We start from the raw sequence: 115,343 nt of genomic DNA on the forward strand, positions 1-115,343 counted from the left end.
TATCTAAATAATTTAGATGACTTAGACTACTTCTTATCAGAGTCTGACGATGAAGAAGAGTGGCAAGACTTGTCTTTTCTGTCACATGATTTTTTGTCGCAACATTTCTTTGAACCATCTCTCGAACACGATTTACCATCTTTGTGCCCATGGTGATCCTTATGAAACATCCCACAAGAAGTGAAAGAAAGAAGACCTGCTAAAATAAGTACGTTTGAAAATTTCATTTTTTCTCCTCGAAAATACTTCTAATAATATTATAAAGAAAAATGAGAAAAAGTGTATGCCTGTACCTTTGTTCCTTGTGGACTAAATAGGTCTTGTTGTTGCATTTGAGTAATTGTGCCAAGCCCATGCGCCAAATCATCATTTCCGCGTTTTTTATTTATGATATGACCCAAATGTAGAAGTGTGTTCAATGATTGTGCGGGTTCATAACTTGAGCTTAGTACGAGATCTATTTCTTTGAAAGAATCATTATCTAGTAATTTAAAAATATTTGAGATTGATGAATTGTAACTAGGTTTTAATATAAGTGCCTTTATTGAATATCTAAATTTTGAGAAAATTACATCAAAATTATTTTCTATCACTGTTTCATCTAGCGCCAGTTTAAATTCACTTCTTCTATTGAAAGTTTGCCACTCATTTATGTCTAGAAATGGCTCTTCAATATATTCAATCAATGAAGCAGGAATATCTTTTAAAATTTTTTCAAGTTGAGTCACAGAAAGTGACCGGTTCGCATCAAGTCGTAACTTAATGTCAGTATTTGTGAAAGACTTGAGTAGTTCATTCTCCGCAATACTATCTCTTTGACCAATTTTTAACTTCTGCGTTCCTCTCGTTTTGACATTGTCATCAAATTTGGTCTGCAGCGCTGAGACTTCTACAAGAGGAGTGGAATTCAGATTAATATATATTGGTAGCAAGTTTTTGATATCTAAGAATGCTAGAAGCGCTTGTTCGATAGCAAATTGAAAATTGGCATCAAGCTTAAGATCATCAATCAAATTAAAGTATGGTTTTGTTAGATCGAAACACGCAAGATTTCTGAGTTCTAATTCAGTTGGTAACGACTGTTTTTGATCCTTCCAAAATAGAGGAAGTTGGTTCACCTCTCCAAGAATCTGGTACTGGTTAGTGTTGTCGATAAAGAAGAAGTCGAGTTCTTTTGAATAGGTCTCAGTGTAAAGTTGCCCTTTCCAAGGGATTTGGTTTTTGAAATAGTGGGTACGCGTACTACCTTCTTCAATCAGGATTTTCATGGTAGCGTTAGTGTGATCGCGTACACAAGCCCATAAAGAAAGAGATATTTACCTGTGCTTGCTAAGTAATTATTAAATTTCTCGTCTATAAAATCTTTCGCGATTGCTTTCCATGTCTTAAAGAAAAGATACATCGTGAAACTTGTAATGATAACAGTCGATTTCTTCGAGAAGTAGAGAATATCAACGAATGGCACAAATGACGAAAGTAATACGAAGATTAGGACAAGTGCACGGGCCTTCTTTTCCCCTAGAAGAATTGCTAGTGTGATTTTAGTTGTTTTTGAATCACTTTTAATATCTCGAAGGTTGTTAATTGCCATGATCGCGGCACTAATGAGACCTGGAGCACAGCCCATAACTATCGGTGCGTAATGAAATTGATTGGTTTGTAAAAAGTAAGTTCCATAGACAGCTACCGGACCAAAGAAAATAAATGCCAGAATTTCGCCAAGTCCATAGTAGGCGAGAGGTAGTGGACCACCTGTGTAAATGAAAGCGAAAAGAATAGAACTAAGTCCAATGGCAATGATTGTTGGTCCTCCAACACACATAAGATAGATGCCAATGATGAAGGAAATTAGTAGTGTAGTAATAAACGATTTCTTTACAGTTTCTTTACTCAGCCCACCTGTCGCAGTTTCTCTTGTAGGGCCTATTCTGTCTTCTCCATCGATTCCTCTCACGCCATCGTAATAGTCATTGATGAGATTTGTGGAAACTTGTAAAAACATTGCGCACAGAAGTGTTAAGATGGCGACAAGAGTATTAATTTCTCCAATGTGCGAATAGGCTATTGCAAGTCCCATTGCTACAGGCCCGATTGAGGCTGGTAAGGTTTTTGGTCGAGATGCACTTAATAGTTTTTTTATCATTACATTTTTACCGTTTTAAGTTTGTCGTATACGGCCTTATTTATCTCTTCGTTTAGCTCAACTTCGATAAAGTTAATTTTGTTCTGTTTTAAGGCCTTTGAATAAATCGCGTTGAATTCAATTTTCTTTTGAACTTTTGTATATTCAATATAGTCAAAAGCTCTTAGAAGATCAGTGAAATTATTAGTGTGAGGGGTTGTTAGTAGGTGGAGAAAGTCACGCTCTTTTGCCACTGGCAGAAGTTCAAAAATTCCACCACCCTTATTGTTGACGATAATAATCGTAATATTCTTATCTTTCATTTCCTTAAGCATATAAAGAGAATTCAGATCATGCATGAATGAGATATCGCCAAGCACGAGAACTTTTGCTTTGTCGTCAGCATCACATAGGCCGCATAAAGTTGCATTAAAACCTTCTATACCACTAACCCCGCGATTACTAAAAACAGTAATTGGATAATGCGAGTCTGCCGAAATGTAGAGATCAAATGACCTGATAGCAGTTGAATTTCCAATAAGTAGATCAATTTCGACATCAGTTTTCTCAACGATATTCTTTGAGAGGTATGGAAATGATATTTCATTTTCTTCGATGATATCTCTCTTGGCATTAGTGAAGGTTTTCCAGTTGATGACTGGGGAACTGTTTAGTCCAAGATTTTTGACTTCGGCCAGAAATGATAATGGATTGCAAATTACTTTAATATTATTTGAAAAACCAGGGTCATGATCTTCGTCAAAATCAGTAACGTGGATGATTTTGATTTGTGGATTTAGTTCCTGGTAGCGGTAGTAATGTTTACTAACTAGACGCCCACCGATATGAATAATAAGATCTGGCTTACTTCTTTGGTAGGCCTCAAATACTTCACTGTGATCAAATGAAGGATTGAGATTATCTTCGAGATTGAAGTGATACTTAATCCCACTAGTGACATCAATATACTTTGGAATGTCGATCTCTTTAAGGGCTTTAATATAATCTTGGCCATTTGCTTGCTTATCAAATTTACCAAAAACAAGAAGCGGTGAGGTTGCCGATTTTAATAGGTCTTCAAGTTCGGCATTAAGTTTGAAGTTATTAAAGAAGTACGTTTTATTCTTGGAAAGTGAGTTATGAAATGTTTCTTTTGCACTTTCAAGATAAGATTCGCTTATTAATTCAGGAGTCGCATCAATTGGTTCCCTAAAAGGGAGGTTGATGTGAACAGGGCGTTGGTGGGCCTTTGCTCTACCAATTGCCGTTGCGATAAGTGTGCGAAGACGTTTTGGAGTTAATGCCTCAGATGGAGCTTCTAGTGCTAGTGTGTAGCAACAAAACTCTTTAAAAATATCGATTTGATTAATTGTTTGGTTCGCATCTATTTTGACTAATTCAATCGGTCTATCGGCCGTTATGATAATTAATGGGAGGTTTGAACGGTAGGCCTCAATTACAGCGGGTAAAAAGTTTGCCATCGCAGTACCAGAAGTACATGTGAGAGCGACAGGGTTCTGTTCCTTTTTTGCTTTTCCTAGCGCCCTAAAAGAAAGTGCACGCTCATCTATAAAGCTATATGGCGTAATACTCTCATTATAAAATGATGCTGCAAGTATAGGTGCATTTCGCATTCCTGGGGCACAGTAAAAATCTCTGACGTCATTCTTTGCGAACTCGTCAACGATCATCGATGCCCAAAGGCGAGAGATGTTTTCATTTAGTATATTACTCATTTATTTATTCTCAAAAATTTTTGAAAGTTTTGCATTTTTACAGCAGTCTCATTCCACTCGTTAAGAGCGAGGGATTCTTTAACAACTCCGCATCCTCCATAAATTGCGATTTCGTTAGAGTTGACTCTTGCGCATCTAATTGCCACACACATATCTGACTCATTCTTAGAGAAATATCCCATTGGCGCAGCATAGAAACCACGAGTTTCAGTTTCATTTTCTAAGATGAAGTCCATTGCACTTTTCTTTGGAAGTCCGCCAACTGCTGGTGTTGGATGTAATGAAGTCAAAAGTGAGATATCTTCTCCTTTTTCAACGTTTGCAGAAATTGTGGTATGAATATGCTGTACGAATTTTAACTTTAATATTGTTTCAATACCTGACTTTTGTAAGTTAGATAGTTTGTCGCCATGGTTTGTCTCTAGAAGATTAGTAATGTAATTTGTTACAAAGCGATGCTCTGATAATTCTTTCGGGTCGTTTAATAACTTTGTGGCAAGTGCTTCATCTTCTTCAGTGGTGATTCCTCGTGCAATTGTTCCAGCAAGGGAATCAATTGTTAGTAGACCATCATTAGTTCTAAAGAGACATTCTGGAGTAACTGACATGAATGCCTTGCTCTTTTCATACTTAAAGTAGAGTAGATAGCTTGGGCTGTTTTGATCTTTTACAAGCTTAGTGAACTCTTCTTCACTGTTGATATCGTTAGAGAAAGTGACAACCTCTTGACGATGAAGAACAACCTTATCAAAGATTTTTTCTTCAAATGCGAAGTGTGCCTTTGCAATCATCGCAGACCACTCTTCTTGATTCGGTGTCAGTCTACTTGATAGAATGAAATTATCCTCGTCTCTATCATTACTAGTGCTTAGAAGCTCAAGTAATTCGATTGTTATGGCCGAGAGGTTTTCATTTGTTCGAAGATTTATCTTAATTTCATTTTCTTCAAATATAATTCGTGGGATAAAGTAGAGCATCTCTTCGAGCCCTTCCCATTTATCTTCTTTGGATGAAGTAAGTTCTTTCTTGTTAAATCTCTCGCCCCCTAAAATCTTGATGAAATCATGTTCTTTAAGAATATTTGAGATTACTTTTTTATCTGTGTGGGATGTAAATGTGCTGAGACTTCCAAGTGCAAAAAGCTCCTTTGATGGCTCAGCTTTGGTTTTAAAATAGAATTTGAAATCAGCGCTAAAGTATGTGATCAAACTTGAAAGCTTGGTCGTTTCTGTCTTAAGAATTATTTGTGAAAATTCTCTGCCCTTGGTGATGTTTTGTTCACCTTGTTTCAGTGCTTTTAAAAGGTCTGTGCTAAGGGATGAGAGTTTAATCACTTTCTATTTATCTCCAATGTACAGAGTTGCAATTCCAAAAGTTAGTTCTTTATAATGTACATTTTTAAAACCAGCATTCTTCATAAGCTGTGCGAAGTCATCTCCATACGGGAAGTCCTCGACTGTTTGATTTAAGTAGCTGTACGCATCTTTGTGTTTTGAAATTAGATTTCCTACAAATGGTAGCAGGTACCTAAAGTAGAAGAAGTAAATTGCTCTAAAGAAAAAATTCTTTGGAATAGAAAATTCAAGAACCATCGAACGGCCATTTTCTTTTAATACTCTATGCATATTTACCAGTGATCGCTGTGGGTCTGGAAAGTTTCTAATTCCAAAACTTACTGTTGTTACATCAAAAATTTCATCAGCAGTTGGAATTTCAACACCATCGCCAATTTGCATTGATGCTTTATTATCAAGTTTTTGATTTTTAATTTTAACGAGTCCTAAGTCAACCATGCCTTTTGACATATCAAGACCTGTCACTTTCTCAACATTCTTTGCTTTTGCTAATGCGATAGTTAAATCCCCTGTTCCGCAAGCAAGGTCAAGACAATTGAGATTTTCTCTTTTTGGAAGATTTGCGATTGCTACTTTTCTCCAATATATATCAATACCAAATGAAAGAATGTGGTTCAAAAGATCATATGTTCCTGCGATTTTATCAAAAATTTTGTATGACTCTGTCTTTCTTTCCGACAATTGATTCGACACGATAATTTCCTTTTTTTGCTTATTTTCTATTATTCGCACATTATACCTGGCGCCATAAATGTGCAAGAGTCCTTTTATATTTAACAAGTTAGACAATTATTTTCTCTGGGTAATTACTTGTTTACGAAATATTTCAAAAGTGTTAAAACTAGCTGAAATAATTGGAGTTTTTTTAGTAATGGCATCTTTTTTTGAATCAGTACCACAGAGTGTATTAGATAAAATAGATTCACTTGAGTTGAAAGTAGAGGGGACGAACTGTCTTCAGGCTATTTCATCTCTACTTGAAAAAACAGTCCTCTCTGGTGGTAAGAGACTGCGCCCAATGCTGACTTTCATGATGGGAGAGCTATTCTTTCTCGAGTCTGAAGGTGTGGTTGAGTGTGCTAAGGCCATTGAAATGGTTCATGGAGCCAGCCTTGCTCATGATGATGTTGTTGATAATGCAACTCAAAGAAGAGGTGAGCCTTCAATTAATATTGTTGCTTCAAATAAGTCAGCGGTTCTTGCTGGCGATTATCTTCTTGCTGATGTTATTCACCGGTTGGCGCATCTTGGTGATATTGAAGTCATTCGTCAGATGTCTGATGTTATAAAAGAGCTCGCTCTCGGTGAGTGGATCCAGTCTGATGCGATTGAGGAGAGAAGTTACTCTCGAGAATTAATCGAAAAAATTGCACAACATAAAACAGCTTCAGTTATGAGCTTTTGTACTTGGGCCCCTGCTCATATAAGTAAAGCTCCTGCTGAAATAGTTGCCAGTGCTCACGAATTTGGTCGTCGTCTAGGTCTTGCTTTTCAGTTGATGGATGACACTCTTGACTATAGTGATAATTCTCAAAAAGATGTTCTTTTGGATGTCAAAAATAATATTGTTAACTCTGTTGTACTTGAATGGCTTGAGTTAAACCCTGAAGCATTTGCAAAGTATCGTGAAGGTACTGATCTTATCGACCTTTGGAATGAGAGTCACCTCGAAGCAGCTGTTGAAACAGTTAAGTCTCGCGCCCTTTCTCATATGGATGTGGCCAGGGATTGTTTATCAAAAATTGCTGCTTATCATGAATCTCAAGGACAAAGCAAAGAGGTGATTGATCAAAGACTAGCACCTCTTAACTTTATTATTGATTTTATTATCACTCGCGATATTTAAATCTTAAAAACTGCCCAAATAGGGAAGTGATCACTAGCGCGCTTAAGTTCAATACTCTTTTCACTAATACAAGCACTTTCATCTAATTTTTCTTTTCTCGGCTTAAATTCTCTAGGAATATCTTTTGCTTTGATACATACACCACTTGTTTCATCTGGATAGTAAATCCCTGCATCAATTACTTTTAAGTTCTGATAAACCATATAATCTAGTGTCAGCTTTAAACGATCTTTGCCGAAGTGTTGTTGCTCATGTGTGTGGCCTGGCTTATCAATCCATAGATTCGTGTTCTTAAACAATCTTCTCAGCACAATAGAGCCTGGATGATTATCTTCAATTGAAGCATTCCAGTCACCTGTTGCAATATAAATAGCATCTTTAGGCAGTGGCCTGATATGTTGAAATTTCTTTGGAAGATTGACAGGAATGTCAGTTCCACCAGTTAAGTACCACTCTAAAAATCTTAACTGGTCGCGATTCCTTTCATAATTTGGAGATTTGCGATTTCCAAAATGATATGAAGGAACTGTGTGCAGTGAGATAAAGTGAACTTCTTTATCATTGACCTCTATAACGATATCACTAAAACCTTTATCAAATAATTGAATGTTTTTTGGGAGCTTCTCTCCATTGTCTCTTCTAAACTTTGAAAGTTTAATGTCTTTATTAAAGTCTCGCCAGCGAAGATCTGTGATAATTAGCTCTTCTTTGATAGGATAACTAGAAAGCACGGCACTTGAATACTGCCCAGGGTAAAGACCAAAGTTGTCTTGGTCGGCCTTTCCTCGTGTTTGTCTTGTTAGTTGAGTCTCGTACGAACCTTTTGTTTTTCGTGCATTTTTTCCAGTGTTAGCTTCGTAGAAACTAATCGCATGTTCCATTGGATCTTTGCCAAGAAGTTGTAAGAACGTTTGTGCATTTTGTCCTGTCGTGCGGTAGCGATAGTTAGGAACGTACATTTTATCAAATTGGATTTCATTGATATTTAAAATATTAAACTCTAGTGAATTTAAAATACTCTCTACTGCTTTAAATTGGGCGTTGTCTTTGTCGACCTTCTTTGTTTCTAGTTCTTTGATATTCCAATGAACAACTTTGAAAGTATTATCTTTGCTTAAAAATAGAGAACAGCTCGAAAGAGTTAAAGTGATAAAGAGTAGTTTTAATAATTTCATCTTTTATTTCCTGCCTTACAAAAATTGATTCCGAAAGTAAGGTCTGAGAGTGCCATGAAGCATCTTTCATTGCCGTGGAATGTTTGCCTTGGAAATTTTCTTAGGCTTGAATTTTTATAGAGAGACTTATCTTTTGAGGAAGGACGTGGCCCCTCGGCTTTTTTGATGTTTATTTCGACAAGGCATTCCTTATAGACTTTTCCCGAAAGAATTCGACTTGTCTCCACGTAGAGAGAATCGGCCATGTAATTGATCGTTTCCTTCATTGATACTTCTTTGACAAATTTATACCCTCTCTGTGAGAGCTTAGATTTCAAGAGTGTTGTTTCTTTTTTATTTAACTGATTGTCGACGAGGTAGAACTCGCAAGTAGGGTGTGAAAATGACTCCACACCCATGGCATATGAACTATAAATCAAGAAAAGTGATATAATCTTTTTCACAAGCTTCCTCTACTTCTTTTACTTCTTTTGGAATCATTGAAGATAGGTTCTCATGACCTTTGTCTGTAATCAAGATATTATCCTCAATTCTGATTCCAATTCCTTGTAAATGAGAAGGAATTTCGCCATCACCTTTTGGAAAGTAAAGTCCTGGCTCCACTGTAAAGATAACTCCTGGCTCAAATTTCATTGGATTTCCAGTGCCATCCATATATGGATTTTGATCGTGTACATCAAGTCCTAGCCAGTGTCCCGTACCGTGTGGGAAGAATTTTCTAAAAGTACCTTTTTCAAGGTTCTCTTCAACACTTCCTTTAAGAGCTCCAAGGTCGATGAGCCCCTGAGTGAGTACATTACAAACAGACTGATGTAGTTCTGGAGCTGTTCTTCCTGGCCAGGCATGACTGATTGCAGTTTTTTGCGACTCAAGTACGATTTCGTAAACGTCTTTTTGAACATCTGTGAATTTTCCATTAACTGGGAAAGTTCTTGTGATATCCGTTGCATAGTAGTTTAACTGGCTTCCTGCATCGATAAGAAAGAGATCGCCATCTTTCAGTTCTTGGTTATTTTCAATATAGTGAAGAATATTTGCGTTATTTCCACCCGCTACAATATTGTCGTAGGCGTTTCCTTGGCTATCACCTTTTTCAAAGATAAATTGAATTAGAGCTGCAACTTCTTTTTCGTTTCTTCCTGGTCTAGTGAAGGCCATGGCCGCACGGTGTGCTTTGTCTGTTGCGATCATTGCTTTTTTCATCGTAAGAATTTCGTTAGCATCTTTTGTGTAACGTAATCTTTCAACGATTGCTCCAAGATTTTTAATTTCGCTTGGAGGTAGCTCAGTACTTTTTCTCTTCTTATTAAATAGATCACCTGAAATTCTTTGCGCAAGATCAAAGATATCTCTTCTCTCGTGGAAGTGCATATAAAGATTTCTGTGACCTAGAAGTAGGTGAGGGATTTCTTTTTCAAAGTCTTTGATGTCAAAGGCCTGGTCTGCATCCATAAGGTCTTGTGCTTTTTCAAGTCCAAGTCTTTTGCCTGCCCACATCTCTTCAAAAGCATCATTTTTTCTAATGAAGATATATGTTTTATTTTCTCCACCTTTTTGAGTCATAACAAGAATTGAATCTGGCTCATTAATTCCAGTAAGGTATTTGAAATTTGAATTTTGTCTAAATGGATATTCCGTATCGTTACTTCTCGTTACGAATTTTGCAGAACCAAGGATCGCAATCCCATCTTCCATCATGTTGAAGACTTTCTCACGTCTTGCTTTAAAATCTGTATTTTGCATATAGTTTCCTTTATTTTTTTCGTAAATTTTAACAAAAATTTAGTAGAAGATATATCAAAATTTCCTTAGACACTCGTTGTCGTATCAGTTATTTTGTTTAGATGTGGAAAACTATATTATTTTCATCTCTTTTATCTAACTTCAGCTATGGGAGTGCTGGCAGAATCAAGTTTATCTATGACAATTATTGTCCGTGGTCATGTTTAGTTAAAGATGGAGATCAGCATTCGGGATTTGCTGTTGATCTGGTAAAAATGATTTATGCTGGAGATTGGCAGATTGACTTTAGTTCTTCATCATTTCAAAGAGCGATTAAAGAAGTTGAGTCAGGGCGTAGTGATATTATCCCAGCTGTCTATAAGAATAATGATCGTAATTTAATTTACTCTTTACCTATCAGTACTACAAATATTTCAGTTGCAATTAAGTCAGACAATATAAGGAAGCTTGACTTTTCAAAGGGGCTCCATCCTCTAAAGGTCGGGGTAGCAAAGGGCTTTGTATACTCTAAAGCTATTGCGGACTATCAGAAAAGATATCCTGATTTAACTTCCGTTGTCTCAACTACCTCAGCAGTTGGACAACTTCTAAAGATGATTGATGCTGGACGTATCGATTTAATGACAGATAACCATGAAGTTTTGGTATTTTGGAGAGATTACTACAAATTAAAAGGAATAGAGATAGCCACAGCACCTAGTTACTTATCTTATCAGAAGGAAATATTTCTGGCGTTCACAAGTAGTGATAAGGGGCGAAAGTTGAGAGATAGGTTTAATGAGAAACTATTGAAAATGAAGGAAAATGGTGAGTTACAAAAATTAAAAGATCGTTATTCAATAAGATAAAAAAAGGCCTACTTTCGTAGGCCTTAATTATTTAGAATCCGTGGATTATAAAATCATCATCTCTATCATTTGGTGTTTCTCTTGCAACACAAGCGTCTGAACTTCTTGAGTTTCTTACCGCTCTCGCACACATTGTCGCTGCTTCTTGGCAAGCTTGTCTCTTAAGGTCTTCTGATCTTCTACCTGTTGCAGATCCAGTGTGTACTCTTACAACACGACCCATTCTTCTATCTACTTGTTCTACACGACAAGTTTTTGTTACTAGGTCTCTGTCATGTCCACCTCGTCTTGACATTGCACAGTATGCTCTTGGCATTCTTCCGTTTCTTTGTTGATCACGTAGTTCTCTCTCACACTGTCTTCTTGCATCATCACATGAATCGTACCCTCTTCCTCTGAAAACTTGAACAACGTTACCGTTTGCTCTTGTTAGTTCATACTCACAAGTTCTTGGTGTTGGTCTTGGTGGGTAAGGGTTTGGATTAGAAAATCTATCTACTTCACAGAATGCACCGTAGAAGTTCCTATCGTATTCAAGTCTTACTTTTTCATAGTTACATGATCTAAGGGCCTCTCGGCATGCTTCTTGTTGGTTATATCCAAACTCTGAGAAGCTTCTTAGGTATCCACCAAATCTATCTTTTAAAGTCGCTGAACAATAGTCTGCGCTTGCACTTAGTGATAAAAAAAGAACTACTAATGTTAATAAACCTTTCATAAAAAACTCCCTCCCAGAATGTATTTTTATTTCTTAATTCAGTTTTAAAAAACTCTCTTTAATTGTTCAATTTAGTTTTTTTTTATTGTTGAAAAAAACCATGAATGTAAGCTTTTGTAGGAAAACTTACACTTTGAGTGTGTAATACCTACATATCTCGTGGTTTTTGGTAACAATTTGCCCCTTAAATAAGATGATTTTTATAAGCTTTGGCCGGTTTTCTATATGCCGATAGGGGAGATATGAATGGACCTTACGAAATCCCCATTGATTATGAACTTCTCTACAATATTGCCAAATCTCGCGAGTTTGAAAACTTTACGGTCGATGGAAGTGGTGTTGTCTATCGTGGGATCGTGCCACAGATTGTGACACCTATTTCTAATTATGATGATTTTAAACTTATCAATGAGTCTTTTAAATATAACGGACTTATTCAAAGAGAATGTCTAATCGTCAAAGTGATTTGCGAAACGGGAGATCTCTTTTCGTCAAATATTATAACAGGCAAGAAGCGTTCTGTTTCAAGTTATGAAGAAATCAAAGCACTCATTGATAAACTAAGTCTTGAGGCAAAGCGAGTGGGTCACACGGTGACTGATGTGGAGCTTATTCATACTCACTTAACAAAGCAGTTTGTTCTTATTTCTGCTGATGATCATATTGACAAGATTTCTATTAATCCACTTTCTGATAGTGATATTGATTTGGTGATGAAGCTGAAGCAGTATATAAAGGCCCGCATTTCTATACGGGCCCTAACTAAAGATGGAATTTGTTTTACAGCAGTTGCTTAAGAGAGAAGGTTTAAAACTCTTTCTTTTCCAATTGTTCTAATGAATCCAGCAAGCTTAGGTCCCTTCTCGCGAGAGATAAGAAGTTGATATATTGGAGAGAACACATCTGCCGGGTTTAGCTCTAGAGAGTGCATAATTTCATACATCTTCTCATGAAGAGCTGTATCGCTATCAATTGAATCCCAGTTTGCACTTAGGTAATCGTTTAGTTTGGCAATATAGTTTTTTGCATCATCAGAAATCTCAATTGAAGGTTTTTCTTTGTTGATAGCAAATTTAAAATCCTCTGGCGCATTATTTTCAAGCCAGTAAAGAGCACATTCAGATCTCTCTTTGAATCTTCTTTCATCACGGTCATTTTTAATTTCACTCGCGTAAGCCTCACGCGCTTTAGATATATCACCGTCGTTAATTTGAAGAACATTACAAAGATGTCTAAATGATGGTTGAATTGGACATGTCGCAGGCATCTCACCAATTTGAGAAAGCTCAAGAACTCTCTTGGCCATGGCAACTTTCTTTTCATTACCTTCTTCAACACCAAAAGCTAGTCTCTCTTGGCGATCGTAGTCTTCATATGTTTTTAAAACATCAAGATCAAAGGATACTGCGAAGTCTACGTTTGTCTTATAGCTTGCAAAAATCCAACGAATCATTTCTGGTTCGTATACTTTTAAAACATCGTTTACCGTTACAAGGTTACCTTTTGATGAAGACATTTTCCCACCAAGACCTTTAATTGAAACGAAATCATATTGGAGATAAACAGGAGTTTTCCAATCAAAGATTTTTACGATTTCTTTTGCTGTCGTGTATGACCCACCTTGTGAAGAGTGATCCTTTCCACCTGGTTCAAAATCTACTTTTTCAAATGCCCATCTCATTGGCCAGTCAACACGCCATGGAAGTTTCACAAGACTTGTTGTCTCAAGATCAATTTCTCCCTCGTAACCAGTTGGGTTATGACGATACTTGATCATCTTTTCTCCATCCCAAGAAAGAATTGTCGTTTCATCAGTCTTATTTTTTTCGCAGTAAACAGAGATTGGGTAGTACTCATCCCCGTATGGAGTTGAGCGGTACTGATTAAGAATGTCTCTAATCTTGTCTCTGCTGTTTAGTGCGTGCTTGATTTGCGCTTTGTAATCACCTGCGCGATATTTTTTTGCTTGATAGATTGGCTCAACTTGCACGCCAACTTTAGCCAGCTGTGATTCAAAGCTGTGCTCATGGTGAGCAGCATAACTTTCATGCTCTTCGTATGGATCTGGTGTATCAACGATTGGTTGAAACATATATTTTTTTAGTTCATCTTGTTTTGGAAGGTTTGCCGGAACTTTTCTAAATGTATCGTAATCATCCCATGAGAAAATGAATCTCACTTTCTTTCCACGAGCTCTTAAACCTCTCGCTACAAGATCAGTTGTAATAACTTCGCGGAAGTTTCCAAAGTGTACAGTTCCTGATGGAGTGATTCCACTTGCTACAACATACTCATCTTTATCACCAATCTGCTTGATGATTCTGTCTGCTGTCATATCGGCCCAGTGGATAAGATTTGTTTGATTGTTATTTGACATTTTGCATTACTCCATAACGACATAATTTGGGATATTTAGGAGCAAATAGTAGCAAAAGTTTTTCCCATGGTATAGGGCCTGACTTGACATTGATGATAAAAAAAACGAATTTATGACTGTGTTTTAAAACTTCGGAGAAAAACCATGTTAGTTTCAGCAATCATCAAAGCTTTTCTGTTCTACTTTCTTTATCGCACGATTAAGAAATTACTAGCTTATTCTGAAACTTCTAAGGCCGCTGAAGGAGCACGCTATGAGTATTACCAAAAACAACAGGCCCAGAAAAAATCACAACAATCAGGTGATGTGATTGACGCCGAATTCAAAGTTATAAAATAGCTTTACAGTCAAGCGTTCGCCATAGTACAAAACGCCTCACATCTGAGGTTATATGTTCTTTAAATACATTTCTTTTATATTATTTTCTCTTGTCACAATTACTAATTCTTTGGCCACTCCAATGGCATGCCTACATGATTGTCATGTCTTCACCATCGGCGAAAAAGAAAGTTCAATTGTTTTGTCTGCAAATGAATTTCGTGTCATGGCCCTAGGCCCGCTTGGAGAAAGACAGTTATGCATGGCCAAGAAAGAAGTCTCAGGCGATTTCATTGTAATTGAAATCAGTGATATCCTCTCTAGTGAAACCACAATCTCTGCACGTGTTGGCTCAAAGCTAATTGCAGCTTCAAGCTTCAGCGGCGACATGGGAACACTTTCAGTTTATTCAAAAAATATTCGCATCACTTGCCAGCGTCGTTAAGTAACGCAAGGCGCAGTGACCCTAAACCACTTGGGCCTTATCCTAAATAGAGACAAATTTTATTTCTATGGATGGAGATTCTCATGACTAAGTTTCTAAAACTTATTCCACTAATTGTTCTATTTGCTTCTTGTGACCTTAAAGCCCCTGAAAAAAAATCTGATGATACTGAAGTTAGCGGGAACGAAGCTCTGAAAATTTCTGATAATCGTGTTTTAAATGATACTGAAATCTCGTACGCAAAGAAGATTTGCCAGGCCCTTGAAAATAAGACTGAATTTTTCAATCGTTTAGTAGGAGAATCTCGTCGTTATACTTTTATGAGACGTTCAAGTGATTGTGGAAGTACTGAGCGTAGACTCTCAGACCACAGCGTCTCTATAACTGCACCTGCGCGCTATGGTGACCCCTTAAATTTTGAGCCTGTCGGAAATAAAATTCCTAACTTCACTTACTCTGTTTATACGCATGAAGATAGTTCAATCAAGGAAACTTGTGATCAGCTACTATCGGGCTCGACAGATATTCCAAAACTTATTCAACCCCTAGGCAATGATTATATCAAGTATCGCTTCTATGCCAATGACACTTTTGAGTACTTCATTTATTTAAAGAATGGAGATAAGTGGTACGCGAAGAGATTTGAGAGTATCAAGGTCATCCATTCCAATACTTCAGATAATAACGGGATTGTCTCACAACGTATTTTTGGTGGTTACTGCCCTAATGGCAAGCAGTCATACACTCTTCAACAACTCCTTTAAAGTGATCCCTTTGAATGGTGTTACTAGCAGCTGAGCCCCTTAACTAGAGGGGGCTTAAGACAATCTATTGCGTAGTGCCGTCAATGCTATCTGTACGGAGTTGTCTAACTAGCTTAAATTAAATAGATATTGTAAATTTCCCAACACCATTGAACTGGAGCAGTTTGTAGATTTTATTTAGTGCAATATAAACATTTGACTTTGATTTCAGGCTGATTATATAAATATATTATGAAGAAATTAATTTTACTCTTTATCGCATCTATGAGGGCCCATTCGGCTCAAGTCTGTGTTCCAGCTCCAAGTGAGGCAACTTGTCTCGTACTTGGTGGTACTTACGATGCTTCGACTAGAATCTGTTGCATTAAAGCGAAGTAGTTCACTTTTTTGCTGTCATCGATAAACCATTGCTATTATTGACTGATTAAGGAAAGTAACCTGAATTAAGTAATCTTATACGTATGCTATAAAAAAATATGTCATAATTGATTTTATGAAATTTTTTATATTCACTCTAACATTAATGCTGGGAACTGCCTTATCGACTTCTGCTTTTGAGGGAAGTTTTGAAGAACCACGTCTTAAAAGCAATATCGTAGGAATTTATGAGGGGAGTGCTCTGCTTTGCACCGGTGTGATTCTCGACAATGATACGATTATCACTGCTAAGCATTGTCTTTCCTCTATAAAGTCGACAAAACGTCTGATGCGTCTGACTCTAAAGGGTCAACCTGGGGCCCGTGCGCTAGAGGTTTTTGAACATGGTCGTCTAGACATCGCGCTATTAAAAACTTCGACATTGAGTGTTCAAAGACCATACTCTGGAGTTTATACTTCTCCGCTAAAAAGTGGGGAGGATATCGTTATCGGTGGAATCGGGGATAACGGTGAGGTTGTCTTTGGTCACAGTCGCGTGAGGGCGTCAGTGGGATCCTTAAGTGAAATTGAAGAAGGCCCTCTATATCTTTGTCATGGTGATAGTGGTGCAGCGATTTTTGTTAAGCAAAATGATAATTATTTGCTCGCTGGGATCGTCTTACGCGGTGAAGAAGGCTGTTATGGGAAAGGGACATTTCTCAATTTAAAAGAAGTCTTTTAAACTGATCCATTTAAATGGGGATAGGACTCTAAATTACTCAATGATTAAGTCGCGATAGACAAAGTTATTTCTGGCGGTTCGAATAATATGACAGTAAATATCTAATATAGCAGGGAAACTTTCAAAATTATCCCCATTTAAATGGAGCAGTTTAGGAGTTTTTATTGGACGCATAGCTCGCCTTTTTGTATTATCCCGCCCATGCATAAAGATCAAAAAGATTACCAATTAGACTCATATGATTATGATCTTCCAGAGCACTTAATTGCCTCAAGGCCAGTGGAAGGGCGTCATCATTCAAAGTTACTCGTTTACAATGTGAGTAAGAATGAAGTGTCACATCACCAGTTTCATGAAATTGTCGATCTTTTACCGGAGGATTCAACGCTTGTTCTCAATCAGAGTAAGGTTTTTCCATGCCGTCTGATGGGAAACAAAGTCACTGGTGGTCAGGTCGAGGTTTTCTTTTTGACGATTAGACCAAGTGATAAAGGATGTCTTCACTGCCTCATTAAGGCGCGTGGAAAGAAGAAGCTTGGGGATCGTTTTCTTTTCGACGATGGACTAGAGATTACAATTGCAGAAATTATAAATGGAACTTTTCACGTAACTGTAAATGTCGATGATATTGAAAACTATCTTAATACACATGCGACGATTCCAATTCCTCCTTATATTCGTGACGGGGTGGCCGACGAGAGAGATAAAGAAGATTATCAGACTGTCTATGCTAAGGAAGTTGGGAGTGTGGCGGCACCGACGGCGGGTCTACATTTCACAGACGAGATTTTTGATAAGCTGGCAAAGCGTGGAATTGAGAGAAGCTTTGTAACCTTGCATGTGGGGATGGGGACATTTGCTCCTGTTAAGACAAATGATATTCGTGAGCATGAGATGCATAGTGAGTCTTATCATATTGATTCAGCGAATTTTGAAAAAATTAAAAGTGCCAATAAGAGATTTGCTGTTGGAACGACCAGTCTTCGTGTGCTTGAGAGCGTTTGGCAGCGCGATGATTTTGAAACAAATAAAACTTATGAAACAAATATCTTTTTACATCCAGGAAAGAATGTTCAAAGTATTGATGGGATGATCACTAATTTTCACTTACCAAAGTCGACACTTTTAATGTTAATTAGTTCATTGATGGGAAGAGAGAAGGCCTTAGAGCTTTATCGAATTGCAGTTGAAAAGGAATATCGTTTTTTCTCTTATGGAGATGCGATGTTAATTATAAGGTAAATAAATGATTGAACACAAAATGATTAAGGTTGAAAAAGTTGATGGGAAGGCACGTGCGTGTACGATCACAACTGCTCATGGAGAAATTCAAACACCAATTTTTATGCCGGTTGGAACTCGTGCAACTGTTAAGTGCATGTGGCAAGACCAGCTAGAAGAAATTGGCGCGCAAATTATTCTAGGAAACACATATCACTTATACCTCAGACCTGGACATGAGCTGATTGAAAAAGTTGGTGGTGGCCTTCATGGTTTTATGAATTGGAAAAAGCCGATTCTTACTGACTCTGGTGGCTATCAAGTATTTTCTTTGTCAGACATTAATAAAGTAACTGAAGATGGTGTAATTTTTAGCTCTCATCTTGATGGGTCTAAGCATTTAATTGGGCCAGAAAAAAGTATGGAGATACAAAGAGCGCTTGGTCCAGATATTGTGATGGCCTTTGATGAGTGTCCGGCCCTGCCGGCGACAAAGGAAAAGCTTCGAGAGTCGATGGAGTTAACGCTTCGTTGGGCGAAGAGATGTAAAGATTATGAACTTAAAGAGCATCAGCATCTTTTTGGAATTATCCAAGGTGGTCTACACCATGACCTTCGTACTGAGTGCATGGAAAGACTTGAGGAAATGAATTTCCCGGGGCTTGCTCTTGGTGGACTTTCAGTTGGTGAGAAAAACGATGAGATGGTGCAATTTCTCGATAACTTCGGCCATACGATGCCAGAAAATAAACCGCGTTACCTGATGGGTGTTGGTAAGCCGATTGATATTTTAAATGGTATCAGGGCCGGGATTGATATGTTTGACTGTGTGCTTCCGACAAGAAATGCACGTAACGGACAATTCTTGACAACTGACGGGCCGCTCAATATTAAAAATTTAAGATTTAGAGAGGATACATTGCCGCCGGATCCAGAGTGCGACTGCAAAGTGTGTCAAAACTACTCGAGAGCGTATGTACGACATCTTTATACGACGGGAGAGTTCCTTGCTGGACAGTTGATAAGTTATCACAATCTCTACTTTATGCTTAACATGGTGAAGCAGGCGCGAGTGAATATTCTTGCCGAAACTTTTGAAGAGTATTATAAAACCTTTACAACAAGATACAACTCGAAGAGATGGGCCAACCCATAGGAGAATTATATGATGCAATTATTTATTTCAAGTGCTTTTGCTCAAGAAGCAGCAAGTGCAGCTAAGCAACCTGCGTTCATGCAATTTGCGCCTCTAGTACTAATTTTTGTAGTTTTCTATTTTTTAATGTTAAGACCACAAAAAAAACAATTAGAAGAGGAACAAAAACTTTTAGATGCTCTTACAAAAGGTGATGAGATTTTTACTAAGTCAGGTCTTTTAGGAACTGTTGTTGGAATTACTGAAAAAGTAATAACGCTTGAAGTTTCTGAGGGTGTAAAACTAAAAGTTTTAAAATCTCAAATCGCAGGCCTTTCAAGTAAGCTATTTGAAAAAAAAGAGAGTAAATAAAAATGTTTGGTGGTCTTGGTGGTGGCGAAACACTATTAATTTTAGCGATAGCTTTAATTTTTATTGGTCCAAAAAAATTACCGGAGCTTGCAAAGGGCTTGGGTAAGGGCATTCGTGAATTCAACAAGGCCAAAAACGATCTCATGAACTCGTTAAATGAAACGCCTGAGGTCGAGTCAAAAAAATCTGAAGAAAAAATCGAAGCAACGTCTACGCAAGAAGAAGTTGACAGAAAAGATCAGAATTAAAAAAAGAAAATTTCGCTTCTTGCTTTTTCGACTTTAATGCTCCTATAATTTTAAGAGTTTATTTCATTACTGAGGGTTTTCCCCAAAGATTTAGGAGTTTTTAATGAAAAGAAGCTGGTGGTATCGCTTTGTGTTCCTTCTTTTTGTCGTGGTTATATCAGGGATTTCGATTATTCCAACGGCATTCGATTTTAAAGAGACTGATAATTTCCCAATTAAGTCTAAGATTAATCTAGGTCTTGACCTTCAGGGTGGTCTTTACATGATTCTTGGAATTGACTTTAAGAAAGTCTACAAGGATGAGGTAAAGGGTTATGCGAGAAGAGTTGAGTACGCAATTAAAGACGATAAGGGTATTACTCTTACTGTTGGTGCACTTGATGAGTCAGATCAACTTGATCCGAAGATTAATTTAAATGTCACAAACGCTTCTGACATCGAAGCAGTTAAAACAATGGTTCATGATAACTATAATGGTTTCCTAAGAATCACTGGTGAGACAACTTCAACTGTTCAGTTAGCTCTAACAAAAAAACTTAAGACAGATATTGAAGAACAATCTGTTAAAAGATCTATTGAAGTTATCAGAAACAGAATTGATGAGTTTGGTGTAACTGAACCAGAAATCGTTTCTCAAGGAACTGATAGAATCGTTGTTCAACTTCCAGGAGTTAAAGACATCGATAGAGCAAAAGAACTTATCGGAAAAACAGCTAAGCTTGAGTTTAGAATGGTTAACTCTGATGTTCCAATGACTCAAATTACAGCTTGGTTAGATAAAGTTAAAGCACAAGGAATTGAGTTTAAGAAAGGCGCAAGATTTTCTGATTATGTAAGATCAGTTAATGAAGCTTTAAAAACGGATCTTCCAGAGGGTTATACTTTAGCATTTGAAAGAGCTCGTAATGTTGTTGATCCAAATGCTGAAGTGCAAATGGTTCCTTACGTTCTTGAGTCTAGTGCTCGCCTGACAGGTGATGATCTTGAGGATGCAAGAGTTCAGTTTAATAATCAGCAGAACCAACCAGAAGTTGGAATGACTTTTAAAACTCGTGGAGCAAAGATTTTTGCTGATATCACGGGTGAAAATACTGGTAAATTGATGGCCATCGTTTTAGATGGTAATGTTTACTCAGCACCAAGAATCAACGGTAAAATTCCAAATGGTAGAGCTTCAATCACTCTTGGTGGTAGAAACTATAATGCACAACTTAAAGAGGCAAAAGACTTAGCTCTTGTCCTTAGAGCAGGGGCTCTTCCTGTTCAACTTGATTTTCAAGAGCAAAGAACTGTTGGTCCATCTCTAGGACATGATTCAATTGATCAAGCTCGATTTGCTGGGATGATTGGTTGTATCTTAGTATTTGCGTTTATCTTTGTTTACTACAGAGTTTCTGGTCTTTTTGCAATTGTTACTCTTGGTCTAAACGTTATGATCATTTTAGCAATGCTCGTTGGTCTTGAGGCAACTCTAACTCTTCCTGGTATCGCAGGGATTGCTCTTACTGTTGGTATGGCGGTTGATGCGAATATCATCATCTACGAGAGGATTCGAGAAGAGATACGAAGTGGGGTTGGATACTATAAGGCCGTTGAAGGTGGTTTTGAGTCAGCTTTCTGGACGATTGTTGATGCTAACATCACGACTGCGCTTGCAGGGATTTGTCTTCTAAACTTTGGTACTGGTCCAATTAGAGGTTTTGCAATTACTCTTTTAATCGGGATTTTTGCAACTGTTTACTCATCATACTTTGTTTCGAAATTATTCTTTGAATTCTATATGAACAAAGTTGAGGGACAAGATCTTAGTATCTAGTTATAAATTTAGGAGAATATATGTTTCAGATAATTAAAAGTAATACAAAAATAAATTTTGCGGGTATGTTTAAGTACGCCGCAATTCTTTCTGCCATTCTCGTTACTGTTTCACTTGGTCTTATATTAACGAAGATGAAGTACGGAGTTGACTTTAGAGGGGGAGCGGAGCTTCAAACTAAATTCACTGAGAAAGTTGACTTAAATAAATTAAGAAGTGAACTTTCAAGTGCTGGCTTCAATGGGATTACTGTTCAATCTATTGGTGAACTAGAATCTAATGAATACCTAATTAAAGTTCCAGGTAATGAAGAAAATTTAAATCAAGTAACTGAGCAGGTAACAACTGCACTAACTTCGCACTGGAAAGACGGTGTTGAGATCAGAAAAGTTGATATTGTAGGTCCAAAGGCCGGAGCAGAACTTAGACAGTCTGGTTTCCTTGCAATGCTTTGGGCACTTCTTGCTATCATGGTTTATATTGGTCTCCGTTTTGATTTTAAATATTCTCCAGGTGCTATTATCGCTCTTTTCCATGACGTAACTATTGTTCTTGGTGTTTTTGCACTGACAGGAACAGAGTTTACGCTACAAACTGTTGCTGCGATCCTTGCGGTTATTGGTTACTCTGTAAACGACACGGTTATTGTTTACGATAGAGTACGTGAGCATGAGGCGAAATTTGTTGGAAAGAAACTTGTTGAGCATATTAACAATGCAACAAATGAAACACTTTCTAGAACTATTCTAACTTCTGGAACAACACTATTTGTATCGATTGCGATGCTTGTAGCTGGTGGACTTGCAATTAGAGATTTCTTTATGGCGTTTACTCTTGGAGTTGTGATTGGTACTTACTCATCTGTTTTCGTTGCAGCTCCTATTACTCTTGTTTTTGATAAGTATAGAAAGAAATCAGAAGCAAGCACAGGAACGGTGAATGCATAAGTTTGTTTTAACACTTCTTATATTTTTAAAGATGGGGCTACTTTGTAGTCCCTCTGTTTTTGCACAGTCTGATATTGTTGATGAGACTTACGAAGAGTTACAAGCACAGTCAGAAGAAATGGTTGATGCTGTAAAAGATCTACAAAAAAAATACGCCAATCCTGATGCCGTTAAAAAAAATCAGATTGATCCCAAGCAACTTGAAAAGACCTTTGCACTAATTCAGGAGCAATTTAGAGATAAGACTATTGAAGATATCGAAGCTGACATTCTTGATCAGACTAAGGGAAGTATGCTTCATGAGCTTCTTAAGACATTTCCAAAACTTCTGACTTTTGTGGCCACACTGATGAAAGATAAGGAAGCCTTGCCACAGGCCTCAAAAATCCTTCATGACCGTGAGAAGCTAAAAGAAGCTGGTCTATGGATGCTTGGTACGTTCCTTTTAAGCTTTATTTTAAAGAAGCTTTTAATTCAAAGTGGCCAAGGAATTCTTAAAAGACTGGGTCGCTACTTTTTAAAGAGTCTAATTCTTTGGGGAGTGCGAATAGGTATCCTGGTCCATTTCTATGGAGAATACCTAAATCCAATTTATAAGATTTTTAAGAAGGTTTTTCTTTCTTAGTTAGACGTCGCTGGTACGCAATAAGCCTTTCTGTCATGTGGAATAAGTGTTGATGGAACTTGTGTTGTCCTACCATTTGTTCCGACCTCTGTTGGTCCCTTTACTGTATATAGCTTTTGGAAACCTTTTTGCTGAACGAAAGGTGTATCGTAATTTGGTGGCCAGTAGAAGTAAGTGGCCTGTCTCTCTGTAGATGATGTTGGTTTGTATGGAACACCACTAGAGTTGAGATGGAACCAAATTTTCTTCAAGATATTTTCTCTAATAAGAAGTAAGTCTCTTTGAATTTCGGTTTCACTTGTTGAACCATCATTATTTGTAATAGAAACAACCTCTCTTTCGCCTTCTGCAAAATATAGTCCTTCTGTTGGGGTACCTACAATTTCACCGATTGCTACAAATTCAGGTTTTGTTTGATCATTATATTCATTCTCTCCTGGACAGAATGATTTTCCTGTCGAGTCTGTAAAAGGCGTCATGACATACCCAAGAATATCTGGACCAACACAAATATTATCTGCGCTGTCAGGGGCAACACATGCACTGATCGTTCCAAAGTAGCTCTTTAAAGTTGGATTTGAAATACCCATTTTTTGAAGTTTTTCTCTGATTAGAAAATCGACTGTAAGATTGTCCCCGTCTTTTAAGAAGCGTGGATCTTGAACATCCCAAACGGTGAAGTGTCCTGGAATTGTTTCAAGTCTCGCATATTGAACCTTGTCATTTGCATTTCCTTCTTTGACATAGTCGTGACAGAAGATTCTTGTCGCAGCTCCTGGAGCAAGTGGAAGGATTGCTGATGTTGCTTGTTGATAATAGTGATATCTTGCATAGTCCACATAGAAGTTTTGACTTGTGGCCTCGTTAACACTTGTTGTTCTTAAAATACATGTATACTGATTTATTAACGTTAAGTGTAGTTCATCATCAAGAACGATACCACTATCATCCTCAGGTTCCTTCATGCGAAGTTGTTTGATATCACTGGTTGCAAATTCTACTTGCGTTCCGGTTTCTTGAATCTTAAATGAGTAGGTCTCTCCAAAAGAAGCATTTGTTAGCGGAACGCTAAATCTATTTGAACCAGAATTAACTTCAATATTAATTGGAATAGTTTCGTTATTTGTGTTTCTAAGAATTAACTGACAGCTTGGGTTATTCACTTGATTGTTATCAATTGAATTTGTACACCAGCCATAAAGGTTTTTGAAATTATCATTTCCTGAAACTAGTGGACCAACTGTCACTGAACCATAGAGTTTTGCAAAGTCATCTGTTTTTGTTGCACACGTTGAAGCACAGCTGGCATCGGCGTTAACACTAGCAACTTTACCGGCCTTGCAAACACAGAAGTCTCCATTGATAAAAATTGAATTACTTGGTCTAGTTGGAATTGTCGCCTTTGGTAAGCAAACACCTTTTGATGTTTGAACAATTTCTTTGATATCATCTGTAACGTCAGTGCTGTTGACGATCTCGGATATTTCTTCGTCTGTAGCTTCCTGTTGTGTTTCTGTGTCACAAGCACTTTGACATGTGTCGCCTGATTCATAATCAAAGAATGAGTCATCACAAGTTGTGATGGCGTTACCTGTAGATATTGACGTCAGCCTTCTTCGTGTTCCATCAGGAATACAGGCCGCAAAATTTAAAAGTAGTAGTGTTATAAAAATCTTTTTCATAATTTATCCTTACGAATTAGTTTCGTAAGATTATTAAGGTTTCTTTAATTTTAGGGCATCTTTATATGTATCTAGACTTACTTTATTATGTTTCTTGTGAAATCAGTGGGTTAGGTGTTATTATCTTATTGTTAGCTGAACAGTTCTTGAGAAATTTAGTTGGCATGAAGAAATAATTAATGTTTTTAGCCGTTTAGCCGATAGGGCTTTAGTAACTACAACAAGTTAGAATTGATATTCCCTGAGGGAGGAGAGATATGACAAAAGCAGATCTAATCGCAGCACTAGAAAAACAAGCAAATGTAACTCACAAGCAAGCAGAGACAGTTGTTAACATCTGTTTTGATAGCATGATTAAAGCGCTATTTGACGATGAGAGAATTGAGATCAGAGGTTTTGGTTCTTTTGCTAACAGAAATTACAAGGCGTATGAAGGGCGTAATCCTAAGACTGGTAAGGTTGTTAAGGTTCCACCTAAGAAAGTTCCATTCTTCAAAGTAGGTAAAGAACTTAGAGAAATGGTTGACGCTGGAAAAGATAAATACGTTATTAGAGAAGCATAATCTAATTATATTTGGGCCTAGTGCGAAAATCATTAGGCCTAAATTTTCTTCTAATTTTCTTGACTTATCATCTTAAATAACTAGAATCATTCTTACTTTGATAATCTTTGGTCAGATGCCGGAGTGGTCTAACGGCGCAGTTTGCAAAACTGTTGTTTTCATCGGTTCAAATCCGATTCTGACCTCCAAATTTTATTTTAAAAAAGCCAACCTTTGAGTTGGCTTTTTTTTTGTCGAAAAAGTAATTCAATAATTACTGTAGTTTTCTAGTTGTGTACCGAAAAGAAATAATGGCCACGATAAAACAGATTTTAAAATTGTCCGACTTAGGGCTTTCTAAAGAGTTCATTCACGAATTGATTCTTAAAATGATTTATGTTCAAGGTGCAATTTCTGGAAAGGAAATTAGTAATCTTATGAAGGTAAGTTTTGGCATTCTTGAAGAAGAGTTTATTGATTTAAAAAAGAGGGATCTTGTTGGTGTCATTGGTTCTGTTTCAGGTATTGGTGGCTATTCATCGATGATCTTTGACCTGACGCCAAAGGGGAGAGATAGGGCCGGTGAAATATTTAATGTTCGCCCTTATGTTGGTCCAACCCCTGTCTGTTTAACAGACTATATCGAGGTAATTGATCAGAAAAAAATCAATACACGAAAAATAGATGAACAAAAGCTAAAAAGTGTTTTCGGCGATATGATTCTTAATCAGAATTACTTTTCAAAGATCGGCCCAGCTATTAATTCCGGTGGGCCAATTCTCTTCTTTGGGGAGCCTGGGAATGGGAAAACTATGATTGCAGAAAAAGTCATAAACTCATTTGATGATTATATCTATGTTCCCTATTGCTTGATGATCGATGGACAATTTATCAAATATTTTGATGAGAAAGTTCATATTCCTATCAGCTATGATACGACGGATCCAAGATGGATCAAGGTTCAGAGGCCTTTTGTTGTTGTTGGAGGGGAATTAACTCTACCAATGTTAGATCTTATTTATAAAAGTGAATTTAAATACTATGAAGCTCCGGCCCAGTTAAAAGCAAATGGCGGAGTGTTTTTAATTGATGATTTTGGACGTCAACTAGTTTCTCCAACGGAGCTATTAAATCGCTGGATTTACCCTCTAGAAAAGAAAACTGATTATTTGACATTGGTAACAGGTAAGAAAATTGAAGTTCCATTTAATCAAATGCTCTTGTTTTCCTCAAATCTTAAGCCACAGGATCTTGGAGATGATGCTTTCTTGAGAAGGATAAAATATAAAATTGAGATTACTTCACCTACAGTTAATGAATTCAATGAATTATTTAAAGGTCAGTGTGTAAAGTTAAATATAAAGTACAATGATGAAGCATTTAAGTATCTAGTTCAACACTATTTTATAAAAGAGAAAAGGGATGTTCGAGGTTGTCATGCAAGAGATCTCCTTTCTCACATTGTTGATTTTAATAGCTTTTATAACAAGCCAAATAAGCTCTCAAAAGAGAGCATCGACTTTGCTTGCAATAGCTACTTTTCGAAGTTTAAGTAGAACTTGAGCTTAGTGATTACTTCTCATACTCTGCCCAGAAGTAGCCTCGGATATCTCCAGTCTTAAAACCAGTGGCCTTGTCATTTGGATAGCGCTTGGTAATTTCTTTATAAAGATCCGCCTCGATATTATCACCATGACATTTAAGACACATTGGCATTGTCGCTATTGGCATCAAAAGACCGCGATGTTTAGAATCGATATCAACTGCGATATAAGGACTTTTGATTTTCTTCGTCTGAAAATCACTAATATAATTTTCCATCCATTTTTTAGGCATATTGTTAGGATTGCGATTCTTAGCACTCACACGACCAATTTTAATTTCTGCATTAGTGTGGGAGTTCGTTATAGTTGAAGCTTCAAGATGGCAGGTTTCTAAGGCCTCAGTAGGGGATTTCTTCATTCCTGCGCTAAGTTTCGCCTTAAGCTCCATCCCAAGCTTTTTAACCGCCTGAAGGGCCTTGGCGTCTTCGATGGCCATGGTTGAGGTTGTGTGTATAAGAAGAGCGATAATTGTAATTTTTTTCATTAATCCTCCAAGATCCTTTAAGTTTATCACTCAAGCTAGACTCATTTCTATGATCATCGTCAATGTAAAGAAAAATTATCTATATGTGCCCGAATATCTATCCGATATTTACGTATAACTATAATAGGGACTGTTCATGATTCGGTTATTTTTTCGTATAGCATTTTTCTTCTGTATATTACAGGCGTCTTTGATTCAGGCATGTCAGATAAGTACTATTGACTTCAAGCCTGATTCGTTTCTTCCCTGTTTAGGAGAAGATGTAAATAAAGCGCTAATTAAGGGTGATTTCGAAAAATTTAAATTTTATATAAAAGACATAAAAAATAATGCAACAGACGAACCTGCAAGTGGTGACATTAAACGTTACCATTCTAGCTCTATTGGCTACCTGCCAATAAAATTTGAAAAGAATATGCTTGCTTTTTTTCTTCTATACTCGTCCTTTAAAGAAGATGTTCTATTTTCAAATGCTTTATATTTTTCAATGCGAGAGAATAATCTTAATTTCTTTATGAAAATTTTTAAAATCATGAGATTGAGGTATCACGGAGAAAAATTAGATCGTCTTTATGAATTCATTTTTATGACTGGAAGACATTATAAGCGTTACGAATTTTTGAAGTATGCTTGGGAGAAAATTGAAGATAAATTAGATTTTATTTTTAAAATACCAACGGTGACTGACTTAATACATAAAAAAATAATTCCTTATAATTTTTTGTCTGATGATAGAGGTGTTGAATATATTTGTGAAGAAATATTTAAAAGGGATAATGGTTTCATTTTATATAGCTTTTTAAAACTAGGCCTAGATATATTCAATATTAAGTATCTTGATGATGAAACATTTTTTGACTACTTAATTAGGAAAAGAAGGTTTTTTATCTTCTCTGACTCATATTTGAATAATCTAATTACACTTGAAATGTATTCTGAAAAGAAGTTGAACTTTCTTGCGTCTGCTGATCATATTCTAAATCTTGAATCTTTCAATAGTCTCGGGCGCAATAAAAAAGGACATGTAGACTTCAATGGTGATACTAGAGTTGAGAAATATGGCAAGTCGTTACGTGAGTATGCATGGCAAAGCCAGAACTATATTTTATATTTTCACCTTAGTAATAACAAACTCGATATCTTAAATTCATATCAGGATAGAATCGATAATCCTATCCAAGCTACAGAAAATCTCTTATGGCTTGGTACCGAAATTGCTAAGTATTATCATGATGAAGATAGAGTGAAGCAATATAATACGTTAAACTCGTTAATTGGGTCATTGAAGATGTCTGATGGTCGTTTTAAGTATACTTATGATTTAATCACTTTAGGACATCAACAAGATTTTCATGTTACACCAAGGGACACCGTAGAAAAAAGCCTTAATAATTCTGTTAGTATGGACATTGATAAAGCCTTAAACTCTTCGCCTTCTTTTCACGTTGAACAAAATAAAGTAACACCTAAAAATACAGATGTAATTGAACATAAATCTATTGATAGTAAAATAAAGGCCTTTGAACTCGGTGTCCCTCGATCTAAGGAGTTAATTGTAAAGGATTCCTTTCTTTATGCGGGGATTGGTGAAATTAAAATTTGGCCACAGATAGAAAAAGGGAAGTTATTGATTGATAACTTATTATGTTTAGATCAGTATTTTAATATTGTTGATCTCGTGAAGGTTAGTTCTATTAAAATTGGTGAAGCAAATAATTCTATTCCGGCAAAACGATATGACTTCTTTGCAGACAATCCATTATCTAAGAAAGTGATAGATTGTGAATTTGCCATTAACCTCGAACTTAATCCACATCTCAAATTACCTTTTGTTTATAATCCTGATGCTAAGATTCATGTTCTTGAAAACATCAAAGAAGATGAGTTATTCACTAAAGACTCTGAATTGTTAAATATAAACTTTATGAATAATGATTATAATATACAAAGACATCCTGGCACTGGTAACTTTAGCATTAACACAAGTTCAGGTCGTTTTTATTTTGGTGCTTATATTTGTGACCCCAATGGTACTCCTGGGTCCAGCATGTTATGTGATTCTTATACTGCTATATATCGTATGGGTGACTTCAATGGAGATGGTGTTCTGGACTTCCTCGTTACTGCCAAGAATGGATACGATTTAATTCTTTCGGATCCTGATACACAATACTTTGTACTTAATTTTAACAGTCCTCCATGTTAATGGAGTCAGACGGTTGATGTCGGCCCAGGCAGGTTATGGCAAGTATAGTAAAGGCCAAGATTGTTAGTGAGCTTAGGACAGTGGCCTTGGGCGATGTTCCAAACTTCAGTACTCCATAGATTATCTGCTCTCGCACATTGGATATAAACACAGTTCTATCTTTTAAGCAAAGAGTGTCACAAATTCTTGTTAAGCAATTTTCATTAAAAAAAAGGATGCCATTACGAAATTGGGTATTATTTAGTTCATTTCAAATGACACCTCAGAATCACAAAGCTATAATTTAAGCTATGTATACGCTTCGAAATTATCAACAGGAAGCCGTTGATAATACAATTAATTACTTCAAGAAAAGACGTGAGCCTGCAGTTATTGTACTTCCTACTGGAGCAGGAAAAAGTCTCGTCATTGCAGAGCTTGCACGTGTCGCCAAAGGTCGAGTCTTGGTCCTTGCACACGTTAAAGAACTCGTTGAGCAAAACTACCAAAAGTATATTAGTTACGATCTTGAGGCCGGGATATTTTCAGCAGGGCTTAATCGAAAGGAAGTAAATCAAAAAGTTATTTTTGGAAGTATTCAATCTGTTGCCAGAGCGGAGAAAGATTTTTTTAAAGATTTTACTCTACTTGTAATCGATGAGTGCCATCGTGTAGGTCTTGATCAAGATAGTCAGTATGGACAAGTTATTCGTGAAATTAAAAAGGACAACCCAAGTGTTTGTATTCTGGGTCTGACTGCAACGCCATATCGTTTAGGACTTGGATGGATTTACAATTACAGTCACCTTGGTATTATCCAAACTGAAGAACAGCGCTTTTTTAAACAGTGTGTTTACGAGCTTTCTCTGAAGTACATGATTCACAATAAATTTCTGACTCCGCCAGTCAAAGTTGACATACCTGTGACCTCTTATGACTTTTCTGAGTTAGGTGAATCAGACCGTCCTTACTCTGTTGCCCAAATTGAGAATATCTTAAAAGGGCAAAGGAGATTAACTCCACTTATCATAAAAAATATTATCGATATCACTGAACACTACGATCGTAAGGGAGTGATGATTTTTAGTAGTACTGTGAATCATGCAAAAGAGATTCTTGATTATCTGCCATCAGGCGAGGCGAAAATTATTCTTGGTGACACTGACGATGCCCAGCGAGATGTGATTATTGAGGAATTTAAGGCCCGTAAATTTAAGTATCTTGTTAATGTTTCTGTTCTAACAACTGGCTTTGATGCTCCCCATGTCGACGTTATTGCAATTTTGCGCCCCACCGAATCGGTGAGTCTATATCAACAAATTATTGGACGTGGTTTACGCTTAGATGAGAAAAAGAAGGATTGCTTTATTCTCGATTATACCGGTATGGGACATAATATTTATACCCCGCAGATTCGCGATAAGAGACCATCTAAAGAGACCGTTCCTGTCGTTGTTGAATGCCCTAAATGTGCACACCAAAATGATTTTTGGGGCGTTGTTGATCTTGATGGTGAAGTCATCGAGCATTTTGGTCGAAAGTGTAAAGGAGGAAGTCACGACCCTCGTACTTATGACTTCATTCCGTGTGGTTATAAGTTTCGTTTTAAAATTTGTAATCAATGTGGTTATGAGAACGATGTGACGGCCAGAGATTGCAAGAAGTGCAAGACGATTCTTATTGATGCTGATTCAAAATTAAAGCAAGCGAAACTTTCTAAGAATGCCCATGTCTTACGTCCCGATACTGTTACAATGGCAGAGCGTGTGGATAAGAATGGAAATAGTTTTCTGGAAGTGCGCTATTATGATTGTGATGCAGAGTCTTTAAGTGAACATCATTATTTAAAAGGTGAGTCAAACTTAAAGAAATTTAATATCAACTTCCTTCGCACTCATCTCAAACGGCCTGAAATGAATCTTGGAATTAAGAGTGTCGAGGAAGTCATTAGTCAACAGTCTCGATTTAGAATGCCTGCTTTTGTTATCGCTCGCAAGCAGGACAAGTTTTGGAAGATTACAGAGAAAGTATTTATTGAAGAGCTATCGCAGGCGATGATTAATCGTCATACTCCTCAAGATTAACATCATCTTCTTGTTCTACTTCAAAGTCTTTTTCAATTTTGTTACTCATTCCAGAGTCATATGTTGTTGAATCTCCTTCTGACTCGTAATCCTCATCATCGTCGCTATTTTCACTATTATTGATCGAGTTAAAGGCCTTTGCTGGATCTTGAGTTTCTTTTGTTGCTGCTTTTTGATCTACAGGGTCTTCATTTGGTGTTTCATAAGAATTAGAGTAGCTATCTTGAGGTTCTTCGTTATATTCACCATCTTCAGCACGTACTACTGGAGAATAAATAAGTAGGGTGATTATTAAAAGTAAATTCTTCATTCTCTCTCCATCAATTAATCTGTCTTAAATGTTACACTAATATTAGCATTAACAGTGATGTCTCCACTTTCAATTGTTGGTCTCGCCATCATTTTCGCTTCCATACGAAGAGGTGTAGGACCTTGATAAGTTGAAACATTTTCTGATATGGCCTTTACATTATTAATAGATAGTTTCGCTTGTTTTGCTAGAACTTCTGCTTTCTCTTTAGCATCTTTGAAAGCATGTCTCAAAGCTTCTTTTTCAAGTGCTGATTTATCTTTGATTTGAAATTGAATAGAGCCAATTTCACTAACTTCTTTTGCGCTGAGAAAATTGATTATATCTGGGATTTTTCCAAGCTCATCAATTGTGATAGTCATCTCATTGACGACTTCCATTCCAATAAGTTTCGGTGGCTGATTTTGTAGGTATTGATAGCGTGGGTTCAGTGAATAATGTGTGGTTTTCAAGTCTTGTGTCTCAAGGGAGAATTTAGATTTTAAATCCTCGATAACCTTATTCATTTTCTTGGTATTTTTTTCTTGTGACTTCTTGGCATCAGCTTCTTTTGTAATTACTTTGAAGGTTAGTTTAGACAAATCTGGAGCAGCACTAACGGCACCATTTCCTACGACTGAAATATCTGCTTGGCAATTAATCATTATAGCGAGAGTGATTAGGCACTTTTTCATACTAAAATACTCCATTAAAGTAGAGGTCTACAGATCTATTTTAGTATTGATATGTAATCTTGTCTATTCGGAATAATCTCTAAGCATTTCACTTCGACTTTCAACAATATCGTGAACTTTCATTGCATCTTCTTGTGCAGGTGTACGAGCTTCTGGGATGATATTGATAACATCTGCTTGGGTAACCGGCGAGTCATAATCTGTCTCGATTTGCATTTCAATTTCTTTTTTATAGTCCAAGTCACCGTGTGCTTGATAATAATCAACTGCAGCAAATGTCCTTAAACTGAATAAAATTGTTAAATATACTTTAGACATAATTATCTCCTTCAACCCAATTCTTGTAATTGTGATGGTAAATCAACAGGAAAATCACTAAGAAAGTCTTTCGCTAATGATTTTGGCATACCTGATAGCGTCTCAACACTTACTAGTGTATCGTTAAACTCCTTATCGAGAGGATCGTCATTCCTCAATAAATTCTTTAGTATTATAGCATGCTCAAGGTTATTAGAGAGAAAGTCATTTTTAATCTTTGCTGTTAAGTAGTAGTAATTTTGGGAGTATAGAATCCAAAATGTCTTCACAATCGATTTTAGGGTATGCAGACGTATTCTTTCGTTAGAATTAAGAAAAGCCTTCCATGTTTCTTTAATATCACTCTCATAAAGCTCAAGTGACATTTTTTCGTCGTCAAATGATAGGTAATGAATAATACGCCCAAGATCATAGAGAAAACTCTTTGCAAAACGATGATTGCCACTTTCTCTTGCCAAAAGTCCATAGTGAAGAAAAGAATGAATTGCCTGGCGGCAAAGATCCTCCTCTTCAATAAGTAGTTCAATATTCATTCTGTAGTAGTAGGAGATATAATTAAACTTAGTTGGACTTTTAGACTCAAGTGCATCTTTTAGCATTGAATTTAGAGTGGAAATGATCAGCCTACTAATTTTCTTTTCGTGAAGATTAATGCACATGTCATTAGTCGTTGTCATTTCACGACATATTAATGGAAGGAGATCTGATTCATTCTTCCCAAGTGTTTTAGTCTGCTCAAGAACTTTTGAAATTATATAGGCTTCTGGCCACATTTTCTCTTTTTTGAGATGATATTTCCCCTCCTCTGAAAGTCCATTGGAGAAATGAAAGTTCTTATTGCGCCAGCTTCTTTCATTGATTTTACTCTTTTCCTCAATAAGTTCTCGTAACAAATTAAATTGCTCATTAATAACTAGGCGAATAACTGACTTGTCTTTTCTTTGAATAGCGGTTGAGGCCATATTTGAAATCACATCAATATATGAAAAAAAATTTTTAGTTCTTTTTACATATTTATCTGTGTACTTCTCAATCGACAGTTTATTAAGTTCTTTTAATGCGTATTGACCTGTTAAGGGAATAAAAAATGATGGTCGAATAAACTTTGAAATTAAATAGAGCACAGGAATGATTGAAAAGGTCGCCACTATTGTAAGGGTGAAAGAAATAAAAGAAATAAGTTGAAACCATCGATGATCACTACTTATCAAGTGTGATATTGTAATAAAATAATTTGTAATAAGCATGAAGCATATAGACCCAATTGCCAGAGGATGTGAAACAAATAACCGAGCAAGATGGGGGCTGTAGAGATTAGAGGTTAGAGTTACAATAAGTGCCATGACTGTAATGATGGCGCCAAAGTAAGAGTTTATCGACCTATTTGTCGCCGCTAATGATGACATCTCTTTTATTGTAAAATTATCACCTGTCCAAATCACCAGACCAAGAACTCCAATAAGAACAAATAGGAGAGTGCTAAAAATTATAATTCCATTTGTGGGATTTGATCTCATGCTGCGCTTCCAATTATTGTTCGCAGTCTTTTATCTAGTACTCCTCCTTTTATCGGTTTTTTTATAACGTCGACCACTCCAATTGAACGTAGGTCAGTCTCAATATCCTCATCATAATGAGCGGTGATACAAACTATCTTTATGTTTCTTCCCTCATACCTCTCTTTTATAATTTGTATGAGTTTAGGGCCAGAAATTTTAGGCATCATAACATCGAGGAGAATGATTTCTATTTCCTTGTCATAATCTTCCTCAATAATACTAAGTGCATCGTGACCATCGACAGCTTCTAAAACTTCGAAACCTAAGTTTTGTAACCTCAATGAGAGTAAGAAGCGTACATCTTCACAATCGTCTACAACGAGAACGTGGTGTTTTGTCATAATTACCTCTATTAGGATAATTATTGTTCACAAGTATGAATATTCTATGAAGAGTATTTGAGGATTTGTTCGCTCTCTCGCTTCTAATTACAAAAGACATTGAAATTATTAATGAATTTCTTGCTCTATAGCGACCTTTGTCGTCCCTATATCATTCTCATCATGTGGATAGATTGGATCATTTAGCAATTCTTCTTTGCCAAGTTTTTTTGCCCATAGAATATGGTCATTATCAAGTTTCCATAGCACAAAATTTTCAGATAAAACTTCAGGACGTTTATTTAGACCATATGTTTTCACCAAGCTCGTAACTACTTCTTTAAATGATTTTTCTCCCGGACGATATTCAAAAGACACGTGTTGTATGAATTCCTTCCCGTTATCATTAAATACCTGAGCATGAAAGTAGCGTAGTCCTGGAATGGAACTTGTCGAGCTTAAAACCTTCATTGCGCCAGTGTCGGAGTTTTCACTTTTTGTTATTTTTGGCGATAACCCCAGATCCTTTAGGCTTAGGGCCATTGCTGTAAGATCAACCTGTGAAAGATTTACTTCAGCAAGAAGATTAACTGTTGAAGAAAGACTCTGAGTCTGAGCATTATCTTCGATTTCAATAATAAAGTCATCAAGCTGTAGTTCATTATTATCAACTGATTGTTCTTTATTATGTTGATGATCATCAGACATTTCTTTGGCAATGATAGCAATTTTATTTTGATCACCTACATCTAGGCCATCGATACCTTTCAAGTGAGTTTCAACTTTTTCATGATCGGCCTTAATCCTTTGATCATTTGTACGACCGAGAAGTACGTAGGCTACTAAAGCTATTGCAAGGGAGAGTAGTATTTTTCTTTTCATTAGAAATTCATTCCTTCCCATTTTAGTAGATAATATGTTGGGTCGATTAAATCGCCTCTTCTTCTATACTTATTACCTGTCGTCGATAGAGGTCCTTTGTGGTCACCTTTAAATAGCTCAAAGTGAAGCATCGGACGACAGCAGTTAGAGTTAACAACTCCCATATATCCAATTCTTTGGCCCATCTTTACAGTCGCTCCTGCACGAATTCCACTTGGTACATCGCCGGTTAGCTCTCCATACCTTACAACAAATCCACCACTATGTTTAACTTCAAGGGCGTACGTTCCCTGATAGAAGTAATAAAGGTTTTGTATTACTTTTCCTGGAGCTACTGCTAATATCGGCTCATCTTTAAAGCGATAAAGGTCACACGCTGCATGCGTTCTCGTTCCACTACCTCTTCCGGCACCAAATCTTCTCATCCCTGATGTAAATGAGTGAGTTACTTTTTCCACAGTAGGGAAGTTACAACATTTCTCATCATCAATTCCAGTTATTGAAATATCTTTCTCTAAATCATTCTTTGGTTTTTCTCCAATGTAGCGACACTTCTTCGCTGGTAGCACAAACTTCTTTGCGACCCAACCAATTGTCTGATCTTTTTCAGATCTTGTTGAAAATTTTACTTTTATAAATTCATAACTCACGCCATTGATTTCTTTTTCTTGCGTATCTTGAGAAGGATCAAAACTTTGAAATCTTTGTACCTCTTCTCCTTTTGATGCTGTAAATAACACACGCTCAAGAGAATCATCTCTGACATTTAGAACATCATTTGGAAGACAAATCACATCGTAGTCGACAGTTTCTTCAGGAACTTCAAGTATCGTTTCTTGTTTTGCAAGCACTGCAGTTGGATTAAAATCTAGTATTTCATCAATTTTAATTTCCATTTCTTCGTTTATTGCTGCAGTCTCTTCTAATGATGATGCTGTACTCGCGCGCATAGATTCCGATATCACATCGTCCTCGTGTAGTGAAGAGTTCTTAAGATGATCATTATTTGAATCTTCAATGGGTAGAGTTTTTACTTCTGCTAGAAAATCATTTTCCTCAGGCGAAATCCCTACTAAAAGATTATGTGATTTACTTGTAATACTTTCGTAGTTTTTAAAGACAAAATATTTTCGTTCATTACCACAATTGAGATATTGGTAATTACTATTATTAAGAACGATAAGATTCTGTATTCTCTCCTGATTTGGTACACTGATAATAAAATCTTCCACTGGCCTAATACTTCGATTGTAGAGATAACCTTTATCGCCGCGTTCTGAAAACCAGCGTGTATATTTTAGGTTGTCAATTCTATTGCGACCGACGATTTGAATATTCTTATAATTACTCTTCGCGTAGCCATCAATCTCTTTAATCAATGATCCAATTACGAGATGTGATTGTCTGACGTTATTATAATTTCTAAGGTTTTCAGTTTGTGAAGATTTCTTTCCCGAATAGCTTGAGATAGCAAATGGTATACTTTGAGCCTCTTCAATGTGACAGTGGCGAGCATCAATTAGTCCCTGTTGATTATCCCATATATAGATAGGAGCTCCATCATTTGCATTGGAGGTGATTGCCATTAAAGTTACTAATGTAGTTATTGCTATTTTATTTTTCATAATATCCGAATGATGCAATAAGTAAGCCATCTTGGTTCACATAATATTAGTCATTTATATCCTTATTTATGTTAAACTTTTAGACACTTCTTCTCCTTCATTGACGCTTTTTCAAGTACCTAAATTGACACTGATTTAAATTCAAGGTATTTAGGAGCATCGAATTTATTATTTTTTGGCGAATCAAGGCAAGCCTCCTTTTTTCGTTTTTCACTTGGAGGTTTGAGTGGGATCACAACTTTACGTAGGCAACATTTCTTTCAACACTAAAGAAGAAGATCTTAAAAACTTTTTCTCTGCAGCTGGAACAGTAAACTCTGCTAAAATCATCATGGACAGAGAAACTGGAAGAAGCCGTGGATTTGGATTTGTTGAAATGTCTTCAGCTGAAGAAGCTGAACAAGCTGTAGCTACTTTAAACGGTAAAGAGCTAGGCGGAAGAGACCTAAGAGTAAATATCGCGGAAGAAAAGAAAGATCGCGGACCAAGAAGAAGATTCTAGTCCTTGTTAGAAAATAAAAAGTACTCAAAAACGGAGCTCGTTGAACTTGTAAAACAACGAGCTTTTTTTAAAAATAAAGAAAAGTATCCTCCCCGTGAGCATTCTAAAAAGATTGATCGACTACTTGGTATAAAGGTTTCCAAGATTGAACAATCGCTACTAAAGAAATATCCCCCATATTATAAGACAGATAATAGCGGTAGAAAGAAACACAATCTCGACACACAACTTTGGATCGGACTACATCCACAGGTCTTACAGACACCATATGTTGATATTGTAAACTTTCTTGAACAACTTGAAGACTTCAAGCTTGAACGTTTTGTTGACCTTGGTGCTGGTTATGGCCGCATTGGCGTAGTACTTGGAAGTATATTTCCTGCAGCTTCATTCATTGGTTATGAACTCCTAGATAAGCGCATTCAGGAAGGCATTAGAAGTTTTGATCGCTTTGAACTGAGTGACCGCTGTACAATGGCCGGACAAGATATTCTTGCTCGCGACTTTGAAATACCACAAGCCGATGTTTATTTTATCTACGATTTCAGTAACAAGGACGACTTGAGAGTTATTCTTAATCAGTTATGTCAAATTGGTCGGGAAAGAGATATTTTTCTGGTAACGAAAGGGAAGTGGTCAACAAGCCTAATCCAAAATAGCTACTCAAACTTTACCCAAGGATTTAATCCATTGATCACCGAGCGTTGGTCAATTTTTTCAAATTTTGTATCGTTTAGTTAACTTGTTAGTTGAGATAATATTCAAAAGAAGAGTATTCATTCTTTACGCGATCAAAGACTTCAATAATTTGATCAAATTGATTTTCAAGATTTTTTTGGCTGATCTTACTATTTAGCCAGTAGATAGAGATATTAGGGTCAATATAACTTAGTAGGCAGTCAAGCAGGTCATCAAGATTATTTCCGTAGTAGCTAGGAAAGCTTAGCATCATAGATATTTCTTGATGGAACTCTTCCATTGTTGTGATAAATGAACCTGATATTTGAATTTCTCTTCTCATTGAGATCTTATATTATTTATTACACTATAATTCAAATAATTGTTTGGTCTTAATGTCCTTATCTGATTCCTCTTCCATTGGAGTGAATTCGGGAATAATTGAACTCGGTCCTTCCTCTAGCGTAGTAGGTGCAGCACTATTTTCTGTTGCTGATGCGCTTTCGGGCATAGGGCCAGATTTTGTAACAATTTCTATTTTCTTTTGCTGCTCCTCAAGATCTTTTTGAAGTTGTTCGATCATCTCTTGTTGCTTGATTAAGTCAAGGCCAGTTACATCTTCTATCTCTTCAACTCCATCGATAAATGCTTCATAACCAGTATAAGAAACCGCAGTTAAAAAAACTGAGTCAATTAAGAACCTCATTGCACTAGTCGACTCTGGCGCATGCCACTTAGGAAGGCTTCCACGATTATTTGCCTCAACCCATGCCTTGTCCATTTTCTCTAATAGCATCGCATTCTGATGAAGCTTATTGTCTGGAACATTTGCCTTTAGCCATTTGTAAACTTCATTCCACCTGTCATGGGCATCAACTCTTCTTGCAAAAGTAATAAGAAACTCAGAATCTCCAGTTTTACTTTCAATATTTAAAATTAACTTCACAAGATCCTCTGCACTCGCTTCGGAAAAAAGCACGCGATCAATATTAGGGAAGTGTTTAGTGATATCTCTCATATCAATCATCTTCGAACGGAAAAATTTTCTAACAGATGAGTTGTTAAGCTTTGGTATCTTCGCTAATGTAATATCGATCAACTGGTACATTAATTTATTTGGTAGCCTTGAAGATAATGACACCCACATTTCTGTCCAGCGCTGTCTTTCCAAATACATAATACGTGAAATTCTACTCTCTCTTAAAAGATGTTCTATACTTGCAAGAGAAGGCCTGACGAGGCTCGTTCCATTTTGACATAACTTACATGTTGCGAGAATTTCCTCTGTTGCAAGTTTTTCTAATATTTTACTTGCTTTTTCTTTGCTTGCATCATTCGTAGTTAATCTTTTTTCCAAAAACTCAATTGCTACTTTGTATTGTTCATAACTTTTTTGAAGACGAAAGCTTTCACTAATTGCAAGATCGTTAAGTTTGGTGACCTCTTCTTGGAGTAGGGTTCTTAATGCCTTGATCTCTATGCTAATATCGATAGTATTATAGATATGATTTACATTATAGTCTTCGATAAGATTTTTAATTTGCGAGTCAATCTCACCAGAGATATCAAGTTTCTCCAATGCTTGTTTTAGATTATTAACATATTTCATACTTCTAAGAGTTATGAAGTAGCTTGATTCAATTTCCTTAAATAATGGTTCGAAGCTCGTTGCTATTGCATATGGACTATCAAGATCAAATGCGGATTTTATTTTCGCAAATGCACCATGATGTCTCATTTGCTCAATCGTGATATTTCGCTCACCAATTTCCATCCAATTTTTAATTGAACTTTCTAATCTTCTTTCACGATGTGTGTAATTTAAATCATTCAGGTACTGATTGTATTTCTGATATTTCTTACTCTCGATATTTTTAAAATTATTTTTGAAGTTAAAAATTTCTACATTACAAGAATCGAAACTTTCTTGTTTCGAACTGGGATATCTTCCAGGGAATTGTGAGCAACTTGTGATAAATAATAAGTATATAGCAGCTTTTTTCATAATTTATTATCGGATTATTTTTCTTTTATTTTATTATTAAATGAGCTCGGCAGAATATTAAACCCGATTCTTTTACTTAGTTTTATGAAAAATGGGAGAGTTACAGGAGCAAATGGAAGTAATAATAGTGCCCCAAGGCCTACCGTTCTAAGAACATCACGAAACTGTTCATTCGCCCATTTGACTTCATCATCTGTTGCTCGCTTTTTGAGCATTCTTTGGTAAATCTCTAGCATCTGTGCACTTTCCGTGCTTTCTTCATGAAGAATACGCTTCATTTCTTTAAGTCCTATAACAAATTTTGAGCGCAGAAGCCGTGAGTGACCCACAATATAGAGTATGACAACAAGATATATTTTCTTCATAATTTAGAGTATCGGCATAAATAGCTAATATTCGTAATATAAAATAAGAATTTTTTTCACTCTGCCGATATTTCACCATGAAAAATTTTATAATCTTATTTTGCTTAACTTTTTCGCATCTTGCAGTTGCTCGCTCTATTGCTGATATTCAAAAATCAAAGACTCTCGAGATATTAACTCGTAATGCACCCACAACATTTTATCTTGATAAGGATGGCAAGCCCGCAGGCCTCGACTTCGAACTAGGCACTCTCATCGCAAGAGAACTTGGCGTTCTTCCTAAATTCATTTTAAAGGATTCAATATCCGACATTATCGCATCATTATCTACTGGCTATGGTGACCTTGCCCTCGCTGGCCTTTCTGAAACAAAGGAGAGAGAGAAGTTATTTATCTTTTCAGATCCTTATCAAAAAATACAAGAACAACTTATTTGCGATAAGAAGTTTGTTATAAAAGACCTTTCTAAACTTTCTGAACTTAAAACAACTGTCGTTAAGGACTCTAGCTATGAGCAAACACTAAAAGAACTGAATATCAAATTTAAAGCGACAAAAGAGTTCAACACCGAGGAGCTTTTGGGTAAGGTCTTCAATAAAGAGATAGATTGTACAGTAGCCGATTCTAATATTGTCTCAATTATATTGCGTTCATATCCAGAACTTAAGATACAGAAGTCATTCAAAGAAGAAGGAATTGTTGGTGTACTTCGAAAATCCAACACTGATATTGTGACTGTGATAAACAAAGTTATTAAGGATAATCAAAAGAATGGAATACTTCCTAAACTAATTGATAAATACTATGGTCACATCAATGACTTCGATTACTACGACCTTAAAGTATTTAAAAAGCGAATCAATCAACGTCTAAAAAAGTATCGAAAGTATTTTGAAAAGGCCGGTGCTAAGTATGGCCTTGACTGGCGATTGCTCGCGGCCATTTCGTACCAAGAGAGTCACTGGAATCGTCTAGCTAAAAGCTATACCGGAGTGAGAGGACTGATGATGCTAACAAACGACACTGCTAAAGAGATGAAGGTTAGAAATCGTCTCAATGCTGCGGAGTCTATTTACGGTGGAGCTGCTTATCTCACAAAACTCATCGACCGTGTCCCTGCCTACATACACTCAACAGACCGTCTGTGGATGGCCGTTGCTTCATATAATGTCGGTTACTATCATATGAGAGATGCTCGAAGTATTGCTGTTTGGAAAGATAAGAATCCTAATTTTTGGAAGGATGTTCGTGAGGTACTTCCGTTGCTTTCTGATAAGAAGTACTACAGAAAAGTCCCGTATGGCTATGCTCGTGGGGTTGAGCCGGTTCTCTATGTAAAGCGAATTAGGCATTACTACGATATTTTGAAGAGCGAATTCCCATAACTGCTCCATCATAGTGGGGAAGCCATTAATCTAAGGTAATGAAAATTGTGAAATGCGATGTAGATATCGATGTGCTTTTGAAGCATGTCTGCCTTCTTTGTCGTGCACCAAGTCTTTCTAACTAATCTATTTATATTCCCCCTTAGCATCGCATGAGTATGGTTGATTGTTCTTATAGGGTCGAACTTTGTCTTCTTTAATTCGCCCTGTCCTCCATGACTACTTCTTATGCTTTTATAAGTTCTGTAATCAGATATTGGAAAGTATCGCCTTACTACTTTTGGATAGAATTTGTGCTCATCGGACTCAATTAAAGCGCTTTCAGCTACAGATTTTGAGATACTTTTAAATAAAATATTTAATCCTTCTCGATGTTTACTCCTTCTATATCCATACTTGCTACGTGATTTTTCAGCAAGTGGACCGGATGCAGGAATTCTTGAAACCTTTGCCCCGAGGATCATTCTCGTCTTTTTGTCTACGGCGACAGAAACGGATAAAGGTTTCATTTTTGTATGTTCAAATGTAATAAGATCGTCAAATTGCATCGCAAGAACTTGTTTTCTCTCAAGAGATTTTAAGTATCTTTTTTGCATCCTCTGAGATTTTAATGATAGGTATTCCATTTTTCTTTGAACGGTTTTGTAGTTGATATTTAGAATAAAGGCGGTTCTTCGCATTGATGTGAGAGAACTCAGTAGACAGAATATTTTATCATTTATTCTTCGCTTCTTTTGATTCTTTTCGGGGGAGAACGTCGCTCGTGAAAATTTTTTTCCACAGGTTTTACAAACGAAACGCTGAATTTTTCTTGAGTCATCACGTCTGAAGTAAAAACCATCTTTTGAAACGTAGCCATTTTTAGTTGAGGATTTACATGTTGAAATAGGGCAGTTATATATCATGAATATATAAATGCAAGTAGTTTACTCTTTGTGGTTTTGTAAGTGTCTGTAAATACTAGTGGTTTTATTCGTAGATTTCAAGTTTTGAATTGCGCCCTTGCAAATAATATCCCCACCAAAAGGGATCAGTTATGGGTAGACCACTTGATTTTTTTATACTACAAAGCATTATATAAAAATTAAGTGAGGATATATGAAAGATTTTTCAGATATGAGTACATGGTCACCAAAGCGACTAAGAACCCTAAGAAATAACTTAAACAACAGAATTTCTGCGTTCTCAGCAGGATCACCAAAAGAACTTCAAAAAAGTCATGCTCTTTTTGGGCTAGAAGAAGTTGAATGCAAGGAATTGCTTGAGAAAGTAAAAAAGCTGCTTGTAAGCGCTAAGTAGTTTAATAGGGGATAGTCACTAAAGTGATTTTATCCCCTCGACTATATTCTCCTGGACTTGGTCTGATAGCTCTTCAAGTCTACTCTTATACTTCTTACTATTTTTTGCTTTCATGGTACCTAGCGATTCTCCGGCGACAAGGGGAGCAAAGATATCATTTGCAAAAATCTCTCGGGCCTTTCGACCTTCTTTTGTGTTTCTGATCTTGTTCCAGTCGAAGTCTTTTCCTTCAACGATACCAAAAAGACGGCCTAGGGTTACTTTCGGATTTCTAAAAATTCCAAGTGCGCCATTACTTGTGCTCTTTTCTTTTTTCACTACTGGTTGGACAATTCCATACATAAGTTTATCGATGAAACTATCATTACTGTGGTTATCAATTAGGGCCTTTGCGAATTCTTTTCGAAAGCTTGTGTTTTCCATTATTTTGTCAATATTCCCATTTTTGATTGCGGCGATAATCTCATTTTTTACTTTCTTTCCTTGTGAAGAAGAGAGAAGTTTAGATATTGAATCATGAGAAGTAATATTTGCAAGTGCACCTTTTAAAATTCCTTCTCTGTCCATGTAGGAGTCCATTGCTGTTGTCAGTTCCTTGCTTAAGGATGTACCAATCTCTGATTTGATAATAAGTGACATTAGTTCAGTTTCATAAAACTTATCAAGAATCTCGTCACTTGTAGCATCGGGATTGTTGGCTTTATAAGAGCTAATTTCTAGTAGCGTATTCTTGCTTGCTTCTTTACAGGCGTCTTTGTCATACTTGCAAGCTGCTTCAAATTTATCGCCGACAAGGTGCATTTGATCGAAGGTTTCACTTAGCGGTGCTACTTTATCATCTGCTTTCTTTTCATTACTGGTTAGTTGAATGAGTGTGCTCGCAACATTGTGTAGTTCAGGTCTAAGAGATGAGTCGCTGAGGTGTTTTTGTACAAATATTTGAACAATACCATTTTTTATATTTCTCTCGACATTATCAGTGCATCGAGAGTATTCCTTTTGTACTTTGTTCATATCTGTTTCATTACGCTTTTTTAGCTCATATCGAACTGAGGCAATACAACTCATATGAGAGATGTGGGAATCGATTATAAAGTCGTCTGTACGCTCCGGTAGACTACGAGTTTTAAGTAAATAGAAGTTTTCATATGATAAAAGTTTTTCTCTTAGTTCATTTTTTGGTTTATCAAGTCCAGCTGCTGGGGCGTATAGGACAATCGCTTCACGAGGTAATTCAATACTTAATGAAGCAATTTCATCGATCATGCATAGGTTAATAGTTTCTTTATACTTGTCGCTTGCTACATTTGTGTCTATTTTTGAGATACATAGTTGGAGGCGGTCAGCTGATTGAGAGATGAGCTTGTCGTTAATGACTTTATCTGGAGCCAATACATTTGTGATATTTTGAGCAATGATAATGCCGCCAATCTTTTCATATCCTAGTGCTGTTGATTCATTCACACATTGTTCAGTGTTGGAGTTTCTTAGAACACAAGATTTTAACTCAGATAACAATAGTCGTGTTGTTTCTTCTTTTAGGTTTTGCTCTCTGTCTGTCAGCATCTCATCTACTAGTTTTGGAATCAGGTATTTTGCACCTTCAATCGTTAGATCTTTAGTGATGTCATCTGTGATTTTTGTTAGTTCAGCTTTGGTCTTTGTTTTATTAATTCTGGCAGTGAGACCAGTTCTTCCGTTGATATAGGTGTCTGCTATCTCCTGCGCCCTTTTTCCATTTTCAAGGGCATCTGTTAGCTTGCTAAGAATTATCATTGGTGCAATTGTTGCTGTTGCTTCTTTCTCGGCGGTGAGTTGGCACTTTTCTTTTGTGCTGTCGACAGCATTTGTAAATTCATCGATTGACTCGGTTTTTGCCAATTCTGTTTGAAAGCATTCTTGTACCTTGGCAGGAAGTGCAATAATTTTCTGCTCTTTAATTATTTGTTCTTTGTAATCGGAGAGTAGTGGATTAGAGTCAAACTCTTTAGTAAGAGTTTCATGTGTAATTTGATTTGCTATCTCACCAACTGCTAGATTCAAACAATTAACTGTTTCTCTTTCGCTAGGATGTGTTCCACCCTTCTCTATTGAGATGAGATGTTTTTTTCTAAGTTCAGCTGAACAGCTTCCAATAATTGCATTTACGTCATTTGTTAGTTTGTTTTGTAGCTCATAACGACCTTCCGCCATTTCTTCAATGGTTTTTGCCATAACATTCTTTGCCACGTGTAAGCTTGTCATTGCGGTGATTATATCACGACAGTTATTAGGATCTTGTTTTGTGAATTTTGATTGGGCGTCAATACACTCATCATAATCTTTTATCACTATTGTATCGATGACTTTTTGAAGTTCTTGACTGTTTGAGATTGATGAACGTATCTGTGGATGGTTGAGGACTGTTTGGCTTGTCACAACACGTCCAGCAGTTAATGTTAGTCGATTAATACATCCATCAAGATTTTCTTTAAACTTTTCAGTTGTTAATTTCTTTATTCCATTAAATTCAGCTCTACTGATTTTTCCTTCATTATTTATAATATTACCAAGTGTACACTGAGTGCTATTAGCTTTTATTGATTTCAATAAATCTGGGATTTCTATTTTGTTGGTATTTGTATCAACGAGGTAATCTGTAATGATCCGATCTTTAGTTAGATTATAGGCAGTGAGGATTGCTTCGAAGACGCAACCTTTGGCGACCTCAGATGATTCAATTTTTTCTTTGAACATATTATTTGATATACATCGATAATATGTATCTTTCGAGGCTAATTTGAGTTTTTCATATTCTTGTGTATCATCTTTGAAGTAGTTTTCAAAGTTATCGATTATCTGATTGTCTAATTCAATATCTGAAATTTTAATAGCTGCTTTTGTTGAGATTTTATCCGCACACTCAAGTACTTTGCCTTTGGAGTTTGCTATCTCTAAACATTTGTCGAAGTCTTTTAGGAGATTATTTACGTAGTCGCGGTAATTTATCTCGTTATGTCGCAAGATTCCCATGTCGCTTGCAATTTTTATGATGATTTTTTCAGTTACATCTCTTGTGACATTTTTTATTTTGTCCAACGGGGAGAGGTCTGGATTATTTTTTTCGATGGAGTTCATTATCTTCTTTAGTTCTTCACTAGATAAATTTTCACTGATAATTGGGACATTTTGAAACTGGTTGAAGAGGAAGTCGTCGCCAATTCCAAAGACCGAAGAGAATGATTCAATACTTGATATCGCTGCACTTTCAATTGTTCCCATTGTTGCTGAGAGTATGCCTGTATCAACAAAGTCTGTATTCAGTTGACCGAGTTGAATATTAAGTTGATTACAACGAAGTCTTATCTCGAGATATTCTCTTTCAAGCTGGTCAATTTCTGAAACGCTTTTGACCCCTTCGAGTTGACCTTGGAGCTCATGTAAAATCTTAAGCATATCGGATGTTAGGCTAGATGCTTCTTTTGTGATTGTCTCAATACAGTTAACACCTTCTGTACAAACCTGGTTTATACTTTCTTTATCAATGAGTGCAAATTTAAGATCATTTTCTGTAATACTTTGCTTATTAGTGCTTTCTATTTGTGCAAGGTTTTGAATATTAAAATGCACATCAAGTACTCCAACGAGTACATCTTTATCATTTTCATCAATGCAGTAAACTCCGGCACCCATATCACTTTTTGTTAGTAATTTAGAAAGTACACGGTTTCCTTCAATGCGGATATTTTGATCTTTTGGTAGGATGTTCAAATACTTTGTTGAACTTTTCACGAAACATTTTTTGTAATCAGTTTCTTCTAATTTGAATTCTCGATTGGCCCTGATTGGCACAATCGGCAATCGCTTATCAAGTGTAATGATATTATTACCACTTATTTTTGAACCTACTATCTTAACAGGTGTAGTGATTACTCCTCCACCACAGTGAAGAGAATGGCTTCCAGGTATTCGAGAGTTTTTAAGTTTTGAAATACATTCAGAATTTGCGATTATTTGAGTCTGCGAGACAACTTGGGCCGTACATAATTTGAAGCGGTTTTGATTTCTGGCATTGGCCCGTTCGTATAAGGCACAAGATTGTACACCAAGGTCAGGAAGTGAACTTTGATCTTCTTTTGTATGAAAGACTGCACTAAAGGAAAATGAACTCCAGCAGTAAAGCATACCTAGTAAATATTTAAAGCTCTTATTTTTAATAATAGAAATCTCACTTCTGTTATCACTACAATTTCTTTTCGGATAACCGACTAAAAAGCTTTAATAATCACTAGAATAGATTTGGTTCGGAGTTTTTATCGAGAAAAGCTAGTATACCATCAGCGACAGATTTGGCGAATTGATCTTGAAATTTTCCTGATATCGTTAGCTTAGCTTCATTCTCATTCGTAAGAAATCCAACTTCAATTAAGATTGCTGGTCGTTTTGAAAGAGCAAGTACATAAAACATACCTGGTTTGAGGCCGCGGTCTGACATCTTGTACTTTTTCGGTAAGATACTTGTTAATTTTGAGTGTACGGCCTGTCCTAACTCTTTAGATTTTGGTGCAACTCTCTCGATAATAAGATCTGTGAGTATATTATTAACGATCATTTCTTGGCCATTGCTGCCATTTCTGTTTTCTGCTCTTTCGACTTTCTTGATCACTTCGTCTTTGTGGTTATCAAGATAATAAGTTTCAAAACCATTTGACGACTTAATAGTTGCAGCATTGAGGTGAATCGAGACGAATATGTCGGCTTTTATTGTGTCTGCAAGTTTACTTCTTTTATCAAGGTCTAGTTCTTTGTCGATGGTACGAGTCAAGTATGCTGTATGACGATTTGACTTATTTACTAAGGTTTTAACTTTCTTAGCAATCGCAAGAGCGATATCTTTCTCACAGATTACTACGAGGCGCTTATTCTGCCATAGCTTCGCTTTTGCGCCACAGTCTTCTCCACCATGTCCTGGATCGATGAGAACACGTTTTGCACTAACGCTAAACGAGAGGATGAAAGTGAAAATTAGGATATAAGTTTTTGACATTACAAATATTATGCAAAAAAGTTTCACTTATATCAATGGAAGATATAATTTTATTTATACAAGAATCATTTTTTATAATAAAATATTGTTTAAATGAAATTTTTAGTCGTTGACGATGAAGCTTTGATCAGACAATTTATCACTCTTGTCTTAGAAAACAACTTCGAGAGTCCATCAATATTTGAGGCCACTAACTCCAAGGATGCAATTGATCTTTGTATGCAGCATCGCGACTTTGATGGTGTTATCACTGACTTTGAGATGCCAGGTGGAAATGGTGATCTGCTTCTAAATCATCTCTATGATTCGATGTTTAAAGGAAAAGTAGTTCTACATACATCGAGAGATCTCAATGAGCTAGGTGAGGCCACAAAGAATTACTCGGGTTCAAATAGACTTCATTATATTCAAAAGCCAACTTTGTTTAAGGAATTTACTAAACTTCTTTGCGATTTATTTACAAGTGTTAATGATGAAGAGTATCGCCGAGTTAAGATTGCATATTTCTATCGCTACAATAAGGCTCTTTGTGATGTTTATCTAAAAATAAATGATGAAAAGTATCTAAAGATTATTCATGCCTCGGATCATTATACTAAAGCAGATATTTCTAAGTACATCGATCGTAACCTCGATTATCTCTATGTGAAAGATCAAGACCTAGAGGCCTTTGCAAATCAAGTTGGTTCAACACCATTTTTAAAATTCATTGCTACTAATGAGGGACTTGAAGATAAAGAAGAGTCCTTTGTTAGAATACATACAATTTTGAAAGAGCTAATTTCATCAGTAGGGGTGGATAAGACTGTTATTGAAACAGCTGAAGTCTATGTCAAGACAGTTGATGAAGTGATGGCCGATAACAAGAATCTCACTAATCTTCTTTTCAAGTTAAGACATCGTAGAGACTACTTATATGATCATAGTTTTTTAACCGCGTGTCTCGCCTCATTTCTTGTGAAGAAAATGAGTTGGTATAATCCAAAAATGTTAGAAAAGTTATGCTTCAGTGCCCTCTTTCACGATATAACTCTTGTTGACCCTGAGATTGCGCTTGTTCATGATATTAGAAGCTCTGAGATTAGAAAATTTTCAATTGAAGAAATTACAGCATTTAAAAACCATCCGCTTCAGGTCGCTAAGCTTTTAGAAAATCTACCAATTTTTGATCAGGATGTTGAAAATATTATTTCTGCTCATCACGAGCTAGAAGATGGCCAAGGATTTCCAAAAAAGTTGCAGGGGAGAAGTCTTCGCCCTCTTACTTGTATTTTTATTCTTGCCCATGAGTTTGTGAGATTAATGTATATTCAAAATTTTGATGAGAGATCTCATAAAGATATACTAACTTATCTTTTCAATACGTATAATTCTGGTAACTTTCGAGATGTGCTCGATGCTCTTTATCAGACATTACAGCTTAATCCTCTGACAGAGGACTAAACTGTGTCTTTTTTCATAATTTCATAGAGACAATGAATTTTCATATCCTTGAAGTCTTCAGGGATACTCCACTTCGTTAGTTCTTTGATGTTGTAGTGTCTAAATAACTCATCATCTAACTTAAAAGAGCGAAGGTTGTTACTAAAGTAAAGTTTTCCGCCCTTCTTCAAGATCTGAGTACACTTCTTGATAAGTTCGATATGATCTCTTTGAATATCAAGTGTTCCTTCCATTTTCTTTGATTGAGAAAACGTTGGAGGATCCATAATGATAAGATCGTAGAATTCATTATTTTTTTCTTTGTTCTTTTCAAAGAATTTAAATACGTCTTCACGGTAGAAGAAATGATTTTCGAGATTTAGGTTGTTAAGTTTGAAATTCTCTTCGGCCCAGTCAAGATAGGTATTAGACATATCAATACTTGTCACAGAACTTGCGCCCATCGCACTTGCGACAGATAGTGATCCTGTATAGCAAAAGAGATTGAGTACTTTTTTTCCTTCAGCTTCTTTAATTAGCTTTTGACGAAGAGGGCGGTGGTCAAGAAATAGACCTGTGTCAATATACTTTGTGAGATTAACGATGAACTTCAAATCTCCTTCGTTAATAACAAATTCAATTCCTTTTTCATTGCTTTTGGCATATTTGAATTCATCATCTTGCTGTCTTCTTTCTTTGTAGATGATATTATCTTTCGGTATTTCACAAACCTCTTCAATAGCATCAAGAAGAAGTTGATCATGTCCTTTAACCTCATCAATTTCTTTTTTTCCCTTGAAGTGTACTACAGCATAGTTCTTGTAAATATCAACAAGGAATGGAAAGTCGGGGAGGTCTTTTTCGTAAACACGATAGGCCTCAAAACCATTGCGGCGGGCCCATTTCGCTCTATGTTTAAAATTCTTTTTTAATCGATTGATTATTTGCTCTTTCATTTAATCGCTTTTATTTGGTAGGCATGATTACCTGTTGTTTCAAACCACTGATATTCTCTAAAAATAACTTCTGGGTTTAAGTGTGACTCTTCCCCTGTTTGTGAGAGGTCATAATCATATATTGGCATTGACTCATCTGGATTGATTGAATCTCTTACATAGAAAACACCTTTTTCTGCACATCCACCTTGCTCTTCAAATAGTGTTTGTACAGTTGTTGCCTTCTTACGGGCCATTCTTGCTTTTGAGAGAAGACTATTTTTCTTTTTAAGATCTTCTTCTGTTGCAGCTTCTTCTTCATATTTTTGCGCTTTTTCGTTCATAAAAGGAGCGTATCCAGTTGTGTACGGACAGCCTTTAGTTGGCGCATGATCATTGAATCCAACAATAATTACAGCATGCCAAAAGCCGTGGTGCGTGTAGATAACATTGACAGGGGCCTTATTAGTCACAAGGGCATGCTTGATTTGTGAAACAATATCTTTTGGTGCTGATGCCACTGCCCATTGATTTTTATTTGGGTCTGCGTAGATAACATCACGGTTGAATTTTGGCAGAGTAACGAGCTCATGATCAAATTTGGCATCGACTTCTTTTTTGTAGCTAATCCAGTTATAGCTAGTACCATAATCTGCTTTTTCATCATCTTTTGATGTGTGGATGCGATCCCCATCATCATTGTATTTGAAATAACTTTTTGTATAGGGATATTGCTTATTAAGTGCAAGTTTTGAGTACTCATTTACTCTTTCAATATTATCTGTTCTCCAGTTTGAGATACGACTTTGGCCAATGCTTTCTTTCATGAGGGCCATGTAGTAGCGCTCACTAAGGTCTTGTCTTTGATCTCCTGTTAAGTCATTTAGATAGTTATTCCACCATTCCATTGTTCCAGTGAGTGACATATAGAGACATGAACCTGCATCTTCTTGATCAGGTACTGGCATAATATATGGAAGAAGATCGTTAAATCCTCCTGCGAACATTTCGTAGTCTGTACTTTCACTTGATGTACTAAAGGACGGGATAGATGATTTGGATATGGCATCGATTTTAATTGATTGTCTTCTTATATCTGACTCAGAAGCGAAGGTCATATTAGCAAATATAGCTATTAGAAACATCCATATCTTGTTCATTAAAACTCCTTTTTTAGTCATCTAAATATCTGAATATACTCTAATAGTTGATTCGTTTTGTCAAAATACTAAAGACTTGAGGGGGGAATACCGAATAGTTTTTGTCAAATATCGAGAAATGTAGGAGTTACAATGAAATTTTCGCGAAGCGTACTCGTTGCGTGCACATTCCTGGCACTCAGCGTAAATTCGTCTGTGATCAAAATAGCAGATGCACTCTTTGAGCACTCAAATCTCAAATCAAAGTTGGTTAGTTCCGGCATAACAGGAGAAGGTCTGACGAGAATGGTTAACGTTGTCGACATTAGTGTTAATTCTCTGATTAGGCCAGGTGAGCAAGCGAACTTCATTCAGATCGTGAAGGGGTTACCTGTTGCTTCTGAAGATCTTGGAAAGAAGAATAGACTTCTTAAAACTTTAAGTTCTCCAATGGACAAAGTTGGAAGTGATGAGTTTATTGAGTCCCTGAATGATTTAATTTTTATTGCGAATCGCTATAATATTTCTGGCTCTCAGACACTTTCGTGTTCGGTATGTGTTTCTGATGAACTTGCAAGAATCGGAATTCGAAATACTCTCTCATTTGTTTCAGACAGGAAGGTGGCAAAAATTCTTGAACGTATACCACAAGAGCCGAGAAAACTTTCTGTTTACCTCAAGCGTAGAATCACGAAACTTGGAATTAAAGATGTTACACAGTTTCTTTCGAAAGAAGATGAGCGAGCATTTGCTCTATTTCTCGAACTAAAATCTAGTGGTGATGAAGTTTTCTCAAGCTTTGTTGATGCAGTTATTAGTTTTAATAGAAGTTCTAAAAACTCAGTAAGCCTTGCTGGCCCTGAATCAATTGGTCAACTTTGGCGTGTGATCAACTCTGATCTTTCTGCAGATAAAATGAAATCTCTAACAAAAGTTTTAAATGAAGCTTCTAAGGAGAGGCCTGAAAAGAGAGTTGATGCTTTCTTCGAAGCTCTCACTAAAAGTGCAGATGGTGATAGTGAGAAAATTTCAAATATCGAAGAACTTAGAACTAAGAACTGTTTTTTTAACTAATCAAACTAAAGGTTATACTTATGAGTAAAAATAAAGTTTCAAAATTAGCAGCATATCTCTCTCTCTCTGGGATGATGTATAACTGCTCTCACATTCCAGGTCTTGGTAGGGATGTTTCAAGTGAAGGCTTTGTCCCTCAAACAGCCTATGAAGCATGGGGTACTCTTAATCATTCGGCGACCAGTTATCAGGCGACAGCTCTTTTTGTTGAAGAGGGTGTTGAAGTTCCTGGGATGGGATCTGGTGTTTCATGGGGGGCCGAGAAAGAAGCTTCATCGAGTTTAGTTACTCGTGTAATGGGGCCACCTCCTGAAGTATTTAAGGGACGACTCGAAACTCTAACTCCTGATAATCAAGAGTTATTTTTAAGAGACTTTTTAGGTAATTATAAGAAAGATGCCAATGGGTATAGAACATTTAAAAACGAACAAGGTCTAAAAGTCGACCTTGCTCGTGATGTGGTGGATGCAGAGGGTAATCCTAAACTTATTGATCTTTCAAAGCTTAAAGCTCTCGATGTGGAAAATGCATCACTTGAAGAGTTAACTGCTGTATTCGATGATTTCCTAGCACAGACTGATGGAAGACCAATGTCTTTTATCAAGCCACAAATTAGAATGAAGATGTTTAACGGAAATCTTCCTGGTCTTGACGGAAAGTTCTTTGCGACAACAAGAAATTATCGTGGAGCTTATCAGCCAAATTATAATTTATGGGTGCCAAATTTTGGAAAGGCACAAAAATATCTCATCAACGCTCACGGCCACAATGGTGGTGTAGGTGGTGGTTGGGAAATGAACTTTGTACCACTGTCTACTTATGGAGAGTTTGAAGAAATGGTTTCATGGTTTAGAAATGAGCTAAGCCAAGTGATTAAAGACCCATATGAGCTCGAAAGAAAAGTTAAGTTATTCCAGGCCCCTGGTCACCAGAGGATGGTTTTTACAAAACACTCGAATCTTCCAGCAGATAAGCTTGCTGAACTATATAGGATGGTTCAAACCTATATTGTACTTAGTGGGGTTCAAGGAAACACTGGTATCGAGTTCGCTAACTTTAAAAAGATTGTGCCGGATAGTGACCTAAAGTCTCTCGATGCTCGTTATGATCGTGGTGTTATTAGGGTTGAAGGGGACCGCTGGGCACCGAATACACTTGGTATTGAGTTTAGGGCCGGAACAAAAGATCTCGATGTCGCAAGGTTTTATCAAACAGTATTAGCGGCTCGTGTAACAGCAAATGATTATGATGGGCTTGCTGGAATTGATGACTATTCACTCTATAATAATAAAGTGATGGATACGAAGTATATTTCTCAAAAAACTGGTGCTCTTATGACGGATGTCGCGAAGGCGAAAGCTGTTCTTGATGCGGTCGGTATCAAAGAGGGGTATCGTATTCAGCTTTGGGATTGGACTCACAAAAAAGTTCCATATCTTTCAAGTACGAAGAAATCACTTCTTCGAACGCTGACAAAAGATTATATCGAGCGAGTGGCAAAGATCGATCCTAATTCTCCAAATGCAAAAGAAAGTGTTCGTGCACTTGGTAGGGAATGGACTCGAGCTTCAAGACTTACAGCAGACATTGAAAACTATATGAGACCGAAGAGAAAGTTTACGTATAGCAAAGATGTCTTAAACTTCAAAGTTCCTGAAGGAAGACAGCTGGTATCTGAAATTACTGATGTCAACAAGATCGATCTCGGTATTGAATACTCAGGAAAATTTCCATTAGCTGTAAGAGGAGACTTTTCTAAAGATCGCCTTGAAGATGGAAAGAGAGCGTGGATTCAAACGAAAGTTGACCTTTCAAGTGAAGAGCGTGAGGCCATCATTAAGAAAGTTGCTATGGACTTAAAGCGAGAGTTAAAAGGTGTCGAGGGACCAACGAAAGTAGATTCTGATGGTCACGGTCACGGTCTTGATGTTTCATATACAATTCGCGATTCTAAAAATAGAAAATGGATTGTTGAGTGGGACGGTATAGGACGTAGTTATACTCCTGAAGGGGAAATTATTGAAGGCTCTTCAAGGGGGGGATCAATTGAGCTTGTAACTCCTAAGTTTACTCCTGAGCTTAATGAGATGAATGCTGTATACAAAGCATTTGAGGCCAATAATATTCTTCCTCAACTGACTTCAGGTGGGGGACATATTAATATTGACCTTGCGGCCTTTGATGGAAAACCAAAAGAACTTGCAAGATTTCTTTCTGTCTTCCATGAGCACCGTAGTGTGATCTCATTAATGTTCCAGCATGTGGCAAGGTCTCATACTTCAGAACAACTTGATCTGAGTAATAACCTTGTACAGGCACTTAAAAACTTTGATGGGACTGAAGATGAGTTAAAAAAGCTTCTCTATAATGAAAGATATTTTAATACACGCTTTGGAAGAAAGTCTCGTTATGTACAGCTTGATTTATCAGCTTACTATCAAGATATAATACCAGAAGAATTTATTACAGATGACTTTGATATTTCTAATCCTACGACACCATGGAGAAGACAATTTAGAGTTGATCCAAAAATTAGAAAGGCCGAGTTTAGAATGTTTAATGCTCCTCGTGACGCAATGGAATCTGCACTACAAGTGAAGCTTGTAAGGGCGATGTTATCAAAAGCACTTAATGAAACAGAACCAGTAGGTGGTAAAGTTGCTATGATGACACATAAAACGTACTTAGCAGATCAGAACAAGGCCTTTAGTGATCTAGAGAAAATGTGTAATGATCTCGGTCTTGATATTAATGAGTATCGACCTGCTGTTGCGGAAGGGTTAGCAGAAACAGAGAAAACATTACGTTCACCATTCTATGTCCCTCTTAACGAGAGATTGAAAAATAACCCGCATCAAAAAGGTTGGGGGAATGCTTCAGATGCTCGACCTGCAGATCAGTCATTAGCTTCCGAGGGAAGAGCTTGGGAACCTGGTCCAGCAGATCAGTACAATACAATGACCAATGAGCATAGAGTTGAGGCCGCAAGAAAAGGGCAACAAATGAGAAATGGAATTGTTCCGGCAAGAGAGCTACCATACGAGTTTGTTAAGACTCAAAATTGCACCCAGCTTATTAATTCGATTCTTTAAAAGAAAAGGCGTCTGTTATAGACGCCTTTTTTATTTTGAATCACCAAGTAACTCTTCGATATATAATTTTAATTTCTTATGGGGCAGTGGTTTATAGAGAATATCACTTGCACCTTTTGATGATGCCTCCTCGCGAGAGACATCGACATTGGCCGTGATGAAGACGAAGGACTTGACTGAGATCTCTTTATTTTGAATGGCCTGAAGAAGTTCAAAGCCATCCATATTGGGCATTCTAATATCAGAGAAGATATAATCGTATTTATCTTTAGCAAGGAGTTCGAGGGCCTCGAGACCATCTTTAGCTAGGCTATAGTTAACATTCATATCATCCAAGAATATTTCATATAGTTCTAGTAGTTCAATTTCGTCTTCAACAAATAAGAATTTCATGCGACCCCAATTCTGAACGTGTCCGTTCGTTAATTATATCGCATAAAAGCTTATTTGATAAAAAACAATTGTTAATATTTATTCATGATTATTTAAAATCACTATTCTTAAAGAACTGAACATCTGGGAACTTCTCTTGAACAAGCTTGAGGTCCCATTCACTTCTTACAATAAAACATGGTCTCTCTTTATTATCGTAAGCAATATTTGAGGAGTTCTTACTTAAAAAGGTGTCCATTTCGCGTTCATTTGTAAATTTAAGCCACCTTACGGCCTGGAAAGGGAAAGGCTCATATTCCCCACGAACCCCATATTCATCTTCAAGTCTTCTTTTAACAACTTCAAACTGAAGCATACCAACAGCACCAAGAATTTTCTCATTTGTTGAGCTTCTTTTAAAGAGCTGAACTGTTCCCTCTTCTGAAAGTTGTTGAAGGCCTTTATCAAGTTGCTTAGCTTTCATTGGGTCTTTTAATAAAACCTTTTGAAAGATCTCAGGAGCAAAACACGGAATTCCTGTGAAAGTAATTTTTTCCCCCTCTGAGAAAGTGTCACCAATTTGAAATTTTCCAGTGTCATGAATACCGATAATATCCCCCGGAAGAGCATACTCTGTAATTTCTCTGTCCTGTGCTTGGAAGATTAGTGGTGAGGCGACTTTAATTTCTTTTTCTGTTCTTGTGTGAAAGATCTTTTGTCCTCTTTCAAATCGGCCAGAACAAACACGCATGAAAGCTACACGGTCACGGTGTTTCTTGTCCATATTCGCTTGTATCTTAAAGATAAAGCCTGTGAATTTATCTTCAGTTGGTAGAAGTTTTCTGGTCTGCGCATCTTCGTTGTATGGATAAAGCCTTACTTCCCTCGATGCTGGTCCCGGAGCCGCTTTGGCAAACATATCCAGTGTTTCTTTAACGCCAAAATTGTTAAGAGCTGAACCAAAGTAGACAGGAGTCATAATTCCCGCAAGAAATTCCTCTTCGTCAAACTCAGGCATAAGCTCAGCGATCATATCAAGATCATTTCTAAGCTTTTCCATTAAAGCAGGGCCAATATACTTATTAAGTTTTTCATCATCGAGGTTAGAAGCATCAATAATAGTTGGTTTGAAAGGATCATTTGTTTCTTTAAAAGACATGATCTTCTTTGTTTTAAGATCATAAACACCTTTGAAGTCAACTCCACTTCCAATTGGCCATGTCATCGGAACGCACTGAATTGAGAGAATACTCTCAATATTATCGATGAGCTCAAATGGATCAAGAGCATCACGGTCGTACTTGTTCATAAATGTGATAATTGGAGTATCACGCATACGACAAACTTCCATAAGTTTAATTGTTTGTTCCTCAACACCCTTGGCCGAGTCGATCATCATGAGTACACTTTCAACAGCTGTAAGTGTTCGGTAAGTATCTTCAGAGAAGTCCTTGTGTCCCGGAGTGTCGAGAAGGTGCATTGCTCTTTCTTCGTAAGGAAAAGACATAACTGAAGATGAAATCGAGATTCCTCTCTCTTTTTCCATTTCCATCCAGTCAGATTTAGCATAGTTTCCATGCTTACTTTTAACCATCCCGGTTTCTCTAATAACCTGTCCAAACCACAGGAGCTTTTCTGTCATTGTTGTCTTACCAGCATCCGGGTGGGAGATGATCGCAAATGTTGCGCGTTTTGCATTATCCATATCTAAATCCTTATTTTTAACTTTGAAAAAAAATACTCTATGTAAAATTTACGGCCCAAATAAACTATTGTTGTCACCTTATTTGAGCAGTTATATAAATCGCTAAATTCGTAGTTCGGAATGGGAAAGGCAGTACAAGTTGTTGTTGTGTTTGTTCTTTGTTCCCCGATTTCGTGTTAGTTTGTGTTGTGATTTCCTCGGACGTTTTTGTACGTTTCTCATTCCTAACTACGTCTCTTCTTACAATCCTTTATTTGCCTCTAAAATCTTTGCCATAATTTCCTTGTTAGATAATCCTCTCAGTTGTTTTGGAGAAATAATATCTGCTGGAAGCTTTGGAAGTTCATTAATCTTACTAGCAAAACATAGGTTTTTATTGGCCCAAACTTCATCAACTTTTTTAATTGGTGTGAAGTGAGGAGTTGTTGTACAAACCTGTGGCATTTCGAAAATAATGTCTCTAATTGTCTCAACGACTTCTGCGAAATCATCAAGCTCTGCTTTTGAGAATGATTCAGTTGGTTCAATCATTAGACCAAATACTTCTGGGAATGCAACTGTTGGAGCGTGAAGGCCAAAATCAAGGAATAACTTTCCAAGTTTTGCTACTGCCTGAGCCTTTGGAGTTCCACCTTTTGCAAGTGACTCAAACATCTCATTACTTGGAGTAATGATAAATTCGTGCATTCTTGGAGTCTCATCCGCACCAGCTGGAAGAGTTGGAAAAGATTTTCTAAGTCTTTGGTAGAGGTATCTTGCACTAAGTACAGATACTGCCGACATTTTCTTAACGCCTTCTTCTCCAAGTGCCTTGATATAAGTATAAGCTCTTACTTTGTGAGCAAAGTTACCACCATGACGGTGAAATTCTCCAATTGATTTCTCTGCTTTGTAAGTTTTAAAAGTTCCATTGTTATCTTTCTCAATCAGAACACCCGGTAGGAAAGGAATAAGTTTTGCACTTACTGCAACGATCGCGTCACCCGGACCACCTCCACCGTGTGGAATAGTCCAAGTCTTGTGAAGATTGTTATGAACGGCATCAACACCAAGTTTTCCAAGATCAATATGGCCAGCAATTGCATTCATATTGGCCCCATCCATGTAAACGAGTCCGTCTACACTATGGATAAGCTCAGCGATATATTGAAACTTTTCTTCAAATACACCTGATGTATTTGGATTTGTAATCATGATACCTGCTACACGCTCACCATCTTCTTTGATTACTTTTTCAAGTTGCTCAAGATTTACTTGTCCTCTTTCGTCAGCATCAATTGTGACAATACCAACAAGTTTTCCATCAACTTTCTTCGTCTCATATCCTGCAGTCGTTGCCGTCGCAGGGTTTGTTCCGTGAGCTGATCTTGGGATAATGATAAGGTTCTTCGTCGCCGCATTACCTTTATCTTCGTGATAGGCCTGAAATAATTTAAGACCAACAAGTTCGCCTTGCGCTCCTGCTACTGGTTGTCCTGTTACACCTGGAAGGCCTGTGATCTTTTTAAAGTCTTCTTGGATTTCATAAAGAACTTCTAATGATCCTTGGACATACTTCTCTGGTAGATCTGGGTGCGCCATTGTGAACTTAGGAAGACCTGCTGCCCAGTCATTGATGTATGGATTGTATTTCATTGTACATGAACCAAGCGGGTAGATCGCATCATCAGGTGATACGTTTAGTTCGCTAAGTTTTGTGTAGAATGCTTTTAGTTCATCAAAAGAAAATTTCTTAAGCCCACTTGCTGTGTGCTGAACAAATACTTCTGGAAGTTCTGGAATATCAAACTCAGAATCATTTGCTTTGAAGTTATTTCTAAAAAGATCAATAAGCTTAGAAAGATCTTCGTCTGAGTGAATATCAGAGAAAGAAATCTTAAGAAGATTCTTATCAATACCATAGCGATTAGAGATATTTTTTCCTGCAACAAGATTAAAATTATTATTAATTAAAAGTTCGATATTGTTTTTAACTTCAAGAACAACTTCATTATAAAAAGGAGCTTCAAAAGCAAGAGTTACACCTTCAAGGCCTTGGATATTTTCAAGGAATTTAATTGCAAATTCTCTTGATGTTTTAATCTTTGAACTGAGGCCTTCATCTCCGTGAGCAAGAAGTGATGCTCCAGCTGCTGTCGCAATAAATGATTGGTTAGAGCAGATATTTGATGTCGCTTTCTCTCTTCTTATATGTTGCTCACGAGTAGAAAGAACGATTGCTAAGCACTCTTTTCCGTCAGCGTCGATTGCCTTCCCAATATATCTTCCGGCCGTTGCTCTGATATCTGTTTTATTTGTTTCGTTGAATCTAATTCCAAAGATACCAAGCCCTGGTCCCCCAAAGTTAGCATCAAGACAAAGGTGTTGTCCTTCAGCTACAAACATTGTTGTACCTGTTTTATTAGAACCAAATTCACTTGGTCTTTGGAGACCATCTTTTGCCATCAGGATAGGATCGATAACAGCAATTGAACTTAGTGCATATTTATTAGCGATATCTGTTAGTTCATTGACGTCTTCCAGAAGTCCAAGTCCGTTTACCTGGTTAAATGCTAGCGCACAAACGCCCTCTGTTGCTGAAAGAAGCGCTTCAAGAGCATCGATATCTGTGAGACCACTTTCTTTACAAATTGGAGCGTAAATCACCTCAAGGTCAGTGTGCTTAACCATTGTATTTAAAACGGCCTTGTCGCTTGGGTAAATTGAATCACAAACAACAACTTTATTTTTATTCTTATGTAGTCTTTGTGCTGTTTTAAGAGCTTCAAAAAGACAAGTTGATCTTTCATATAAAGAAGCATTGATGGCCTCAAAACCAGTTAGTGCAGAGATACTACTTGCGTAGATCCAAAGTGTATGGAGAGTTCCTTGTGATCTTTCTGGTTGATATGGCGTATAAGCCGTTGTCAGTCCACGTAAGTTACATACAAATGGAACGATTGGGTCTTGCTTAAATTGTGGCAGACCATCCCCCAAGAAATTTAGTGGGATATTATTTTTGTCAGCAGTTTTTTCTACTAGGGCAATTAGTTCATCATATGAAGGAGAATTATCTAATCCTAACTTTCCATTGAATCGTACATTACTATCAATATGATCAAATAATTGATCGAGTGAATCTAGTTTAATTGTTTCGAGCATAGAAGAAATATCTTTGTCATCTGCCGCGATATAGAATTGATTTAACTCACGTGGTAAATCTTTTGGATTATATCCAAGTTTTGATTGATAATCTGTCATTTAAGTCTCCGTAATAATTTAAAAAGAATTGCCAAAACTTATCACGATTGATAGTTCTTATCTACTGGAATTAACATGACACAACGACCAAATACTATATTTCTTAAAAATGCTGATGATTTGTCTAGCAAGGACTTTGAGGAGCTTGCTTCACTTGGTCGTGAACATGGTGTTGATTTAGAAATATCTTCTGACGCAAAACTCTATTTTAAAGATGGCCTACTCTACTTACAGGAAGGTGGTGCAAGCTTCACTCTAAAATGGGAGGAGGAGCTTCAGGATCATCTAAAACGCAAGTATGCAATAACAAAAGAACCGCTGGCCAAGGCACTCGGGATTAAAGGTGGAAGTGAGAGAGTCGTGTGTGACTGCTCTTTGGGCACTGGAAAAGACGCAATGCTAATCCTTTCTTTTGGCGCAAAAATTATAGCGTTTGAAAGAAATCCTCTTGTTTTCATGCTGGCCCTTGATGCGTTAAGACGTGCCAAGAATCATACCGAGCTATGTACATATTTCAATAAAATTGAGTTGCGCTACGGAGTCGCTGCTAATAATTTCAGTGAACTTGAAAAGGTCGAGACATTTTATTTTGATCCGATGTATCCAGAAAAGAAGAAGAGCTCATCGCTACCGCGCAAAGAAATGCAAGTTTTTAAAAAGGTTGTTGGTGCCGATGATGACTTTCAGCTTCAGTTAGAAAGTCTGTGTAAGACAGGAAAGAAGGTTGTGTTGAAGAGACCTTTAAAGTCTGAAGTGATCCTTAGGCCATCTGCGAGTTTTCCTGGTAAGACAACTCGCTATGATCTCTATTTTATGCCGCTTTCTTGTCGCTAGTATAGTCACTGTATTTAATACTTTTAGCGTCATTCAGAAGATTTCGTATTTGTACAAATTGCCAAAGATGGCGGTGGTGAAATTGAGCACCATAAAGAGTTTGGCCATCTTTGTTTATTGTTCTGACAATTTGAATTGGAATGCTAATTTCATTTTCTCCAAGGGAGAGATTCGCAGTAATCTTTGTTTGCTTTTCAAGGTCTCCATGGTTTCCAGAAATTGTAAAAAGTAGCCCAGAAGTGGACATATCGATGGTTTGGCAGTCGATTATCATTTGAGAGTGTCTCACTTTTAAGCTAAACGGTAGACTCACGTGGTGTCTTGTTGCCCAGTCCCAAGTTCTCTTTGAAGAGTCAAAATATAGATTTCTAATACTTTTTTGAGTGAAGTAAGCGATTGATAAAAACGAACATAATTGTAAAAGATAAGTGATAAATGTTGTCTCTTGTGAGAGTTCAGGAATTATTAAATTTTTTGCCATGAAAGGAATAGCAAGCATAAGAACTTGTGCAACCATAAAAGCGTAGTAACTATACTTTCTCATTTTGATGATACTCATCGTGATACAAAGAGGCAGTAGCCAGTGATATATAATGTACGGAGGTTTTAGAGATGTTAAAAAAACTGCGAAGGACCAGTTTATTGGTAGATCCTTTGTTAGTGTAACGTAGGTAATTGCCATGACTGTCATTGCGGCATAAAAAATTGAAAGTAAGGTAAAAGAAATCGGTCTTTTGGTCATAACTCTTCCTGAGTAAGTTTGGTATCTTTCTTCTTGAAAGACAGAGCTATTTTAGCATGAGATTTTTCATGATAAGTAATATTTTTTGTTTTTTTTAAATGCGTTTTCATCATATTGTTTTTGCACAATTGATGCATTGCCGATAGGCTAATATTTCATGCATTTCTGGCACTTTTATGATAGAGTTCTTGAGTAAAATTATCTGACGGAGCACCAATGAAGGCGATTCTTTCACCTGCAAAGAAATTAAATTTTGATGATTCACATGAAGTGAAGATGACCAAACCACTACTTTTAAAAAAGACTGATATTCTTGTTAAAGTGATGAAGGAAAAATCTGTTACTGATATCAAAAAGCTAATGAAGCTCTCTGATGATTTATCTGAGCTAAATTATAACCGTTACCAGAAATATGAGTCTTCAAAAAAAGCTCCGGCGGCCTTTGCATTTGTTGGAGATACTTATCAGGGGCTCGATTTTAGGGGACTTAGTAAGAAGCAGCAAGAATATGCTAATGGTACAGTTTATATCCTCTCAGGTCTTTACGGTCTTCTTAACGTTTTTGATGAGATCAGTCCATACCGCCTTGAAATGGGAACTGGGCTAAAGTTTGATAGTTATAAAAACCTTTATGATTTTTGGAAAAATGATATCGCAAAGACTATAAATAAGTATAATAGTCAAAATGAGCCAATCGTTAACCTCGCCAGCGAAGAGTACTTTAAAAGCGTTAAACGTGAAGAAGTCGCTGCACCAATTATTGATGTTAAATTTCTTGAAAACAAAAACGGAGAATTTAAAACAATTGGCATCATGGCAAAAAGGGCCCGTGGAATGATGGCACGTTTTATTGTTGAAAATAAAGTACAAACAGTGGAAGAGCTTCAAAATTTTAATGTGGATAATTATAAATTTGATAAGAAATCTTCGACAGAAAATCTATTAGTTTTTAAAAGATAATATATATTAGGAGAGTTTTATGAGTAATTACCATGTCTATGGAATTGGAAATGCATTAGTTGATATGGAGTTTGAAGTTTCTCCTGATTTTCTATTAAAAAATAACGTTGAAAAAGGTCTTATGACTTTAGTTGAAGAAGATAGACAGACTGAACTTCTTCAAAACTTAAAAGGTTTTCAACATAAGCGTGGATGTGGTGGTTCTGCTGCTAATACAATCATTGCTGCTACTCAATTAGGAGCAAAGTCATTTTATTCTTGTAAGGTATCTGGTGATGAAGCAGGTGAGTTTTATAAGAAAGATCTACTTTCAAAAGGTGTGAAATCCAATCTTGAAAATAACGAGTACGACGGTACGACTGGAAAGTGTATGGTTTTTGTTACTCCTGATGCTGATAGAACAATGAATACATATCTTGGAACGACAGCTACTTTCTCGAATGATCAAATTGACTATGATCAATTGAAAAATTCTGAGTGGCTATATATTGAGGGTTATCTTGTAACTGGAGAGACTGGAATTAATGCGGCCATTGAGGCAAGAAAGTTTGCTCAAGCTAATGGAATTAAAACTTCACTCACATTTTCAGATCCTGGGATTGTTGGATTCTTTAAAGATGGGTTCAAAAAAATAATTGGCGATAAGAAAATTGATCTTATTTTTTGTAATGAATCTGAAGCGATGAGCTTTACAGATACTGATAATGTTGAAGCTGCTTATGAGAAAATGAAAGAAGTTGCTAATACATTTGCTATTACAACTGGACCAAAAGGCGCTCTTTTATTCGATGGAAAGGATAAGATTTATGTTATGGCCCAAAAGGTAGCTGCTGTTGACACAAACGGTGCCGGCGATATTTTTGCAGGAAGCTTCCTTTACGCCATTACACATGGGAAAACATTTGGAGAAGCGGGACTACTTGCTTGCAACTGTGCTTCCAAGCTTGTGACAAAGTTTGGTGCTCGTTTAGAAACAGAAGAAATTTTAGAAGTTAAGAAAACTATATTTTAGGAGTTATTAATGTCAGGAAGAGTTTTACTTAAAGAGTTATTTAACAATGCTCAAAGTTATATTGATCAGGAAGTCGTAGTTAAGGGATGGGTTCGTTCTGTACGTAACTCTAAGGCATTTTCTTTTATCGTAGTAAATGATGGAACTTGCCAAGATTCATTGCAAATTGTTGCAGATGCAAATCTTCCAAATTATAGTGCTCTTTCTTCAATGCTTACTGGGGCATCAGTTTCGATTTCTGGAAAAGTGGTTCCTTCGCAAGGAAAGGGGCAAACTATCGAGCTTCAAGCAATTAATGGTGAAGTTATCGGTAATGTAGATGATTCTTACCCTCTACAAAAGAAAGGTACTTCTCTTGAACATTTAAGAGACATTGCTCACTTAAGAGTTAGAACAAATCTTTTTGGAGCAATTTTTAGAGTTCGCCACGCTCTTGCTCAAGCAACTCACCGTTTCTTCGATGAGAAAGGTTTCTTCTATCTTAATTCACCAATCATCACAGCTGTAGACGGTGAGGGTGCAGGGGAGATGTTTAAAGTTTCAACTTTAGACCCAAATAAACTTCCAAAAAATGACAAAGGTGAAGTTGACTTCACAAAAGATTATTATGGGAAAGAAGTTTCTCTTGCTGTTACAGGACAGCTCGAGGCCGAATGTCATGCTCTTGGTCTTGGTGCTGTATATACTTTTGGGCCAACTTTTAGATCTGAGAACTCGAATACAAAAAGACACTTGTCTGAGTTTTGGATGATCGAGCCAGAAGTTTCTTTTGCTACTCTTGAGGATGTTGCTGATCTTGCTGCTGATTATGTGAAGTATATGATTGATTACGCACTTACAAACTGTCAGAAGGAATTAGACTTCTTATTTAATATGCCTTTTACAGATGTTGATAAGACGCACTTTGAAACGCTAAAGCATGTTAGAGATTCAAAGTTTATTAAGATCACTTACACTGAAGCTGTTGAGATTTTAAACAATTGTGGAGAGAAGTTTGAATTCCCTACTGCATGGGGTAATGAACTTCAAACAGAGCATGAGAAGTATTTAACAGATAAGCACTTTAAGGCACCTGTTATCGTAACGGACTATCCTAAAGACGTTAAGGCCTTCTACATGAAACTTAATGATGATGGTAAGACAGTTCGTGCTATGGACGTTCTTGTTCCTGGTATTGGAGAGCTTATTGGTGGTTCTCAAAGAGAAGAAGATCTTACTAAACTAGAGAATAGAATGGATCAAATGGGAATGGATAAGTCTGGATACTGGTGGTACTTAGAGCTTCGTAAATTTGGTTCAGTTCCTCACGCTGGTTTTGGTCTTGGGTTTGAAAGAGCAATTATGTATATCACAGGTATGTCTAATATTCGTGATGTTATTGCTTTTCCAAGAACTCCAAACAACTGTGATTTCTAAAAAAAATAAATTTCTAATTCTTCCTGGGATGAATCAGTCTCAGGAAGTATTTAATTCTCTTCTATCGCAGTCATTTTTTATTTCCTATTACAAAGACAGTGAGCACTTACCATTTCGAGAAATTTTTTATCAAGTTGATGAGGCCCTAAGCTTGATGGCCGAGGATGGGATTATCATTGCTCATTCTTATGGTGCACTAATCCTAATCGATTATTTTAAAAAGAGGGGAGAGGTAAGTAACTCTTTCCGTACAATTCTTATAGGCCCTGCATTTAAAGCGAGATTCTCGACAACTTTTTTAAGATTTTTACCATCTCGTCTACGTCTTCCCAGTCTTAACTCAAGACGGTTTCGTGTTCGAAGTTTTTGCTATGTAGAAGATTACCAAAGGCTAGCAAACTTACAGAACGCTTTTGCTGTCGCTGATTTAGAATTTCTTGGAATTGATTTTTCTATTGTCTATGACCCAAGAGATGAGTTAGTAGACACATCATTCTTAGAGTCCTTACCTTTTGCAAAAGAGATATTTTCAAAAGATTTTCCAAGACATTTGTATTTTGATTTTATTGAGAAATTGAAATAAGAAAAGCGACACATGGTCGCTTATTTTATTCAGTCTTAGGTTTTTGCTTATTGTTTCTGTTCTTGTTAAACGGTCTACGGTTTCTTGGTCTTTTGTTACCACCTTCTCCGTTATTACTGCCTTCTTCTCCACCTTGTTTCGAGGCGTGCTGCTTTGGTTTGTTATTATTCTGGTTTTGAGCTTGAGGGGCTTGGTTGTTTTCGCCAGAGTTATTTCTATTGTTATTTCTATTTCTGTTTCTGTTGTTGTTACGATTGCGATTATTGTTTCTTGGTCTCGCTTCTCTTTCATCAGATGATTCTGTGTCATCATTTTTGAAGTTACTTTCAATTGGAGTGTTATCAATTGCTAATGTATCTCCATCGTCATCTAGAATAATCTCTGCTGATTGTCCATCGTCATCATCACTATCGATTTCTGTCACATAACGTCCGAGAATCTTTTCTTCTTCATCACTGACTCCAATAACTGTTGAAGTTTCTTGAACAATAGATCTAAACTGAGTAGGGAATTCCCATCCTTTTGGAGGCATTGATTTTCTATCTTCAAACTGATTCTTGGCATATCTTCTGATATAGCCTTTATCTGTTAGCATATCGAATTGTTCTTGCATTAAATGTAATTTTATTACCTTTCCGGTATCTCCATTCTTTGCACGGATAAAGCTCTGCTCATGCGGAAGAAGTTTACGCTTTTCTGTGTAAACGTCATCCTCGTATTTGATACAGCATTTAACTTGACCACAAACTCCATTGATTTTTGATGGAATAAGCGCAAGATTTTGGTTCTTTGCCATCTTGATTGAAACATTTCCGTAATTTGATAGAAATGATGAACAACAAGTTTGTAGTCCACAGGCACCGATAGCTCCAAGAGCTGCAGCCCTGTCTCTAACAGAGATTTGACGAAGCTCAATTCTCATCTTAAGGTCGCCTACGAGATCTTTTACAAGACCTCTGAAGTCAACTCTCTCTGGAGCGTTGAAATAGAATACGGCCTTCTTTCCAAACTGAATGAACTCAACGTGTGTAACATTCATATCAAGATTATGTTTTTCAATAAGACGGATGCAAAGGACTTCAGCTTCTTTTTCTTTTTGCATGAAGCTTTTTTGTTCTTGAATATCTTCGTCAGTAGCAACTTTAGCAATTGTACGAATAGGGAGCATGCTTTTATCAAAATTAACCGTGTAAGGAAAAGAGTTGATATAACCAACTGTCATCCCACGGTCACTCATTGCAAGTACCTTTTGGCCGTAGACGAATTTTCTCTTTCCTAGTAAGAAAGGTTGGCTACGAGCATTTCCAGGGAAGCGAACGCGAATAAAAGTTAGTTCCTGACCGTCTTGATATTTGTCATCACTATCACTTCTTTCTGATTCATTTGTTTTTGAAGCAGTGTTGGCCTCTGTGTTGCTCTTTGTATTTTCTGTATTTTCTGTCTGTTCTATATGTTCAGTATTTGTCATTTTTTGCCATCTAGTGTTTTAAAATAAGATTCTCACAGTAAATCAGTGAAATGTCTAGTTATGATGCGTGATGAAAAGCTTGCTTAAAGGATTTTATTTGCAAGTGACGTGACTCTGTGGGCTAAGGAATTATTAAACTCACGTTGTTGTTCAAAGTCTTTTAAGTCATTGATGATTGTTGGAATCTTCGCTTTATTCTCGCTGAAGTGAGTTGTAATTTGCGTCATAAGCTTGATGAACTCATTCTCATTAAAGTTTGAGTCTTTTACGGCCTGAGTCAGCTCAACTGTGGATCTTGTTTGAATAAAGCTGGCAATTGCTCTTGCCGTAAAGTCATCTTTTGAAGAGAGATAATCAAAGACCGATTTAAAGCGCGTAAAGTCAAGAAGTTCACCCTCAGAGCTCAGCGTAAGATTTATGGCCCTCGAGGTAATCGTTGGCATAATTTGCTGTCTTTCAGAGTTTATAAGAAATATCGAGGCCTCAACTTCGGGCTCTTCTAAAGTTTTTAAAAGTTTATTAGCAATCGTATCTGAGATCTTATGAGCATCTTTAATGACAATGATTTTACGAGTGAGTTCGATTGGTCTTGTGCCTAAGAAAGAGAAGAAGTCTCTAAACTCATTATTTTTAAGTGTGTAATTCTTTTCATCTGTCTCAATGAAGAGTATATCCTGGTGTTCACGCGGACTTTTTTTCTCTGTTATTGACCTTAGAAATTCGTTGATCCACTCAAGGCCCTCATCAAGATTACATATCATCGTCAATGTATAAAAATGGGCCATTGTCCCATTCTTATACTTTGCAACTAAAATTTCTTTGAGTTTTTGAAGTTCGCTGGCCATGATCTAATTGAAAATTAGTTCATCAATTTCAGATTTAAGTTTAAGATAAACTTCATCCGCAGATTTTGAACCATCTATTACTTTGATTCTATCTGTGAATAATTCAGCACAAGCATCGTAACCTTCAATTAGTTTTGAATGGAATGAATCATCACGAGACTCGAAATAATCTTTTGGAAGATTTCTCATTCTTTGTCTTTCAAGAGAAGTTTCAAGATCAATTCTAATATAGAAAGTTTTATGTGGTACTAAGTTAAGAGGGAAGATGGTATGCATTTTTAAAACGCTCTCTATCCCAAGTCCTCTCGCTACACCTTGATAAGCAATAGTACTATCAAGGAAACGATCACAAATGATGATTGTGTTTGGTTCATTAAGTTCTTGAAGAACAACTTCAGTAAGAAGTTGCGCTCTGGCCGAACAAAAAAGATATGCCTCAGTTGTCGGGTGTAGATCTTTTTCTGAGTTTAGAATTGCTTGTCGAAGCCTTTCTCCGAAAGAAGTTCCGCCTGGCTCTCTTAAGACAATAACATTAAAATTACGATCTTCGAGATATTCTTTAATTCTTACAATTTGTGTTGATTTTCCTGCGCCTTCAATTCCTTCAAAGCTCATGAAGAATGAACCAGGAAAAGCCGGGCTTCTAAAATTATTGAGTAGTGTAGGATCTATATTTTTCATGCTTTAGTTTTATCATACTAAAACATTTGATGACTAGTATTTCTTAGTAAATTAAAGAACTTCGCTCTATTCTATTAGTTCGCCCTCTGCGTTAATTGTATCTCCAATTGGATTTCCATCTTCATCAATTGGCCCTAGGTTTCTTGAAATATCTTCTAATTCATCAAGAGGCATATTCTCATCAAATTGATTTGTTAACTCTGGATCGATTGTATCTTTTGATACTCTCTGTCTAATTGGATCTAGCTCAACAGCTTCTGTTGCATCGTCAAAAATTGCTTCTGGTGGAACTTCTACAAGTACACTTTCATCTTGCATTTCTTTCTTTGCAAATTCCGCATCACGAATACTTTCAGAACTTCTTGTGACAGTTCTTCCTTGAGTTACTTCAAGTGCAGGCCTCTTTTCAGCACGTGCCGGAGCACGAGTCGGTTTCGATTTTCTTGCTGTTGGTTGTGGTTTGGTCGCTTTGGTTTGAGTAAATTCTTTTTTAGAGACAGGTGTTGCGGTCTTCGTGACCACTTCTGGTTTTCCAGACATCGTCTGATAAAAATAATAAATACCAGCGAATGCAACCAGAGCGAAAAGGAAAGTAATCATTGTTGATGAGCTTTCTCCTTCACTTTCAGTTTGTGTTACATTCTTATGTGCGTTCATTTCTTCGATGTGATGTTTTTTCTTACCTTCGTTAAGGTGTCCAACATAAGCAAGACCAACAAGGGCATCTTTCTCGCTCGCATTGTGAACGGCCTTGGTTATGGCCCTGTCAGCATCGTAGATACTATTTGTAAAAATATGTCCATCTGGTCTGAATGGTAAGTTCTGATGAGTCTTTTCACGTCGATCAAAGCCTTCTATATCATGAATTTTTCCCCAGCTCGAACCATTATCAATTGAGATAAAATCAATTGGTAAGATCTTATGAGTTGCAAGCATTGCTTTGATTTGATCAGTTGTATAAGGACCTTCTTTCTTACCTTCTATAAGTAGGTAATAATCCTCTTTAGCTTCAGCGAGATTTTGTGTTGAAACGAGGGCCGGTCGACGACGTTGAAAATATGGGTGCGAATAGACAGAAGTCCATTCTGCTTCAGTTACATTTTTAACTTTTGTTTCTTCACTATAAAGATTTGCATCTGCAAGAAAATCTTTTAAATCAATATTCCAAAAGGGACCAATAACTTTTCCCTCCACAAGAATTTCGTAGATTTCTTCACTCGGGTATTGATGATGATCAATCTGCTCTTGAGTGAGTAGATAGTCTTCAATTGATTTTCTTTGATCATTTTTTAAGGCATTACCCATACGATGTCCCCCATAGACATTAGAATCTAAGAGGCGTATCGGCACTTTTTACCACTATTTTAGGAAAACTTGATAAAAATGATTTTAAACAAAAAAAGGAGACTCGAAAGTCTCCTTTTCATTATAAATTAAATACTTAGATGGTACTTAGAATAGTGTGTAGTAAAGAGTTGTCCCTACAGCACCTTTGTTCCACCACTGGTGTACACCTGTTGCGTAGCCGTCATTTGATTGAACAATCCATGATTCAAAGTATAGAGATACTGAAAGAGCACCGATTGAGTAGTCTGCAGAGGCAGATAGAAGAATATTGTCGCTTCCTTGAGTGTTAGAAGCAGCATCCTTAACATTGTCTTTGTAGCTATACCAAATGAATGATGGAGTTACAGAGAAGTTATCAGTGAATGAATAAGTTGGAACAACACCGATTGAAAGAAGCTTATCTCTCTTGAAGTCACCAGAGTTTCTATTGTACTGAAGAATATATGGATTAGATCCAAGAGTAAATTTTCCCCAAGTTTTAGAGAATGAAGTATATAGGTAGTGGTAACTATCGTAACCTGTCTTTCTTGCTTCATCATTAACAAAGTAGTTTCTCAAAAGGAAACTCATGTTCACGCCATGCTTTTCTTCTGTAAGAATTTTCGATCTTGTAAATCTAAACTCAGTGTTGCTTAGTTCTGTATGGTAGTCACCTTGACCTTTTTGAGTTTTGTCATGTGAAGTTCTAAACATAGGCTTAAGAGTCAGTTTATGATATTTGTCGATTTTGTAGTTTAGGTAAACATAGTTATCTGAAGTAAAACCATCAGCACCTTTTGAATCAATATAAGTATCATTTAACCAGCTTACTGAAACTGGAGATTCTTTAATTTTGTTCCAAAGATTTGATAATGTCGTCGTTGATGTCGACGGGCTTGTTGTCGTTGCAGTATCAGCTGCTGTCGCGCCTACTGCTGCTACTAGTGAAAGTGCTAGTAAAAGTCTCTTCATTCCTTGTCCCCTTCGTGTGTTATATGCCTAATCAAGTTAACTTTTTATTAATCGTGTTACCTAAAATGACAATTTCCTGACAAAAAGACAACAATTTTAACAAAGACCTATACCATTTCTTGCTAAATGTAAGAAAAAGTAATTTTTTGAACAAAACCATAAATAAATTTACATATTCCTCAGTGTCGCAATGTCTTTTTGACACCAAAATGTCGCGATAAAGTGTTGAATAAAGGTAAAGTGATACCTATACTTTAACTAATGCTTATCCTAATGAATATCGCACTCATTCTTCGAACGGTTTTTTTTCCTTTAATAAGGTTACTTTCTTTAATTGTGCCGGCCTTAAAAGACAGGGCCCAATTCGAGTATGAGAATCAACTATCTCCTTATAGTGAAAGTTTTAATAAAGTGGGGCGTAAGGCTGAGATTGCTTTTCATTTCTCTAGCGAAGGAGAGCTCGAAATCATACGGCCGATTATTGATCAAAGTCTTATTCAGGGGCATTATGTCGAATTGCTTTTTACATCACCGAGCGTTGAAGCAAAAGTTGTAAAACTTTGCTCACTATATCCAGAAAAGGTGAGGTGCTTTCGCATGCCTCTAGTCAGTTTTTTTCCAATCTTTTTTGGGCACAATAACTATCGCTGGCAAAGCGCAGATAAGCTTTTAATGGTACGTTACGACTTTCTTCCGGAACTTATTTGTATGAAGCCTTTTCTTTCTAAGTTCATTCTCTTTGCAGCTTCCGCAAAGAGTTCCTCAAATAAAGATTGGCGATTTATTTTAAAGCGAGGAATTTATCAAGTCTTTGATGATATCTTTCCTACAACAAAAGAGGATGAGTCCTTCTTTCGCTCTAAACTAGATACTAGGAGAGTGAAGATACATGGACCAAGTGAACTACGATCACTGCAGATTAATAAGAGGCAACTTCAATTTAACTTTCATCAAAATGAATTACATCATGCTCTACACGACTTAATCATGTTAAGACCAAAACGCTTGATGATAGCTCAGTTATGGCCAGAAGAGCTCCCTTTTTTGCAAACTCAAAAGCTTATCTCAAAGGTATCATCAGGAGAACTTCTCTGCTACGTTGCTCCCCACCGTTTTGATAGCGCATTTGTCGCACAGTTAAGAGTAGGACTTGAAGAAATATTTAAAGATCAGGTGCCTATTTACTTTATAGCCAAGGATGCAAAGGCCAGCGATGTTACAGAAATTTCAAAACAGTCTCAGCTAGTTCCTGGTGTCATTTTAAGTTGCCTGCCAGGGATTCTATGCGAACTCTATCCTTTATTTGATAAAACGTATGTTGGTGGTGGCCTTGGTAAAGGAGTTCATTCGCTACTCGAGCCATTCGTGGCCGGCAGCCAAATTGCCTGCGCAAGCAATGTTGATCGTTCAACCGAATATGATATTGCACTTTCTCTTGGGCAAGATATTTCAATTATTAATTCATCTGTAGACTTTGAAAGCTTCCTTAGCAAGGATGACTATAAAGATATTGATATTGCACACTTTATTGAGGACAATGAGAAAGCGCTGATTGGCCTACTTAGACTTTTGGAAATTACTAATGCTTAAAAAAAATATTGATACAATTATTGTTGGCCGTAATTATGTTTCATACTTACTAGGTTTTCAGCTTCTCTTAGAAAAACGCGACGTGCTTCTACTTGAAGATGAAAGACTTTCAAATGGGCACGGTCATTTCAATTATTTCTCTCATATTGAGCGCTCTTTTATTAAAAGCTGGGCCGAGAGTATTTCAATTGAGGACACTCTTGATATCGACAACTATCTTGAGGTAAGACCTTATATTAGTAAGCTTGGTGATCGGGAAGTTCTACTTGGTAAGAATAGTCCTTATTCTAATCTAAGAGAGTTATCTCGAAAGTTTCCTGAGCTATTCAGTGAATTGTATATCCATATAAAAGAAAATCTTATCCTTGAAGAAGAGTTTAATGATAGTTACTACAAGCTATCTTCTCGACTTGGAAATACTCTTTGTCGCTTTAAGACGATGCAAAATATAAATGTACAAACTTTCATGCATCACAGTCCTGAAGTTTTTAATGACCTTTTTGAAATATTCTATAAAAGCTTAACTGAAGAAGGTGACAATCAAGATCTTGCATCATTGTTTATATATTCTTCACGCACGATTGTTCATAATGTTTTAACTGATAAACTTTCAAAAATTGAGGCCATACATCTCTTCCTTTCTTTGCTCGGACCAAGATATTTCTTCAATACAGCTGAACTAAATAAGAGTCTTGAAATATTACTTGTTTCTCGTGGTGGATTTTTCCGTTCTAGCCCGATTAGGGAGTGGAAATTTCATAAAGGTAAACCTTGGTGTGTAGAATTAAATAGTTTTGAAGGTATTGTTCATCCAAAGCATATTTCTTTTGTTGGCGGAAGGCCTTCAAGTTTTCCTTTAAAGTTTGATACAAAAGGCACTTATACAAATTTTAATATTAAATTGACTCATGATAAGTCTTTGACTGACTCTTTTGATAAGTATCTTTTTAAGGTAAATAAAATGGGGACGCAGTTTCCTTTTCTTTGTCTTACAAATCATGAAGGAAACAAGGTCGCACAGGTTTTCTCCCGCACAGTAGAGTGTCAAAAGGCAGAATTCTATCGTGAAGAAATTCGTGAGCTATTAAAGCATGAGAGAGTTATTGAATCAGGTGAGGAAATGTCTCAAACTGAAGTTGGACAAGAGGTTGTTTGTTCACATAGCTTTGAAAATGTTCACATTCCAAGTAAAGTAGTGATTCGAGACGCTGGAAATGCACTGGAGAATACTCAGTTAAAAGACGTTCACTATATTGGTCCTTGTCAGCGATCTCCGCTTGGTCTTTTGAGTTCACTTTTAGAAACAAAAGATTTTAGAAATTTTCTCTAATCTTAGGTTATAATAATCCTATGAACTTTTTAAAAAGCACTACATCAAGTAATACTGGTCAGGTCGTTGTTGAATACGTTCTGATGCTCTTAGTGATTGTTGTGCTAGCTTCAACAGTCTTTAATATCATCAAGGCCCGTCTAAGTTTTGATCCGGCCACTTGTCCCCCTGGAAGCTTGAACCCGATCTGTGCTGTAAAGAGCCTTACTAATAGTGATGGGGATGAGGCCTCGAAGTATCGTTCATTTAGACTTGCTCGCTAAGTTACTGAATTTACAGTAACTATTGTAATTAAATATCAATATCTTACACCTATTTCCTGTAAAATTTACACTAACTCGTTGAAAACCTAGAAACATTTGTGCGTTGTGCTATAACTGAAAGGTAACACACAAATAGAACGGGAATTTTTTCTAGGAGAACGAAAATGAAAAAGGGAAATAAGCAAATTTCACTTTTATTAAGCCTGATGGCAATCTCATTACCAATGGGACAATCTTTTGCACAAGAAGATCCATTGTTAACAGAAACTGCTGATCAAATCGTAAACACTGATCAAATTGATATCGAAGGACTTTACTCTCAAAAGCAAAAGCAACCTTCTCAAGCTGATCGTATTCAAAAACTTCGTCGTGAGCTTGAAGAAAAGCACGAGCAAATGATGAGAAAGAAAGTTGAAGACATGAGACTAGAAGAAGAGAGAAAGCTTGCTCGAAAGCTTCAGAATGCTCTTAATGGTCAAATGCAAGCAATGGATCAGGTTTCAACTCAAGCAGCTGCGCCTGTTAAAACTGTTGAAGCGGTGGCACCTGCTCCACAAGAAACACTAAATAATAGCGTTTCACTAAGTGGTGGTTTCATGAGCCTTTCAAGTGATACTCAAGATCTTGAAGCGGGATTGAACCTAAGACTTGGTGTTGAAAATAGAGTTCACCCAAATATCACTGTTGGTGTTGGTGTGAGATATGTTTCTCTTGATACTAAAGATCAAGATAACAACTATATCAACTATGGTAGCTACGGAAGTAACTATTATGGAATTTATTCAAATAATAATTCGATTTATAATGAAGCGAGAACAATTAACTTTAAGCAAGTTTCTTTCGATCTAAACTCTAAGTTCTACTTCACAGTAGATTCAAAGATTAGACCATTTGCTGGAGTAGCTGTTGCTTATAATAGAGGATCATTTAAATACGAAGAAAATAAATCTTATTACTACAATGGTAATAATTATGGAGATGAGAAAGTTTCGAGCAATAATGTTTCTGGTGCAGTAATGGTTGGAGCTCAGATTCAGTTCTCTAAGCACTTTTCTGCAGAGATTAGCGCTCAGTATGAACGAGCTCTTAATTCAGGAGTTTCTGACCTAAAAAATTCTAATACTCCAGATGAGCAAAGACTTAGAAATCTTGCGCTTGATTTAGAGGAAGCGAATATTGCTTCAATCAATGCAGGACTTTCTGTAAACTTCTAGTAAAAAGCTCAACAATTCCCGTGTTATTATTTAATTGGCCTACGTAAGTAGGCCTTTTTTCGTCTAATAAATCTTTCATTTAAACCGATACTCGTCTATCATAAACATGCACAATTATTCAAAATACCCCAAGGAGTACATATGTCACTAAAACCTGTTTATTTGGTTGAAGGTAAGAGAACGCCACATGCGAAGGCCGGTGGAGAACTAAAAGATATTCAAGCGCCATTCTTAGGAGCATATCTTGTAAGGGCCCTACTTGATAATACATCAATTGCTAATGATGAAGTTGATGAAGTTATCTTTGGTAACACGGGAACACCTGCAAAGTATCCAAATATCGGGAGAGTGATTGCTCTTGAAGCGGGACTTGATAAAAAAACTTCTGGTTATTCTGTTCATAGAAATTGTGCTTCAGGTTTAGAAGCTGTTTCACAAGCATTCTTAAAAGTTGCTAGCGGAAGACATGATGTAATTGTTGCTGGTGGTGTTGAATCAATGTCAAATATGCCATTAATTTATAATAAGGAGATGACTGAGCTTTTCATGAATCTTATGAAAGCAAAATCGATGTCTGACAAGATTAAAGTTATCTCAAGCTTTAGACCTCCTTATCTTTCTCCTATTGTTGCAATCGAGCAAGGTCTTACGGATCCTTTCTGTGGGCTAAATATGGGACAAACAGCTGAACTACTTGCAAGAGAGTTTGGAATTACAAGAGAACAACAAGATGAGTTTGCTAACCTTTCACATCAAAAAGCCGTTGCTGCAATGGAAGCAGGAAGATTTGCAGATGAAATTCTTCCTCTCGCAGTTGGTTATAAGATGGATAAGCTTCTTATGAATGATGTTGGTCCACGTGCGAACTCTACAGTTGAAGGTCTTGGAAAAATGAGACCATACTTTGATAAGAAGTCGGGAACAGTTACTGTTGGTAATGCTTGTCCTATCACTGACGGTGGTTCGGCAATTCTTTTTGCTTCAGAAGAAGCAGTAAAAAAATATAATCTTGATCCAATGGCAAGAATTGTTGATTATCATTTTCATGGTCTAGAGCCACAAAGAATGGGAATGGGACCACTTCTTGCAATGGATGGACTATTCAATAGAACGGGGATGACACTTGATCAAATGGATCTTGTGGAAGTTAACGAAGCATTCGCTGCCCAAGTAATTGCTGTAAATATGGCAATGAAAGAAAAGTCACTTGCTGAGAGATTTGGTCTTTCAAAAGCATGGGGAGAAATTCCTGCTGAGAAACTAAATGTTAACGGTGGAGCAATTGCCCTTGGTCACCCTGTTGGCTCAACTGGTTCAAGACTACTTGTAACTCTTGCTCACGAGCTTAAGAGAAGAAAAGCAGGCTTTGGTGTTGCGTCTCTTTGTATTGGTGGTGGACAAGGTGGTGCTTGTATCATCGAAAACCTTAAGAAATAATTTTAAAAATTTGGAGATACATATATGAGTTATAAAAGAATTAGTTTTGAGACAAAAGAAAATATCGCCTATGTTGGAATGGGTTATAACTGTACAAAGGCAATGACTGTTCTAGACGAAGAGACACTAAATGAACTTCAAGATATCGTTGAAGAACTTCATGGAAATGCTTCATCTTTAAAAGGTGTTATTTTTCATTCTCATAAAGACAGATGTTTTATCGCTGGTGCTGATATTAATCTTATCTCATCAATGAAGACTGAAGCCGATGGACAAGCTGGGTCAGAAGCTGGTCAAAAAATCTTTAATAGAATTGAAGATCTAAAAGTAACAACAGTTGCTTGTGTTGGCGGTGTTTGTCTTGGTGGTGGGCTAGAGCTTGCTCTTTCTTGTAATAAGATTATTACAAGTGATGATAAAGGTGTTCAACTAGGACTTCCTGAAGTTAAGCTTGGTATTATTCCTGGTTTTGGTGGGACATACCGTCTTCCAAAAAAAGTAGGTCTTCCAACGGCACTTGATATGATTCTATCTGGAAAAACTCTTGATGGAAGAAAAGGTAAGAAAGTTGGCTTAGTTGAGGAAACTTATGCTAAAGAGCGTCTACTTGATATGGCCCTTAAGCATTTAGGTAAAACTGAAAAGAAAAAGTCATTTAAAGAATCTTTAGAAGATCTTGCAACAGATAACGTATTAACGAAGAAAATTATTTTTCAAAAAGCACGTGAGAGTGTTTTAAAGAAAACTAAAGGTTTCTATCAAGCACCACTTAAAATTTTAGATGTAATGGAAGCTGGTGTGATGAAAGGTCGCGCAAGCTACCTTGCAAGTGAAGCAGAAGCTTTTGGAGAGTTATGTGTGGGTGATCAAAGTAAGAACCTTCAACATATCTTTTTCATGGTCGAGAGCTCAAAGAAATACCCAGGTATTAAAGGTGAAGGAAAGATAAAGAAACTTGAAAGAGGAGCTTGTCTTGGTGCTGGTACAATGGGTGGCGGTATTGCTTGGTTAATGGCCAAGAATGATATGAAGCCAATTATGAAAGACTTAAATCAGACAGGACTCGAGCTTGGTCTTAAGCAGTCAGCTTCTAATTTCATGGGCGCTGTTAAGAGAAAGAGAATGTCTTACGACGACTTTGAAAGAATGCAAAGATCAATTATTGCACAAACTGACTTTAGAGGTTTTGGACACGTAGACCTTGTCATTGAAGCAGTTGTTGAAAATATGGACATCAAGAAGAAAGTATTTGCTGAAGTTGAAACTAAAGTTTCTAAAGACACTATACTAACTTCAAATACATCTTCACTTTCAATCCAGGAGATGTCGACTGCCCTTGAAGATTCTTCAAGATTTGCGGGTCTTCACTTCTTTAACCCAGTTCACATGATGCCTCTTGTAGAGATCATTACTCATGATAACGTTTCTCCAGAAACTGTTGAAGCTCTTTATAACTGGGTACTAAAAACAAAGAAAACACCAGTTGTTGTAAAAGATGGTCCAGGATTCCTTGTAAATAGAATCCTCATGCCATTTATGAACGAAGCAGGATTCCTTCTTGAAGAAGGTGTATCGATGAAAGATATCGATGATGCATGTTTAAACTTTGGTATGCCAATGGGCCCATGTCGTCTTCTTGATGAAGTAGGGATTGATGTTGGTCAAAAAGTTGCAAAGATTATTCACGATGGTCTTGGTGATAGAGCAGCGTCTTCTTCATTAACTGGAAAACTCGTTGAGAAAGGTTTCCTTGGAAGAAAGACATCAAAAGGTTTTTATCTTTATGATGAAAATGGAAAAGTAGCAGGTCCAAATGCTGAAGCTCTAGCGATTTTCCCAAAAGCAACTAAAAAAATGACTGAAGTTGAAATTCAGAAAAGAATCTTTCTTCCAATGATTAACGAAGCTGCAACAGTTCTTGAAGACAAGATCGTTGATAATGCAATGGCCGTAGATCTTGGACTAATCTTTGGTATCGGTTTTCCTCCATTTAGAGGTGGACTACTTAAGTATGCAGATAGCGAAGGATTGGAAAGAATTCAAGCTGAGCTTGTAAGTCACGCTGAATCTGTAGACAAGGCGAGATATACGCCATGTAAATTAATTAATGATCTCGTAAGCCAAAAGAAAAAGTTTTACGAATTATAATTGAATGCATTTTTTAAAGTTTTTCATAAAATATCTTTTTCAAGCAAAGACTCGCCAAGGCCTACTAATTATGGCCATGGCGGGACTCTTTGTTTCTAGCTTTTGCTTAGTCCTTGTTCAGGGAGTACTCACAGGTCTCCAAGGTAATAGGGTAGAGCGTTCTAAAGAAATTGAGGGTAGCTACGTTATAAAACTTAACGGTGATGGACTCGAGCTTGATCAGTACCTTATTGATAATAAGATAAAGTATTCGAAGGAATATGAACTAGAGGGTCTTGTCAAAAATGGTAATTACATCACTCCTGTAATTATTCACGGACTTGCAAGTAGCGTTCATGTCGCAGATTTCTTAAAAGATAATGAAATTAAGTCTCAGTTACTGATGTCGGCTTATGTGGCCCAGAAGGCCATGATTCGCCCAGGTGATGATGTTCAAATTATCTCTCCTGCTCATACTGATGCTTTTTTCGGGGATCTCGCACGCTATAAGACCCTAGAAGTTTCAGAGTTTGTAGATTCTAAAGATCCTGCAATTGATGAATTTCACGTGTGGACTGATCTTAGAAGTGTGCAGTCTTTAATTAGGAAGAGAGATGTGAATCAAATCAGAATCTATCAGAAGCTTTCTACAGATCAGACAGTAAAAATTCTATCTTTTTCAAATGTTAAAGATATAATTCGTTGGGAGTCTTCACATCAGAATCTTGTGTACGCTCTCTCGCTTGAAAATAATGTTATCCTTTTTCTCTTTAGCGCCACAGTTGTACTTGTCGGCCTAAGTATTGTTGCAGGCCTTAGTATATTCTTTAATCGCTTAAAGCAAGATTTTGTTTCTTTCTGGATTTTAGGAATGTCCCTTCAACGTATAAAAAAAGTTGGCGCAATAAATATTGGAATTGTAACGATCTCGACACTGGTTTTTGGCAATCTCTTGGGGCTTCTAAGTGCTTATACTTTAGAATCTTTTTCTCCTGTTATCATGCCTGAGATGTTTGTTGACCGATCTCTTCCTGTTAAGATTACGCTGTATTCATTTAATTTCTCTTTTGTATTTCCTGTGCTTTTAACAATTCTTTTCACATATATTGCAAGCACGAGATTTTTTAATTCAAAGAACGATTTTTTAAAGACCCTAAGAAGTATTGGAAGATAGAAATGTCAGGTGAAGTTATTAAAGATGATCTTGAGATTATCGGAATCTTAAAAGGACTTAGTAATAATAAAACCAAGCTTTGGTGTTGGCAGGATGTTATTCATGAAGATGGTACAAAAGAACGTGTTGTTCATTATGTGATCATTCAAAAAGTTGACCCAATTAAGAAGGTCTTTCATGTTCGTCCTAATGTAAAGCATGGGTTTCGTTTTGTTGGTGATGCTAAGACATTCATCCTTGCAAAAGAGCGAGCTATCGCCTTTTCTTTTGTTCCTCGAGATGTTGGAACGCAATATATGATGATTGCTATCCCAACTCAGGTAACACCAGTTAAGGCCGAATTCATTCAGTCTGTGGAACTTGTTGAACGTGAGAATGAAGGTAAACATCAGCATCTTCGTGCAGCAGAGAGAAAACAAATTACATCGACGAAAATGGTTGGGATCAGAAAGTATGATAATGAGGGGCTCCTTGGAATACTTGATTTTCACTTTCTCTATGATCTTTCTGCTGGTGGCCTTAGTTTTCGTGTTGAAGATCCTGCTGAATTTTTCAAGGATGAGCGCATCGTTGCAGTTAGTATCGATGGGAAAAACCTTGCTAATCCTTATCGCTTGATTGTGCGCTCAATTCGTGAAATGGAAGATGGGAAATTTAAAGTTGGATGTCAGTTTATAAAGGATTAACTAAGTGCATATTACAAATAAACTTTTATTGTCTATTATTTTATTTTGTCAGCTCGCTTTTGCTGGCGTAGAAGAAAATGAAAAAAGAATTGAATTTCTTTTAAATGCAATAAATCAATCGAAAGGGACTTTCTATCGATCTGGGGAGTCCTACCCCGCGACTAAGGCCCACGATCATATTAAAAGAAAATATAGAATTGGAATGCTTAACCCTTTTTCTCCTTCTAAAGAAGAGTGGACGGCTGAGTTTTTTATCGACAATGTAGCTTCAAAGTCATCAAGTACTGGAGAAGATTATTTTATAGATGAGAACGGTAAACGTATGAAGATGAAAGAATGGCTTGATAATAAATTAAAAACTTTCAATAAAAACTCGTTGTAAAGAGATAGAGAAATCCTTTGTTCTTGGGTAAGTAGTGAAGTCCTAAACTTGGTGATGATAATAACTTTTTCTCTCTGATAACAGTAATAGATGCTCCATATCCAAATATTGTGTCGGTTCCAGTTGCAGCTAAATTCATTTGGTATTCACCTATTCCAGTAGAAACTATATAGTCACTATTGATTTCGTATATTATATCTAGGCTAAACTCATCTCCTGACCTATATGATTGAAGTCGCTCTTTTTTTGTGTAACTTGAGTCGCGGTTAAATGTAAATCCAATAGCGATTCCAGTATATATATTGAATGAGGTGATAAGCGATGTCATATTGATGATGAAGTTATCTTGTGCCTGGTAGTCATCAATATTGAAGCTCATTCTAGTAAAACCAATCGAAATAGAAGTGAAATCATTTTTATACAAGTTGTATTTAAAGTTAAAGTTATATTGATGTCTACTTTCGAGATATAGTAATGGGATAGTTCCGAGTTCAAAATCTTTTGCTATACCAACTGATAAGCTACTCATAAATACGCTAGAGGTTACATTTGCACCTGCTGTCTTTTGGAGAGAGACTTTTCCTGGTGCCAGGGTATTTGGGTTTGTTGTTACATGTGGATAGTAGTTTGCTGTGATAGAGATATTGATCAAAACTATTAAGATACTCTTTAGATTCATATAAATACAGGGAGGAAGACCTCCCTCCCTTTATTATTTCAGTTTAAAGTTCTTAAGAGCTGCGAATGCATTATTTCTAATTGGTGCATCTGCTTGTGGTTTTGGAGCTCTATTGCCTCCCTGTCTTGGAGAAGAGCCACCCGTAGGTCTTACAAATTGCTTAGAGTCTTCACCTTTTTTACAAGTTAGTGAAATTCTCTTTCTTTCGAGATCAACATCTAAAACCATTACCTTAACTTCTTGACCAGCTTTTAGAGCATCAAGTGCATTTTCTACAAAGTGGTCGGCCATTTGTGAAACGTGCACAAGTCCATTCTCTTTGATCCCGATATCAACGAAGGCACCAAACTGAGTAATGTTTTTAACGATACCCGGGTACCACTCGCCAATTTTAATATCTTTAATTGATTGAGCGTCTTTTCTAAACTCTGTTGTCTTAAACTCTGTACGCGGATCTTGAGTTGGAGCAGTTAAAGACTTAACAATATCATCAATTGTAAATTGTCCAAGCTCATCAACAAGCTTTGAGTCTGTTTTAATTTTCTTTGCAAGTTCTTTGTCTTCAACAAGTTCTTTTACTGATTTTCCATTCTCTTTCGCCCAGTCTTCAAGAGTTTGATATCTTTCTGGGTGAATAAATGTTGAATCTAGAGGGTTTTCACCGTTATAAATTCTTAAAAAACCTGCGGCCTGTTCAAAAACTTTTGCTGTAAAACGTGGTACCTTTAAAATTTCTTCTCTCTTCTTAAAAAGTCCCTTGCTGTCTCTATATTTAACAACATTTTCTGCAACACTTGGCCCAATTCCTGAAATAAAAGATAGTAGAGGAGCACTCGCTGTATTTAAATCAACTCCTACGTAGTTAACACAACTTTCAACGACACCATCAAGAGATTTTTTAAGTCTTGTCTGGTTGACGTCGTGCTGGTACTGACCAACACCAATTGATTTTGGATCAATTTTAACTAGTTCTGCTAGAGGGTCTTGGAATCTTCTTGCAATCGAGATTGCTCCTCTTACCGTTGCATCTTTGTCTGGGAATTCTTTCTTTGCAATTTCCGACGCAGAATAAACAGAAGCTCCATCCTCAGAGATCATTGTTGCTTTTACTTTTCCATCCCTAACTTGTTTTACCATGTCTTCTACAAATTGAAGTGTTTCTCTTCCATATGTTCCGGACCCAATAGCAATATACTCAACATTAAATTGATCAATCATTGCTTCAAGAATTCTTGCTGATTGTTCTTTGAAGTTCTTAGGTGGGTGAGGATAGATAACAGTATCAACTACAAACTTACCTGTATTATCAACCACAACAGTTTTACAACCTGTCACAACACCTGGGTCAATTCCAAGTACAGTTTTTGGGCCTAGGTATGGTTGAAGAAGAAGGTTTTTAAGGTTTGCGCCAAATACTTCAATTGCTGACTCATCAGCAAGTTTTTTAAGCTCAGTTTTTATCTCAAGATCAAGTGAACTATGAATATAATTTTTAAATGATTTTAGTGCACAGTCTTCAAGAACTTTTAAAAGAGTTAAGCTTGAATCTTCGTAGTACTTGCTTCTTATTTTTGAAGTTGCCATTGCCTCATCAAAAATAACATCGACCTTAAGTACTTTTTGAGTCATCGCTCTTCTAATTGCCAGGAAACGGTGAGTGGCCTTCGGGTCTTTTAAACCAGAAACACTTTGTTCAAATTCAAAGTAGTCTTTGTATTTGTCAGAGTCTTTTACTTCATCTGCTTCTTTTCTCTTAGATGTTTTAATTGTTGCAAGCTTCCAGTACTCAAGTCTTAATTGATCCTTGATTTCTGAGTCGTGTGCAAACATTTCAATAATAATATCACATGCACCTTTGATAACGTCATCAAATGAAGCAATCTTAAGATCTGGCTTGATATACTTAACTGCTTCTTTTGCAATTTCTGTCATTGGTGCTTTTGTCGTTAGCATGAAGTTTGCAAATGGCTCAAGTCCAGCTTCTTTGGCAACCATACCTTTTGTTTTTCTCTTTGACTTAAATGGTGCATAGAGATCTTCGAGTTGGTTGATTGTAGTTGCTGCTAAGATTTTCTTCTCAAGATCTGGTGTGAGCAGTTCAAGCTTCTTAATTGCCTCAAGAATGAATGCTCTTCTTTTTTCTCTTTCAATATATTCTTCGTACTTTGTTTGTAATTCTCTGATTTGAGTTTCATCCATTCCGCCCGTTTTTTCTTTACGGTAACGTGTGATAAATGGAACAGTGCAATCTTCCACATATAGCATCTCTAGAACTGCCATAATATACTTTGCCTGAATGTCTGTGTTATCCACGCAATAGAGTACTGCATTATTGTCAATATTCACTTAAACTCCTCATTTTGTGTGTTATTCAATCTGTCTTTAGATAGTGTTTTGTGTTAAAAAGTTTTAAAATTTTAAGGTTAGAAGTCATTAACTGACAATTAAAAAATGAATTTTTCGGGTAAGTAATGGATGATATATATGATTTAGTAGTTGTAGGAGACGGTATAGCTGCGCGTTGCATGCTCTTTGCCCTCGCTTTGGACGATTCTTTTGACAACTCAAAAAAAATTCTTCATATCTCAAGCGATTCTTTTTACCCTACGTGTACGGCACGTACGACGTCAGTTGTTAGTTTTGGCGCTCATCAAAAGGGGATTTCGATTCTTGGAGATCTCCTTGTGGACTCTCTTTTTGCTTTTGAGGAATTTTGTACTACTTATTCCCCCGAAGGCGTTGAGTTCTCTCGTCAATACTATGTAAAACCTGAAAACGAGTCAAAACTTGCGCAGTTCAACGAACGCTACAGTCACAAGACTAAAATTTTCAATGTGGAATGTGCTTTTGATCGCTGTGCAATCATTAATTCTTCATCACTAAATTCGTGGCTTGAAGCATCTTATCTAAAGTACTTTTCAAATTATACTAAAGTTGATGATGTCGTGACTGCTGTGAATTTAAAGGATCATGTTATTAATACCAGAAAGCGTGATCTTGTTCCTTATAGTAAACTTCTTCTTTGCACAGGCCCTTATACTCCTTTCTTGTTCAAAGAAAAGAAACTACCAGAAGGGAAGGCAGTGAGTGGTTCATATTTTCAATGGGAAGACATAGATCTTGGTAGTGACTCTTTTGTTTTAAGCCAGGGTCACTTTAATATAATTTATCGAAGCGGCGAGAAGCTTGTTCTGTTTGGTGGCACGAGTTATGAAGGGATTGTCTTTGATCACTACCTTCAGGAGCTAAGAGAAAATTATGAAAGTTTTGTCTCTGTATTTCGAGAGCTACCTCTTCCAAGTATTGAAACAGCATCTGTTATTACTGGGATAAGGCATAAAGGAAAGAAGCGTCTTCCATCTTTTTATACTGAGAATGACATGATTGTTTTAAATGGGCTTTATAAGAATGGATTTTCATTCCCATTTTATTTTGCCAAAAAAATAGGCCTCTATCTCTAGAGGCCCTTTGTCTTTATTAGTTGTTTTTTTCTCCAAATGAACTCGTCAGTGGATTGAAGTCTTTCACTGGAAGCTCATCGTAGTATTGATCATCAGCATTTCCAAGGTCGTCATACTTCTCAACCGTACCTGGGATTGCGATATCTGCTACGAGGTCATGATCTCTATCAAATGCCAGTAAGAAATTTGAAAAAGTATCTTTCATATATGTGTCTGGTAATACCGTCTTTTTTACTTTCTTTAAGAAGATATTCTGTGCATTTTCATTAACAAAGTCAGTGAATCTTGCAAAGTTTTTCTCTCCTCTTATTAGAGTAACAAATTTATTTTCGGCCATACTTAAGCCATCTCTTAGGATTGTATTAAACTGGTGACCTTCTCCAATATAGAACCATGATTCAGTCAGTTGTTCTTCAACGATATTATCCATACAAATTCTAAATCTTTTTGGATTGTCATATCTCCTCTCGATAATGTGTGGCATTCCTCCACCATAACCATATGGCATATGATGTTCTTGAAGCTCTAACTCATATCTATTCGTCCCTGTTAAAGTCACGCACTTGTTTGTGTAAGCTTTAAATCCTAGGATAAGCTTCTCAGCATAAAGGTCAACACCTGTTCCAACATCAGCTCTGTTTGAGCTTCCTGTTTGCATATCGTGTCCCCACATCTTCCCAACGTCAATTCCACCATTTACTCCAATTTTTACAACTGGGATGTCAAACTTTACACCAAGTCCGGCCTTGATACTCCTTGATGTTGATACTCTATCACTTGTTCCATGGTACGAACCAGTACCAGCTCCACTGTGAATTCTAATTGTATTAGAGAATTCAACTCTTGGATTCTTTGTTTCAAGCGCTTTGATATGACTATATGCTGATACATCCATCATTGTCTCTGGCGCTTCTATACATTTTTTATAGTTAATGTCTTTGTAAGACTTAAATACCCATGATCCAACTGTTTCATTGCTAAAGAACAGATCACAAAACTTTCTCATCGTGTCTCTTGAGTAGTTATCTTCAAAAAGGGCCAGTCTTTCTTGCTTTTCAAGCTTCATTGATAGTTTTTTATCAAGTGAAGAAAGTGAGATATTTGTAAAGTCCTCAAGTTCAGTTTCAGTCTTTGCTCTTTCCATAAATGCTTGTTCTGCACTTGTATTTGTTTTTCTTGCTAATTGTTGATCAATGATTTTCCCATTTGATTCAGAATTAACTTGTGAAAATAAGTTATCTAAAAATCCTTGTAACTCAACCATGTTACTCGATTCTTTTGCTACTGCATCTTCTACATCCACTTGTGTGTGTAGTACTGATCTGAACATCTTGCTTGAAGCATGGAACGTTCCTGCTGCAATTCCTGGTACTAGTGAGTTCTCAGTTTCTTCAAGTGGCTCAAGTTTCACAACAGCGTATGTTCTTGTGTAAACATATGGTACATCGCTAAATTTGATTGGTAGATCAATTCTTGCTTTTAACCTCTTTGCCTCAATTTCAACTTCTTTTGCTGTCGCAGATATCACTTTGAACTTATGGTAGTTAGTTGAAGTTAGTTCAATATCACCATCTGTTGGAGCAAGGATTAAAACTTTTAGTCTAAATCTTCCTGAGAAGATTGGCTCAGTTGGATCAATTGTGTGTACGAAGTTACCATAGTCAATTTTTGGAAACATATTAACGACGTATGACTTCACGATAACAAGATCTAGGTTCTTATTAATATGAAAGCCTTTATCTTGATCATGACCTAAGAATGAATAGTTAATCTCATCAAGAAAGATTTTTGCTTTTTGATCTTTTGAATCTTCTGGGCATTCTCCTGAGATTGTATCATGACCAAAGACCCATCCAGAGTTAGACCATGGGTAGAGACATACTCTTCTTTCTACATATGCACCTTTAAGTGCAGGGTTCTTTGATTTCACGATAAAGTTGTATGGAATACGTCTTGTATTTGTATATCTCTCATGTAGCATTGAAAAAGATAGTTCCGCACAACCATTTTCGTTAAGCATGAAGTTTTCTTTCTTTAATACACGTCCTGTTTCTTCATTGATCATGTAGGCATCGATCATTTGTCTTGCCATTCTTTGACCATTTGACTTCAGGTTAAAACAAGTATTTGCTACAAATGGCTTGTCGATAACATTATTGTCATTTCTTGGATCCTCTTTTCCGTAACCTTTCGGTGTGAAACGAATTTGATCCATTACGATTGTATTGTTAATTGCAAGCTTGTTATTTCTATTTGTCGTTGTTCTATTTTCCGCCTTGGTTAAGTCAATGAAGTTGTCTCCGTTGATTGGATCAATTCCATAGTATAGAGGAGCACTAATTTCTGTACCATTCACACTTATTGTTCTTTTAAATTCGACAAGCTGGTTTGCTTGTGTGAAATCGATCTCAACATGCTCTTCCCAGAATATACATGCATCTTTATCAGAGCGAAGAGTTTTTGTTCCAATCTCTTTTCCTGTTAAACTAAAGTTAAAGAAACTTAAGTCTCTATCAAAAGTCGTATCAAGACACGCTTTCATTGTGTAGAACTTATCCGTAGGCTGTCTTGATGTTGGACTCTCTCCAACTTCTTGTTTTCCATCTATCTTTATCGATTTAACGATTAGCGTGGAAGACATTGCGTTGATCCCATCAGCGCCGGCCAGTGGATCAGCTTTCTTGTCATCAACTGATTGCGAACAGCTAATTAGAAAAGCGCAAATAGTTAATAGGGCAAGCTTCTTCTTACAAAATGTCATAAGACTTCCTTAAGTTTATTTTTATAATTTTTTCATCTGATAAATAAAATTGTGGTGTCTTTACCTTTCTGTCTACGTAACTAATTGTCGTTGTGAGACTTTCAGGATTTTCGATTTTAAGCTCTAATGTTTTACCTTCATAATTATTTTTATAAGGAGAGCTATTGTAATAACTAACTGTCGTATCTGAATCTACTGAGAAATCAGACATTGAAAGAGTAACCTTATTATCTAGAACTTCAGTTGAAGCTGAAAGTTCATATACCTTACCAGTGTCGTGACCGCTGTCAGCGTTGTTATTTTTCACCTGCTTCATTGCTGGTGTAATTGTTAAAGAATTACCAAGAGCAAGAGTCGTGCTGGCCTTAAGCATTTTTCCTTTAAATCCGTAAACGTATAGTGAGTTTGATTCACTTGTGCCTGAAACAGTGTTTCCGTAGTACTTATCATTATAAGCTAGTGAACTTGAGAGATTCTTGTATGCGTACTGAGCGCCTTTTAAATCTATAGCATGTCTACCAAGTTTAAATTTGATATTGATAAATTCACTGAAAAATCTTGGTTCACCCTCGTCAATATTATCAAAACGATTTGATAGCTCGTCATTATATGGACTTGATTGTGTCGCCACGGCACTCATTTTTAAGAAATCATTTTCAAATGAGACTTTCTCTCTCACACCCATAGAGGATGCTCCTGAAGCAATTAGGTTGTCACTTGAGTCTTCATCATTATTATCAAGTGCACCAGCATAGAGGTCGAATAGTTCAAGAACATTATATGAAAGGTAGGCATACTTAGCGTAGTAGCCAGACTTTGGTGTAAATCTTCTCTGATCATATTGAGCTTTTGAGCTTCCTGTCTCAGAAGAAAGCGTAAGGTTAAGATTTAAGTAGATATCATTGGAAATATTCGCTCTTGTTTCGACGTTGAGACTCGAGTTGAAAAGCTTTGCTTTATCAATTGACCCCGCAAGATCTGTATAGCCTGCTCCTAGAGATAGTTTTAGTTTTTCAATTCCTAAATCCTTAGCACTCTTTTTGAAGTCCGCGCTAACTGTTCCACTCACAAGAGTAGAAAAGAGGAGAGATGAAATAAGGAGTTTTCTTTCACTTTTCATATTAGTCCAAGCTTATAGTTCAAATTAATTAGTACACTATCAAATATACAAGAACCGTGCCATGCACCGTGTCATTTTTTCATGAAAATAATGAAAGTAAGGTACTGAAAAAAGGTAATGAATTATGATTAATTTATTGATTTTACTACATTTTGTTTAATTGGAGGTGTTATCTTTTTGGTGTGTCGTTTATTTTTTATACAATTTTTGGATGGCTAAAAAAAGATGAGACTATTCATTTCTTAATGTAAAATTTGAGAAGTTATTTATAAGTATGGGAAAAGATAGAAGCATGGTAGCGATGGGCAGATTTGAACTGCCGACCCCGACGTTATGAATGTCGTGCTCTAACCAACTGAGCTACATCGCCATGGATTGTTCTGGAATATTAATGAGTTGCAGATATCTTGTCAATATATTAATTTAATAAAAAATGACAAATCTAAAGCGCTATCTATTCAACTTTTCGAAACATATCAATGAATTTTGTGTGGAATTCAATTTAATCGGATCAAAGCGTCCTGTTATTGCACTCAGTGGTGGCCTTGATTCTGTGGCCCTACTCTCTGTGATAAATGACCTTCATCTGCAAGGATTTGTGCGTAGGCCTCGTGCTGTGACAGTTGATCATGGAACTCGTGCAGACATTTCTCATGAGCTTGCTGGACTCAAGGACTTTTGTCTGAAGCTTGGAATTGAATATACAATTTTAAAAATTGCGCCTCTTGATCTAAAAGCTTCAAATTTTGAAAATCTTGCACGTCATGCTCGCTATCAAGCTTTAAAAGAAAATCTCGAAAAAGATGAAGTTTGCTTACTTGGTCACCATTTAGACGATTGTTTTGAATGGTCATTAATGCAACAATTCAAAAGTTCTCAAATGAGCTCTAAACTGGGAATTCCTGTTAAAAGAGGAATATTTAGAAGACCGCTTCATTGTGTCTCTCGTGCCCAAATTTTAAAATATGCGCGACTAAAAAATCTATCTTGGTTTGAAGATAGTTCAAATAAAAATTTAAAATTTGAAAGAAATTTTGTACGCGAAAATTTAGTCAAAAAAATCGCTAAGCGCTATCCAAAATATCTCAAGCACTATGTGAATTCACAGCGTGAATTAAAACTAATGCTCCAAAGTAACAATGCTCATAAAAAGATGATGGTGAAATACCGTCATAGAGAATGGGGAGTAATTTTAGAAGTTGAAGGTGATCTACAACCAGATCTTCTTAAGCGTGAGATCTTTAAAATTTCAAGTGCGACTAGAGGCCAAGTCTCGTTGCAGATAGATAAATTTGTTCAAAATTTTAATAAGAACACAAATGAGACTAAAGGCCCATACACATTTTCTGGGGGGATTGAAGTTTACCAGTTTGGCCGTGCAATAATTATTGTTGCTAAGAACTTTGAGATAGAACCCATAGCTTCTCAGATTCCTGGCGCTTTTCCATTTATAGTCAAGGCGAAACCTAAGGAGGCCCTGCGCGGTACGTCTATCTTTTTATCTGCTAAATGCCGCGAACTTCAAGAGCAAATGGATGTCTCATACCCATGGAAGTCCCCGAGAGGGCAAGTTCTTATCTATATTTAATTTCATAGTCTTGACATTGGCGTCCGTGATACCATTTTAATGACTGGTATTTCTTGAAAGAATGAAAATCAGTCTTTACAATATGTTACCATAAGAAAATAGGAATCTAACATTTCGAATAAAGGATTATGATGAAAAATCAACAAAAAACATTACTACTGTGGACTGTTTTCATCCTCATGGTTTTAGCAATTTCTAAAGTTGCAACAGAGGGAAGGCAAGTTTACAAACCTGTCTCTTACCCTGACTTTATCTCTTCAGTAGAAGCAAAGCATGTAGAGAAAGTTATCTTCAAAGGTAAGAACACAATTCTTGGTAAATTTAATCAAGGGTATGAAAATGGAAGCTGGTTTCAAACTACTGGTAACACTGGTCCAGAGACTTTCCATATCCTAAGAGATAATAAAATTACTCCAGAGTATGAAGAGGAAGAAAAGCAGACAATGCTGACTACTTTTCTTATTCACTGGGGACCAATGATCTTCTTATTTGTTATCGTGATCTTCTTCCTGAAGCAACTTCAATCAGGTGGCGGAAAAGCGATGAGCTTTGGAAAATCTAAGGCACGTATGCTCTCTCCACATGACAAGAAAGTTACTTTCGCAGATGTATCAGGTGTTGAAGAAGCGAAAGAAGAGCTTGCAGAAGTTGTAGACTTCCTCAAGGATCCAAAGAAATATACTTCTCTTGGTGGAAAGATTCCTAAAGGTGTTATCCTAGTAGGTCCTCCAGGGACAGGTAAGACTCTTCTTGCAAGAGCTGTTGCTGGTGAAGCAAATGTTCCATTCTTTTCTATCTCTGGTTCTGACTTCGTTGAAATGTTCGTTGGGGTTGGTGCTTCAAGAGTTAGAGATCTTTTTGAGCAAGGAAAGAAATCAGCTCCATGTATTATCTTTATTGATGAGATCGATGCGGTTGGACGTCACAGAGGACACGGAATGGGTGGAGGCCACGATGAGCGTGAGCAAACACTAAACCAACTCCTTGTTGAGATGGATGGTTTCGAATCAAATGAAGGTGTTATTCTAATTGCAGCAACAAACAGAATTGACGTTCTTGATAGTGCTCTATTAAGACCAGGTCGTTTTGATAGACGTGTTACTGTTGGTTCTCCAGATGTAAGAGGAAGACTTGGAATCTTAAAGGTTCACACTAAGAAAACTCCACTTGCTGAAGATATTAATCTTGAAGTTATCGCTAAAGGAACTCCTGGATTCACTGGTGCTGACCTTGCAAATCTTGTTAATGAAGCTGCACTCTATGCTGCTCGTTATGGGAAGAAAAAGCTTGAGATGATTGATTTTGAACAAGCAAAAGATAAAGTTCTAATGGGGCCAGAGAGAAAGTCGATGGTAATTTCTGATCACGAAAAACGTGTTACAGCTTATCACGAAGCAGGACATACTCTTGTTGGTTTAAACCTGCCTAAAACAGATCCTATACATAAAGTTTCAATCATGCCACGTGGTGGAGCTCTTGGGGTTACTCAAACTCTTCCAAGTGAAGATATGCTAAACCTTACGAAAGAAAAAGGTGAGAACTTCATCGCTTTCTTAATGGGTGGACGTTGTGCAGAAGAGCTTATATTTGGTGAGATTTCAAATGGTGCTTCAAATGATATTGAAAAAGCAACAGGTCTTGCAAATGCAATGGTTTGTTCTTGGGGGATGTCTGAGAAATTAGGACCTAGAAATTATAAGAGACCTGGAGCAAATCCTTTCGGTGGTGCTCAAGGAGAAGGTGTTGGTTACTCTGAGCAAACGGCTAATGAGATCGATTCTGAAATTCATGCATTCATTGATAATAACTACAAGCTTGCGATGAAAATTCTAACAGATAACCGTGGAGCTCTTGAAAGAATCGCTGAAGGACTTATGGTCTGGGAAACTCTTGACCTTAAGCAGATCACAGACCTTGTTGAAGGAAAAGATATTGGAGTTCCAATCATCGAGAAAAAAGAAAAGAAGCCAATCATCGGTGAAGATGGATCTCTTATCCATGTTGATAAGAATATCCCTGATGATGGTGTGATCGCATAACTAATGCCAAATAACAAAGTTCAAATAATGGGAGTGATTAACCTCACTCCCAATTCTTTTTCTGACGGCGGTGAGCATCTTAGTGGCCAAGTCGTTGCAGATAAAATCAAATCTTTCACAGCTTATGAAAACCACATCATCGACATTGGGGTGGAGAGTACAGCTCCTTTTAATGACTCGATAAGCTTTAAAGAAGAAGTCAGCCGTCTTGATGAATTCTTCTTCCCAAGACTTTTAGAATTCAAAAAACTGGGAGTGCAGACATTTTCCTTCGATACCTATAAGCATGAGACGATGACTTATATTCTCGAAAAATTAAGTGGAAGTGAAAGTGATTTTAAAATCATTTGGAATGATGTTTCAGGTGTAATTGATCAAGAGTTAGTTTCAATTTTAAATAAGTATCCTGAGATCGAAATTGTTATCTCTCACAATCTTGCAGGCAAGCGTGCTTTCTCAGGTGAGCATATGGATTATGTTGATGAGTCTCTAACAACAGCATCGGTCATATCGTTTTTTAAGAAGAGAGTAGACAAGCTAGTTGAGTCGGGCATTGAGCCTGGACGAGTTTGGTGTGATCCGTGTTTTGGTTTTTCTAAAACTCAGGAGCAAAATTACCTGCTTCTGGATGAAATTCTTACACTCACTGAGTTTTATCCAAAGTGGCTAATTGGTATCTCAAGAAAATCTTTTCTCCAAAAACTTGTCCCAGGTTTTGAGCAGATGACTAAAGACCAACGGATTATTGGCTCAGAAGTCTTTCATCAAAATTATCTGGCCAATATAGTGAATACACTAGAGTCTAAGGAGATTATCTTTAGAGTACACGACCCAAAAAGCTTATCTTTTTTACAAATTCATAGCTAAGAATCTGAAAATGCTGTATTGCAGCATAATGAAAAAAATATCACTTAAAGTCTTACTTGTTCTTCTGTCTATTAATTACTCTTATGCACGTGAGGTCATTAATTATTTTAGTGATGGAAAGAGTATTTCAAAGAAAAGGGTCTATGATGGGGATAGACTTCTAGCGGAACATAATTATTCAATTGACGGTGAGGAAGTAACACGAACACTCTATGAATATAGAGAAGATGGTAGCTTTTATCGCATCAATTACATGAATAATTTTGAAAGACCAAAGAGAAAGGAGCTTGTTGCATTAAGGCAAGGTGAAGAAGTTGTTATTGAACGTTATGGTTTTGATAAGACAACTTTTGAGTTAGAAAATATCGACACTCTCGATGGGGATAGAGTTGTCAGTCGATATGTCTTTGCACAAGAAGGTGAGAACTTCACTTATCGTTTTAATTACGATGAGGATCGAATTATTGGCTTCGATGTTCTCGATACAAGCGGTGATGTTATTGGCGACTATGATCAGAGTATCATTGGGGATATTCCGGGGGGGCCTCAAGATGCAGTAGTGAAGATTGCTGTTATTGATTCTGGTTTTGATCACGGTCATGCTGATCTTCGCGATCATATCCTCATTAATCCAAATGAGAACTTTGATGGAGTTGATAATGATGGTGATGGTTTTGTTGATAATGTTTTAGGCGTTCACTATGATGCTGGAAATAACTTAAAATTCTCGACACCTCTTCAGGGCAGAATAATGGATCCAGGTCCTCGTTCATCACAGAAAGCGGGAGTGTATGGAATTCCTTTTGAAACAATAAACACTAATGCTACGGGACAGATTAACTCCCATGGTACACATGTTGCTTCAATTGCTCTTCGTGATCTTGAGTCTGCTTCACTGCTGGCCTTCGCTGGAGATTTTGGAGAGGCGAAATATCTCGATCTCATTTCTAAAAAACTTAAGGAGTCAAAAGTTGACTTCGTAAATATGAGTTTCTCTTTCCCTCATTTTTCTAGTGGCGATGTTGCACGTGAGACTTATCGAAGCTTACAAGAAATGTTCAAAAATAACCCTGAAACTATTTTCTTCGTTGCAGCTGGAAACAATGGGAGGCATTTTACAGCATCCCGTGACTCATGCCTTTACCCAGCTTGTTATCAGTTTGACAACGTGGTGACGATTGGGGCAACTGATAGCGATAAATTCGACGAGACGGGCAGTGAGAAAATGGCAGAATATTCTAACTTCAGTGAGACTTATGTTGACTTCTTTGCCCCAGGGACAAAAGTCAAGGCCGCGCTCTTGGGAGATATGCAAATTCGTTACAGTGGCACTTCGATGGCCTCACCTATGGCCTTGAATCAAGCGGCCAAGTTAAAGGAAGCATTCCCTGAACTGACAGCAAAAGAAGTTATCGAACTTATGAAAAAGAGGGCCACAAAGACCACTGGAATTATCTCTAAGTATGGTTTAATTAGACCCTATTAATAATCATATTATACGTGCGGAGCGGGGTGTGGGATAAAAATAGACACTGAACTGCGCGAGTTTACAGAGGTAACAGTACATTTTAAGCTAGTCTAAGGCCCTTATTCTCTATATTTTTTACATTCTCAAGCATATTTCCCCCACTGTTCGCCTTTCTCTACTAGAATGTTGCCGATTACCTAATCGGAGATTATATGCGTACAACATTACTTGTTTTACTACTTGCCTTTACTAACTCTGTTATTGCGAAGAATAAAGCAATCTATGGTGAGTTTAATGTTTTTCACACTGAAACCAGTCAGGATATCTCAATAAGAAAAAATGCTAAGGCCACGGCCCTTGTTGTTAATAAGTTCAGCATTGAGAAGATTACAGATAATTTGTTTGCTATGAATACAAAAACACTAGGCCAAAGGGCCCCTCTATGCGAAGGTAATCCATGGAAAGATGAAATTGCACTTGGTTCTTGTTCTAGTTTTCTAATTTCAAAAGATACTATCGTAACTGCAGGACACTGTGTTCAAAATGCACAGTGGGATTGTAATCAAAAATCTTTTATTTTTAATGTTGAATCGAAATTTTTCACTTCAACTAAGAAGCAATACTTTAGAAAGAGTGATGTCTATACTTGCTCAAAAATTCTTGCCCATGAAATTGATGCTGATAGTGGTATCGATCTCGCCGTTATTAAACTTGATCGCGAAGTCGAAGGTGTTACACCTTTAAAGTTATCTCGCACAGGTGATGAAAAACTTGGTACCTCGATAACGATGATTGGAAATCCATTAGGCCTATCAAGTATGACTTCTGAGAATGGAAGAATCAGAGCTTTTGAGGAGAACTTTTACGTGGCCGACCTTGATTCTTTTGCTGGCAATAGTGGTGCCCCGGTATTTAAAAATGATAGCAATGATGTAATTGGAGTTCTTGTTCGTGGCGAAGAAGATTTCGAATATAACGAAGAAACTGATTGTTTTGAGCAAGTAAAATGTCTCGAAGGTGAGTGTCGTGGTGAAGACATCGTTAAAGCATCTTCTGTTTTAAAATTAATCGAAAAAATTTAATTATCACTTGAATCTATGGTGCTATTGCAATTAAAATAGTGCCATGATCGTCCTTGGCCAAATCGTCCTTTTCACACAAAATAAAATGAGACTAACGTCTTTTCTCTCAGATTTATTTGATCTTGAAATTGATAATTCACGAGACTCAATCCGACTTGTGAATGAAGACCTTTCTTTTCTTATTATTGAAAGAGAGGAAAAATTAAATAATCAAGGAACTTTGATGTTAGATTTTTTCGTCTCTTCACTCGATGAGCTGCATCAAATTAAGGATAAGTATCAATTCCTAAATTATCGACAAAATTCATTGAGCACAGATGGTACAGCTTTAGGCCTTTCTACTCAACCAATAGAAATTAAAGAGGCCGGTGACATGAGCTTCTTCTTTTTTACTGATCCAGATCAGCGTCGCTGGAAAGTCTCCTATCTCGGTCCTCAATAATCTTTATTATTGCGCACTGCTGTTTCTAAAATAACCTAATCTTACAATTCTGTATGTAAGATATTGTAAGTTGTCTAACATTTCTCAAAGTAGTTTAATGCTTTTGTCAGATTTACATAGCAAAAGGAATATATATGACAAATTTAGGGAAGATGATTATCGCTTTAACTGTTTTGACTTTTTCAATGCCAGTAATCGCGATCGATAAAGTTATCTACGGAACAGATGACAGAAGAGACCTTTTCGAAGAAACAAACCCAATGTATCTTGACCTTGCAGCTTCAACTGCAGCAATGATTGAAAATGGAAAAGTTAGAAGTACTGATGAAGGTTTTGTTGTTGGTGGTACGACACTAGCTGAACGCGGAATTTGTGCTGATGCAAAATTTGCAGATCAAGCAACAACTGCTAATTGTTCAGGTTTTCTTGTTGGAGATGATCTTCTAGTAACAGCAGGTCACTGTATCAAGACACAATCAGATTGTAATACAAGCAAATGGGTTTTCGGTTACGGACACCAGACTTCAGATATTACAAGAGATATCAAAGTAACATCTGATGATGTTTACTCATGTGCTTCAATTGTTGAAAGATCACTTGAGTCTGGTTCAAAAATGGACTTCGCTCTAATTAAGCTTGATAGAAAAGTTGTTGGTCGCCCAGTTCTTAAAGTTAGAACTGAAGGTAAGATCGAAGCTGGACAAAAAATTGTTGTTATCGGTCACCCAACAGGTCTTCCAACTAAAGTTGCAGACAACGCGTGGGTAAGAAGCAATTCAAATGATGTTTACTTTGTTGCAAATCTTGATACTTTTGGTGGTAACTCTGGTTCAGCAGTATTCAATGCAGACACTGGTGTTGTTGAAGGTATCCTTGTTAGAGGTGAAGCTGATTATGTTTACGACTGGAATAAAGGTTGTAGAGTTCCTAAGCAATGTGAAAATGATTCATGTCGCGGAGAAGATGTAACAAGAATTACAAATATTACATCACTAATGAAAATCTTAACTTCTAATTAATATAACGGATTACATTTTAAGATCTTAAAAAAGGGAGAGTTAATCTCCCTTTTTTTATTTCAAACTGCTCCGATTAAATGGGGATGAATTTTCATTTGGCCTAAGAAGATTAGAAGCTTAAGGCCATAAAATCGTAACGGCCTAATAAATTTCGAGATATCAGCCTAAATATACTCAGTGTCTTACAGTTTTATCCCCATTTAACTGGAGCAGTTAAATGAGCTTCATTAAATTATCTTCAATCCAATTCGTCAGGCCAATGACCTGCTTTGAAAGATCAAGGCCTAATTCAGTTAGTGAATATTCAACATAAGGTGGGACCACATCATAAGACTTTCTATTAACTAATTTATCTTCTTCTAGAAGCTTTAAAGTTTGAGCAAGCATTTTCTCACTTACACCATGAATGGTCTTTCTAAGCTCACTAAAGCGCTTTATTTCACCGTCAGAGAGGGCCAGTAATATAAGTAGACCCCATTTACTAGTGATATGCTTTAAAATTTCACGCGAAGGGCACTTGTCAGAGAAGACATCTCCTCGATCAAATTTCTTTTTTACGTCTGCAACTTCCTGATTTTCCATGATTCTCTCACTTTTGTTTATACTTACTTTTTGGTGTGTACTTACTAAAAGTATGTTCAGTTGTTAATATAACACAATCAAGCAATATCACAAAGGAGTATTGATATGTACGCTATTACTGGGGCCTCTGGCCAACTTGGAAGACTAGTTATTGAAAAATTATTAGCACAAAACGTTGCTGCAAAAGATATTGTGGCCGTTGTAAGAAACCCAGCAAAGGTTAAAGATCTAAGGGAGAAGGGAATCGTAGTTAGAGAAGGTGACTATGAAAGACCGGAGCTTTTGGTACAGGCATTGGAAGGAGTTTCTAAACTTCTGCTAATTTCATCAAGTGAGGTTGGTAAGAGGTTGCCACAGCACAAGAATGTTATTAAGGCAGCGAAGGAAGCAAGTGTTCCTTTTATTGCGTATACGAGTATTTTGGCCGCGGATAAATCAACTCTTTCTCTAGCTGCTGAGCATATCGCTACAGAGAAGGAAATCGAGGCCTCTGGTCTTGAATATATTTTTCTAAGAAATGGTTGGTATACTGAAAACTATACAATGAGTGTGCCAACAGCTCTTGAATATAAAGTTGTTCTTGGAACTCTAGGAGAGGGGCGAGTGGCAAGTGCAAGTCGCGCCGACTTTGCAGAGGCGGCAGCTGTTGTTCTTACAAGAAGTACAAATGACAAGAAGATATATGAACTGGCCGGATCAAGTTCTTTTACACTAAATGAATTTGCAAAGGAAATTTCAAAACTTTCTGGAGTTGAAGTTGTGTATAATAATTTAGAGGCCCAAGATTTTTCGAAGGTTTTAAGCGATGCAGGACTTCCACAAGGACTCGTTGATATCCTTGTCGATTCAGAAATTCAGGCCCGCGATGGATGGCTTAATAGCGATTCAGATGATCTTGAAAAGTTAATTGGAAGGCCTACAACAAGTTTAGCAGAATCAATAAAGGATTTGGGTATTCTATGATGCCAGCACTTTTTATCGGACATGGCTCACCAATGAATGCTATTGCCGATAATAGTTATACTAAAATGTTAAATGGACTTGGGAAGAAATTCACTCGTCCAAAATTCATTCTCGTCGTGTCTGCGCACTGGCTTACAAATGGAACTTTTATCACGGCGATGAAAAAACCAGAAACCATTCATGACTTTGGTGGTTTTCCACGTGAGCTTTTTGAAGTTCAATATCCTGCTCCAGGAAGTCCTAGTGTCGCAACGCTTGTGCAGGAAGCTCTTGGCGTTGAGAGTAGGGTCCAATTAGAAGAATCGAAATGGGGGCTTGATCATGGGACTTGGTCTGTTCTGCGCCATCTCTATCCCAAAGCTGACATCCCAGTTTTACAATTAAGTATTAATCGCAATATGACCTTACAAGAACACCTTGAGCTTGGAATTAAGCTTCAAAAAGTTCGTCAGCTTGAAGGACTTATTGTTGGAAGTGGCGATATCGTTCACAATCTGCGAGCTATTAAATGGGAAGAGGATGCGAAGCCTTTTGAGTGGGCCCTTGAATTTGATAAGCTTGTACAAGAAAAAATTAAAGAAAGAGATTTCAATTTTCTAGTGAATGAATTTTTAGATACAGAAGCGGGAAGGCTTAGTGTTCCAACTCTCGATCACTATATCCCTCTGCTTTATGTTCTTGGCGCTAGTACTGATGAAGATGAGTTATTTTTTGAATACGAAGAAATTCAAAATGGCTCTATTTCGATGACTAGTTTTAGATATGAATAGAAAGTCCCCATGCAAGCATGGGGACTATTTCATTACTTTCCAGCAATCGAAAGTGAATTAAAGATAATTGTCGGCATAAAGAAAGTGTAATCTGATGTGTTGTGAAGCTTATCTCCAACAAAGAGAACATCTCCAAGAATCTTGTAGAAGTTCCCGCTTACTGTTACGTCTTTAAAGTACGAAACAATTTCGCCGTTCTTATAAACGCGTCCACTGACTCCTAGAGAGAACTCACCTGAAATTGAGTTTGTTCCACTATGAAGACCTTGAGCATTTGTAATCTCAATATAGTCGATATCTTTAAGCTTCGCTTCGCTATCAGGGCCTGTCTCGATAATGAAGTTAGAAAAAGTTGTTGATAGAGATGACTTAGGACCTCTCGAAGCACAGAAATTATTTGTCGCTCCGAGTTCACTTGCTGTTGCAGAGTTATGAATAAACGATTTTAAAACTCCATTTTCAACGAATGTATTTTTTTGCTTGTTAAAGCCTTCACTGTCAAATGGCATGACGTTAAACCCTTTCTCGTAGAATGGATCGTCAATAAAACTAATTCTTTCATCAATTACTTTTTGACCAATTTTATCTTTCCAAGGATTGATCTTATCAATAGCGCCTTTCGCACTTAGCATTAGTGCAAATGATCCGAAGATATCTTGGAAAAGATCAGGAGAAAAACTTACGTTATAATCACCTGTTGGAAGTTGTCCAGCATGTAAGAGGTTCTTTGCAACTTCAATTGATTCGTCAATACAATCATCAAAGTCTAGTTCTCTAAAGTCTCTTTTTACACTTCCTTTATAGTGCATTGAATTCTTATCACCGTCTTTTAAAAGTGCTGATGTAAAACATGAGTATGTTTTGGCCTGATAGCTACATCTTACACCGAGGCTATTTCCAAGGTGAACTTGAACCGTTCCTTCTGAAACACTATTGTATGGAGCATTTGTTGCAAGCTTTTCTCTTTTTAGGACTTCATTTTCAAGATAAAGTGCTTTTTCAATCATTTCATCTGGAGTCGGAGAGTGTTCAATATTTGCTTTCGGGTTTTTATCGCTTAAAGAATTTCCCTTCGCGACAATCCTTTGATGAGGGTCTTCCTTTGAGTACTTTGCATTTTCGAGGGCCTTTTTGATTGTCTCTTTAATCGAGTCGTCATCAAGTGCTTCTGTAAAACTTGTTCCTACTTTTCCATTTTGGATAACGCGAATTCCAAGACTGTGAGAATTGGCCTTCTTATATTCTCCTAGTTCTCCCTTGTCTGCTTTTAGAGAAAATGTGTCTTGCCCAGAAACAATAACGTCACATTCTTTTGCGCCAAGTTCATTGGCGAATTTTATTGTCTTGTCGATGTAATTAATCATTTTCCACCTCCAACAAGGATTGAATCAACTTTGATTGCTGGTTGTCCTACAGTTGTATAAACACCACCTGAAACTGATCCACAAACACCTGCTGCAAAATCAAGATTGTCACCAACCATTGAAATTTGTTTTAAAACTTCTGGTCCAGAACCAATAAGAGTTGCACCTTTTACAGGGATTGTGATTTTTCCATTTTCAATCAGGTAACATTCTTGGGCCGCGAAGTTGAACTCTCCAGTTCCTGGACTAACAGATCCTCCACCCATTTGCTTACAGTAAAGACCTTTATCAACTGAAGCGATCATATCTTCAAATTTATCTTTACCAGCTTCAATATATGTATTTCTCATGCGTGAAGTTGGTGCGTACTTGTAAGACTCACGACGACCAGAACCAGTTCTTTCGTATCCTGTCTTAATTGATCCCATCTTATCAACCATAAAGCTTGTAAGCTTTCCGTCTTTTATAAGTTGTGTTTTTTGTGTTTGCATCCCTTCATCGTCGATATTAATTGAACCCCAGTAGTTTTCAAGCGTTCCATCGTCAACAGCACTAACACAACTTGATGCAATCATTTCTCCCATCTTGTCGTGGAAGACTGATGCTTTCTTTGCAACAGAAGTTGTTTCAAGAAGGTGACCACAGGCCTCGTGAAAAATTACTCCACCAAAACCATTATCAATAACAACTGGCATATTTCCTGCTGGACATGGTTTTGCTCCAAGCTTTGTTACGGCCTCTGTTACCATCTTTTCTGCAATTCTCTTTGGGTCCATACTAGAGATGAAATTCCATCCCATCATCGCGCCTGGCGAATATGCTCCAACGTCTTGAACGTTACCATCGTTTGCGATAACACTTGTTCTTAGACGAATCCAATTTCTTTGGTCTGTTGTATGAAGTCCTTCTGAATTGAAGATTTCAATATCCTGCATATACATTGAAGCACCGGCAGTGACTTGTGTGATCTTATCTGAAAGGGATCTGGCATGAGAATCAATCTTGAAGAGGAATGGAATCTTTTCATCAAGACTAATTGATTGAGAAAGGCCACTAATTACTGGGTGTCTATCTTGTGGCTTGATGAAGTTGAATTCAGCAAATTCATGAATACGATCTCTAGCGTCTTTTGCACAAAGAGTAGAAACAATTGATGTTAAGCTTTCTTTGTCAGTGCTATTTGTGTATCCGTAAAGAACTTTTGTCCCAAAGAATAATCTAATCCCAATTCCAAAATTAATTCCCGATGATACGTCATCAACTTTTGAACTTTTGATTGTAAATGATTCGAAGTTTTGTTTGTCGATGAAAAGTTCGCAAAAATCTGCACCTTTCATCAGAGCATAATCAATCACTGATGATGCGGTTTCTTTGTTTAGCATAAAATACCTCCAAATATACTGAAGGTATTCTATCTTAATTCGGTTTAGACCGAAAGCCTTGGTGCATGATTATTTGCGGTCTGACGCACGTCTCGAAGATACTGACTCAATACTCTCAAGTAATTCAGGATGAGTCTCGATAATTTTTAGAAAATCATTTTTCTCAAGTTTATACACATCGCAGTAGTTTTGGGCCCTTACATTGGCATTACGTTTAGTCTCTTTCAAAAGGGCCGCTTCTCCAAAGAATTGTCCTTCATGTAGCGAGGCCACAACGTTACCGTCTTTTAGTATAACTTCGACAATACCGTGGGCAATAATATACATTTCATCACCAACTTCACCAATATTGATTATTGTTTGCCCAGGTCCAAAGAATTTTTGCTTAAGGGCAGCCGAGACATCTCTGAGGCATTGTTGTGTACAATTTCTAAAAAGAGGTAGTGTTCGGATGAGTTTGATATTCATGTAAATTTGAAGTTCTTGTTGAAGTGCTTGAGGAAGATCGTTGATAATTTTGTTGTCATTGTCTGTGAGGCGCTTATTAAAAACATTGTTGTAATAGCTTAAAACATTGTGTTGCAGACGGTCCGGAATATTGTAGTACTTCATGAAGTTGACGACATCATTCATTTTTTCACGCGCCTGTTCTTTGTAGCGCTCTCCGGCCGCGATCATTCTTGTCACATTACCAATAACAATCCCGTAAACACCAACTCCAAGAATCATTATCACCATGGTAAAGATCCTTCCATACATCGTCGTCGGTGTGATATCTCCATACCCAATAGTGGTGAGTGTCGTCACTGTCCAGTAAAGGGCCTTTATGTAGATATCCGCGCGATTGATTCCGGTTACTGGCTCAACTTTTAACCAAGCACAGCTGATCCAGTGAACGGCGATAACAAAGCAAAAAAATAGGATTCCAGTCTTAAGTTTTCTCGGAACGACAGTGAGTTTTCCGATAAATTGGAGAAGTCTAAATATTCTAACCATTCTAAAAAGGCGTAGAAGATTAAGGAGGCGAGTTGTCCCAGACAGCCCAAGTAAATAGCTAATTAACTCAAATGGAATTGAACAAAGAGAGTCTATAATCAAAAGGCCCCACCACTTGAATTTTTCTTCAGAATTTTTGAACGTGACTCGGCCTTTTCTTTTTTGTCTTAGTTGATAGATAACGTCGAATAAGAAGATCGAACTGATAATGACATCGAGAACAACTTGCCAGTTTTGGAGGCGAGTTTTAAAAGTGAACGAAAATGGTGCTTCGAGTGCTGTGATAGTAACAGCTAAAAATATCACCACCTGCCACGAAATTTCGCCTTTTGTAAGTTGATTAGTTCTCATAATTATCCTTGTGTACCGTATTAGTCGGTAAATATTGTTAAGTCTTTAGAATTAAAAGTGAAATTTGCGAATAATTGTCAATTCTTTGTAAGGTGATATTGACTTTTATAGGGTTGATATCAAAATATGGGAAAGCATACTTTTATGGAGAAAACATGTTTAAAAGAATTGGATTATTTTTATTAGTGAATATTCTCGTCGTTTCAACGATCGGGCTTATTTCAAGTTTATTGGGTATACAACCTTACCTGACTGCAAATGGAATTAATTACGAAAGTCTACTTGCTATCTGTTTACTATGGGGATTTGCGGGATCATTTATTTCGCTTATGCTTTCAAAATTTATGGCAAAGATGGCATTTCGCTTAAGACCAATTGAATCGACAGATCCAAATTTTGGTTATGTCCATCAGGCGGTTAGTCTTTACTCAAAGAGTGCGGGTATTTCAAAAATGCCAGAAGTGTATATTTACGATAGCCCAGAAGTTAATGCTTTTGCGACAGGACCATCAAAGAATAACTCACTTGTTGCTGTTTCATCAGGTCTTCTACAAACGATGAGAAGAGATGAAGTCGAAGGTGTTATCGCACACGAAGTAAGTCACATTGCTAATGGTGACATGGTGACGATGGCCCTAGCACAAGGTGTAATGAACGCATTTGTGATGTTCTTATCTCGTGTTGCTGCATTTGCTATTTCACAAGCACTGAGAAAAGATGATGACGAGGGACCAGGACTTGGGCCATTTGCTCATATGATGTTAACTTGGGTTCTTGATATTTTATTTGGTCTACTATGTCTTCCTATTCTGATGTGGTTTTCTCGTTATAGAGAATTCAGAGCAGATGCTGGTGGAGCGAAACTTGCTGGTCGTGAAAAGATGATTGCGGCCCTTGAGAAGTTAAAAAATAATCACGCACCAATTGATAATAGAGAGCCAAATCTTGCGGCCTTTAAGATTTCAGGTGCTCCAAAGTGGATTGAGTTAATCTCATCTCACCCAAGTCTCGATAAGAGAATCGAGGCCCTGAGATCATAAGAATTTTCTAATAACTTCTTCGATCTTGTCGAAATCTAGGGGCTTTGAAAAGAAATCTAAGGCCCCTACCTCACTGGCCCTTTCCTTCATACTATCGTTTGAAAGGGCACTTGCAATATAAACCTTGATATATGGAAACTCGCTTTGTAGGTATTGGGCAAGCGTAATACCGTCCATATTTGGCATCGAGATATCTGAAAAGAGGATAATAATTTTTAAACTATCTTTATTCTCCCTGAGATATTCAAGACACTGATCTCCATCGAGAAAGTGATATGACTCAAGTTGACCACTTTTGATAAGTTTTTTAAATCTTATTTTTACCAATGTGTGTAATGATTCCTCATCATCAACAAAAGCTATATGTACTTTGTTCATTTCTAATCCTTTCTAAGGGGTAGTCGTATAATACTTTCGAAGTATTCTCCTGGTGCTGAGTTAACATGTAGGTTTCCACCGTGTCTTTTAATGATATCAAAAACCATAGATAATCCAAGGCCTGTTCCTTGACCGGTAGGTTTTGTCGTGTAGAAAGGCTCAAGAATTTTTTTTATTTGTTCTTTTTCAACGCCATCACCATTATCATAAATTCTAAGAACTAGTTGATTGTTTTGCTCATCAATTTGTGATGTTAACTCCAGCTCAGGCATAAATTTTTCATCCTTATCTTTCTTTGCTTTAAGCGCATAGAAGGAGTTGTCGAGTAGATTTATAATCGCTCTTTGAAGCGAGATACGCGACATATAAAAATCTGGAACGTCACATAGGTGAACATGCGGAGTGACATCAACCATCGCCTTGGCCCGCATAGCATGATAGGAGAGCTTAACGGCTTCATTTATCATTTCGTTAAAGCTTTCAATCTCAAATGTGTCATCATTGCGACTTTGTTCGAGCATGCTCTTAATAATAGACTCTGCTCTTTTTGATGAGGTTAAAATAATTTCAATTGTCGTTTGAAAATCTTCAAACTCTGCTTCAGCAAAAGATTCTTCTGAGTCTGTCATGGATTCCAGAATCTTAGCAGCATTAGAGATAAGATTGAGCGGATTTCTTATTTCGTGGGCCACTCCAGCAGTGAGTGCTCCAAGGGATGCTAGTTTTTCTTGTGCCACAATTATATCTTTTGCCTCAGTGAGCTCTCTTGTTCTTTGTGCAACTTTGTCTTCGAGTGTTTCGATTAACTCGAGAAATGATTTCTTCTCAAATAATTTCCCAATAAAATCAGCAATAGAAGTCATAAAGTTTTTTTCAGTGATAGACCAATTCTCTTTCGCCGTTGTGTACTCAAGGCAAAGTACGCCAATTACTTCATCGGAGTCCCAAATCGGTGTATCGTAGAGAGAAAATATTCCCAGAGGCTCGAGATATGATTCTTTGAAGCACTTCGTTGCTTCGTGTGCCCTAGCATCTTGGGCCTCAATGATACGATCTCTCTCTAGGGCCTCAAAGTAACTAGGGTAATCTTTTTTATACAAGTAGATATCTCGTTGATGGGAATTTCCGTCTTTAAGATATAATGATGGCGCGTAAATACAGTCGCGTTTTTCGCCGTGAAGCCAAATGCCCACTCGGTCAGCAGCAAGATACTTTGATACCTCATTTGTAATCTGATCGAGACAGCTCTGTAACTCAGACAGTTTTGTAAAATTAATATTTCTAACTATTTCAAGAAGGCGTGTGTCACCAGACTTGTTATTCGTTACCATTATCCATCCCTTATTTTCTCTCTAAATAAAATATCGGAACAAATAAAATATTATTAACTTTAAACTGCTCCATTTAAATGGGGATAATTTTAGACAACAATCCATTATATTAAATGCTTGGCAGGTAAATATTTTAACAGCTTAGAAAATTAAGACATAATGCTGAGTAATTATTAAGATTTCGACTTCTCTGTCCCCATTTTTCTGGAGCAGTTTAAACTAACTTCCTATATTCCTGAATGACTTAATAATTTCATTATAGGAATAAATTAAGTCATTAATAATTTCTTCACTAGTCTTGATATCGCTGATAAGGGAAGAGCACTGGCCTATTTCAAGTTCACCTTCATCCATGTTGCCATCAAGCATTCCAAGCTTTGCGCGGCCGTGACCTAAGTGAGCAATTAATTCTTCGTTACTAGCACATTGAGATTCGAGATCAGCAATTTCTTGATAAAATTTATTCTTTAAAAGGCGCACTGGAATATATGATTTCATCATAAGTTTTGTGTCGCCGGCCTTGGCATTGATAATGGCATTTTTAAAATTCATATGTGCGCTACTTTCAGCAGCATTTACAAAGCGTGAACCTATTTGTACAGCGCTTGCACCTAAGCACATGGCGGCTGCCATCGTTCGACCATCACAAATTCCTCCAGCTGCGATTACTGGAATACTGACAGCGTCGACAACTTGAGGGATTAGGCACATGGTTGTGATTTCATCTTTTCCGTTATGTCCTCCGGCCTCGAAGCCTTCTGCCACGACAGCGTCAACGCCTGCTTGCTCGCACTTGATTGCAAGCTCTGGCGATGAAGTCACGTGAATAACTTTTGCTCCCTGGTCTTGAAGGTACTTTGTATATTTTTTTGGTGAGCCAGCGCTGGTGAAAAATATTTTAATGCCGGCCTTAAGAGCGACATCAATTTGCTCATCAACATACTTGTAAAGAAGTGGGATATTCACGCCGAGGGCCTGGGGGTTATTTGTCAGTCCTTGCGCTTTTTCTATGTGTAGCTTTAGAAGTTCAGGCTTCATACTGCCTGCTCCGATAAGCCCTAGTGCTCCTGCCTCAGCACAAGCTGCTGCTAGCTTACCGCCTGAGACCCACACCATTCCTGCTTGAATGATTGGATACTTGATGCCGAGAAGTTCTGTGATTTTATTATTATGATTTGCTTCCACCGTTTACACTCTTTTTTAAAGTTTTTTCGAGTGCTTTAATAATACGGATAGACTCACTATTTGTATACTTTTTGTAAAGCTCATCAATTAGTGGCCTTGGGGTTCCTCCCTGAATCTTGAAGCGGAGTAATTCATTTACAAACTCAACGCTGATAATAAATATAAGCGAGTCTGTATCAAAATTATCTTCTTTGATTGAGATAGAAAAGCCTTTGCCATTTTGGACACCATGATGGTGCTTAATGACATAATCAATATCAAGTGGAGCTTCTGGAAATTGTCTTACCATCACTGCGCCTTCAAGGGCGTGATTAAATACCTGATCCCATTCTTCATCATCGAGATCCGCGTTTTCCAACTCCTCAAAACTCGTAATCATCGCGAGATCTTCGTTATTGGCCAGTGAGATATCTTTAAAGACCGATGCGAAGGCCATCTTCTCATGCAGTTGCTTATCATCAATTCCAAGGTTCTTGATAATCTCACTAGCGACAATTGATGTGAGGTGAGCATGCTGATAAATATAACCTGTCTTTGAATTAAGTATTTTCCTAAGAAGTGGAGATACAACATCCTCGGCCATGAAAGAGTCAACGATCGAAGAAACTAATGTTTCAGTCAACTGAATGGTCGAAGAATTAAAGCCAATTCTTAAAATTTCTTTGGTCGCAATATTAAATGAGTTACCAAGAACTTCTATTTTTTCATCTATTTCGATTGGTTCACTAAGTTTTCGAACCAGCTGATTAGAAACGAAAATAGAGAATTGTTGAAGTTGATCAGAAGGAATATAGAAGTACTTTAAGTTCTGATCAATATAACGTGAAATAACGGCCTTCGAAAAAACATCTCCTCGATGTATTCTCTTAACAAATTGGAAGTCATTATCAGATTTTTGAATGCGAATATAAACATCGCTACAAGAACTATCGAGATTTAGAAAGTAGCCTACTGGTATCGGGGTATAGTCACTATTTTTCTTTCTTTTTAAAATATCATCACTAATTCCAAGTGTTTTAGCACTCAGAGCGACAACTTCCTCCCAGTCAGATTCATTCAGAAATTGGAGCGCAGAATATTTTTGTGCAAGATCAGGACGAGCGTGTCCCAGAATAATAAGATTTGTATTCTTCTTATTTTCGACAAGGTAATTTGTCATCGCATCAGCATTGTCGTCATTAGAAATTATCAGATCTATTTCCGGCAAAATAGCGAGCAGATCAATCGCCTCATCTGAGTTCTGTCTAACAATGACATCAACGCCCAGAAAACTCTTGATATTGATCGAGAGAAGATCCTTAACAACTGGTTTTGAAACGATTAATAGTATTTGCATCTGACCTACATTTTATCATTAAACCTAAAGATTATGTCGGTCTTTTTATCTAAATAGTTAATCTTTCAACATTTCTTGATAATTTGAATCAGTGAGTGCCTGATGTGCGTGCTTCTTTATTTCTTCCATTACTGCCGTTAGCTTCTTATATTCCTGGCGCGAAGCCCTTGTACATGTACGCTTCATTCCAAAACCTTTTCTCGTCTCAACCAAGAAACCCGCACACAAAAGTGAGGCCCTAATGCTCATATGAGAACTATAGGTCGAGAGAATAACGCTAGGATCGGAGAGTTCATAGATGAGTTTAAACCATTCAACAGTCCATAGAGTGGGATTTTTTTTTGGAGAAAATGCATCTTGAAATACACAGTGAAACTTTAAATTTCTAAATGTTGGGAGAGTTTCTCTTGCATCCCCAACAAGAATAATGAAGTTGAAATTAGAAATTTTAAAAGTAATACAATCTTTTTGGATCGTTAAATCTTCAAACTTTTCACGATACTTCTTTGCGAACGGGCTATGTTCGAGGGCCCACACTGCGAAGTCACGATCAATCTCAGTCGTTACAAAATTAACTACTGTCTGTGTTTTGCCAAGAAACTTATCAAGTAAACATTCAGCGCCGACTGCAACACCAAAACCTATCTCAAGAATATTTACAATATTATTTTCGGCCAGAAATCTTTCAACCTCACAGCCTTCAATATAATTATAAATTGTTTCTTCGTAAGCGCCTGCTGTCGAATGACAGTTTTCATTGAAGAACTCAGAGTGCACGGTGAATGTGCCGTCATTTGTTTCAACTATCTGATAATTTCCAAGCTTTCCCTTGAATTCCAATATTAACTCCATAATTTTATATCTTATTTTAAATGGTGGTCCGAAGGTTGGCCATAGAACTGCTCCATTTTAATGGGGAAAGTAACCGCGTTTCTGCAATAACTATATAGAGTTAGCTAATTTTTTTAATGGCGGCCAGAATATTACTAGCTTAACTATCTAGAATAGTGAGCGAAAGCATAAAATTCATCCCCATTTAACTGGACCAGTTTGTAAATGTTTAGAATTTACGTCCGATAAGCAACCGATGAAAAAGTTATTACTTTCAACAATTTTCCTTTTATGCTCCTGCGGAAGAGACTATGCAAATAGTAATTCCAATTCAGGTGCGGTAGTGGGAGATACGCTAAATCTTGCATCGACCGCCACTACTTCAGAAATTTCGAGTGCTCGTGAGATTTGTAATGCTTATCGAACAAAACGGTTAAAGATCATTAGTGGTAGCTCGGTTTCTTCTATAAATTTCAACCTTAAAAATAGAAGTTGTGAAGGCTCTTCCTACGAAAATACGACAGAAGTTGCTGTCGATACACGTGTGTCTTTTGTCAATAAAGGCCTATGGAACCTATATCAGCCAAATCTTGAGACAGATCTGAGTGGAAGTCTTGCAAAGATTTGTAGTGAAGTTTATAGCGGTAGCGCTTTATCTATTTTGAGTTATGCTTCAGATGGGACAGCAATTCAATATCAATTAAACTCGGATTTAAGCTTCTTTATTTATAGAGGGGTGAAGTCTGAAACGGATAGTACGAAATATACCGTTACCGAGAAAGTTAAGTTCACGCTAGATTCTGACACTAACTCGGATACATTTGGGTATGTTAAAGACTATAAGAAAGATAGTATGTGTTCTAATGGGAAGGACTTCTCTTACATCCAGCAATATTTTTAAACTGCACCAGTCCAGTGGTGTTGAGATTACTTTCAATACCGAATTTAGCTTTAAAAAACACCAAATTATAAATTAAAAAGAAAAGGGCAGTTGGAACTGCCCCTTCTGATTTTTGGCAAAGTGAGATGCAATGGGGAAGCTGATAAATACTAACACCATTGCAAGGGGACAGTTACCTGAGTTCCCAGTCGGTATAGATTGCCTCAAGTCTTGGTTTAACCAGACGAGCATAACGATTAAAAAGCTCCGCTCTCGAGTTATCTCTTCGTGCGTGGATAGCTAGCACTCTTAGCGTTTCCATATATGAAAGAGCCTGAGTTAGAGTTTCTGCATGAGTCATTAGCTCTTCGATATTCGTTTCTGCTGTCCAGGCCTTAGGATTGAAGATGTCGCCGTAGCTTTCTGGTCTAAGGCATTTTACAAGTAGCGAAACGGTGTTCTTCTTAAAGCGATATTGAATAGTGTTAAAGGCTTTAATGGCCTCGTTTTCTGAGCTGATAATGTTTAGTGAAGGGTGCTTTGCGAGGATTGTTTGGAAGAATTTCTTCGGGTCTTTCGCAGCATATTTCACGATATCTTTGAGTGCCATGAGGGCCTGAATTTGGCTGGTTCCCTCATAGAGAAGTGGACCAAAACTATCTCTGTGGTAGCGCTCAACAGGGTATTCCTGCATATATCCGTAGCCACCTAGAATTTGAATTGCCTTTTGAGAAATGGTCGCATAGGCCTCACATGTGTAGTATTTTACAAGCGGTGTGCGCTTACGAGTCCAAAGCCAGGCGTCGTTGAAGAGACGATTTTCTTCTTCATTTAGTTCGCCAGTTTTCTTCTTTTTCATGTCTAGACGTTGGTAGATATCGAAGTATGAAATTGTATCAACCATGAGGGCGCGAAGGGCGTCTCTTTCTGTTTCAAGATCTTCAATATTGCGCTTCATTAGCGGTAGGTCAGTGAGGGGACGGTCGAATTGAACGCGTTCTTTAGCGTAGTTTATAGCGTATGAAAGTGATCCTTCGATACCACCAAGGGCCTGCATACCTACAGCGATACGCGCTTCATTCATGAGGTGAAGCATGTACTTGAAGCCCTCTCCCTGTTTTCCGATAAGGCTAGCTTTTGAGTTTTCGTAGACGATTTCGCATGTAAATGAACCATGCATCCCCATCTTTTCTTCGTTCTTGGCGACCTTGTAGTTAAGGGTGCCATCACCAAGATCCTGCTCACAAAGGAACATCGAGATTCCCTCAAGACCTGGTTTGTCTCCCTTGATTCGGGCCAGGACAAAGCCGAGTCCACCACCACCATTTGTGATGAAGATCTTTGATCCGTTAAGGAGGTAAGTACCATCTTCTTGTGGGGTTGCTGAAGTCTTGATATTGCCGAGGTCGGAACCGCAGCCAGGTTCAGTGAGACACATTGAGCCTGAAAGTTTTCCTTCCATGATTTGAGGAATCAGGCGCATCGAGGTTTCTTCGTCACAAAAGCGATGAACCATATCTGCAATTGAAGTATAGAAGGCCAGTTGTGTACAAGATGACATACATGAGCGTGCAAGTTGTGCAAGAAGCACCATAAGGGAGCCAACAGGGAGACCAAGGCCGCCATACTCAGTAGGGATTGGGAGACCAAATGCCTGGAGTTCAGTCGCCTCATTGTAGAAAGCCTGGAGTTCTTCGCCTGGAATTGCACGTCCGTCGACGACTCTCCCGGCACCATTGATATCAAGTTTTGCTGCACGGTCGAGAACCGCTGAGCCGGCCCAACTTCCAGTTTGCGTGAGAAGTTCTTTGATAAAATCGAGGACTTCTTCTTTGCTGTTAAAACCATCTTCAGTGGGAAATGAAGGGTAGTAGAGTGGGATAATCGTGTCCCAGTCAAAACCATTTTCAACTAACCATTGCCAGTCTTTTTCGTCTGAAAAATAATTCATACTCTCTCCGGTATTAATGTTTAAATTTGATTGTAAGTTACTTGCTTTTTATTCTTTGGTTCTGAATAAACCAAGAATACTTTTAACAATATCCTCAGACTTAACAGTTGGACTATCTGCTGTCTCATCATTTCCTGCATCGAGACTAACTCCTGTCGCTTCAATGGCTCTGTCTAGATTATCATATTGAATACCAGAACCTTGGAAGTCTGAATCAACTTCATTGGCTGATTTTAGATTCTTATCATTAAAAGCATTACTTGCAAGCTCCCGTTGAAGCATTGCCGTGTTTTGGCGAGTTACCTTGCCATTCTCTTTGTCATCACTAGTAATTGTCAAATAACTGGAAACAATATTATTGTAATGAACAAGTTTAGCAAAGTCTTGTGTTTTAGATTTAAGTTCTTCGCCAATTTTTGTTAATGCCGTCGCATCGAGATCAGTAATCTCATCATTTTTTTGACTGGTAATTTTGTTGACTTGATCAATTACACTTCGTTGAAGTGCTTCCTCTTTAGATTTGTAGCGTGATTTTATCTCTTTTAAGATATCTTGATTCGTTGCTAGATTTTTGGCATCATCCTCGCTATAACCGTCTTCCATTAAGATCTTTTGTATCTTTTCTTCGTCATCAATAGTTAACTTTTCAATTTCTTCGATTGATACTTCTGAGTTAATTTTGTATTCGGCAAGTTCTTGAAGTTTTTCTTCTCGATTAGTTTGCAAAAAGCTTTTACAGGCCTCTGGATCCTGTACTTTACCATCTTTGAAACAGGTTTCGAATTCAGCAGCCTCGTCTTTTGCGGCTTCAAGAGCTCCTGACTCGACCATTTGGTTTGATGTCAAAGAAGTTAATTCATCAATTTTCTTCTCTGCATTTTTTTCGTTGTAGCTAGATACAGAAGTAGGGTCTCTCCCTAAATCGATATTTCCCATTTTTGAGATGAGCTTCCCTGTTGCATCAAGGCTCTTTCTAGCACGTGAGATATAGTCTGTAACTTCGCAGGCTCTTTGCAC

At 37.1% G+C, this 115,343-nt stretch carries 104 protein-coding genes and 2 tRNA genes (1 of these 106 cut by a window edge); 53 read left to right on the forward strand and 53 right to left on the reverse strand.

From position 1 onward, the window contains the following. Positions 1-26: 26 nt before the first annotated feature. The 6 genes from M900_RS11955 to ubiE are packed head-to-tail and all read right to left on the reverse strand — an operon-like array spanning position 27 to position 5,906. Complete coding sequence (locus M900_RS11955; protein ID WP_021275135.1) at positions 27-227, reverse strand: hypothetical protein; 201 nt, start codon at positions 225-227, stop codon at positions 27-29. Between the two features lie 30 nt (positions 228-257). Further along, a complete protein-coding gene (locus M900_RS11960; RefSeq protein WP_021275271.1) occupies positions 258-1,268 on the reverse strand; it encodes a mandelate racemase in 1,011 nt (336 codons plus the stop codon). Beyond that, complete coding sequence (locus M900_RS11965; RefSeq protein ID WP_021275269.1) at positions 1,265-2,143, reverse strand: 1,4-dihydroxy-2-naphthoate polyprenyltransferase; 879 nt, start codon at positions 2,141-2,143, stop codon at positions 1,265-1,267. Before M900_RS11965 ends, M900_RS11960 begins: the two co-directional genes overlap by 4 nt. Further along, complete coding sequence (gene menD, locus M900_RS11970; RefSeq protein WP_021275113.1) at positions 2,143-3,858, reverse strand: 2-succinyl-5-enolpyruvyl-6-hydroxy-3-cyclohexene-1-carboxylic-acid synthase; 1,716 nt, start codon at positions 3,856-3,858, stop codon at positions 2,143-2,145. The genes M900_RS11965 and menD overlap by 1 nt, the downstream gene beginning before the upstream one ends. Next, positions 3,855-5,192: an isochorismate synthase MenF gene (locus M900_RS11975; RefSeq protein WP_021275222.1), complete on the reverse strand. Its 1,338-nt coding sequence runs from the start codon at positions 5,190-5,192 to the stop codon at positions 3,855-3,857. The genes menD and M900_RS11975 overlap by 4 nt, the downstream gene beginning before the upstream one ends. Positions 5,193-5,195: 3 nt before the next feature. Beyond that, the gene (ubiE, locus tag M900_RS11980) at positions 5,196-5,906 is read right to left on the reverse strand and encodes a bifunctional demethylmenaquinone methyltransferase/2-methoxy-6-polyprenyl-1,4-benzoquinol methylase UbiE (RefSeq protein WP_021275067.1); all 711 of its coding nucleotides are present in this window, start codon (positions 5,904-5,906) and stop codon (positions 5,196-5,198) included. Between the two features lie 178 nt (positions 5,907-6,084). On the opposite strand from ubiE, the gene M900_RS11985 reads away from it, so the two are divergent. Next, a complete protein-coding gene (locus M900_RS11985; RefSeq protein ID WP_021275093.1) occupies positions 6,085-7,059 on the forward strand; it encodes a polyprenyl synthetase family protein in 975 nt (324 codons plus the stop codon). On the opposite strand, the gene M900_RS11990 is transcribed toward M900_RS11985, so the two are convergent. The 3 genes from M900_RS11990 to M900_RS12000 are packed head-to-tail and all read right to left on the reverse strand — an operon-like array spanning position 7,056 to position 9,977. Next, the gene (locus tag M900_RS11990; RefSeq protein WP_021275249.1) at positions 7,056-8,234 is read right to left on the reverse strand and encodes an endonuclease/exonuclease/phosphatase; all 1,179 of its coding nucleotides are present in this window, start codon (positions 8,232-8,234) and stop codon (positions 7,056-7,058) included. The two genes, M900_RS11985 and M900_RS11990, sit on opposite strands and share 4 nt — an antisense overlap. Next, positions 8,231-8,677 (reverse strand): hypothetical protein, encoded by a 447-nt coding sequence (locus M900_RS11995; RefSeq protein ID WP_034732585.1) that lies wholly within the window; start codon positions 8,675-8,677, stop codon positions 8,231-8,233. Before M900_RS11995 ends, M900_RS11990 begins: the two co-directional genes overlap by 4 nt. Further along, a complete protein-coding gene (locus M900_RS12000; protein ID WP_021275114.1) occupies positions 8,643-9,977 on the reverse strand; it encodes an aminopeptidase P N-terminal domain-containing protein in 1,335 nt (444 codons plus the stop codon). The genes M900_RS11995 and M900_RS12000 overlap by 35 nt, the downstream gene beginning before the upstream one ends. Positions 9,978-10,078: 101 nt before the next feature. On the opposite strand from M900_RS12000, the gene M900_RS12005 reads away from it, so the two are divergent. After that, the gene (locus M900_RS12005; RefSeq protein WP_021275267.1) at positions 10,079-10,825 is read left to right on the forward strand and encodes an ABC transporter substrate-binding protein; all 747 of its coding nucleotides are present in this window, start codon (positions 10,079-10,081) and stop codon (positions 10,823-10,825) included. A gap of 31 nt (positions 10,826-10,856) precedes the next feature. Here M900_RS12005 and M900_RS12010 read toward each other — a convergent pair whose 3' ends face one another. Then, positions 10,857-11,543 carry a hypothetical protein gene (locus M900_RS12010; protein WP_021275108.1) on the reverse strand — a complete coding sequence of 229 codons (687 nt, stop codon included), beginning with the start codon at positions 11,541-11,543 and terminating at the stop codon, positions 10,857-10,859. A gap of 242 nt (positions 11,544-11,785) precedes the next feature. Between M900_RS12010 and M900_RS12015 the strand changes: the two genes are divergently transcribed. Next, the gene (locus M900_RS12015) at positions 11,786-12,340 is read left to right on the forward strand and encodes a hypothetical protein (protein ID WP_021275139.1); all 555 of its coding nucleotides are present in this window, start codon (positions 11,786-11,788) and stop codon (positions 12,338-12,340) included. Here M900_RS12015 and lysS read toward each other — a convergent pair. Beyond that, a complete protein-coding gene (lysS, locus tag M900_RS12020; protein WP_021275064.1) occupies positions 12,337-13,920 on the reverse strand; it encodes a lysine--tRNA ligase in 1,584 nt (527 codons plus the stop codon). The two genes, M900_RS12015 and lysS, sit on opposite strands and share 4 nt — an antisense overlap. Before the next feature lie 144 nt (positions 13,921-14,064). Here lysS and M900_RS12025 point away from each other — a divergent pair, with 144 nt between their 5' ends. The 12 genes from M900_RS12025 (at position 14,065) to M900_RS12075 (ending at position 22,910) form a co-directional block, all read left to right on the forward strand. Beyond that, complete coding sequence (locus M900_RS12025) at positions 14,065-14,259, forward strand: hypothetical protein (protein ID WP_021275165.1); 195 nt, start codon at positions 14,065-14,067, stop codon at positions 14,257-14,259. Between the two features lie 52 nt (positions 14,260-14,311). Beyond that, positions 14,312-14,683, forward strand: coding sequence for a hypothetical protein (locus tag M900_RS12030; protein ID WP_021275132.1), 372 nt, complete (start codon positions 14,312-14,314; stop codon positions 14,681-14,683). A gap of 83 nt (positions 14,684-14,766) precedes the next feature. Then, positions 14,767-15,447, forward strand: a complete 681-nt coding sequence (locus tag M900_RS12035) for a hypothetical protein (RefSeq protein ID WP_021275207.1) — start codon at positions 14,767-14,769, stop codon at positions 15,445-15,447. Positions 15,448-15,678: 231 nt separating this feature from the next. Further along, entirely contained in the window at positions 15,679-15,825 is a 147-nt protein-coding gene (locus M900_RS17755) for a hypothetical protein (RefSeq protein WP_157680648.1), read from the forward strand. Between the two features lie 115 nt (positions 15,826-15,940). Next, positions 15,941-16,546 carry a trypsin-like serine protease gene (locus M900_RS12040; protein ID WP_084703588.1) on the forward strand — a complete coding sequence of 202 codons (606 nt, stop codon included), beginning with the start codon at positions 15,941-15,943 and terminating at the stop codon, positions 16,544-16,546. A 201-nt stretch (positions 16,547-16,747) separates the two neighbouring features. Next, positions 16,748-17,788 (forward strand): tRNA preQ1(34) S-adenosylmethionine ribosyltransferase-isomerase QueA, encoded by a 1,041-nt coding sequence (gene queA / locus M900_RS12045; protein ID WP_021275051.1) that lies wholly within the window; start codon positions 16,748-16,750, stop codon positions 17,786-17,788. Between the two features lie 4 nt (positions 17,789-17,792). Continuing rightward, positions 17,793-18,923, forward strand: coding sequence for a tRNA guanosine(34) transglycosylase Tgt (tgt, locus tag M900_RS12050; RefSeq protein WP_021275206.1), 1,131 nt, complete (start codon positions 17,793-17,795; stop codon positions 18,921-18,923). 9 nt (positions 18,924-18,932) lie between these two features. Then, entirely contained in the window at positions 18,933-19,274 is a 342-nt protein-coding gene (gene yajC / locus M900_RS12055) for a preprotein translocase subunit YajC (protein WP_021275061.1), read from the forward strand. 2 nt (positions 19,275-19,276) lie between these two features. Further along, complete coding sequence (locus tag M900_RS17990) at positions 19,277-19,522, forward strand: twin-arginine translocase TatA/TatE family subunit (protein WP_021275226.1); 246 nt, start codon at positions 19,277-19,279, stop codon at positions 19,520-19,522. Between the two features lie 103 nt (positions 19,523-19,625). Beyond that, entirely contained in the window at positions 19,626-21,338 is a 1,713-nt protein-coding gene (gene secD / locus M900_RS12065; protein WP_021275058.1) for a protein translocase subunit SecD, read from the forward strand. Positions 21,339-21,358: 20 nt separating this feature from the next. After that, positions 21,359-22,285, forward strand: coding sequence for a protein translocase subunit SecF (secF, locus tag M900_RS12070; RefSeq protein WP_021275049.1), 927 nt, complete (start codon positions 21,359-21,361; stop codon positions 22,283-22,285). Further along, entirely contained in the window at positions 22,278-22,910 is a 633-nt protein-coding gene (locus M900_RS12075; RefSeq protein WP_021275217.1) for a hypothetical protein, read from the forward strand. The genes secF and M900_RS12075 overlap by 8 nt, the downstream gene beginning before the upstream one ends. Here M900_RS12075 and M900_RS12080 read toward each other — a convergent pair. Further along, the gene (locus tag M900_RS12080; protein WP_021275152.1) at positions 22,907-24,592 is read right to left on the reverse strand and encodes a hypothetical protein; all 1,686 of its coding nucleotides are present in this window, start codon (positions 24,590-24,592) and stop codon (positions 22,907-22,909) included. The two genes, M900_RS12075 and M900_RS12080, sit on opposite strands and share 4 nt — an antisense overlap. Positions 24,593-24,849: 257 nt before the next feature. Between M900_RS12080 and M900_RS12085 the strand changes: the two genes are divergently transcribed. The 3 genes from M900_RS12085 to M900_RS12095 all read left to right on the forward strand — a co-directional run bounded on the left by M900_RS12085 (position 24,850) and on the right by M900_RS12095 (position 26,690). After that, positions 24,850-25,155 carry an HU family DNA-binding protein gene (locus tag M900_RS12085; RefSeq protein ID WP_021275111.1) on the forward strand — a complete coding sequence of 102 codons (306 nt, stop codon included), beginning with the start codon at positions 24,850-24,852 and terminating at the stop codon, positions 25,153-25,155. A 109-nt stretch (positions 25,156-25,264) separates the two neighbouring features. Next, a tRNA-Cys gene (locus M900_RS12090) sits at positions 25,265-25,343 on the forward strand. A 102-nt stretch (positions 25,344-25,445) separates the two neighbouring features. Next, positions 25,446-26,690: a hypothetical protein gene (locus M900_RS12095; RefSeq protein ID WP_021275126.1), complete on the forward strand. Its 1,245-nt coding sequence runs from the start codon at positions 25,446-25,448 to the stop codon at positions 26,688-26,690. 16 nt (positions 26,691-26,706) lie between these two features. Here M900_RS12095 and M900_RS12100 read toward each other — a convergent pair whose 3' ends face one another. Further along, positions 26,707-27,222 (reverse strand): DUF3365 domain-containing protein, encoded by a 516-nt coding sequence (locus M900_RS12100; protein WP_034732591.1) that lies wholly within the window; start codon positions 27,220-27,222, stop codon positions 26,707-26,709. A 136-nt stretch (positions 27,223-27,358) separates the two neighbouring features. On the opposite strand from M900_RS12100, the gene M900_RS12105 reads away from it, so the two are divergent. Continuing rightward, entirely contained in the window at positions 27,359-29,428 is a 2,070-nt protein-coding gene (locus M900_RS12105) for a hypothetical protein (protein ID WP_157680650.1), read from the forward strand. Positions 29,429-29,718: 290 nt separating this feature from the next. Then, positions 29,719-31,491, forward strand: a complete 1,773-nt coding sequence (locus tag M900_RS12110; RefSeq protein ID WP_021275073.1) for a DEAD/DEAH box helicase — start codon at positions 29,719-29,721, stop codon at positions 31,489-31,491. Here M900_RS12110 and M900_RS12115 read toward each other — a convergent pair. The 7 genes from M900_RS12115 to M900_RS12145 form a co-directional block, all read right to left on the reverse strand. Next, on the reverse strand, positions 31,466-31,801 hold the full coding sequence (locus M900_RS12115) for a hypothetical protein (RefSeq protein WP_021275046.1): 336 nt from the start codon (positions 31,799-31,801) through the stop codon (positions 31,466-31,468). The genes M900_RS12110 and M900_RS12115 overlap by 26 nt on opposite strands. Before the next feature lie 14 nt (positions 31,802-31,815). Next, positions 31,816-32,475 (reverse strand): SIMPL domain-containing protein, encoded by a 660-nt coding sequence (locus tag M900_RS12120; protein ID WP_021275168.1) that lies wholly within the window; start codon positions 32,473-32,475, stop codon positions 31,816-31,818. Between the two features lie 63 nt (positions 32,476-32,538). Continuing rightward, positions 32,539-32,793: a hypothetical protein gene (locus tag M900_RS12125; RefSeq protein WP_021275211.1), complete on the reverse strand. Its 255-nt coding sequence runs from the start codon at positions 32,791-32,793 to the stop codon at positions 32,539-32,541. Positions 32,794-32,804: 11 nt separating this feature from the next. Continuing rightward, on the reverse strand, positions 32,805-34,310 hold the full coding sequence (locus M900_RS12130) for a hypothetical protein (RefSeq protein WP_021275099.1): 1,506 nt from the start codon (positions 34,308-34,310) through the stop codon (positions 32,805-32,807). After that, positions 34,307-34,693, reverse strand: coding sequence for a response regulator (locus M900_RS12135; protein ID WP_021275253.1), 387 nt, complete (start codon positions 34,691-34,693; stop codon positions 34,307-34,309). Before M900_RS12135 ends, M900_RS12130 begins: the two co-directional genes overlap by 4 nt. 108 nt (positions 34,694-34,801) lie before the next feature. Then, on the reverse strand, positions 34,802-35,554 hold the full coding sequence (locus M900_RS12140; RefSeq protein WP_021275131.1) for a hypothetical protein: 753 nt from the start codon (positions 35,552-35,554) through the stop codon (positions 34,802-34,804). Beyond that, positions 35,554-37,179, reverse strand: a complete 1,626-nt coding sequence (locus M900_RS12145) for a M23 family metallopeptidase (protein WP_021275236.1) — start codon at positions 37,177-37,179, stop codon at positions 35,554-35,556. Before M900_RS12145 ends, M900_RS12140 begins: the two co-directional genes overlap by 1 nt. A 226-nt stretch (positions 37,180-37,405) precedes the next feature. Here M900_RS12145 and M900_RS12150 point away from each other — a divergent pair, with 226 nt between their 5' ends. Both M900_RS12150 and M900_RS12155 read left to right on the forward strand, forming a co-directional pair. Further along, positions 37,406-37,681: an RNA-binding protein gene (locus M900_RS12150; protein WP_021275143.1), complete on the forward strand. Its 276-nt coding sequence runs from the start codon at positions 37,406-37,408 to the stop codon at positions 37,679-37,681. A 3-nt stretch (positions 37,682-37,684) separates the two neighbouring features. After that, positions 37,685-38,422 (forward strand): SAM-dependent methyltransferase, encoded by a 738-nt coding sequence (locus M900_RS12155; RefSeq protein ID WP_021275048.1) that lies wholly within the window; start codon positions 37,685-37,687, stop codon positions 38,420-38,422. Between the two features lie 4 nt (positions 38,423-38,426). Here the strand turns inward: M900_RS12155 and M900_RS12160 are convergent, their stop codons facing one another. Genes M900_RS12160 through M900_RS12170 form a run of 3 tightly spaced genes read right to left on the reverse strand, consistent with a single transcriptional unit; the run spans position 38,427 to position 40,729 of the window. Then, positions 38,427-38,702, reverse strand: coding sequence for a barstar family protein (locus M900_RS12160; RefSeq protein ID WP_021275179.1), 276 nt, complete (start codon positions 38,700-38,702; stop codon positions 38,427-38,429). Between the two features lie 24 nt (positions 38,703-38,726). Further along, positions 38,727-40,364, reverse strand: a complete 1,638-nt coding sequence (locus M900_RS12165) for a hypothetical protein (RefSeq protein WP_021275202.1) — start codon at positions 40,362-40,364, stop codon at positions 38,727-38,729. A gap of 14 nt (positions 40,365-40,378) precedes the next feature. Then, complete coding sequence (locus M900_RS12170) at positions 40,379-40,729, reverse strand: hypothetical protein (protein ID WP_052600817.1); 351 nt, start codon at positions 40,727-40,729, stop codon at positions 40,379-40,381. A gap of 77 nt (positions 40,730-40,806) precedes the next feature. Between M900_RS12170 and mltF the strand changes: the two genes are divergently transcribed. Beyond that, positions 40,807-42,114: a membrane-bound lytic murein transglycosylase MltF gene (gene mltF, locus M900_RS12175; protein ID WP_021275082.1), complete on the forward strand. Its 1,308-nt coding sequence runs from the start codon at positions 40,807-40,809 to the stop codon at positions 42,112-42,114. 8 nt (positions 42,115-42,122) lie between these two features. Here mltF and M900_RS12180 read toward each other — a convergent pair whose 3' ends face one another. Further along, positions 42,123-43,019 carry a hypothetical protein gene (locus M900_RS12180; RefSeq protein WP_021275164.1) on the reverse strand — a complete coding sequence of 299 codons (897 nt, stop codon included), beginning with the start codon at positions 43,017-43,019 and terminating at the stop codon, positions 42,123-42,125. A 193-nt stretch (positions 43,020-43,212) separates the two neighbouring features. Between M900_RS12180 and M900_RS12185 the strand changes: the two genes are divergently transcribed. Further along, positions 43,213-43,413 (forward strand): hypothetical protein, encoded by a 201-nt coding sequence (locus tag M900_RS12185; RefSeq protein ID WP_021275138.1) that lies wholly within the window; start codon positions 43,213-43,215, stop codon positions 43,411-43,413. Between the two features lie 18 nt (positions 43,414-43,431). On the opposite strand, the gene M900_RS12190 is transcribed toward M900_RS12185, so the two are convergent. Then, positions 43,432-47,577 carry a hypothetical protein gene (locus tag M900_RS12190; protein WP_021275219.1) on the reverse strand — a complete coding sequence of 1,382 codons (4,146 nt, stop codon included), beginning with the start codon at positions 47,575-47,577 and terminating at the stop codon, positions 43,432-43,434. A 103-nt stretch (positions 47,578-47,680) separates the two neighbouring features. Next, complete coding sequence (locus tag M900_RS17275; RefSeq protein ID WP_021275087.1) at positions 47,681-48,439, reverse strand: N-acetylmuramoyl-L-alanine amidase; 759 nt, start codon at positions 48,437-48,439, stop codon at positions 47,681-47,683. Between the two features lie 93 nt (positions 48,440-48,532). Between M900_RS17275 and M900_RS12200 the strand changes: the two genes are divergently transcribed. Continuing rightward, a complete protein-coding gene (locus tag M900_RS12200; RefSeq protein WP_021275245.1) occupies positions 48,533-49,882 on the forward strand; it encodes a response regulator in 1,350 nt (449 codons plus the stop codon). Here M900_RS12200 and M900_RS12205 read toward each other — a convergent pair. Together M900_RS12205 and M900_RS12210 are read right to left on the reverse strand one after the other, a co-directional pair. Next, the gene (locus M900_RS12205) at positions 49,879-50,817 is read right to left on the reverse strand and encodes a class I SAM-dependent methyltransferase (RefSeq protein ID WP_021275120.1); all 939 of its coding nucleotides are present in this window, start codon (positions 50,815-50,817) and stop codon (positions 49,879-49,881) included. The two genes, M900_RS12200 and M900_RS12205, sit on opposite strands and share 4 nt — an antisense overlap. Continuing rightward, positions 50,814-51,956, reverse strand: coding sequence for a hypothetical protein (locus tag M900_RS12210; protein ID WP_021275204.1), 1,143 nt, complete (start codon positions 51,954-51,956; stop codon positions 50,814-50,816). The genes M900_RS12205 and M900_RS12210 overlap by 4 nt, the downstream gene beginning before the upstream one ends. A gap of 132 nt (positions 51,957-52,088) precedes the next feature. Here M900_RS12210 and M900_RS12215 point away from each other — a divergent pair, with 132 nt between their 5' ends. Further along, a complete protein-coding gene (locus tag M900_RS12215) occupies positions 52,089-53,009 on the forward strand; it encodes a hypothetical protein (protein ID WP_021275162.1) in 921 nt (306 codons plus the stop codon). 20 nt (positions 53,010-53,029) lie between these two features. Then, positions 53,030-56,101 (forward strand): amidoligase family protein, encoded by a 3,072-nt coding sequence (locus tag M900_RS12220; protein WP_021275065.1) that lies wholly within the window; start codon positions 53,030-53,032, stop codon positions 56,099-56,101. 30 nt (positions 56,102-56,131) lie between these two features. Here M900_RS12220 and M900_RS17280 read toward each other — a convergent pair whose 3' ends face one another. The 3 genes from M900_RS17280 to gcvPB all read right to left on the reverse strand — a co-directional run bounded on the left by M900_RS17280 (position 56,132) and on the right by gcvPB (position 61,418). Next, positions 56,132-56,494 (reverse strand): response regulator, encoded by a 363-nt coding sequence (locus tag M900_RS17280; protein ID WP_021275215.1) that lies wholly within the window; start codon positions 56,492-56,494, stop codon positions 56,132-56,134. An 88-nt stretch (positions 56,495-56,582) separates the two neighbouring features. After that, positions 56,583-58,178 carry a peptide chain release factor 3 gene (locus M900_RS12230; RefSeq protein ID WP_021275101.1) on the reverse strand — a complete coding sequence of 532 codons (1,596 nt, stop codon included), beginning with the start codon at positions 58,176-58,178 and terminating at the stop codon, positions 56,583-56,585. A gap of 240 nt (positions 58,179-58,418) precedes the next feature. Continuing rightward, on the reverse strand, positions 58,419-61,418 hold the full coding sequence (gene gcvPB, locus M900_RS12235; RefSeq protein ID WP_021275157.1) for an aminomethyl-transferring glycine dehydrogenase subunit GcvPB: 3,000 nt from the start codon (positions 61,416-61,418) through the stop codon (positions 58,419-58,421). A gap of 75 nt (positions 61,419-61,493) precedes the next feature. Between gcvPB and M900_RS12240 the strand changes: the two genes are divergently transcribed. Beyond that, positions 61,494-62,252 carry a class I SAM-dependent methyltransferase gene (locus M900_RS12240; protein ID WP_021275260.1) on the forward strand — a complete coding sequence of 253 codons (759 nt, stop codon included), beginning with the start codon at positions 61,494-61,496 and terminating at the stop codon, positions 62,250-62,252. On the opposite strand, the gene M900_RS12245 is transcribed toward M900_RS12240, so the two are convergent. After that, on the reverse strand, positions 62,230-62,994 hold the full coding sequence (locus M900_RS12245) for a PilZ domain-containing protein (protein WP_021275063.1): 765 nt from the start codon (positions 62,992-62,994) through the stop codon (positions 62,230-62,232). The two genes, M900_RS12240 and M900_RS12245, sit on opposite strands and share 23 nt — an antisense overlap. A gap of 216 nt (positions 62,995-63,210) precedes the next feature. Between M900_RS12245 and yaaA the strand changes: the two genes are divergently transcribed. From yaaA to M900_RS12265, 4 genes are read left to right on the forward strand one after another with little or no spacing between them, the layout of a single operon-like run. Next, the gene (gene yaaA / locus M900_RS12250; protein ID WP_021275057.1) at positions 63,211-63,954 is read left to right on the forward strand and encodes a peroxide stress protein YaaA; all 744 of its coding nucleotides are present in this window, start codon (positions 63,211-63,213) and stop codon (positions 63,952-63,954) included. 19 nt (positions 63,955-63,973) lie between these two features. Further along, the gene (locus M900_RS12255; RefSeq protein WP_021275169.1) at positions 63,974-64,966 is read left to right on the forward strand and encodes an adenosine kinase; all 993 of its coding nucleotides are present in this window, start codon (positions 63,974-63,976) and stop codon (positions 64,964-64,966) included. 9 nt (positions 64,967-64,975) lie between these two features. Next, the gene (gene asnS, locus M900_RS12260; RefSeq protein WP_021275130.1) at positions 64,976-66,382 is read left to right on the forward strand and encodes an asparagine--tRNA ligase; all 1,407 of its coding nucleotides are present in this window, start codon (positions 64,976-64,978) and stop codon (positions 66,380-66,382) included. Further along, entirely contained in the window at positions 66,372-66,965 is a 594-nt protein-coding gene (locus M900_RS12265; protein ID WP_034732606.1) for a hypothetical protein, read from the forward strand. The genes asnS and M900_RS12265 overlap by 11 nt, the downstream gene beginning before the upstream one ends. Before the next feature lie 25 nt (positions 66,966-66,990). On the opposite strand, the gene M900_RS17285 is transcribed toward M900_RS12265, so the two are convergent. The 5 genes from M900_RS17285 to M900_RS12290 form a co-directional block, all read right to left on the reverse strand. After that, positions 66,991-68,433 carry a regulatory iron-sulfur-containing complex subunit RicT gene (locus M900_RS17285; RefSeq protein WP_021275045.1) on the reverse strand — a complete coding sequence of 481 codons (1,443 nt, stop codon included), beginning with the start codon at positions 68,431-68,433 and terminating at the stop codon, positions 66,991-66,993. Positions 68,434-68,516: 83 nt separating this feature from the next. Then, positions 68,517-69,278, reverse strand: a complete 762-nt coding sequence (locus M900_RS12275; RefSeq protein WP_021275190.1) for a DNA polymerase III, delta subunit — start codon at positions 69,276-69,278, stop codon at positions 68,517-68,519. Between the two features lie 3 nt (positions 69,279-69,281). After that, positions 69,282-69,959 carry a dTMP kinase gene (tmk, locus tag M900_RS12280; RefSeq protein ID WP_021275066.1) on the reverse strand — a complete coding sequence of 226 codons (678 nt, stop codon included), beginning with the start codon at positions 69,957-69,959 and terminating at the stop codon, positions 69,282-69,284. 66 nt (positions 69,960-70,025) lie between these two features. After that, positions 70,026-71,264 carry a DUF4339 domain-containing protein gene (locus M900_RS12285; protein ID WP_021275109.1) on the reverse strand — a complete coding sequence of 413 codons (1,239 nt, stop codon included), beginning with the start codon at positions 71,262-71,264 and terminating at the stop codon, positions 70,026-70,028. A gap of 147 nt (positions 71,265-71,411) precedes the next feature. Beyond that, a complete protein-coding gene (locus M900_RS12290) occupies positions 71,412-72,257 on the reverse strand; it encodes a hypothetical protein (protein ID WP_021275244.1) in 846 nt (281 codons plus the stop codon). 261 nt (positions 72,258-72,518) lie between these two features. Between M900_RS12290 and M900_RS12295 the strand changes: the two genes are divergently transcribed. The 9 genes from M900_RS12295 (at position 72,519) to M900_RS17290 (ending at position 82,460) form a co-directional block, all read left to right on the forward strand. After that, positions 72,519-73,847, forward strand: a complete 1,329-nt coding sequence (locus tag M900_RS12295) for a glycosyltransferase N-terminal domain-containing protein (protein ID WP_021275078.1) — start codon at positions 72,519-72,521, stop codon at positions 73,845-73,847. Beyond that, the gene (locus tag M900_RS12300) at positions 73,840-75,177 is read left to right on the forward strand and encodes a hypothetical protein (RefSeq protein WP_021275237.1); all 1,338 of its coding nucleotides are present in this window, start codon (positions 73,840-73,842) and stop codon (positions 75,175-75,177) included. The genes M900_RS12295 and M900_RS12300 overlap by 8 nt, the downstream gene beginning before the upstream one ends. A 20-nt stretch (positions 75,178-75,197) precedes the next feature. Then, a complete protein-coding gene (locus M900_RS12305) occupies positions 75,198-75,440 on the forward strand; it encodes a hypothetical protein (RefSeq protein WP_034732608.1) in 243 nt (80 codons plus the stop codon). Between the two features lie 164 nt (positions 75,441-75,604). Then, on the forward strand, positions 75,605-76,654 hold the full coding sequence (locus tag M900_RS12310; RefSeq protein WP_021275102.1) for a hypothetical protein: 1,050 nt from the start codon (positions 75,605-75,607) through the stop codon (positions 76,652-76,654). Between the two features lie 141 nt (positions 76,655-76,795). After that, positions 76,796-78,091 carry a thiolase family protein gene (locus M900_RS12315; protein WP_021275235.1) on the forward strand — a complete coding sequence of 432 codons (1,296 nt, stop codon included), beginning with the start codon at positions 76,796-76,798 and terminating at the stop codon, positions 78,089-78,091. 24 nt (positions 78,092-78,115) lie between these two features. After that, positions 78,116-80,239, forward strand: coding sequence for a 3-hydroxyacyl-CoA dehydrogenase NAD-binding domain-containing protein (locus tag M900_RS12320; protein WP_021275123.1), 2,124 nt, complete (start codon positions 78,116-78,118; stop codon positions 80,237-80,239). Between the two features lie 4 nt (positions 80,240-80,243). After that, positions 80,244-81,392, forward strand: coding sequence for an ABC transporter permease (locus M900_RS12325; RefSeq protein WP_021275216.1), 1,149 nt, complete (start codon positions 80,244-80,246; stop codon positions 81,390-81,392). Between the two features lie 2 nt (positions 81,393-81,394). Continuing rightward, entirely contained in the window at positions 81,395-82,078 is a 684-nt protein-coding gene (locus M900_RS12330) for a PilZ domain-containing protein (protein ID WP_021275088.1), read from the forward strand. Positions 82,079-82,082: 4 nt separating this feature from the next. Further along, positions 82,083-82,460 carry a DUF5329 family protein gene (locus M900_RS17290; protein ID WP_021275136.1) on the forward strand — a complete coding sequence of 126 codons (378 nt, stop codon included), beginning with the start codon at positions 82,083-82,085 and terminating at the stop codon, positions 82,458-82,460. Here the strand turns inward: M900_RS17290 and M900_RS12340 are convergent. Next, positions 82,441-83,112, reverse strand: coding sequence for a hypothetical protein (locus M900_RS12340; protein WP_021275183.1), 672 nt, complete (start codon positions 83,110-83,112; stop codon positions 82,441-82,443). The genes M900_RS17290 and M900_RS12340 overlap by 20 nt on opposite strands. Positions 83,113-83,172: 60 nt before the next feature. Further along, positions 83,173-85,485, reverse strand: coding sequence for a Tex family protein (locus tag M900_RS12345; RefSeq protein ID WP_052600818.1), 2,313 nt, complete (start codon positions 85,483-85,485; stop codon positions 83,173-83,175). A gap of 125 nt (positions 85,486-85,610) precedes the next feature. Here M900_RS12345 and M900_RS12350 point away from each other — a divergent pair, with 125 nt between their 5' ends. Beyond that, a complete protein-coding gene (locus tag M900_RS12350; RefSeq protein ID WP_021275129.1) occupies positions 85,611-86,600 on the forward strand; it encodes an FAD-dependent oxidoreductase in 990 nt (329 codons plus the stop codon). Between the two features lie 16 nt (positions 86,601-86,616). Here the strand turns inward: M900_RS12350 and M900_RS12355 are convergent, their stop codons facing one another. From M900_RS12355 to M900_RS12365, 3 genes are all read right to left on the reverse strand, one after another. After that, positions 86,617-89,361, reverse strand: coding sequence for a hypothetical protein (locus M900_RS12355; protein ID WP_021275203.1), 2,745 nt, complete (start codon positions 89,359-89,361; stop codon positions 86,617-86,619). Continuing rightward, complete coding sequence (locus M900_RS12360) at positions 89,348-90,481, reverse strand: hypothetical protein (RefSeq protein WP_021275128.1); 1,134 nt, start codon at positions 90,479-90,481, stop codon at positions 89,348-89,350. The genes M900_RS12355 and M900_RS12360 overlap by 14 nt, the downstream gene beginning before the upstream one ends. A gap of 293 nt (positions 90,482-90,774) precedes the next feature. Continuing rightward, positions 90,775-90,851 (reverse strand) — tRNA-Met (locus tag M900_RS12365). A 63-nt stretch (positions 90,852-90,914) separates the two neighbouring features. On the opposite strand from M900_RS12365, the gene tilS reads away from it, so the two are divergent. The 7 genes from tilS to M900_RS12400 all read left to right on the forward strand — a co-directional run bounded on the left by tilS (position 90,915) and on the right by M900_RS12400 (position 98,986). Beyond that, positions 90,915-92,069 (forward strand): tRNA lysidine(34) synthetase TilS, encoded by a 1,155-nt coding sequence (gene tilS, locus M900_RS12370; protein ID WP_034732611.1) that lies wholly within the window; start codon positions 90,915-90,917, stop codon positions 92,067-92,069. 131 nt (positions 92,070-92,200) lie between these two features. Continuing rightward, on the forward strand, positions 92,201-94,108 hold the full coding sequence (gene ftsH / locus M900_RS12375; protein ID WP_021275201.1) for an ATP-dependent zinc metalloprotease FtsH: 1,908 nt from the start codon (positions 92,201-92,203) through the stop codon (positions 94,106-94,108). A 3-nt stretch (positions 94,109-94,111) separates the two neighbouring features. Continuing rightward, the gene (locus M900_RS12380; protein ID WP_021275047.1) at positions 94,112-94,975 is read left to right on the forward strand and encodes a dihydropteroate synthase; all 864 of its coding nucleotides are present in this window, start codon (positions 94,112-94,114) and stop codon (positions 94,973-94,975) included. A 28-nt stretch (positions 94,976-95,003) separates the two neighbouring features. Next, on the forward strand, positions 95,004-96,461 hold the full coding sequence (locus tag M900_RS12385) for a S8 family serine peptidase (RefSeq protein WP_021275230.1): 1,458 nt from the start codon (positions 95,004-95,006) through the stop codon (positions 96,459-96,461). A 194-nt stretch (positions 96,462-96,655) separates the two neighbouring features. After that, on the forward strand, positions 96,656-97,525 hold the full coding sequence (locus tag M900_RS12390; protein WP_021275086.1) for a serine protease: 870 nt from the start codon (positions 96,656-96,658) through the stop codon (positions 97,523-97,525). 85 nt (positions 97,526-97,610) lie between these two features. Continuing rightward, entirely contained in the window at positions 97,611-97,967 is a 357-nt protein-coding gene (locus M900_RS12395) for a hypothetical protein (protein ID WP_157680654.1), read from the forward strand. A gap of 134 nt (positions 97,968-98,101) precedes the next feature. After that, positions 98,102-98,986, forward strand: coding sequence for a serine protease (locus tag M900_RS12400; RefSeq protein WP_021275259.1), 885 nt, complete (start codon positions 98,102-98,104; stop codon positions 98,984-98,986). Positions 98,987-99,199: 213 nt separating this feature from the next. Here the strand turns inward: M900_RS12400 and M900_RS12405 are convergent, their stop codons facing one another. Then, on the reverse strand, positions 99,200-99,568 hold the full coding sequence (locus tag M900_RS12405; RefSeq protein ID WP_021275040.1) for a helix-turn-helix domain-containing protein: 369 nt from the start codon (positions 99,566-99,568) through the stop codon (positions 99,200-99,202). Between the two features lie 105 nt (positions 99,569-99,673). Between M900_RS12405 and M900_RS12410 the strand changes: the two genes are divergently transcribed. Together M900_RS12410 and ygiD are read left to right on the forward strand one after the other, a co-directional pair. Further along, entirely contained in the window at positions 99,674-100,531 is an 858-nt protein-coding gene (locus M900_RS12410; RefSeq protein ID WP_021275246.1) for an SDR family oxidoreductase, read from the forward strand. After that, positions 100,528-101,301 carry a 4,5-DOPA dioxygenase extradiol gene (ygiD, locus tag M900_RS12415; RefSeq protein WP_034732612.1) on the forward strand — a complete coding sequence of 258 codons (774 nt, stop codon included), beginning with the start codon at positions 100,528-100,530 and terminating at the stop codon, positions 101,299-101,301. Before M900_RS12410 ends, ygiD begins: the two co-directional genes overlap by 4 nt. 32 nt (positions 101,302-101,333) lie before the next feature. Here ygiD and M900_RS12420 read toward each other — a convergent pair whose 3' ends face one another. The 3 genes from M900_RS12420 to M900_RS12430 form a co-directional block, all read right to left on the reverse strand. Next, the gene (locus tag M900_RS12420) at positions 101,334-102,665 is read right to left on the reverse strand and encodes a TldD/PmbA family protein (protein ID WP_034732614.1); all 1,332 of its coding nucleotides are present in this window, start codon (positions 102,663-102,665) and stop codon (positions 101,334-101,336) included. Then, positions 102,662-104,047, reverse strand: a complete 1,386-nt coding sequence (locus M900_RS12425; protein WP_021275154.1) for a TldD/PmbA family protein — start codon at positions 104,045-104,047, stop codon at positions 102,662-102,664. The genes M900_RS12420 and M900_RS12425 overlap by 4 nt, the downstream gene beginning before the upstream one ends. A gap of 69 nt (positions 104,048-104,116) precedes the next feature. Continuing rightward, complete coding sequence (locus M900_RS12430; protein ID WP_021275258.1) at positions 104,117-105,394, reverse strand: cyclic nucleotide-gated ion channel; 1,278 nt, start codon at positions 105,392-105,394, stop codon at positions 104,117-104,119. Between the two features lie 155 nt (positions 105,395-105,549). Between M900_RS12430 and htpX the strand changes: the two genes are divergently transcribed. Further along, entirely contained in the window at positions 105,550-106,434 is an 885-nt protein-coding gene (gene htpX / locus M900_RS12435; RefSeq protein WP_021275172.1) for a protease HtpX, read from the forward strand. Here htpX and M900_RS12440 read toward each other — a convergent pair. The 5 genes from M900_RS12440 to M900_RS12460 form a co-directional block, all read right to left on the reverse strand. Beyond that, positions 106,429-106,812, reverse strand: a complete 384-nt coding sequence (locus M900_RS12440) for a response regulator (RefSeq protein ID WP_021275141.1) — start codon at positions 106,810-106,812, stop codon at positions 106,429-106,431. The genes htpX and M900_RS12440 overlap by 6 nt on opposite strands. Positions 106,813-106,814: 2 nt before the next feature. Further along, positions 106,815-108,143, reverse strand: a complete 1,329-nt coding sequence (locus M900_RS12445) for a GAF domain-containing sensor histidine kinase (protein WP_021275060.1) — start codon at positions 108,141-108,143, stop codon at positions 106,815-106,817. 219 nt (positions 108,144-108,362) lie between these two features. Further along, positions 108,363-109,328, reverse strand: a complete 966-nt coding sequence (locus M900_RS12450; RefSeq protein WP_021275142.1) for a nitronate monooxygenase family protein — start codon at positions 109,326-109,328, stop codon at positions 108,363-108,365. Continuing rightward, positions 109,312-110,664 carry an HD domain-containing phosphohydrolase gene (locus M900_RS12455; RefSeq protein WP_021275251.1) on the reverse strand — a complete coding sequence of 451 codons (1,353 nt, stop codon included), beginning with the start codon at positions 110,662-110,664 and terminating at the stop codon, positions 109,312-109,314. The genes M900_RS12450 and M900_RS12455 overlap by 17 nt, the downstream gene beginning before the upstream one ends. Positions 110,665-110,721: 57 nt before the next feature. Continuing rightward, complete coding sequence (locus M900_RS12460) at positions 110,722-111,516, reverse strand: tRNA (5-methylaminomethyl-2-thiouridine)(34)-methyltransferase MnmD (protein ID WP_084703592.1); 795 nt, start codon at positions 111,514-111,516, stop codon at positions 110,722-110,724. A 235-nt stretch (positions 111,517-111,751) separates the two neighbouring features. On the opposite strand from M900_RS12460, the gene M900_RS12465 reads away from it, so the two are divergent. Next, positions 111,752-112,396: a hypothetical protein gene (locus M900_RS12465; protein ID WP_157680656.1), complete on the forward strand. Its 645-nt coding sequence runs from the start codon at positions 111,752-111,754 to the stop codon at positions 112,394-112,396. A gap of 172 nt (positions 112,397-112,568) precedes the next feature. Here M900_RS12465 and M900_RS12470 read toward each other — a convergent pair whose 3' ends face one another. Together M900_RS12470 and M900_RS12475 are read right to left on the reverse strand one after the other, a co-directional pair. Further along, positions 112,569-114,326, reverse strand: coding sequence for an acyl-CoA dehydrogenase family protein (locus M900_RS12470; protein ID WP_021275150.1), 1,758 nt, complete (start codon positions 114,324-114,326; stop codon positions 112,569-112,571). A gap of 48 nt (positions 114,327-114,374) precedes the next feature. Continuing rightward, positions 114,375-115,343, reverse strand: partial view of a hypothetical protein gene (locus M900_RS12475; RefSeq protein WP_021275240.1) — the 3' portion only. The gene runs 906 nt beyond the window's last position; 969 of the gene's 1,875 nt are visible here — the last part of the coding sequence; its start codon lies off the right edge, out of view; the stop codon is at positions 114,375-114,377.

The sequence above is a fragment of the Bacteriovorax sp. Seq25_V genome, from assembly GCF_000447795.1.
Taxonomy (GTDB): Bacteria; Bdellovibrionota; Bacteriovoracia; order Bacteriovoracales; family Bacteriovoracaceae; genus Halobacteriovorax_A.

Coding starts and splice junctions, on each gene's coding strand:
- M900_RS12380 (WP_021275047.1), top strand. CDS start 94,112: ATGCCAAATAACAAAGTTCAAATAATGGGAGTGATTAACCTCACTCCC.
- M900_RS12455 (WP_021275251.1), bottom strand. CDS start 110,664: ATGCAAATACTATTAATCGTTTCAAAACCAGTTGTTAAGGATCTTCTC.
- menD (WP_021275113.1), bottom strand. CDS start 3,858: ATGAGTAATATACTAAATGAAAACATCTCTCGCCTTTGGGCATCGATG.
- ftsH (WP_021275201.1), top strand. CDS start 92,201: ATGAAAAATCAACAAAAAACATTACTACTGTGGACTGTTTTCATCCTC.
- M900_RS12220 (WP_021275065.1), top strand. CDS start 53,030: ATGAGTAAAAATAAAGTTTCAAAATTAGCAGCATATCTCTCTCTCTCT.
- M900_RS12170 (WP_052600817.1), bottom strand. CDS start 40,729: ATGAAGAAAATATATCTTGTTGTCATACTCTATATTGTGGGTCACTCA.
- M900_RS12355 (WP_021275203.1), bottom strand. CDS start 89,361: ATGACATTTTGTAAGAAGAAGCTTGCCCTATTAACTATTTGCGCTTTT.
- M900_RS12295 (WP_021275078.1), top strand. CDS start 72,519: ATGCTTATCCTAATGAATATCGCACTCATTCTTCGAACGGTTTTTTTT.
- M900_RS12290 (WP_021275244.1), bottom strand. CDS start 72,257: ATGAAGAGACTTTTACTAGCACTTTCACTAGTAGCAGCAGTAGGCGCG.
- yajC (WP_021275061.1), top strand. CDS start 18,933: ATGATGCAATTATTTATTTCAAGTGCTTTTGCTCAAGAAGCAGCAAGT.
- M900_RS12160 (WP_021275179.1), bottom strand. CDS start 38,702: ATGAGAAGAGAAATTCAAATATCAGGTTCATTTATCACAACAATGGAA.
- M900_RS17285 (WP_021275045.1), bottom strand. CDS start 68,433: ATGACAAATACTGAACATATAGAACAGACAGAAAATACAGAAAATACA.
- M900_RS12085 (WP_021275111.1), top strand. CDS start 24,850: ATGACAAAAGCAGATCTAATCGCAGCACTAGAAAAACAAGCAAATGTA.
- M900_RS12470 (WP_021275150.1), bottom strand. CDS start 114,326: ATGAATTATTTTTCAGACGAAAAAGACTGGCAATGGTTAGTTGAAAAT.
- M900_RS12080 (WP_021275152.1), bottom strand. CDS start 24,592: ATGAAAAAGATTTTTATAACACTACTACTTTTAAATTTTGCGGCCTGT.
- M900_RS12025 (WP_021275165.1), top strand. CDS start 14,065: ATGTTAGTTTCAGCAATCATCAAAGCTTTTCTGTTCTACTTTCTTTAT.
- M900_RS12130 (WP_021275099.1), bottom strand. CDS start 34,310: ATGAGATCAAATCCCACAAATGGAATTATAATTTTTAGCACTCTCCTA.
- M900_RS11985 (WP_021275093.1), top strand. CDS start 6,085: ATGGCATCTTTTTTTGAATCAGTACCACAGAGTGTATTAGATAAAATA.
- M900_RS12460 (WP_084703592.1), bottom strand. CDS start 111,516: ATGGAGTTAATATTGGAATTCAAGGGAAAGCTTGGAAATTATCAGATA.
- M900_RS12230 (WP_021275101.1), bottom strand. CDS start 58,178: ATGGATAATGCAAAACGCGCAACATTTGCGATCATCTCCCACCCGGAT.
- M900_RS12165 (WP_021275202.1), bottom strand. CDS start 40,364: ATGAAAAAAGCTGCTATATACTTATTATTTATCACAAGTTGCTCACAA.
- M900_RS12105 (WP_157680650.1), top strand. CDS start 27,359: ATGATTCGGTTATTTTTTCGTATAGCATTTTTCTTCTGTATATTACAG.
- M900_RS12410 (WP_021275246.1), top strand. CDS start 99,674: ATGTACGCTATTACTGGGGCCTCTGGCCAACTTGGAAGACTAGTTATT.
- M900_RS12205 (WP_021275120.1), bottom strand. CDS start 50,817: ATGAAAGAGCAAATAATCAATCGATTAAAAAAGAATTTTAAACATAGA.
- M900_RS12245 (WP_021275063.1), bottom strand. CDS start 62,994: ATGACCAAAAGACCGATTTCTTTTACCTTACTTTCAATTTTTTATGCC.
- M900_RS12320 (WP_021275123.1), top strand. CDS start 78,116: ATGAGTTATAAAAGAATTAGTTTTGAGACAAAAGAAAATATCGCCTAT.
- queA (WP_021275051.1), top strand. CDS start 16,748: ATGCATAAAGATCAAAAAGATTACCAATTAGACTCATATGATTATGAT.
- M900_RS17990 (WP_021275226.1), top strand. CDS start 19,277: ATGTTTGGTGGTCTTGGTGGTGGCGAAACACTATTAATTTTAGCGATA.
- M900_RS12135 (WP_021275253.1), bottom strand. CDS start 34,693: ATGACAAAACACCACGTTCTCGTTGTAGACGATTGTGAAGATGTACGC.
- tmk (WP_021275066.1), bottom strand. CDS start 69,959: ATGAAAAATATAGATCCTACACTACTCAATAATTTTAGAAGCCCGGCT.
- M900_RS12110 (WP_021275073.1), top strand. CDS start 29,719: ATGTATACGCTTCGAAATTATCAACAGGAAGCCGTTGATAATACAATT.
- M900_RS12005 (WP_021275267.1), top strand. CDS start 10,079: ATGTGGAAAACTATATTATTTTCATCTCTTTTATCTAACTTCAGCTAT.
- lysS (WP_021275064.1), bottom strand. CDS start 13,920: ATGTCAAATAACAATCAAACAAATCTTATCCACTGGGCCGATATGACA.
- mltF (WP_021275082.1), top strand. CDS start 40,807: ATGAAAAATTTTATAATCTTATTTTGCTTAACTTTTTCGCATCTTGCA.
- M900_RS12300 (WP_021275237.1), top strand. CDS start 73,840: ATGCTTAAAAAAAATATTGATACAATTATTGTTGGCCGTAATTATGTT.
- gcvPB (WP_021275157.1), bottom strand. CDS start 61,418: ATGACAGATTATCAATCAAAACTTGGATATAATCCAAAAGATTTACCA.
- M900_RS12215 (WP_021275162.1), top strand. CDS start 52,089: ATGAAATTTTCGCGAAGCGTACTCGTTGCGTGCACATTCCTGGCACTC.
- M900_RS11955 (WP_021275135.1), bottom strand. CDS start 227: ATGAAATTTTCAAACGTACTTATTTTAGCAGGTCTTCTTTCTTTCACT.
- M900_RS12325 (WP_021275216.1), top strand. CDS start 80,244: ATGCATTTTTTAAAGTTTTTCATAAAATATCTTTTTCAAGCAAAGACT.
- M900_RS12395 (WP_157680654.1), top strand. CDS start 97,611: ATGAGACTAACGTCTTTTCTCTCAGATTTATTTGATCTTGAAATTGAT.
- M900_RS12185 (WP_021275138.1), top strand. CDS start 43,213: ATGAAAGATTTTTCAGATATGAGTACATGGTCACCAAAGCGACTAAGA.
- M900_RS12210 (WP_021275204.1), bottom strand. CDS start 51,956: ATGAACAAGATATGGATGTTTCTAATAGCTATATTTGCTAATATGACC.
- M900_RS12385 (WP_021275230.1), top strand. CDS start 95,004: ATGAAAAAAATATCACTTAAAGTCTTACTTGTTCTTCTGTCTATTAAT.
- tgt (WP_021275206.1), top strand. CDS start 17,793: ATGATTGAACACAAAATGATTAAGGTTGAAAAAGTTGATGGGAAGGCA.
- M900_RS12315 (WP_021275235.1), top strand. CDS start 76,796: ATGTCACTAAAACCTGTTTATTTGGTTGAAGGTAAGAGAACGCCACAT.
- M900_RS12015 (WP_021275139.1), top strand. CDS start 11,786: ATGAATGGACCTTACGAAATCCCCATTGATTATGAACTTCTCTACAAT.
- M900_RS12145 (WP_021275236.1), bottom strand. CDS start 37,179: ATGAAAAATAAAATAGCAATAACTACATTAGTAACTTTAATGGCAATC.
- secD (WP_021275058.1), top strand. CDS start 19,626: ATGAAAAGAAGCTGGTGGTATCGCTTTGTGTTCCTTCTTTTTGTCGTG.
- M900_RS17275 (WP_021275087.1), bottom strand. CDS start 48,439: ATGTCAAAAACTTATATCCTAATTTTCACTTTCATCCTCTCGTTTAGC.
- M900_RS12445 (WP_021275060.1), bottom strand. CDS start 108,143: ATGGTAACGAATAACAAGTCTGGTGACACACGCCTTCTTGAAATAGTT.
- M900_RS12360 (WP_021275128.1), bottom strand. CDS start 90,481: ATGAAAAGTGAAAGAAAACTCCTTATTTCATCTCTCCTCTTTTCTACT.
- M900_RS12120 (WP_021275168.1), bottom strand. CDS start 32,475: ATGAAAAAGTGCCTAATCACTCTCGCTATAATGATTAATTGCCAAGCA.
- M900_RS12305 (WP_034732608.1), top strand. CDS start 75,198: ATGAACTTTTTAAAAAGCACTACATCAAGTAATACTGGTCAGGTCGTT.
- M900_RS12035 (WP_021275207.1), top strand. CDS start 14,767: ATGACTAAGTTTCTAAAACTTATTCCACTAATTGTTCTATTTGCTTCT.
- yaaA (WP_021275057.1), top strand. CDS start 63,211: ATGAAGGCGATTCTTTCACCTGCAAAGAAATTAAATTTTGATGATTCA.
- M900_RS12465 (WP_157680656.1), top strand. CDS start 111,752: ATGAAAAAGTTATTACTTTCAACAATTTTCCTTTTATGCTCCTGCGGA.
- M900_RS12310 (WP_021275102.1), top strand. CDS start 75,605: ATGAAAAAGGGAAATAAGCAAATTTCACTTTTATTAAGCCTGATGGCA.
- M900_RS11965 (WP_021275269.1), bottom strand. CDS start 2,143: ATGATAAAAAAACTATTAAGTGCATCTCGACCAAAAACCTTACCAGCC.
- M900_RS12430 (WP_021275258.1), bottom strand. CDS start 105,394: ATGAGAACTAATCAACTTACAAAAGGCGAAATTTCGTGGCAGGTGGTG.
- tilS (WP_034732611.1), top strand. CDS start 90,915: ATGACAAATCTAAAGCGCTATCTATTCAACTTTTCGAAACATATCAAT.
- M900_RS12400 (WP_021275259.1), top strand. CDS start 98,102: ATGACAAATTTAGGGAAGATGATTATCGCTTTAACTGTTTTGACTTTT.
- M900_RS12330 (WP_021275088.1), top strand. CDS start 81,395: ATGTCAGGTGAAGTTATTAAAGATGATCTTGAGATTATCGGAATCTTA.
- M900_RS11960 (WP_021275271.1), bottom strand. CDS start 1,268: ATGAAAATCCTGATTGAAGAAGGTAGTACGCGTACCCACTATTTCAAA.
- M900_RS12420 (WP_034732614.1), bottom strand. CDS start 102,665: ATGATTAATTACATCGACAAGACAATAAAATTCGCCAATGAACTTGGC.
- M900_RS17280 (WP_021275215.1), bottom strand. CDS start 56,494: ATGAAATTCTTATTTGTTGAAGACGAAATTGAACTACTAGAACTATAT.
- M900_RS12180 (WP_021275164.1), bottom strand. CDS start 43,019: ATGATATATAACTGCCCTATTTCAACATGTAAATCCTCAACTAAAAAT.
- M900_RS12350 (WP_021275129.1), top strand. CDS start 85,611: ATGGATGATATATATGATTTAGTAGTTGTAGGAGACGGTATAGCTGCG.
- M900_RS12115 (WP_021275046.1), bottom strand. CDS start 31,801: ATGAAGAATTTACTTTTAATAATCACCCTACTTATTTATTCTCCAGTA.
- M900_RS12010 (WP_021275108.1), bottom strand. CDS start 11,543: ATGAAAGGTTTATTAACATTAGTAGTTCTTTTTTTATCACTAAGTGCA.
- M900_RS12140 (WP_021275131.1), bottom strand. CDS start 35,554: ATGAAAAGAAAAATACTACTCTCCCTTGCAATAGCTTTAGTAGCCTAC.
- M900_RS12275 (WP_021275190.1), bottom strand. CDS start 69,278: ATGGCCAGCGAACTTCAAAAACTCAAAGAAATTTTAGTTGCAAAGTAT.
- M900_RS12190 (WP_021275219.1), bottom strand. CDS start 47,577: ATGCTTTACTGCTGGAGTTCATTTTCCTTTAGTGCAGTCTTTCATACA.
- secF (WP_021275049.1), top strand. CDS start 21,359: ATGTTTCAGATAATTAAAAGTAATACAAAAATAAATTTTGCGGGTATG.
- M900_RS12285 (WP_021275109.1), bottom strand. CDS start 71,264: ATGGGTAATGCCTTAAAAAATGATCAAAGAAAATCAATTGAAGACTAT.
- M900_RS12125 (WP_021275211.1), bottom strand. CDS start 32,793: ATGTCTAAAGTATATTTAACAATTTTATTCAGTTTAAGGACATTTGCT.
- ygiD (WP_034732612.1), top strand. CDS start 100,528: ATGATGCCAGCACTTTTTATCGGACATGGCTCACCAATGAATGCTATT.
- M900_RS12030 (WP_021275132.1), top strand. CDS start 14,312: ATGTTCTTTAAATACATTTCTTTTATATTATTTTCTCTTGTCACAATT.
- M900_RS17755 (WP_157680648.1), top strand. CDS start 15,679: ATGAAGAAATTAATTTTACTCTTTATCGCATCTATGAGGGCCCATTCG.
- asnS (WP_021275130.1), top strand. CDS start 64,976: ATGTCAGGAAGAGTTTTACTTAAAGAGTTATTTAACAATGCTCAAAGT.
- M900_RS11990 (WP_021275249.1), bottom strand. CDS start 8,234: ATGAAATTATTAAAACTACTCTTTATCACTTTAACTCTTTCGAGCTGT.
- M900_RS12240 (WP_021275260.1), top strand. CDS start 61,494: ATGACACAACGACCAAATACTATATTTCTTAAAAATGCTGATGATTTG.
- htpX (WP_021275172.1), top strand. CDS start 105,550: ATGTTTAAAAGAATTGGATTATTTTTATTAGTGAATATTCTCGTCGTT.
- M900_RS12100 (WP_034732591.1), bottom strand. CDS start 27,222: ATGAAAAAAATTACAATTATCGCTCTTCTTATACACACAACCTCAACC.
- M900_RS12095 (WP_021275126.1), top strand. CDS start 25,446: ATGGCCACGATAAAACAGATTTTAAAATTGTCCGACTTAGGGCTTTCT.
- M900_RS12425 (WP_021275154.1), bottom strand. CDS start 104,047: ATGCTAAACAAAGAAACCGCATCATCAGTGATTGATTATGCTCTGATG.
- M900_RS12200 (WP_021275245.1), top strand. CDS start 48,533: ATGAAATTTTTAGTCGTTGACGATGAAGCTTTGATCAGACAATTTATC.
- M900_RS12390 (WP_021275086.1), top strand. CDS start 96,656: ATGCGTACAACATTACTTGTTTTACTACTTGCCTTTACTAACTCTGTT.
- M900_RS12075 (WP_021275217.1), top strand. CDS start 22,278: ATGCATAAGTTTGTTTTAACACTTCTTATATTTTTAAAGATGGGGCTA.
- M900_RS12440 (WP_021275141.1), bottom strand. CDS start 106,812: ATGAACAAAGTACATATAGCTTTTGTTGATGATGAGGAATCATTACAC.
- M900_RS12040 (WP_084703588.1), top strand. CDS start 15,941: ATGAAATTTTTTATATTCACTCTAACATTAATGCTGGGAACTGCCTTA.
- M900_RS12000 (WP_021275114.1), bottom strand. CDS start 9,977: ATGCAAAATACAGATTTTAAAGCAAGACGTGAGAAAGTCTTCAACATG.
- M900_RS12255 (WP_021275169.1), top strand. CDS start 63,974: ATGAGTAATTACCATGTCTATGGAATTGGAAATGCATTAGTTGATATG.
- M900_RS12405 (WP_021275040.1), bottom strand. CDS start 99,568: ATGGAAAATCAGGAAGTTGCAGACGTAAAAAAGAAATTTGATCGAGGA.